We start from the raw sequence: 108,483 nt of genomic DNA, 5'->3' as shown, positions 1-108,483 counted from the left end.
ATGTTTAGGCTACATGGGTCAATTTTGGGATTCATGGTACAGTTACCAGTTCAGATACTGCTCCGTGAATAATTCAGGCTAAATTTCCCACAATCATTCAGTATCCTCATAGTTACGATTTTATGTCGGCCGACATCTTTCATCTGTCCTTATTGTAAAACATTCTCCCGATCTTTTCCAATGCCAAAACGAAAGAGGGGCATAGCTTTATGCTATGCCCCTTCAAAAAATCTATTCCTATTCCCTTTCCTTCATTTCCCATGTTCCAAAGCGCTGCATGATCTTCTTTTCACCTTCCCGGAGCGCACGTCTGATCAGAGCAATGCAGCATTTTTCCTCTTCCGAAAATATTTTGTTATGCAGATAAGCCACGCCGCAGGAGGAAGTCTCTTCGCCTTTGATCAGATAGACCTTTAAATTGGCTGACTGGTTCAGATAGGCCAGATGGCCGGTCGATACAATACAACATCCAAATCCATTCTCCGCTGCCTGCAAAGCAAGCGTACTGCTCGTCACGACCAGACGGGGAGCAATGCTGAGCTTTTGTTTCTCCAGGATCCGGTTGATCCCTTTTCTCACAAATGTTGTTTCATCCTGAAAAATATAATCCATCGGCGGGAGTTTTTTCATATCGATCACAGGGAACGATCCCTGTTCCCCATATTCCGCATACGTTTCGAGATCATATCGTTTCGGCACTACCAATACATAGAAATCACGGTACATCAGATCATAATCAACATTTTTTGAAAGGTCGGCCATTGGACCGATCACAAAGTCATATGCCCATTCCTTCAAGGCTTTCTCCATGTCTTTTGAGAAAATATTATATATTTCGACTCCACAGTCCGGGTATTTTTTCTCTACCTCCTTTACTACATCAAATGCGGCAAGAGAAGCAGCATTTAATGGCATTCCGATCCGGATCCGGCTCTTCTTTTCTCTTTTCAGTTCTTTCAGCTTGGAGTTCATCGTTTCTTTTAACAATTTTATTTCTTTTGCATATTCCAGATAAATTTTCCCAGCTGCTGTCAGCTCCGTTCCATTCAGCGTCCGAACAAACAGATTGACTCCCAGTTCATTTTCCAGGTTTGAAAGGTACCGGCTCAGCGATGGCTGGCTGATATACAGCATTTCCGCTGCCTGCGAAATACTTTTGCATTCTGCCACAGCGATCACATAATCAATACTTCTGTCCATATCCTTTCCCCTTTTCGCAATTTATAGCAAATAAATCCGTCTTTCCTCTTCTGCGTTTCTATTTCCATTCAGTATACCAGAAAAAAGGAATTTCTGCCAGAAGCCGGCACCCGCATTCCAATAAAAATGTAAGTGATTTCCTGCAGGATCATAAAAAGCCGGGAATTCCCGGAAGATCCCAGCCTCACCATCGCTGAGATCGCCCAGAATACCGGCTTTTCCTCACAGGGTTATTTTACAAACTGCTTTAAGCGAATCTTTGGATGCACGCCAAACAAATACCGGAAACAGTGAGTCAATGCCACTCCACATAACACCGGCCTCATCGCCTAAATACATCTTTCCATTTATCCCTATATTCTCTCCAGGACCACATCTTCCTCCGGAATACTCGGAATCCCGCCCGACTGTGTTGTCGAAAGACTCGCCGCCGTGCAGGCAAACTTGCCGATAAAGACAAGTTCTTCCACTCCCAGCTCTTCCGGCTTCTTCCCGGTCTTTAAGAGTCTTGAAACAGCACTCCCGCCGAAGATATCCCCGGCTCCTGTCGTATCGATCGGTTTTACCTCCGGGCACTTTGCGTATGCAGCGCCGTTTTGGTTCGCTAGGTACGCCCCCTTCGGTCCCATCGTGATCATCGCGAGGCGGATCCCGAACTCATCGAGGAGCTTCTTCGCCGCCTCTTTCTCATCCGTGATCCCCCAGAGGAACTCCACTTCCTCATCACTGATCTTCACCACATCGGCATGTGCAAGTCCCCATAAGATCTGCTCCTTTGCCGCATCCGTTGTCTCCCAGAGCGGAAGTCTTAAGTTTGGATCAAACGTGATGAATTTTCCCTGTCTCTTCGCATATTCCACACATTTTTTCGTCGCCGTGCGCACCGGATCATCCGTGAGGCTTAAGGTTCCGAAATGGAAGACCGATGCCTCATCGATCATCGCAAGGTCGATCTCCTCAAAGCTCAGTCTCGTATCCGCTCCCGGTTTTCTTGCGAAACTGAAGGAGCGGTCTCCTTCCGGCGAGAAGGTCACAAACGCCAGCGTCGTAAACACCGACGGATCAGTCACGATCCCCTTTGTCTCGATCCCGGCTTTCTCAAATGTCTTTAAGAGGAGCTTTCCGAACGCATCATCTCCGACTTTCCCGAGAAATGCCGTCTTCATTCCGTATTTATTTAACGCTGCAAGGAAATTTCCCGGCGCACCGCCCGGATTCGCCTTCATAGTCGGATATCCATCCGCATCCGTCTCCTTTGCCGCAAAATCGATCAGAAGCTCACCAAGAGCGATCACATCGTACATTCCAATACCTCCCTGCACTCATCTTCCAGCTGTTTTATCTCGTCTTTTCCGTCCAGGATCTGGAATCGGATCCGGTTCTCATGTTTCTCAAATGGCTTTAAACTCTGCGTCTTTCCGGCCCGCCCGTCAAATCCGCAGTTCGTCGGCTCCAGCGCCATCGCAAAATCTCCGGCCGCCGTGCTCTTCCACTGGGTCAGGTAGGGGATCACAGATTTTTCAAAACGAATGCAGAGCCCAATCTGCAGCTCGTCATTGACAAATGCCGCAAACGTATTTCCATTACGATCCGCTGCCAGCTCATGCTGGAATACCTGCTCCGGCGCATGCTCCACCGGCTCCTCCATGACGTTCCAGGCCGCCGCGCCTGCCTTTGCGTCCGCATCTCTCGGACCGCAGAAGATCGATGGCATCACGACCCGCAGCCCCGGCACCAGAAACGGGTATCCGGCATTGCAGTGATAGAGAAAACAGAGCGGCTGGTCCTCAAAGCCCTGATTTTCGATCTCGTCCGTGAATACGATCTCCCGGCTGCCGTAAGTCGTCTCAATCGTTCGTCTGAGTACCAGGTTTTCACCAAAGATCTGTGCCTCCCGCATCTCCCCGGACACCAAAATCTTATACTCCCCGTTCTCCCAGAACGCGTCCATGGAGATCTTTTCCGCCGGGGTTGTTCTCATCCGTCCGTGAACCGGATATTCCACACCGTCCACCACCCGGTTTCCGTGGACATTTCCAAGACCGCAGGTGAACATCGCGCCGCCCATAATGGAGCGCACCGCCTCGTCTCCCGCAGTATCATAGGGATTTCTCCCCTGAAGCCCCGGTTTTGTGAGGAGACTTAAGTTGATCCCCTTATACCGGATCCAGGCCGGGTCCAGGCATTTATCGAGCATCAGCGGAAGCTCCAGCGGTCCATTATGAATCATCGCACAGCGAAGTCCCGCTGCCCGCCCATCCTGAAATTCCATCTGACGGACTCCGGCGATCTGATCCATATGACCGCAGACCGCCATCAGCGTTTTCTGATCTGTCATCTATTTTGCCTCCGGATATTCGTTGCACAGCAGACGATACGGTGCTTCATCCTCCTCGATCTCCGGGAATCTTCCCATCTTCTCATAGAAACGGTTGTCCACGTTGTCATCGTTGCACTGGCTGACCTCACCTAAGAGAACCGGGCCGCTGCCCTCTTCCACCTCGAAATCATGGTACATGTACGGGTAGATGGAAATGCTCTCGCCGGGAGTCAGGCGCACCTGGGTGCCGGCCGGAACGACCATCTCTCTGCCGTCCACATGGACATGGACATCGTTCACTTTATCAAGGTCCTCATCCTTTGTGGAATTGTATACACGAATCAGCACATTTCCGCCGCCGCGGTTGATGATGTCCTCCATCTTTGACCAGTGGAAGTGCATCGGAGAATACTGTCCTTCTTTGATATACAGGAGTTTTTCCGCGTAGGATTTTGTATATTTGTCCTTCATTTTCAGGTTTCCGTTCCGGATCGTGATCAGGGAGAACCCGACTTTATCAAAATCACCGAGACCGTAGTCTGTGATATCCCAGCCTAACATATTGTCACGGATCTCATCGTAATCATGTCCTTTTTCCTTCCACTCTTCCGGTGTGAAATTACAGAACGGCGGGATCGCAAATTGGTATTCCCTGATCATCTGTTCCATCTCTTTTAAAGCCGCGTTGATCTCACTGCGTTTCATACAAATGTCCTCCTGTCCCTGATATGCAGGAACGCCGATCCTTGCGGTCCGGCGTTCCATTGCGTTACATGTTTCAGTAACTGTCTGTCGCGCGGAAGCTACCGTTATTTTAATTCATTTTCGTGCCGGTTTCCAGTTTATTTTTCCAGACCAGCACTCTTCCTGTCATTCAGTTTTTCCGAACTGGGTTCACCAACTCAGGGTTCTTCCTTTGATAGATGGATCTTCCTTTTTACAGTTCTTAATTAGTTCTTCTTCAGAACGGATACACCAGTATCGCTTACAGCGCCGCCGAGTTCTTCTCCCTCTAATGCTCTGACAGCTGCCTTAACGCCCTCTTTACCCATGACATCCGGGTTCTGAGCCATTGTGCAAAGGAGATATCCGTCGTTGATGAGGTTCATGATCGCATCAGATTTATCGAAGCCTACGCCTACGATGTCTGTCTTTCCGGATGCCTTGATGGCATTACCGGTACCGGTTGTGGATCCCTCGTTGCAGCCGAAGATACCGACAACACCCTGTGTGATATAGTTCTCAGCGATGGTCTGGGACTTCGCTGCGTCACCTTCGCCGTACTGGGTCTCCATAAGCTCGTAACCTTTTCCTTCGAATGCGGAACGGAAGCCGGCTTCTCTCTTAACTGTGGAATCTGTTGCTGCGTTTACGTTTACGATACCGATCTTACCGGATGTGATGCCTGCTGCCTCGAGAGCCTTGATCATCTCATCGCCTGCAGTCTTACCGGCTGCCTCGTTGTCTGTGGAGAAGGTTGCCTCTGCCTCCACGTTTGCCGGAGAGTCAACATACACGATCTTCACGCCTGTGGAAGCTGCTTCCTTTAATGCGGAAGAGATCGCATCCGGGCCGTTTGCTGCTACGATGATCGCCTCATAGCCGCCTGCGACTGCGTTGTTCACACACTCGATCTGCTGAGCGTCGTCCTTTGTGTTCGGGGACATGAAGCTCACTGTCACGCCAAGTGCCTTTGCCTCTGCCTGAGCGCCCTCATTTAAGGTTACCCAGTGCTGGTCGATGGAGTCCATGGTGATCAGCGCGATCTTCCAGTCTTTTGTTGCTGTCACATCGGTTGTTCCTGCTGCATCCTCAGTGTTGCCTGCCTTGATGACAGAAACGCCTGTATCCGTTACAAGACCGCCAAATGTCTCACCCTGAAGCGCACGGACAGCTGCCTCAACACCGTCTCTACCCATGAGATCCGGGTTCTGAGCCATTGTGCAGAGAAGATATCCGTCATTGATAAGGTTCATGATCGCGTCGGATTTATCGAAACCAACGCCGATGATACCTGTATTGCCGGATGCCTTGATTGCATTACCGGTACCGGTCGTGGACCCCTCGTTGCAGCCGAAGATGCCGACAACGCCCTGTGTGATGTAGTTCTCAGCGATGGTCTGGGACTTCGCTGCGTCACCTTCGCCGTACTGTGTCTCCATAAGTTCAAAATCGGTTCCTTCGAATGCTTTGCGGAATCCGGCTTCTCTCTTAACGGTGGAATCAGTTGCCGCATTTACGTTTACAATACCGATCTTACCGGATGTAACGCCTGCGTCCTTGAGTGCTTTTAACATCTCATTTCCTGCTGTTGTACCGGCAGCCTCGTTGTCTGTGGAGAAGGTTGCCTCTGCCTCCACGTTTGCCGGGGAATCAACGTATACGATCTTAATGCCCGCGTCCTTTGCTTCCTTCAGTGCGGAAGAGATCGCGTCCGGGCCGTTTGCCGCTACGATGATCGCCTGATAGCCGCCTGCGACTGCGTTATTTACGCACTCGATCTGCTGAGCGTCATCCTTTGTGTTCGGGGACATGAAGCTTACTGTCACGCCGAGCTCTTTCGCCTCTTCCTGAGCACCCTCGTTTAAGGTTACCCAGTGCTGGTCGATGGAGTCCATGGTGATCAGCGCGATCTTATAATCGCCGACTTCTTTGGACGGAGCACCTGTGGTGGACTCTGCCTCTGCAGACGCAGCTGCGGATTCTGCAGGTTTCTGGCTGGAACAGCCGGTGATGCTGGCTGCCGCAAGGGCTGCACAGCTTAACAGTGCCAATACTCTCTTTTTCATAAAAATCCTCCTTAATATTTCTTATATGTAACCCCCTAAAGTTGCCTGGGTTAAATATACTTGATAAAATGTTGTCAGACAGCCAGACGGACTGTGCGCCCGCACGCAAGTAGCAGCTGCGTTTTTACTTAGTGGCTTTCTTTCCAAAGTTTCCGGAACGGACAACTACGTCTAAGAGTACGGAGAATACAACGATGATACCGATGACCAGTCTCTGAATGCCGACCTGTGCACCGATCATGTTCAGTCCGTTCTCAAGTGTCTGCCATACAGCCGCGCCTGCGAATGTACCGAGCAGAAGTCCTGTTCCGCCGAGCGGGGAGATGCCGCCGATAACGCCGGCCGCAACACCGTACATCTCGTACATGTTTCCTGCTTCCATGTTGCCCATTCCTGCCTGTGCGCAGAGGATATAACCAACGACACACGCGCAGACAGCACTTACCAGATATGCCTTAATTGTTGTATTTACAACATTCACACCGGACAGTTTCGCAGCATCCACGTTGGAGCCGATGGCGTAAATATGTCTTCCTGTACGGGTCTTTGAGAGCAGGAAGAAGAAGATCAGAAAGATCACGAGAGCGATCCAGAAGGTGTTGTAAACACCAAGTGTCTTTCCATAATAGAAGAAGTTCTGGAACTTATCTCCTGCTTCCTTTCCGATACCGGTGGCGATGGCGTCCGTGTTTCGGTTATTGTTGACCATGTAGGCAACGCCTCGTGTCACGAACATGGTACCAAGGGTCGCAATAAACGGCGGAAGCTTAAACTTTCCGACTAACATACCGTTTACAACACCTGTGACCAGACAGCATATCATTGCAACTGCGATAGCCACGAACGGGTTCACGCCCATCGCCATCAGGGTTGCCGAGATCATGGCGCTCATTCCGACCATGGAGCCGATGGAAAGATCGATATTTCCGGTGATCAGAAGATAGCTCTGTCCGACGCCGATCAGAAGATATTTTGACATGGATCGTAAAAGGTTCATGACATTCTGTCCGGCAAATACTTTACGGTCGATAAGACCGAACGCTACATAAATAATGATCAGACCTGCGAAGGCGGTGATGACCGCTCCCATTCCGCGCGTTCCCAGGATCCGCTTTACTGCGCTCTGTTTCTTTTCATTCATCATCCTGTCCTCCCTCATCCAACGGCTTTCTTTTGCTCGAACTCAGTTGCGAACTTCAGTACCTCGTTCTGGGTCGTCTCTTTCGCTATGACCTCACCGGTGATCCTTCCGTCACACATGACGATGACACGGTCCGCGATTCCTAAGACCTCCGGCATCTCCGAGGAGACGAACATAACGGCGATTCCCTGTTTCTTCAACTGATTCATCAGGTTGTAGATCTCGACCTTCGCGCCTACGTCGATGCCTCGCGTCGGCTCGTCGAAGATCACGACTCTCGAGTTTCTCGCCAGCCATTTTCCGACAACGACCTTCTGCTGGTTTCCACCGGAGAGGTTGCCCGCATTGACTTCCACCGTCGGGGTCTTGATCAGAAGATCCTTCACTGCTTTCTCACAGAGGTCATCCTCCTGCTTTCTGCTGATAACACCAAGCTTGCTGCAGATCAGATCCAGATTCGGAAGCGCCAGATTGTGGCGGATGCTCAGTTTCGTGCAGAGGCCGTCTTTTTTGCGGTCCTCCGGTGCCAGAACGATTCCGGCTTTGATGGCGTCCATCGGACAACTGATCTTTACCTCTTTTCCATCCAGAAAGATCTCCCCGCTGGTCTTCGGGTCAACTCCGAAGATCGCTCTCGTTGTCTCGGTACGTCCCGCTCCCATCAGTCCCGCGAATCCGACGATCTCGCCCTCATAGAGGGAGAAATTGATGTCGCGGACGAGATGTCCGGCATTTAAGTTTTTCACCTCGAAGATCTTCTTTCCTTTCGGGCAGGAGACTCTCGGGAACTGTTCTTTGATCTCACGGCCGACCATGTTCGCGATGATCTGATCCATAGTCATATCCTTAAAGTTTCCGTCTGTGATATACTGGCCATCCCGCATGATCGTTACACGGTCAACGATGGCCTTGAGTTCCTCCAGACGATGGGAAATATAGACGATTCCGCATCCGTCCGCCTTTAACTGACGGATGATCCGGAACAGCTCTTCGATCTCCTTCGCTGTCAGGGATGAGGTCGGTTCGTCCATGATGAGGATCTTCGCGTGGATCGAAAGTGCTTTTGCGATCTCGACCATCTGCTGCTTGGATACCGGAAGATCGCCGACGGTCTGTCGCGGATCGATATCGATCTTTAAGTCCCCGAGGATCTTTGCCGCTTCCGCTTCCATCTCCCTGTCATTTAAGACGATCCCGTTTACCTTTTCTCTTCCAAGGAACATGTTTTCCGCAACCGATAAATGGCGGCACATGTTTAATTCCTGGTGAATGATCGCGACGCCGACGGCCTGTGCCTGTTTCGGAGTCAGATTCTCATATTCCGTTCCGAAGATCGTCATCGTCCCGCTGTCCTTCGTATAGACGCCGCTTAAGATCTTCATCAATGTGGATTTCCCCGCTCCGTTCTCTCCGAGAAGTGCCATGACCTCACCGGAACGGAGTTCAAAATTCACATGATCCAGGGCTTTTACGCCCGGGAATGTCTTGACGATGTCTTTCATTGAAACAATTACTTCGCCCATCTTCTCCCCCGCTTTCTGTCTACTCCCTTTGCAGCTGTTTTGCGCCTTCATCCGGCGTTTGCAGCCACATTTTCGATTTTATTTCGTATGCATCGCAACACTCAGCGCCGCAATATCTCCGATCTTCTCTCCCAGTCCTGCCGGAAGGATCCTGCAGGCCTTCACGTTTCCGGGCAGTGCCTCTTTTTCAATGACGGCTTCCATGCCCGCTTTCATGTACTCTCCGGCCCGCGCGTAGATGCTTCCGATGACGATCGCCTCCGGATTAAAGAGATCGATCAGGATCGCCAGAAGCTTTCCGAGATTTTCGCCGATCTCGTTCCAGAGTGCCAGCGCCTCAGGATCACCTTCCGCCGCCCGTTTTCCGAGTTCTTTTGCAGTTCCTTTTCCGTACTGGGCGATCCCGCCGCCGCTCACATATCCCTCAAAGGATCCGGCTTTTCCGTGACCGATATGTCCGGTCTCAAAGAGTCTTAAATGGCCTGTCTCGCCGGCCATTCCGGTACTTCCTTCATAGAGTCTCCCGTTTAAGATCAGTCCCGCGCCGATTCCCGTTCCGAAGGTGAGAAAGATCATGTTCTCCGTGCCTTTTCCGGCTCCGAACTTCCATTCCGCCACTGCGCAGGCATCCGCATCATTCTTTAGATATGCCGGAATCCCAAACGTTTCTGTGAGCATGTCCGTGATCGGTACTTCGTCCCAGCCCGGAAGGTTCGGCGGTCCTAAGATCACGCCCGTCTTACTGTTTAACGGTCCGCCGCAGCTGACACCAATGGAGGTTACATGCTCATTCATGAGCTCCGAAACGCCCTCAAAGATCTCTTTTAAGGTCTCGTCCTTCGTTTTCGTCGCGAATTTTTTCTTTTCGAGGATATTTCCTGCCGCGTCCCCACGGATCACCGATATCTTCGTTCCGCCGATATCAATCCCTATGTATTCGTTCATATGATCCTCCTGTTAGTTCCATCTTACATGAAAAATCTCCCCCCTAACAGAGGACAATCCTACGGTTATGGGGGACAATATTTTGATGTATACAACAGCCTGATCTTTCTTACGGTCAGCGCAGCGGGGTGCACAGACCTGCTATACAATGTTATTGCCAGAACGAGTGCTCTACCTCACAATACGTTTGAACTCGCTCCTGTCATACGATGCCGCAACTTTCCCCTGTTCCACCACAAGCAGACGGTCGGAAATGTCCATGGTATCTGAGACGCTGGAGGTGATCATAAGGATCGCCGTTCCCTGCTTCTGGATCTCCCGCAGGGCATTTAAGATCTTCATTCTGCAGAACATATCTCCTTTTGCCAGCGGCTGGATGCAGATCATGACCCGCGGTCTGAGAAGATTCATCTTATGGTAAAGCAGCGCGAACTGGTCTTCCTGCGGGATATCCCGGACACAGGGCGCATCGATCACCGGCCCCACAAGCGGCAGATACTCCGAGTGGATGCTCTTATAGATCTTCCCCGGGATCAGGCTCTTCTTCAGCTTCCGGTCAAGAAGGAATGTCAGATTCTCCATATAACTCATTTCCAGAAACAAAAGGCGGTTCACCCCGTCCGCCGGAATTACAGCGATCCCCTCATCCAGATAATTCCCTGCTTTTTTCTGCGTATAAGTCACATGATCCACCGTGATCCATCCGGACTTACACCGCATTTTCCCGGTCATAAGGTCCATCATGTCCCCGGCGATCTTATTTTCCTTATCAAGGAGCGTCACACACTCCCCACGGTGTAAAATAAACCTCAGCCCGTTCAGATTTCCGGCCCCCACCGTGTGAAAATGCAGGATTCCGTCATCGTTCTCCTGTTCATTTTCCGTCGACAGGATCTTCCATTCCGACGTATAGGGCGCCATGTTCTCGTCCGTCATCTCATCCCGCTCAAAGACCTTGTAGATATACCCGTCAGAAAAAAGGGCCGTCCTGTCCGCGATCTTAAAGAGCTCCTGATGGTGGTTTCCGATATAGAGAACGGATATCCCCTCTTTCCGGATCTTTTTTAACATCCGCTGAAACTTATAAAGCTCATATTCACTCAGGTAGTTTGACGGATTGTCCACGATGACCAGATGGCAGCCGGATAACAGTGCTTTGCCGAGCTCCACAAAGCACCGCTCCAGCTCCGAAAGGTTTTCCACCCGCTTATTGAGCTCGACCTCAAGTCCCTGTTCTCCCATAAACCGTACTGCCTGCTGAAAGATCACCTGTTCGTTGATAAAGTACTTTTTAAAACCTTCCCGCAGGATAAAAAGGTTGTCCACAACGCTTAAGCCCTGCACAAGATGGCTCTTCTGTTCGATGAGCGCCACCTTATTGGACTCCCCGCTGCTGTAAGAGTAGCTGTTTACGATCTTCCCGTCATACCAGACAGACCCCAGCGTGATCGGATCGTTCCGGCAGATCAGATCCACCATCTCCTTCTGGCCTTTCCGGTTCCGCGCCACGAGACCAAAGATCTCACCGGCAAACATCTGGAACTCGAGATTATCTAAAAGCTGCTCCCCGTCCCGTTCCAGACTCACATGGGAAATTCTGAGAAGTTCCTTTCTCACCGCCATCCCCCCTGCCTGTTTTCTTCCCGCACAAGAGGGAGCTCTACCACAACATCGGTTCCGACTTCCTCTTTGCTGTAAACATGGATGCCATATTCCTCGCCAAAAAGCAGTTTGATCCGCCGGTTGACGTTCACGACGGCGATTCCGCCTCTGGTCTGCTTTTTCTCCCCGTCTTTTTCCGGGTCGTCCGTCTCGTCGCCCAGGCGGCGCAGTTTTTCATTCAGTTCCTTTAACTTCGCGTCCGTCATTCCCTGTCCGTCATCGGAGATTCTGATATAAAGCCGTTCCTCGCTGGCACTAATACGGATCACGAGGTGGCCTTTTCCGATCTTCCTCTCGATTCCGTGGTAAATAGAGTTCTCAACGATGGGCTGCAGTGTCAGTTTTGGGAGCTTGCACTGTAAAAAGTCCATTTCACTGAAATCATCGTCCCCGTCCCGCTCGTAGCGGATACTGAGATCCAGTTTTGAACCGAAACGGAACTGCTGGATATAATAGTAATTTTCGATATTAGCCAGTTCGTCCTCCAGCGTCACAAGATTTTCCAGATCTGAGATCGTGTACCGGAAAAAGGTCGCCAACGCCTCCGTCATCTCCGCGATACTGTCAAGCCCCGCAATCAGCGCCTCGCTTCGGATTCCCTCCAGTGTATTGTAGAGGAAATGTGGGTTGATCTGGTTCTGAAGTGCCAGATACTCCGCCTGTTTTTTCGAGATCGCGATCAGGTTGCTGCGGTCGATGATCTCGTTTAAGCGCAGGACTGCCTGCTCGCTCTCCGGTGAGAACGGGTAGCGGACCTTGAACAGGTCTTCCATGACGTATCCCATGACAAACTGCTCGTATATCTTCCTCGTCTCCCTGTACGGCACAAGAACCAGCCGATGGACCGCTGCCGCCAGCATGAGAAAGAGTGCGGTAAAAAGCGTCGGTGCTGCAAGGGACCGCATCTCCCGGATGTGCACCAGCCACATTTCCGCTAAGACCACTCCGATCAGCCCGGCCGCGAGAAGTGCGCACCATTTGATCCGGACTGACAGATAGTTTTTTTTATCGGTATGTTTCTTTTCCATCAAGAGTACAGCTTTCTGTATTCCTTGGGCTTTAGACCCGCATATTTCGTAAACGATTTTGTGAAATACCGGACATCGCTGTAGCCGACCTTCCCGCAGATATCAGCCACCGTGTCGTTCGTCTCCTTTAAAAGCTTCTTCGCCATATCCATCCGGACCTTAGAAAGGTATTCCAGAAATGTTATTCCCGTGTCTTTCTTGAATAACGTGCTAAGATAAGTAGGTGAGAGATCCGCGATCTGGCTTACCTCCTCCAGCGTCAGTGGTTCCCCGAAATGCTCTTCCACATACTTTTTCACAAGACGGATCGGACGGTTCTCATCCTGGCGTTTTAATCTGGATGCCTTCTCATAAGAACTCGTGAGCCGTCTCGTCAGGTAATCGAAGAGCTCAGTGGCATCAGCACAGTTGTCGGCGCTGATGCTGAAATTTTCCATGAAATTTTCCTCCACCGGCAGGCGATATTTTTTCATAAAGAAGAGATACTGGTTGCAGATCTCCTTTGTCATCTGCAGGATCTCATGACCGCTGATCTCCTTTGATGCCAGCATCTTTGTCTTTAAATAGATCAGTTCTTCCCGCAGGGCAAAAGGATCCAGACTCTCGAGCGTATGGGAGATCCGGTCGTTGAATTTCGCAAAGCTCTCACTGTCCGCGAAGGACTCTCCGCTGTCAATACTCCCTTCCATCAGCTTTCCGGTCCCGCCAAGCAAACGTTCCTCAATCAGGAGTCTGGCATTTTTTAAGGAAATCCCGATCTCTGAAAGGCGCCTCACACCTTCTCCCAGTGCCATCGTCACAGCCAGATTTTTTAAGATATCTCCCTGGACTCTGATCTCAGAAAGCAGGGCTTTCATCTGTCTGCGGATCTGCATTCTGTCATCCGGATCATAATTCAGCAGGAAAAAATGGAACCCGTTTAACTCCGTCAATTCTGTTTCCATTACATACCCGTTTAAAAGCTTCCCTGCCGCAGCCTGCACTTTCTCCGCCATAAACCGGACATTCTTTTCCTCATCGCACACGCGTCCGTCAAGCTTTAAGATCGCAATACTGAATTCCCCCGGCTCAAAGTGATAGTGGAATTCCCGGTTGATACGATCCAACGGCTGCGTCAGGACTTCTTTATTTCTTCTCCCCACAAGATCCTGCAAAAATGCCTGTCTGAGATTCTTCTCATCGCTCCGGATCGCCCGCTGTCTCTTTTCCTCCAGGCTTAACTGCTCTGTCTGCTCCTTAAAGTGAGCGCTGAGCCGTTTTAAGGTCTCCGTCAGCTCATCCTTCCGGATCGGTTTTAAAAGATACGCGTTTACCCCGTAGCGGATCGCCATCTGCGCGTATTCAAAATGGCGGTAACCGCTGATGATCACAAACTCAGCCTTCGGTGCTTCCTCTTTTCCCAACCGGATCAGGTCCAGACCGTCATATCCCGGCATCCGGATATCCGTGATCACGATATCCGGGTAAAATTCTTTTATTTTTTCCAACGCCTCGATCCCGTTCTCGGCAACTGCGACAACCTCCATCCCAAGCACGTCCCAGTCCACAAGCTTCTCGATCAGCTGGCACACCTTGCTCTCGTCGTCGGCGATCAGTACTCTCAGCATCCGCAATTCCCCCCCCTGTTTCCCCCGAAAGTAGTATGGTTTCATTGTACTCCGCATGGGACATTTCCGTCAACCAATATGAATTGCTGCCCTTTGCGTTTTTGGTCCGACCTTTTATTTCCACTTGACTTCCCCCACAACATCTGGTATATATAGCTTATACCGATCATATGACTGACGGATAAGTGGATAAACCACGTGAAGTATGATCGAAGAAAGCCGACCGTCTGGGCAATCATAGCGCAGACCGTGGGCTGTTTTTTTGCCCTTTTGTCTGATGGCGCATTCTGCGCCGCGCTGTGATTCTGTAACAGCTGAGATCTCCCTGAAGAGAAAATTTCCCATATGGCAGATTTTGATAATGATTCTCATTTAATATATTGTCTTTTCCTGTCAAGGTCTGTTATAATGGCGAAGCATTTCTTCACAACCGAAGATTTCAGAATGATCCCTTTTTAAACAAATGGTAATGCAAACAAGGAGGAACCACCATGTCTGAACAGAATACCCGAAACGGAAACGCTGATGTTTTCAAAAAAGCCTGGAGAGGATTTCAGGGCGCAAAATGGACCGACGAGGTCAATGTCCGCGAATTCATCCAGAATAACTATACCCAGTACGACGGAACCGAGGATTTCCTCGCAGCTCCGACCGAAGCTACCGATAAACTCTGGGGACGTCTTCAGGAGCTCCAGAAAGAGGAGCGCAAAAAAGGCGGCGTCTTAGAGTGCGAGACTGAGATCGTATCCAGCCTGACTTCCTACGGCCCGGGCTATATCGACGAGGGCTTAAAAGACCTCGAGACCATCGTCGGACTCCAGACAGACAAACCGTTAAAACGTGCATTCATGCCTTTCGGCGGAATCAAGATGGCTGAGGAAGCTGCCGAAACTTACGGATATAAGGTAAATGAGAAGTTCCACAAGATCTTCACTGAATACCACAAAACTCACAACCAGGCTGTTTTTGATGCCTACACACCAGAGATGAAGGCTGCCCGCCACTGCCACATCGTAACCGGTCTTCCGGACACCTACGGACGCGGACGTATCGTCGGCGACTACCGCCGTGTGGCCCTTTACGGTATCGATTTCCTGATCGAGGAGAAAAAGAAAGACCTGGATCTCTGCGGAAATGGCGCAATGTACGATGAGATCATCCGCCAGAGAGAGGAGATCGCAGAACAGATCCGTGCCTTAAAGGGCATGAAGGAAATGGCAAAGATCTACGGATATGACATTTCCGGCCCGGCAACAAACGCAAAAGAAGCGATCCAGTGGCTTTATTTCGGCTATCTTGCCGCTGTTAAGACCCAGAATGGCGCAGCTATGAGCGTCGGACGTATCTCCACCTTTATCGATATCTATGTAAACCGTGACCTCGAGGAAGGTACACTTACCGAGTCCCAGGCACAGGAACTGATCGACCATATGACCATGAAGTTCCGTATGGTGAAGTTCGCAAGAATCCCGTCCTACAACCAGCTCTTCTCCGGCGATCCGGTTTGGGCGACACTGGAGGTTGCAGGTCTCGGACAGGATGGACGTCACATGGTAACAAAGACAGACTTCCGTTTCCTCCATACTTTAGAGAACATGGGTCCGTCCCCGGAGCCGAACCTGACTGTACTTTACTCCTCCCGTCTCCCGGAGAATTTCAAAAAGTACGCGGCAAAGATCTCCGTTGACACATCCTCGATCCAGTATGAGAATGATGATGTGATGCGTCCGGTATGGGGCGATGACTACAGCATCTGCTGCTGCGTATCCGCTACCCAGACAGGTAAGGAGATGCAGTTCTTCGGAGCACGCGCAAACCTTGCGAAGTGCCTGCTCTACGCGATCAACGGCGGTAAAGACGAGAAGTACAAGACAAAGGACGGAAAGCCGATGCAGGCTGGTCCGGAGTACGCACCGATCACCTCCGAGTATCTTGATTATGACGAGGTGATGCATAAGTATGACCTGATGATGGACTGGCTGGCAGGAATCTATGTAAACATCCTGAACCTGATCCAGTATATGCACGATAAATATTACTATGAGGCAGCCGAGATGGCTCTCATCGATACCGATGTACGGCGTACCTTCGCAACCGGTATCGCAGGCTTCTCCCACGTGGTAGACTCCCTCTCTGCGATCAAGTACGCAAAGGTAAAGGTTGTCCGCGACGAGAACGGTATGGCGACAAGCTTCGTAACAGAGGGTGATTTCCCGCGTTACGGAAACGATGATGACCGTGCGGATGATATCGCGGTTTGGCTGTTAAAGACATTCTTAAAGAAGGTTAAGAAGTACCACACCTACAGAAATTCCGAGCCGACTACTTCGATCCTTACGATCACATCCAATGTGGTTTATGGTAAGGCAACAGGCGCTCTCCCGGACGGCCGCGCGGCATTTACTCCATTTGCTCCGGGCGCTACTCCGTCCTACGGCGCTGAGCAGAACGGTCTTCTCGCTTCCTTAAACTCCGTTGCAAAGCTTCCGTATGAGTACGCTCTCGACGGAATCTCCAACACTGAGACCATCGCTCCATGCGCACTCGGACATTCTGAGGATGAGAGAAAGAACAACCTTGTCCATGTTCTCGACGGATATTTTGACCAGGGCGCGCATCACCTCAACGTGAATGTATTCGGTCTTGATAAGCTGAAGGACGCGATGGAACATCCGGAGAAGCCGGAGTACGCAAACTTCACGATCCGCGTTTCCGGTTATGCTGTTAAATTTATTGATCTGACAAGAGAGCAGCAGCTTGACGTCATCGCAAGAACCTGCCACGAGGCAATGTAAATTTATCCATTTAAAATCAGCCGGGAATGTTGTTTATTCCCGGCTGAGTCTAAATTATGAAGTTTTTTTCTGTCTTGGCATTGAGGTTTTAGTGTTTGCGCTTTTGCACCGCACTGCTCATTTTACCTTTATTTTTATCCCCGGCAGATTCCGGGAGAAGGGAAACTTTTATATGGAAACAACAGGCTACATTCACTCCATCGACAGTTTTGGTTCCGTAGACGGACCCGGCGTCCGCTTTGTGACATTCCTTCAGGGCTGCCATATGCGGTGCCGGTATTGTCATAATCCGGATACATGGAAATTAGCGAACGCTGATGCCGTTTCTGAGCAACCGATCTCCGAAAACGCAGCTCAAGCTCATGCGAACACTGTCCAAAATACAGCTTCTGACAGCGCAGCGCCTTCTTCCGTCTGTAATTATAAAGAAATGACCCCCTCTGCCCTGATCAGACAGGCGCTCCGCTACAAACGCTACTGGGGCAAAGAGGGCGGCATCACGGTCAGTGGAGGCGAACCGCTCCTACAGATCGATTTCATGAATGAGCTTTTCCGCCTTGCAAAAGAAAACGGCGTCGGCACAGTGCTTGACACCGCGGGACAGCCGTTTACAAGAGAAAATCCATTTTTCTCAAAGCTCACCGATCTCATGGAAAATACCGATCTTGTCATGCTGGATTTAAAGCACATCGATCCGGAAAAGCACCGCGCTCTTACCGGACATTCCAACGAAAATATCCTGGCTTTCGCCAGATACCTGAATGAGATCGGCAAACCCATGTGGATCCGCCACGTCCTCGTCCCCGGCGTGACCGATGACAATGAGAATCTTCACGGCATCCGTGCGTTTTTAGATACGCTGTCCAATGTAAAAAAAGTGGAAGTTCTTCCGTACCATACACTCGGCATCTACAAATGGGAGTCCCTTGGAATCCCGTATACCTTAAAAGATGTGGATCCGCCGACAGCGGAATCTGTGAAGCGGGCTGAGGAGATACTTGGGTGCCAGAAATAGATTTTGCCAGCCCAGCACCACCGATACCTGTCAACGTCAGGTTCTCATACAAACACAATCTTTGACTATTGCTCACATAAGTAAAACACGTACTGCCCGAAGTTGATTCTACCTTACTTCAATCAGTACGTGTTTCTTTTATCTTTTCTGATTATAAATTTCTTTTAAATCCTCAATCGCAAGAACCGGATCCATCGTATGAAACATCATATAATTTCGTTTCATAACTTCGACTGCTGCTTGTTTATATATCTTTTTGCTGTCCTCACCGCTGTAATAATGCCAATAACGATAAATATAACCGATCCAATACAGGACATCTTTTGAAAATACTTCTCCGCCAATCAATCTTTCTGTCTTGGCATTTCCGATAACCTCATCTAAAAGATATTCTTCTCCTGCCCATTGCATACGATTATACTCGGAATCCAATGCTTTTGCCGTCTCAGAATTCATAAACAGTTTAATAAACTCCATGCTGCCGTAATTATGATCCGCCGACAGTTCAAAAAGTCTTCCCTGTATATCACAAAGTTTCAAAGCTATCTCATTCATTATCTTCCTCCGGTTTTTGCATTATCCAGAATCTCATCAAAAAATAAACCTTCACGGCGGTAGTTCTTGCAGATATCGTTCGCAAGAGAAACTCCCCTTGCACGATTTTCCTCAGCAACTTCCTTAATAAATGCCCTCTCTAAATATGAAAGTTCAATTTCCGCTTCGATATGAATTGCATCACATCCTCGCTGCGAGACAGCAACATACTGACTTCCTAATTGCAATGCAGAAAGGCTGTGCACCAATGCTGCATCTGTGATATTTCCAATAAAGAAATTATCAATCACATAAAACATTCTGTCATTCGCAATGCTTCCAATAAGCAGATCTTTTCCTGCTGCCATATTTCGATACTTGTTATAAAATTCAGTACCCTTTATACTCTCCATTCTTCCCCTGTTATATGCTACAAGCATTGCCCACTCAATATCTGCTGGTATCGTTAACATTTCAAGTTTATTCGTATCGATAGAGACAATATAAAATTTTGATTTTTCATAGTCACAAATCAACGTCAGTGCCTGACTTGGATCCGTTCCCATATAAAAACCTCTGCCAAAATCGCATTGCTTCCGGCTTTTCGGTTCGATCATTCTCTCTATACCGGATTTCGATCCATGATAAAGTAGCACCATTCCTTTAACAACTTCTATTTTTTTTGCCGCTTCCGTAATTTTCTCCAACGTCATATCATAAACTGGAACTGCCTGTGCCTTACACAACTCATACAATCTCATCTGCGCCAGTTTATTAGGAACAGCCCGGTCATTTTCCCAACGGTTCACTGTTGCAAAAGACACATTCATATGTTCTGCGAACTCGGTTTGACTCATGTTCAAATAAAGCCTAATTTTTTTTATCAAATTTTTCATGCTATTTCTCCAAAATATAACATTATTTATATAATTAAATATATCAAATATTATATTCTATGTCAATGTATCTACCGGAATCCACTTCATACCATGCAGTCAATATGTTGTCGTTTATTCTTTGCATCTTTTTTACTTCTCTCGAAACACGATAAATATCCGTTTCTAAATATTTTAGGGGTAATTCTGATACCTCATTATGTTTTATATCTGGAACTAATAAATTGTTTTTATCTTCTTCTATAATTTTTACATAATTACTATACAATACAGGACACTCAGCCTTTAACAAAGCCACTACATTAGGATACACTATTTTATTAACCATATCAGATGCCCGATATCCTGTAATTTTCATATCATTTGGATTGATATACACATGATTAAAAAAATCAATATCTATAATGCATCCATGAATATTTCCACTACCACCAATTTTTTTAATTTTCTCTGCGATTTTTTCTTGATAACGTGTATATTTATCTAAAGGTTCCTTGATGATTTTAATCACTCGATCCATGTTACTAAAGAAATATTGTATATCATTTATCCGTAATTTCTTTAATGCTCCACCATTCAAAATACATAATTGATTCTTCTTTGATTTATGAATAAAGCAATAATAATTATTTTTCTTCAGCATATAAAGTACATAAATATCCCTTGTAAAGGTCATTTGAATATTCTTTCCATGCATAAAATCTTGATATTCTTGACTTGTAATTTTATAAATCCCATCTTTATAACTCGAAAAGCAATCATAGTCATTATCTATCAAGAAATTCTTTAAATGTACATCCTGATTATTATATCCAATTTGATTATCCGCATATATTCTTTGTTCTCCGTCATCAAAAAATATATTTTTGTGCGTATGACCACTTACGTATACAAACTTGCCATGGTAATCACTATTCATTGACCAGTCCTCTTTAGGCATATGAGTCAATATGATAGTATTCTTATCATTAAGAATATTGATCAACTTATTATATAAACTTTCAAATTTTTTACTTTCCTTAATTTCTACAGTTCTATCAATCGTGTTTCTATATAATCCGATATTGGCATTAAACTTCTCATTATATCCAGAGAATCCAATTCCACCAAATATAACTAATCTTGCCCATCGAAGCATTTCTGAAATATCAGTATTCCTCATTTGGCATAGCTCATTATAGGATATAATTTTCGCATCAGCATGCTCATTTCTATAAAATAATTCATTATGTAATAAATACATATTATTTTCTTTTAATAGTTTTCTATATTTTTCTACAATTTTGTCCAATGTGAAATTTGGGAATTCCCACAGTTCATGATTACCAAGAATAAATATGAACTGTTTCCCCATGTGTTTATCAACTATATTTTTTCTTAACATCCTTACAAATAATTCGAATACAGAAAATTCTGCGGAGACGTCTCCTCCAATAAGTGTTAGTTCACTACTTTCACACAATATTCTATCAATAATTTTTTGCACTAAATAAATAACGTCTTCCTTTGATCTGCACTTCGCATCCATAATTTTATGCATCAAATGTAAATCCGAAATATAACTAATTCTTCTGCTTTTACCTAAATAGAAATTCTCAGTTCCTATAAACTCATCTCTCGATGTCTGTAGTATTAACGCTGTATCCTTTTCATTTTTCACAACCTCAGAGAAATCTCTAATAACATTCTTATTATATTTAAATTCATCATATGGAATTTTAAATTTATCACAAAGTTCACTAGTCATCTGGGCATCATGTAAATTTAAATTCGATATATCATTCAAGTATTTTAATCCAATACATAAAATAAGATTGGCATTTGATAAATTTCCTTTGAGAAAATATACAAAATCAAAGAAATATTTAAATTTATGGGTTCTTTCTTTAACCACTTGTTTGGCAGTATTATACCAAGTTTGTTCAATCCAGAAATATCCATCTTTATATATCTTATTTATTTTGTAACTTACATTTTTGTTTTTCATCGGTAGTTTTGTTGTTATATCTATTTTATATTTATCAAATTCTTCATTCAACTCAAATGCATTTGATAAATCACAATTTCTCAAATCTCCATTTCTATAGTTAATAAAATCATTAAATTTTTCAAAAGCGCGGCATATATAAATCGGATATTCCTTTTCTAAACGTTGTCCACTATTACTATTTGTATATCTACTAATACATGTTATTTCATAATAATAGTGTGTAAAATTGTCAAAAATGCATTTAACATCTTTTTCAATGTTATTATCATTGATATCTTTTACAAATTCTTTTAATTGCTTTTTATGTTTTGCATTAGTGACTTCCGTACCCTGAGAATAATTATATTCTGCAATCACATCCTTAGGGTCAAAAATAAAGCATAATCCTTGAACTGTATTAAAATCAATATAACAGTCATCCGATAAATACTTCATAAGTATTCTCATTTTTGACTTACTATATTGGTTGCAATAAGCATATTGATAAAAGAAAAAGTAAATCAACAGGTTCTGAGACAATGCTGTTTTTTCATATTCTTTACATACAACTTTCAACTCATCGTAATTAGTGCAATCATTGAAGGTATTTATCCATTGTTTAACTTCTCTTTTATTTTTTTCACATCTGTTATATTCATCAATATCTCTTTGTAATACAAGCTCCGCATAATCATCAATCGTTTCAGTTTGAAAGCATATCTTACTTTTTAGTTTTTCTATATTTAAGTGATATTTCTTCAAAATATCTTTCGGAAATTTATATTGATAGTAACAAGCGTTATCGTACACATCACCATCTAAAAAGTTATAAAATTCTTCAAATGAACCAAACAATTTTTCATCTTGATGAAGTTCATCTCCATTGTCGCCTGTATTTTCCCATTCTTCGACAAAGAACACTTGTCTGATAACATCAAATCCGCGTCTACCAGATCTTCTTAAATTGAGTTTTCTTTCTTCTCTAATAATATCCATATTCTGTTGATATTCAAATGGAATTTCATTTATTGATAATTCACTATATTTCAATTTTCCTATGATGCTTTCAATTTCTTTTCTCTTATCACATTTTTCATTTAATAATATATCTGAACTTGATTGCTTTTTCAAATTGAAACACCTCTTTTAGATCATACTCGTCAAATTGTTCGCTTACATTTATATTATACACTAACCTGTCCCGTAACATAAAGAGGATTTATCCATAAAAATAGCGCATTACATTCATTTTCCTGCTTATGTATAATGCGCTATTAATATCATATGCTTTTATTTCCTGCTCTCAGCCAGTTCCCCCAGCTTCCCAAGCAATTCCTTTGCCTTCTCCATCATCGGCTCGCAATCCTTATGCTTCTTTCCCTTATCCTGATAGAATAACACTGGCTTTTCGCCCTGTGCGAAGCGAAGAGCGGTCTTGTACTCGGCGATGAGGGCCGGGATCCCGGTGACATCGAGCTTTGCCTTCGGGTAGAGTTCGATGCGGATCTCCTGGGTGTTGATATCCACCTCGGTCACGTAGGCGCGGTGGGCCAGGGCTTTTAATTCCGCTACACGCAGCAGGTTATCCACGGATTTCGGAATATCGCCGAAGCGGTCGATCAGCTCATCCTGCATATCCATATACTCGTCATCCGTCTCGATGGCGGAAATTCTCTTGTATACATCAAGTTTCAGATACTCATTCTTGATATATCCGTCCGGAATAAATGCGTCGATATCGCAATCCACCACGGTCTCAAAGGTCTCTTCCTCTTCCTGTCCGCCCTTTAAGGCAATAACAGCCTCGTTGAGCATCTTGCAGTAAAGGTCATATCCGACTGCCTCCATGTGTCCATGCTGTTCCGCTCCGAGAATATTTCCCGCGCCGCGGATCTCAAGATCACGCATCGCGATCTTGATCCCGGATCCCAGCTCCGTGAACTCCCGGATCGCCTGAAGACGTTTTTCCGCATCCTCCTTTAACATCTTATCCCGTTTATACATCAGGAACGCATAGGAGGTACGGTTCGACCGTCCGATCCGTCCCCGGATCTGGTAGAGCTGGGAAAGTCCCAGACGGTCCGCGTCCTGAATGATCATCGTGTTGGCATTCGGAATGTCCAGCCCCGTCTCGATAATCGTTGTAGACACGAGCACATCAATATCGCCGTTGATGAAATCCAGCATGATCTTCTCAAGCTGATGCTCATTCATCTGTCCATGGGCAAAAGCCACATTTGCGTCGGGCACGAGAGACGCCACATGGTTTGCCACCTCGTCGATGTTATTGACACGGTTGTATACATAGTACACCTGCCCGCCGCGTCCTAATTCTCTGTGGATCGCCTCACGGATCATCTCATCGTTGTACTCCATGACATAGGTCTGGATCGGAACACGGTCCACCGGCGGCTCCTCTAGAACGCTCATGTCACGGATCCCGATAAGGCTCATATGCAGAGTCCGCGGGATCGGCGTCGCTGTCAGGGTCAGAACGTCCACGTTCTGCTTCATCTGCTTGATCTTCTCTTTGTGGGTCACACCGAACCGCTGCTCCTCATCGACGATCAGAAGTCCAAGGTTCTTAAACTGTACGTCCTTCGACAGGACTCTGTGTGTGCCGACAATAATATCCACATACCCCTTTTTCAGTCCTTCTACTGTCTTCTTCATCTCCCCCGGTGTCCGGAAGCGCGACATCATGTCCACCCGCACCGGAAAATCCTTCATTCTCTGGACAAAGGTATTGTAGATCTGCTGCGCGAGGATCGTTGTCGGGACCAGATAGACCACCTGCTTTTCTTCCTGTACGGCTTTAAAAGCTGCCCGAAGCGCGATCTCTGTCTTTCCGTAGCCCACATCCCCGCAGATCAGGCGGTCCATGATCTTCTTGCTCTCCATGTCCCGCTTCGTATCGTCGATGGCGGTGAGTTGGTCGTCCGTCTCATCATAGGGGAACATCTCTTCAAATTCCTTCTGCCACACCGTATCCGGTCCATACTGGAAGCCCTCCGCGTCCTGGCGCGCCGCATAGAGCTCCACAAGCTCCTTCGCGATCTCCCGGACTGCCGTGCGGACCTTTGTCTTCGTCTTCGTCCACTCGGTTCCGCCAAGCTTATTTAACTTCGGAACCTTCGCGTCGGCCCCCGCATACTTCTGGATCCCCTCCAGACGGGTCGCCGGAAGATAGAGGTTTCCGCCGTCACCGTACTCGACCTTGATATAATCCTTGATGACATGATCCTGCTCGATCTTCTCGATTCCCTTGTAGATACCGAGACCATGGCTCTCATGCACCACGTAGTCGCCGACGGAAAGTTCGGAGAAGCTGCTGATCTTCTTTCCCTCGTAATTGTACTTTTTCCGCTTCTTCTTCCGTTTTTCCACGCCAAACATATCGCCCTCGGTGATGACGACGAACTTGATCAACGGATACTCAAAGCCCTTGTGGAGCTTTCCGTAGGTGACCATGATCTCCCCGGGAGCCACCGGGCGCCCCGCATCCTCCGGGCAGAAGGCGCGAAGGTCATACTCTCTTAAGTCCCCAGCAAGGCGGCTCGCCCTGGTTCTCGACGCGGAAAGGAGAACGACGCGGTAGCCGTCCTTTTTCCATTTTGTGAGATCCTTGATCAGGATCTCGAAGCTGTTCTGATAGGAGTTTAAATTTTTACCGGTCAGGCTGTATTTTGCCTTCGGGGTCATTCCCGGAAGACGCTGGTCGAGACCTGTCATGAAGATCGAGTAAGGCGTATGACACTCCGCTAGCACTGTCTTTGAAGCGAATAAGAGGTCCGCCTGCCCCGGCAGAATATAGCCCTGCTCCAGACGGTGGGACATGCTCTCACGGAACTCCGTCTCCACGGTCTCCGCTTTTTCCTTCATGCGCTGGGGCTCGTCTAAGATCAACGCGAGACCAGCTGCCTGTTTCTTTTCGGATGCTTTTCCGGCTGCCCCAGAAGACACCAAAGTGACCTTAGCGCCCACTTCTTTCATATAGTCAAGAAATGAAACCGTATCCCTACAGAAATACCGAATATACGCGTCCAGCGTCTGAACATCAAAGCCCTCTTTTAAGGATTCTACAAGCTCCCCGACAGCCCGCCGGATCCGCTGTGCCTCCTCCGGCTTTTTCTGGTCCCGGAACGCTTTTTCCTGCTTTTTCTCGTCGGCTTCCAGACGCAAAATTCCCTCTTCGATATGTTCCTTCGTGAGGATCAACTCCGCCGCCGGATAGATCGTAACTTCGTCCATCTGCTGGATCGACCGCTGGCTCTCGGCATCAAAGGAACGGATGGAATCCACCTCGTCGCCCCAGAGCTCGATCCGGACCGGAACCTCCTCCGTCAGTGGGAACACATCTAAAATTCCGCCTCGGACAGAAAACTGTCCCATGCCATCCACCTGTCCCATGCGCTCATAGCCCATGCCGCCCATGCCGGTGAGAAGATGCTTGATCTCCTCCATATCAAGTGTCTGCCCCACCATGATATTCAGGCAGCTTTCTTTGATCCTGGAAAGCGGCAGAAGATGGTCCATCAGACCATCCACCGTTGTCACAACAACTCCGCCTTCATCTTCCAACAGATGCTTAAACACCTGCATTCTCTGTCTTGTCAGAAGATTTCCGTGGATATCCGAGCTGTAAAACAGAAGATCCCTTGCCGGATACAGCCAGGTATTCGGCTCAAAATAGCTGAAATCATCGAAGATCTCCTTCGCGCGGGTATCGTCATAGGTCACAACGAGCCGCCACGGATTGTCCTTTGAGAGTTCATGCATCACATGGACTTTCTGGGAATCCGTCACGCCGCTGATCTGGACCGGGCCTTTCCCCTTGTCCAGATCCTGCTTCATATCGGTATACTCCGCCAGATCTACGAGCGGATTTGCAAAAACTTCAGCCATGGTTCCTCCTGTTTTTTGTTAGCTCTGAATATTTCGAATTGCAGATTTTTTTGAAATAATTTTAATTATCAAGTAAATACCTTGCAGCGTCATACTCAACAATGATCCATGCAGGATTTTACCTGTAAAATACTATTTCTCTTCCTTTTTGCGGTTATGATCATTCATCGCCTGCGCGATCCCCACGTTTACGATCTCGCACACCGCGTCCGCCGCTTCCTTCACCGCGTCATCCATCGTCGCCTGTTCTTCCTTTGAGAAATGCCCCAGCACATAGTCCGCGAGGTCCATTCGGGACGGCTTCTCACCGACTCCGACCTTCACCCTCGGAAATTCCTGTGTCCCAAGATGAGCGATGATACTCTTGATTCCGTTATGTCCGCCCGCGCTTCCCTTGGCGCGAATCCGTAACTGTCCCGGTGCCAAGCTGATATCGTCGTACACGATCAAGATATCCTCCGGATCTACCTTATAATAATCTGCCGCCGCGCGGATACTCTCCCCACTGGAGTTCATATACGTCTGCGGCTTCATGAGGATCACTTTCTCCCCGCCGATGACGCCTTTCCCACAGAGCGCCTTGTGCTTCTTCTCAGAGATATCTACCCCAATCTTCTCCGCGAGGGCATCCATGACCATAAAGCCCGCATTATGTCTTGTATTTTCATATTCCTTTCCCGGGTTTCCGAGACCTGCAATAATTAACATTTTTATCTCCTTTTCGAATTTCCGCTGGCCGCCAGGTATTCCCTTCCGCGGTCAATGCAGAATCTTATTTTTCAAAACCGCAACGCATTTAAGGGGCCTTTTTCCAAAGTCCCCTGATTTCTACATTTTATCAGTTTTGAACGTCCAGTGCAAGGGGCAGTTATGACAAGAATCTGCCGCCAGCAGCTCCATCATGACACCCATTCAGTCCATGATCACAGCCGTTAGCGGCAGATTCTTTTATATCCTATACTCGTTTTTCATACTCCGGCAGATACCCCCTGATGTACCGTCCGAATCGTGCGGAATTTGCGCTTTTGCGCTCCTCCCTTATGTATTCCGCGTCATGGAATGCATCTACCAATACCTTACTATATTTTAACCGTTAATTCAATACTTTTTTGCTGAATACATATCCAGAGTTTATTTGTTACTGTACACGGGTAGGAATTTTCTGAACTGAAAATTCCGTACAATACAGTGATGGTAGTGGATTTTGCCGATTCGGAATGCGAAGCATCGGCAAAATCAGTTACTGTTTGCGCAAAGCGTGAACAGTAACGTTTATTCTTTCTCCAGGATCGTATATTTCCGCTCCATCCGGACCGGGTGCATACTCTCCTTGGTCCGTCTCAGATTCTCGAGTCCCATATCGTCTTCCCGGTTCACAAAACCGGTCTTCGGATAGGAATGAAGCAGAAACTCTTTCTCCAGATAGTTATATAATCCGCGGAGCTCCGTGTTTGCTTTTTCCACATGAGTCACCGTCATGTCCATCTTCCGGCATTCCGTTCCCATAGAAAAGGCCTCCAGAATCCCGCCTACCCGGACACCTGCGATCGTAATATCTGCCTCCCTGCAGAGCCGGATCGCTTCCCGGATTCCGGTCTCCTCACTCTCCAGACGATTTAACGCATCATCACTCTCCTTTTTCGATGACCAGTGGTCGAGGAACTCCAGAATCTCGGGCTCATCTTCCGGGCCCAGAAGAACAAACTCCGCCTTCTCCCCGTAATCCCGCAGAAATCTTGAGATCCTGTTTTTCATTTTCGAATATTTCCGCCCAGGGAGCAGACGCATCTCATCCCCGGAATAAATATAGTCAAAACTGTCCCTGTCCTCCACGACCTCATAGCGGGATGGATCGGGATCGATTGCCGCAAGTGCTTCCTCATCCACCAGATACATATGCATCTTAACGCCGATTTCTGTAAAATGATCCTGAAGCCGGCGAAAATTCTCCCGCATATACTCGATTTTACAGACTGGAAGCATCGTCGCCTGATCATCATAGTCGATCTTCTGAATCCAGAGGATACCCCGCTCATCTGCAAAATATTTTGTCTCATAATATGGACGCCACAGCAGATGATATGCCAGATGTGACTCTGCACAGCCGGTAGGTCTCAGGGAAAAGTATGATTTTAATTCAATCAGCCTCTCCCCTGTAAGTGTTTCAAATTTTATCATGATCCGGAAACCTCCCCAGAGCCAACCTTTTCACCAAAGATAACGAAGATCACTGCCGCCGCAAGGATCACGGCTCCGGCGATCGTAAGTCCCCATGTGACTCCATTTACATAAATAATACCAAAGATGAACGATCCGAATACCTGAGACATATTCTCGAACAGGCTGTAGACACCCATTGCCTTATCATATCCATAACGCTGTACTTCCTTCATATCCGTATAGTAAGTGGACTGTGCCGGAAGTCCATAGCTGTCCGAAACTCCCAGAAGGATCAGCAGAACGATCAATGTCGGAATTCCCGGCCATACCGCATAGAGCAGGAAGGCACCGGCATATAAGACTGCCGCAAGGGCCAGAGATCCTTTCTGACCAATTCTGTGTGTCAACTGCTTCGTCAGGAAATTGCCGAGGCAGATAATACAGATTCCATTGATCAGGTAAGAGTATCCGATATTCGTCTCTGACATGCCAAGTTCCTCTCCAAGGAGCGGATAGAGATACGCCAGGAAATATCCACCCGCAACGACCGGGATCACGATTCCGGTAAAGTAGAGAAGTACATGAGGTGACAAAAGGAACTTAGCGGTGGACATACTTCCCTGAAGGTTTTCCGCTGATGCTGCCGCTTCCGTCTCCAGAATACCGGAGATTTTCTCCTCCCCGCTGCCGTCAAAAATATACAGTGCGCTGAATAAAAGGGACAGTATGCTCATGATTCCAACGATCATGAGAGCAGACCGGTAATTCATCCAGTTGATCAGAAACGCGCCGAATACAACGCCGCAGTTCACTCCACTCAAGGATGCCGCCGTATATCCGGTAAATCCCTCGCTCTTTTCCTCCGGATCTTTCTCCGCGATCATGACCTGAATGATCAGAAGAAGGAATCCCCATCCTGCTCCCATCACACCATTTCCGATAATAAATGAGGTGATCGTCGGAACCACCGCACGCATGCAGAGTCCGGCAACAAATAGAATACTTCCAAACAGAGCCGTTTTTCTTCTTCCGATGCTGCGAAGGACCGCGGAACCTCCGAAGGATGTCAATGCACCAAATAATACCTCAGCCGACAATGCGATCGAGACAAGAAACGCCGGCGACAATCCGAATACAGACTCCGTCTCCGCCTGTTTCATAATATAGATCGGCAGGAATGCCTTCGGAATATTGGTGACGAAAAAGATCAGAAATACCTGAATCCGCAGCATGGAGGCTGGAATACAGGTCTTATCGCCGCCTGCCGCCAGAGCCGCTCTCCTCTTTTCCTGCCCCTGTCCAAAGATCAGAAGTTCCGACACAATGAGGATCATGGTAACCGCCAGAACCGCCGCACTCGTCATGACCTCCCGGACCATTTTCCAGTTGTCCTGCTGGAAGTTATACAGATCTGTTCCGACTTCCATGATTCCCACAGCCTCACCGTTAGAGTTCAGGATCGGGGAATTTGTAAATATGAAACTTCCTTCGCTGCTGGAAAGTCCCATATATGTCATTTGTTCGTTCGTCTCAAGAATATGCTGCTCGTCCGATCCCTCAAACGGCCAGTCATACGGGTAAATTGCTCCGACGTAATCCTCAATGGAGTATGTGGAGGTGATCATTCCATCCTGGATCCGGTAGATCACGCAGTAGAGATCATTGATCTGCATGTTCCCGGAGGCAAAGATCGACCGTGCGATGGAACGGATCGTCTGATAGTCCTCGCCCTCATAATCCTGAATCGAATGGATCCTCTCAAGTTTATCCCCCGGGATCAGCTGGGCAGCAAGACCGGAAACACTGGTCGTTCTTCCTGTAATTTCCTCCGTCATACGGGCCGTCCAGTCTTTCAGAACGATCATGGTAAAGAGTGCTGTGAGGATTGCTGTTCCCGCCAGCATTCCCGCCACAATATGTATAAACTGGTCTTTACTCCTGAATACACGGTAAATGCCATAGATGAACAGGACCACACAGCCCAGAACGCAGATCGCAGCACCAGCCCATACAGCGCAGACCTGCATCTTTAAAGCTCCTGTCAGTGGGAACTCCGTCAGATATTCTGCTTCTGCTCCCAGATCTCCGACGATCACACCGTACGTATCCGTGGTTGCCAGACGATCTCCCATATCAAAATTATAATAAATCGGACTTTCTCTTAGTCCATCCTCACTCAGTTCCTGTGGAGCTGCACTTCCTGTTGTATTCATGACAAGAACTGCATCCGTCTCATTCTCCACCCGGTAAATTCCTCTGGTACCGATGTCCGCGAAATATAATTTTCCATCCAGGGAGTAATCTATATACCATGGAATCTGGAGCTTATTATCGTCCGCTGAATAAACTTTCCGGAATGAGCCGTTCTCCTGTTCCTCATAGATTTCTCCTGATTTTGTCAGATACGCACAGAAACCGGTTGCCGGGTTGATGGCAAAGTCCACAAGATACTGTTCTGCCTCTTCATATGGAAAATGGCGCAACTCACCGTCCTGACTCATAATGGAAAATCCATCTCCGCTAAACTGGAACCAGACGATCTTTCCATCCAGTCCATCAATCCTGTTGATCGCATTCTTGTAGACGCGCTCGTTTTCGTCGTACCGGATATCAGACACAACCTGAACCATCTTCCCGTTTCTGTCGTACTTTAAGATCCGTTCCTGCTCCATCTTCCGGCTTCCGGTACGCCGGACATCCAGAAGATAGATGCTGCCATCCTCTCCAGAATACATCTGCTTCGCATCATAAAATCCATTCTGGCTTCTCGTTCCATTTAAAACAAACTCGATCTGCCGGTCCTGATTGATCCGGTAGATCCTGTTTCCTGACTTGTCCGCCACCAAAAGGGATTGATCTTCACAAGTGATCACACGGTATACAGTATCCGCCATCACTGGGTGAAACGGATTGATCTCCAGCAGTTTCCGATTCCACCACACTACAGTCATCAGAACCAGCAGGAGAAGGATTCCGGCTTTCCATCTTTTTTTCATATTCATCCCATCCTTTCCACCGACACCTGATATCTCGTTTTCAGATAATATGGTGCCAGTCTCCTCTTGTAGTTTCTGAGTCCTTCCACTCCCATATCCTCAGTATAATTGATATACCTCACATGTTCCGGAAGCTCTTTCAGCAATTCTGTCTGCAGGTACTCATCTAACCCCCGGTAACCCCGACAGTTCTTTTTAAACAGGAATACAAAGGTATCCCCCTGTATGATCCCCGCCGCGTAACCGATGTCCTCTCCGTTCGAGCTCACAATGATCCCATACGTACCTTTCGGATCTGATGCCTCCAGAAAATTTGCTATCGTATCTTTCAGGCATCCATTTGTACAGGATGGACACTGATGATAACGGCAAAATGCCCGGTTCACGATATCCCTGCAGGACGAAACATCCAGGATCTCTGTATGCCGGACCGATGGCCGGTAATTTCTGATAAAATATCGTTTATTGTAGCGCTCTCCCGGCTTTTCAAAGGCTTGTTCCAGTTCCTCCCGCCGATAGATATAATCGCTGTAGGCTTCATTCGATGAAATCCTGACCCGGTATCCGGAAAGTCCGCGATACCAGAATATCTCTTCCTCCCTGACATCCCGAAACAGGAGTTCCTCTCCGTCTTTCCGGCTCTCCCCATACAGCTTGTCTATCAGTCTCTGAAACGATTCTCCACTATACATTCCCAGAGGCATATAGAGATAGGATTTCTTCTCTATCCGGTCATAGATTCTGATACAGAGATAATCCTCTTCGATTCGGTATTCCGCTGCACAGACATCCTGCCACGCCAGAATACTTTCCACGGATATCGTGGACGGAAAAATCCCGCCCATTCTGCTGGCCCGTTTTTCATATTCTTTTTTTACGGAATTTGTAAACACACAATACCCCGACATTTTCTTTCTTCCATCAGAAATCCTCGATATACACGTTGATCTCCGATGTATCCTCCTTCATATAATACTTGTTGCAAAGATACAGGTATTCCCTCGCCGCGTAATCACCCTGGGAAACCTTTAATACCTCAACAAAACATCTTCTCGCCTCATAAAAGCGTTTTGCCATAAAATGCTTCACACCGTCCTCGAAGCTCTGTTTTGTATATTCCTTGATCTCCCGCAAAGCCTCATCGTCCCCATCATAAACATCATAGATCTTCTCCAGGGAATCCGTTGCGCTGACATGGATCATTCCGAGGATCCTCGCGTGATATCGGCTGTCAAAATTCGGGATCCGGCCGACTGCCGTTCCTGTCACAAGAATTCTTGCCTTATATTTTCCGGCAACCTTTCTCAGATAATCGACCATGGAGATCTGTTCCGACAACGTAACCTCTGAAAGTCTCCGGTCATGTCCGACGATTCCTACCATCTGGCTCCCAATGGAGATGGCAAACGCCAGCTCTATGTCCGCAAATTCAGGCATGCGTCCTGCCTTTTTTTCTTCATTTAGTTTCTGGCAGATACTGATGGCACTGTCCAGGGCATTCTTGCCGACTTTTGTATAGATTGCGCTGAGTCCCCCGTTAAAGTAGGAATCTACTACGCCGTCCTTTTCCATAATAACCGGCACACTGAGCTGATACACACGGTTCAAAAAACCAAACAGTTTCCCGGCATCCATCTGTCTCGTTTTTTCTTCAAAATTGTTGATCTGCATCCGCAGAACCTCAAGGGGAACCGTGCGGTTATCCCCAAGATTGATCTCTTTAATGCTCTTTTTCCCCAAAATCTCAAAGATTGCTGACGGAACAAACTTATAATAACCATCATTCAGATCCATGATCTCCTGAATATGGGCTCCGATGTTAAAGGACATTCTGTTGAATACTTCCGATATCTCCCCAATCTCATCCCGGCTCTTAATTGGTACCTGTACACCGAGTTCCCCGTCTGCCATCTTTTCTACACCGTTTTTCAGGATACGCACCGGTGAGATAATACTGCTGTTCACGAGTACGAGGAGTACCAGAAAACATCCCGTTATCAGCAGTGCCATCATAACCAGCAGATTCTTGAGGCTGTACTTTAAGAAGGTCTGGATCTCATCCATCGTAAAGTCCACGCCAACGACAGCTACCGGTGTTCCCGTATGATCTTTTACCGGCACATATGCCGATGCCAGATATCCTAACTGAGTCATGGTCGGCTCCAGATCGCTGTTTGGCTCTCCGGTGGCCATCGCTTCCTTTGCCAGCTTAAAGTTCTCATTCCAGTCACCCCGGTCTCCAAGCTTTGCCAGATAATTTGTCTCGTTTGCCGCCGCCGCATCAAACAGATAAACCGTTGAATCCTCGGAGACCGGCTTCACTACATAGAGATACAGCACTCCGGACTGTTCCTTGATATTGTCCAGAATTGCTTCCAGCCGGTCATATTCTTCATCTCTTTCCCGTGTAATGCTGTATCGGACCAGCTCGTCTCCGTCCAGATAAGATGCCGCAAGCTTTGCGATCGTCACTGCTTCACTGGCGTACCGTTTCATCATGGAGCTGCGGTATGTACGGTATGTCACTGCGCCCACCGAAAACATGATGATCACAGCAAAAAGCAGAAACAACACTGCAAATTTTGCCCGAAGGCCAAAGATCCGTTTCTTCATAATCTGCTCACTTCCTAAGTTTTAAGGTATCTGTATGTTTGTCGTTCCCGGGTTCGTGATCTGGATCACGCCGCCATAAGCGCAGATGGCCTTCGAACTCTGGTTCAACGCCGGCGTATTTCCGACGAGAACTGTCGGTGACCCCGGTGACCACGGCGCCGGGATCACCGGAATGCATGGCATCGGAGTTAAGACTCCGAATGCCGCAGCCGTCGCCGCTGCCACAGCCGGATTCGCCATGGACTGACACATTCCGAAGGGCATAACATTTTTCATCGGCACGTGATCCATGATCGTCGCCACCGGCATGGACGATACCGTCTTTTTTTCCGGCGTCACCATAAGAGTGGACGGTGCCATTCCAAATGAGCAGGTACACATAGCACCTCCAAGTACACAAAATCCCATTTCTTACCTCCACCCGGCTTCCAGTTCATGTCCGACAGCCGCCATAATGACCTCGGTCGGCGTTCCCTCGATCCGGCTTGCCAGAAGTCCCTCTGCCATCTGCGCATATTTGACGAGATTTAACAGGATCTCACCCACGACGCCTTCATCAGGGAGAGCTTCCTTTTCCATCGCCATCACATAACGGTAATCAACTCTTGCCTCATGCCCACTTGCCCCCGGCACATAGGAAAAGCTGCCTATCAGTGTCAGCATATTCAGTTGATTCACAAAAACGATCAGCTCACCCGCCGGGATCCTGTCTATTTTTAATGGGATCTGAAGATAGATCTGAAGATACTTTGTAAATTCGGAATCCTCATCCGGGAGATCGATATATGTAAACACCGCTCTCTCGTCGCAGTCTTCCTCCACAGGAAGGACCGCTGCCAGAGATGGATAGTCTGTTTCCTCTCCGATCAGTTCCGTCTCCCACTCCAGATCGTCCAGGAGCTCTTGCAAGCTCCTCAGATCCCGCAGTTTTAAATCATGTTTCATTGATTCCCGCTCCTCTTTACTTTCCGGCTCCGAAGGCCTCTGCCATCGCTTCAATCAGTTTTTCCTTGCTCGGAGCCCCGATCAGTTCCGGCATGTCAACTCCCATTCCTACCAGCATATTTTCTGCGTAGTCATAACTCTCCGCCGCTTTCCGGATGCTGCCCGGATCGGCCTTATTGAGGTCGATCTTTCCTTCCCCATCCAGATAACCGGAGACTTCCGCCATATTGTCGTAAATATGTTCCGCGTATTTATTCCGGAATACCTTCTTGTTCTCCTTTGATCTGGCATGTCCGAAGACACTTTTCCCATACTCAAAGGCCTTGCTTCCCACAAACTTTCCGCCGCTGACAATGCTGTTTCCAAGCTTGATCGACGCAGAAACGATATCACCGGTTCCCGGGAAGAATTTTGCGATATTGGCCGCTACATCCACACCCTGCTGGGCCAGCGCGATCGTCGCATCTTTTTTCTTGTTTTTGTTCTTATAGATTACTTCCTTCAGCTCATCGTACTGTTCCACCGACTCCGCTTCTTTTGCCATGTAATAAAGATGCTTTCCGCCGTCTTTTTTTGAATCTGCCGCCTGTCTCATCGTATCTCTGGCGTCACTGCCTCCTCCGATCAGACCGCGTTTCTCTCTTTTTCCCAGTTTCTTTGCATCAAGCTTCACCGCTCCGCTTTTGTCTTCTCCGACAAAGCTGTACAGCCCCTTCAGCTCCGGATCGTTCGCATACTTTTTCTTTCGTTTTAACATCCGCTCCTTCAGGAGTTTTTTCTGTTTCCTGAGTTTTGAGATTCTCCGCTGGCTCATGACAAATTTGTAGCCCTCACTGAAAAATGTGATTCCATTTTTAATCAAACCGATGATCGCCCCGATAAACGGGAAAGTCGAGAGTAGTTCCGCAATCTTTCCCGCCGCGCTGGCCAGAATGGAAGCGCCTTTTGTCACGATTCCAACGAACTTGTCAAGGATGTTTTCGCTGCTGCTCTTATTTAAGTCCTTGATGAAGAAGATCGCATCTTTCACCAGCATCGCCGCGTCCTTCATCATGCCGAAAACTCCATCCATAGGTTCTGATTCATCCTTGGCATCTGAGATTGCCTTCGCTACCTCCTCCACATTTTCCCTGATCTCTCCGGCCTGCTCTTTCGCCTCCATTCCTGTTTTCAGCGATTCTTTATCCTCATCGCTGAGCAGGGACTCGCTCAGACTTGTCAGCTCCTCCTTCATCTTTCCAAAGAATCCATCTGCTTTTTCCTGATAGCCCGGATTGTCCTCAAATAAGCGGACCCGCCGGATCAGCTGCAGCATTGGCTTATCTTTTCTCATTGTCCGGAATCGGTCAATCAGGCTGTTCTTCTTCGCAAGCTTTGGATCTTTTTCGATCTCCTCTTTTCTCTTTTCGACCGAGGTCAGCAGTTCGCTGTACAGTCGTTTTGCCGTGTCGATTCTGGACATCGCCGACTCATAATATTCCTGCGCCTCCGCCTTTTTTTCCTCGTTTCCGGTATCTTCCATCATCCGTTCATGACAGTTGACCGTTCCTTCCTCTAAAAGGGACATTTCATAGAATTTCACATTTGATGCCTGTCGGATCTTATCCAGCTTTTTTATACTGTAGACAGAAGAAAGAGATTCCTCTGTAAACGCAAACCGGTTCGAGTATTCACGTGCCCGTTCACTGCGCTCCTTCATATCCGTGTACCAGTCTGTCTGATTTTTCTTTACCGGCTGTGTGGTCTCCTGTTCTATCTGGGAAGGTGCTGTATCCTTTTCCTGCAAAGCTTCCTTTGCCTTTCCGGAAAACTCTGCTTTTTTCGCTGTGCGGACAGGATCTTCTTTTTTCTTCTTTTTAAATAATGGCATGGCTCGTATCCTCCTTTCGGTTCATCAGGCTGTAATATGGTCCAAAATCTTCCCGCTGAAGGTTTTTTCCTGACTTTTTCATCTCTTCTTTCAGACAGTTCAGGATCTGCTCCATCTCAACTTCTGTTCCTGCTGCCGCGGCCCGGAATGCAGCTGAGACAGCAATGTTCTTGATGCTGCTTCCCGAAAGTTCAAACTGTCCTGCCAGAAATTCGAAATCCACGTCCTCACTGACCGGAGTCTGCCTCGGATATACCTGACTCCAGATTTTCAGACGCCTTTTTGCATCCGGAAGCGGAAATTCGATCATAAAGCGGATCCTTCTCTTAAACGCCTCGTCAAAATTCTGAATATAGTTTGTCGCAAGGATCACGATCCCCTCATATTCTTCCATCTTCTGAAGAAGATAGGCAGTCTCGGCGTTCGCGTATTTATCCTGGGCATCCTTTGCCTCTGACCTTTTTCCAAACAATGCATCTGCTTCATCAAAAAACAGAATGCTCTGGCTCTTTTTCACCTCTTCAAAGATCTCCCCAAGGTTTTTTTCTGTCTCACCGATGTACTTTGACATGACACTGGAGAGATCTGCCTTATAAAGCTCCAGATGGAGTTCCCGCGCCAGAACCTGCGCTCCCATTGTCTTTCCTGTCCCCGGCGGCCCGTAGAACAGCATGGATACGCCTTTTCCGTAGACCATTTTTGAGGCAAATCCCCACTTTCCGTATACCTGATGGCTGTATTCGATCTGATCGCAGGCATTTCTTAACATCTGCTTTCTGTCCGGCGGAAGGATCAGGTCATCCCAGCCATATGCAGGTTCGATCTGCATGGCCCGTTCCCCGAGCCGGTGGCTTACCTGATGCCTGCATGCGCGGTACAGATCCTCCTCCTCTGCCCGTTTTCCTGTCCACTGTACCGACCGTGACGTCTCAGCGGCGGCAGACATGATCTGGCCCGGGTGGAATGTGAATTTTCCGGCAAGGATCTCGAGCCGTGCATGTTCTGTTTGAAATGTTTCCGGCATTGCCTCCGGGTGCTGTCTCAGCGCCTCCTCCCACAGAGTGATCCGCTCCCCAATATCCGGAGGCGAAATCTCCAGTTCCGTGACCGGAGCCGGGAATTCTTCCCGGCTGTAGGGCCATGTCTGATCTGCCAGCAGGATCACCTGGGGAAGATGCATAAGGATCTTTTCGACAACCCCAAGAGCCTGATACATTTTTCCATTCTGAAACAGGAGATGAAAGTTTCGTATGCAGAGTACCGCCCTACGGATCTGTGTTTCCCTTATCATCTCATCTAAAAGCTTTCCGGGATCGTTTCCATCAAGTTTTCCGATATCTGCCTCCAGACAGAATCTCCCAAGCTTTCTGCATGCATGACGGATCATAAAACGTCTCCCGGAACCCGGGTGTCCAAAGAGATACAGGATCTTCTTTTCTTCAGACACCGTTCCCAAAAGAGCAGCCGTCCGTTCCATCTGTTCTTCCCGGATCACCATCGGCTGTTCCTCCAGATCACTTCCGTCATAGAGCCGGCAGAATCCTTCCAGCTTTTCAGGCTCTGTTTCCGGTGATAAGAGAAATTGAAGGATTCTCGGATCCAGTCTCATCTCTGTTCTGCTCTCCCGGGAATTTCCCGTACCGAAAAAGAAATCGAAGGTTTCTTTTTCCTCAAGCATGTTCCGCATACATTCGATTCTCACCCTGCTGTCTGCCGTATAAAGACAGAGTCCAAGTTCCAAGGTTGGATATATCTTTTTGTAATTCTCCGGAATCTCCTGAAAAAGTTCTCCTGAGTTTCGATCCAGTTCCGCGGCCAACGCCAGACTGACACAGTGTTTCAGATATTTTCCGGCTTTTTGGATATGAAACAGATATTCCAGAGGGATGACCGTCCGTCTCCTGACTGACTGTTCTGCTTTGCGGTGCATCTCCTCAAAACTATGTTTTCCTCTTCGAAGGATCTGTGAAAGCTCCAGAATGCCTTCCCGGGACACTTCCGTATCCCGGATTCTTCCCTCCCCGGCAAACACAGATTGTTTTTTCCAATTCAGGTACTCACCGGCAAGGCTGCGGACATTTATCAACAGCTCCTGTACATATTCATCTGCGTTCATATATTGATCTGTCTCTCGCTCCATCCGGTCTCCCCCTTTCCTGGTCTTTCTCTATTCTGCCGGATTCCACTTATTCTGCTGCCCTGTGAAGATCTGCACCGACCGGACCTTCTCTCCTTCACGGATCCTGCATAAAATCTTTTTTTCATCCCTTGCTCTGATCTTTAACGGAATCGTAAAATTCCCGTCCCTGTCTGCCCGGGCCATGCTGCACTCATAAATCTTCGTTCCGGCTTTTTTGTAAGAATGCTTCAGTGCTTTTTCCAGCACGATCTTTCCACTACGGCTTTCCTGCTGTTTTACTTCAAAAAACTCACCGTTTTTTTCATCCTTGTCCAATATAAAGAATCTGCGTCCCTCCAGTTGTTTTTCGTACGGGTTAAAAAGCTCCATACTTTCAGGAAACTTTTCTGAATGGTAGTCGGAAAAAAGCCGCCACAGGCCGCTGCTCTCCTCCGCCGCAACCTCGATCACAGTTCCCGGTTCTGCACAGCCGGTCACACAGGTCGTCCCGGCCGGAAGCGGATAGTTTTTTCCCGGCCGCAGTCTTTTTTTCAGGATCACAGCCTTTCCATCCTGCATTCCCGCATCAAATTCCTCCGTCTCATACCGTTCTGAGCGGATCTCCACATGCACCGGCATCGGACAGTTTACAAACACATAAAACCCGTCTTCCTTCCGGAGTGGTCTGATCAGCCCGGAGGCCATGATCACGATAGAAGGATCTGATATCGGACGATCCGTGAAATCATCCCATAGTTCCAGTACCAGGGAGACCCTGTGCCGTACATGTTCTCCTCGTCCATTCATTGCTTCTCCTCCAGTCCGAAATCCACATCCATAACTCTCGCTGCTCTCCGGCTTCTCGTAGATTCGATCTCCACCGGAGCAGCCCTGTAAAACAGAGACAGCTTATAACCGGCATTTGGTACGCTGTAGATCCTCATCTTGTCTTCCAGCGTCAGATTCTGCATACTGATCTCCACATCCAGTTGTTTTCTCACTGTTTTTGGCTCCAGAGTCTCTCTGTCCAGACACGGATGATCCGCGAGGATCTGGATGATCCTTCCGAGGATCTTATGTTCCTCACCGGACCGGAACTTGATATCACCAGTGGAAGTCACCGTGATCATGTAATAAAGGTTTACATAACTTGGAGGATACTGAAGTTCTTCCGTTCCTCTTGCGATCATCGTGTTGACCCGCAGCTCCTCGCTCTCCCGGATATCATACAGATGGATTCCCACCATGTAATCCCCCCGGTCCGTCGGACTGCAAAGGCCCACCGCATCCGGATTCTGCAGCGTATCCGGAACGAGCTCTCTCCTTAAAAGTTTTACGATCGACATTCCGACATCCGCGATCAATGTGGATCTTCCCATTGCGTCCGCTCCTCTCTGTCTGTGAAACTGCTGTTATTTAATCCTCATAGCCCGGACCGATGCCCGTTCTCTTTGCCCTTCCAGGTATCTGTGCAGCTGTGCTCTCTGCCGCCGTTTCATTTTCCTCTGCGGTATTTCCTGCTTCCGCCGCCGTCTCCGGGGCGCTTTCACTTTCCACTGCTGCTGTCTCTGTTTCCGGTTCTTTCGCCGCTGTCTCCGGCTCTGTCGGGTTCTTCGCTGCATCCAATTCTGCTTTTGGTGTTAAGAGCACTCCGTTCCGGAATTCTCCTTCCGCCAGCACCTTACCCGTAGCCGCATCATACAGCACTCCAGATCCCGAATAGGAACCTAACTGGAAACGTCCCTCATACGTCTTTGCGCCATTTTTATCGTATTCCGTTCCGTCCCCATCATGGACATCTTCACGAAATCCACCCTCATAGACCAGTGCTTTCGTCTCAGGATCGTATTCCTTTCCGCTTCCCTCGCGTTTTCCTCTGAGGAATGTTCCCTCATAGATCAGGTTCTGCGTCACCGGATCATAAAGACGGCCATCGCCGTCATAAATTCCCTTCGAGAAATTTCCTTCATAAAGAATTGCTCCAGCTGCCGTATCATAGAGGATTCCCGTCCCGTCATAGAGGTCCTTCAGAAAGCTTCCTTCGTAGACCACACTTTCCGTTTCCGGATCATAGAGAGTTCCCTCTCCCTCTTTCATTCCTTCCGCAAAGGTTCCCTCATAGAGAAGCTTTTCATCCTGATAGATTTTTCCCTCTCCGTCATATTTTCCGGCTTTCCACTCACCGTCATAGATCATGTGTTCCTGTTCATACAGGCTTCCGTTTCCCTCGTACAAGCCATCGTGGAATTCTCCCTCATAGAGAAGCACTCCGTCCTGATACAGTTCTCCTTTTCCCTCGTAAATACCTCCGAGGAAATTTCCCTTATATAAGACTTCCGTTCCTTCGTAGAGCGTACCACTTCCCTCATACAGGCTCTCATGAAAATCACCTTCATAGATCAGCTCTCCGTCTGCGTACAGGCTGCCTTTTCCTTCATACTGACCGTTTGAAACCTCTCCGCGATATTGGATCTTTCCATTTTCATCGTAGAGAACCGTCTGGCCCGCGACGAACTCACCGTCCGCATAGGTACCCCAACTGTCTGCCCGGCCGGAATTTCCATACGCTTTTCCTTCACCCTGTGGGATTCCTCCCGCAAATGCACCCACATAGACCTTTTTTCCGTTGCGGTACAGGGTTCCCTGACCTTCATAGAGTCCTTTCACGAAGCTTCCCTCGTAGAGGATCATTCCCTTCTCCCCATAAAGAGTTCCCTCTCCGCTGTATCGTCCTGCCTCAAAGCTTCCTTCATAGATCAATGTGCCGTCTTTATCGTAAAGGCTTCCGCTTCCGCTGTACTTTCCAGCCGCAAATCCGCCTTCATATTCCAATGTCTCATCTTCGAAATAAAGGGATCCCTTTCCCTGATACTGATTCTGTGAAAATTCTCCCGTGTATTTTACGTTTCCATTCCCGTAAAACAGCGTTCCTCTCCCCTCGTACATCTCATTTTCGAACTGTCCTTTATAAAGGATGTTCCCGGCATAATCATACAAGGTGCCTGTTCCCGTAATTCTTCCGTCTGCTAATGGTCCTCTGTAGAGGATCACTCCGGTCTCAGGATCCGTCAGTTTCACTTTTCCTGTATATCCATACTGTTCCGCTGTGTTTACCGGGATCGTTTTCCATAGAAAACGGGCTGTGACTGCCGGATGGACAAATTTAAAATACAGGATCGGAAGCAGGATCGCCGCGATCAGGAGCGCCAGCAAAAGTTTCTTTGCCGCGTAGTATCTGCCGACCGGAAGATATTCCTCTAAAGACTCCGGCTTCTTTGAAACCGCTTTTTTTACCTCCGCCTGCACATCAGTGACCACTGTATTTACCAGCGTGTTCGGATTTGACAGCCTGCGGAACTTCAGGCGGAGAGCGGCAAACGGGCGCACGAGTGCCCGAAGGATCCTGCGCCACCCGTACTGCATCGTCTTTTTCCAGTCAAAATCATTTATAAAACGCATATGTTTTACTCTCCCGTCTGTCCCCCGGCATCCTGTCCTGCGGTCTCCCCAATTGTCAGTGTGCCGATTGCTTTATAATTCATTGCCTCCTCCGCCTTCTTTGACGGATAGCGGATCGTATAGACCAGATATCCCACGAGCGCTCCGATCACAAGTGCCAGAAGAAGGTATTTTAAACCGAGGACAAGTTTCTTTATCTTCTCCCACAACCGGAAACCAAAGCTTTTCGGTCTGATCTTTCCCGCCTCCTGAAGCGTCAGCGCCGCCCGGGCGGTAATGTCATATTCTCTCAATACAGCAGCAATTCCCGGAAATTTTTCCTTTTCTATTCTCTCAAAAAACTGCTCTAACGGCGGGCAGGAATGTTTTTCCAGCTCCTCCGGAAAGATTTTCTTTAAAACTCCGGTCAGACGTTCTATGACATCCCGGTCTGTAATACTGTCAAACCGGTCCAGCTCATGAAATCCGTAGGAAAAACGGATATCCCCATTCTTTCCTGCCAGAATATTTCCTTCCCCCAGCACTTCATACTGAAGATACGTTGGAAGATTCAGGATTACGATCCTTCTCAGAATATTACCGGCGATCATGACCCGTTCTTCAAAACCTGTATCCGATGAGAGCCGTTCGGAAAGTGTCATATAATCATAAAAGCGAAATACGATGTACAGCCTGCCCTCCCTCGGAAAATATCCCAGAAAATCATCGTATGGAGCATTTTCCTGCTGCGCAGCGAGAAATGGCAGGAATTTATGGATGTCCGCATCCTGTTTCAGGACCACAAGCATGCATTTTCCCTTTTCCGGGTGCTTTTCATCTCTTGCTATCAGGACATCCAGCCGTTCCCCGGATTCTGCCATCCGGAGAATCTCATAGTCGCTGTTCAATGTCTGTATCCGCATGGCTCCTCCTTTTCACATATTTCTTAAAGTTTCGTTTTACTCCCCATCGCGCACCACCACATAGATGGAGGCCCGGAGGTTTTCATATCTGGTGCTGGCTGCACTCACTTCAAAGATTCCCGGCACATTCGGAGCCGTATATTTTCCGTTTGGCTCGATGGTTCCACCGTTTTCTTCTCTGATGCTCCATGTCACCGGTGTCGGGGCGATTCCTCTGAATTCCGGCTCCAGAAAGAATGTCTCTCTGGTCTTCAGATACAGAATGTCCGGGCGGATCAAAAGCGCCGTCTCTTCCACATCATGGACCTTTTCCTTCGCATCCCGGATTGCTGTCCAGTTGACCCTGACGTACCGGTTCATAGTCGGCTCCACAAGCCGCAGCCCGATCCGGAAGGTTCCTGTCTTTGCGTCCGCCTTCGCAGCTAACTCTGCGCGGAACGGTACTTCATCCGTGAAGATCTCCGGGGAACCGTAGATCACGCTGTCCTCATCCCGCACACCGGTACAGGAGCCAAGGATGATCGTCACATTTCCGAGCCCCAGCTCATGGGAAATATCCCCGGAGAAAAATCTCTGTCCCGTGTTTCCGCCGAGCCCAAGATCAAAGATCACATGACCGGTAGTCACTGCCGGCTCCTCGCTCTTACTTTTTTCTATCTGTTTTCCATGGGAGCTGCCAAAATCTGCCTGATCTTTTACCATCAGGGCATCTTCGGTTCTTCCTATCTTTCCCATCACATCCGCCAGCACATTATTGTATACAAACTGCCCAAATGGCATCGGCTCCACTGCATCAATGAGATATGACTCCCCTGCCCGGATCACATAGATCTTTGCCAGATAAATGCTCTGCTGATAGTTATTCCGAAGAATATCTTCCATCGCGCTCCGGTAATAGTTCTTTCTGACTTCATCGGAGACTTTTCCGCTGATCAGCTTCACCGCCTGCTTTCCGGCGGCTGCCGCTTCCATCTCTCTTCCGCCGAAGGCAAGGTGGAAACTGCCCTTTTCGAGTTCCAGGATTCCTTCCGCATTCTTTGTAGAACTCGCCTTCACACGGTAAATGATCTCGTATCTGTCTTCCTTCTGATGCTTTTCCTCGTCAAACATGACGGTCAGATGGTTTTCCCCGGCATATTCCAGACATGTGAGTCCAAGATCGTAGGAAAAGCGGATCGACTGGCCCTGACCCATATTTTCCACCAGGATCTTAAGTTCAAATGTATCTCCGCAGGACGCATAGGACGGACATGTCTGGGTGATCTTCACGCCTTTCCCCATATAGATCACCGATGTATGTTCATAAAATACCGCATCGGAAAGCACCGTCTGGGACGGCTCCCGCTCCGTCACTGTAAGCTCGTAGCCTTCCTGATAACGGTTATACTCCACCCCGCTCTCCCCTGTCACATTGTGGACCGGTTCCCGCTCTGTCTCCTTATAGTCCATGCAGAGGTACAGATATTTCTTTTCGTCACCGCTCCTGATAAAAGAATCAAATCCATCGATCATGGACAATTTTTTTACTGCCGGTGTATCCACAACGATCTCCCGGCCGGAGAAATCCAGAGCAAGTCCGGGTTCCACAGAGATTGTCATGTCATCGATCGGGACTACATTCAGTCCACATACCACGCCGGTTCCATATAAAAACCGGTTCAGTACTCGTCTTTTATCATTCATATATCTCTGTTCTGTTTCAAAGTCATCCACAGTCAGAAGCTTGCCGTAAAAATATTTATTTCTTTCAAAGGGAAAATACTTCATGTTCTTCATTGGCTGTATTCCTTTCTCTTACAACTGTCCGATCCGTGAAAAATGCATGGCAGACAATCCGTCTAACTGCATCGGACGATATTCACCAAGCCGGCTGTTGACGCCAAGATACGTGTGCTGATCCAGAAAGATGTAGGGAGTCAGCAGAACGATCCTGCAGTCTATATGTGCCGGAACCGCATGCCTCACAATCTGCATGAAGGTCCTGTATTCCTTCTGTCCTCCATTCTGCCCCGTATGGATCAGGACTGTCACTGTATAAGGGCTGTCACCATACAGTTTCTTCCATCTGCGGATCTTTTCCGGATCGCTCTCCTGCATCTGGTAATGTTCCACCACATACACCTCACAGTCCCTGTATAAGGTCAGCATTTCCTTCAGATATTCTACAGTTCCCCGAATCCGGTAGAGCCGCAGGGCATTTTTTAAAAGATATCTCAACTGTTCTTCATTCCAGGCCGGAATGTCCTCGATGGACAGCCAGCCTGCCATCCAGGAAAGGAAGTCCGCCTGCGCGCAGTCCGGATCAAAGAGGTCCGGGCTTCGTCCGATCTTCTCCGTCAGCTCTTCATAGAAGCTCTGGAATACACCGAGATACCGCTCCAGAAAATCCCGGTTCTTTCCACTTCCCTGATAGACCTCCGGCAGCCAGGAGACCCAGTTCTGTTTCGGAAAATCGATCCGGATCTCTGTGATCCCGTCAAAATCTCCCGCCGCGCCCCCCGCTTCAAGAAGAAACCAAAGATATCTGCCTCTTACGTCAAACAGCGGCACATCCGCTTCTCCCCGGATCTCTTTCGCGAAGCAGGAACTCATCCGCTGTTTTTTCTCTTCCAGAGAGAGTTCCGGATCCGCCAGAACCTCGTCCAACGGCGCACTGTTGTCTCCCCATACAAGAAACCGGCTGTCACTGCTGTAAAGAGTCATGTTCCATCCGCCGTCTCTCTCCGCGCATACAGTTCTCAGACGGTGCCAGGTCATCTCCTCTTCCCTGCTGTCCAGAACTCTTGAGAAAAACCAGCCCGGTTCCGCCCCGGTCAGCCTCAGGATCCCGTCCGCGGCATTCATTCTATCCACCGTTCCTCTCCGGTAGTCCATCGGTTTATTAAAGATAAAGTATTTCCTGTCTTCTGCCATCTGGTACTCCCATCTTTCCTTTTTATCCTGTGTAGGATACGCTGAGCTGGATCTGTTCCAGTACCGCGAGTCCCGCGGAAGGAAGAAAAACATCCCCGTTCATATTCCTGAGAATCCCCTGTCCGGCCGCATCGATTGTAAGCGACCGGATTCTTCGGATTCCCTGCAGTCCATCGAGAAATCCGTAAAGTCCGCTGTATAACACCGGACTCCCAAAGTCCGAACAAAATTCTTCAAAATACCGGCGGATCTTTCCTTTTAACACCTGCTCGGTATCCCTGTACCACGCGACAAGTTCCAGATCCGCATAGACACGGATCTGGATATATTCCGGTTCGGCGATCTGAAGATCCGTTCCCAGAATCCTTTTCTTATCCATAAATTTCGTGATGTTCTTCCGGTATCCGGCACTCAGCTGCGGGCATTTTTTCTCTGACCAGGACTTTACCGCCGCCACGATCCGGTTATGTTCCCAGTCTGCTCTCACGACCTTTACCCGTTCGATGAGAAGTCCCGGCGCGCGCTTTATAAGCTCCTCATAATCCGCTTTCGTGACCGCAGAATACTTTTTCGCGAGTTCTGCCTCAAATCTCTCAAAACAGCTTTTCGTGGACTCCCTGTCAGCTCCGCCTGTTACATCCTCAAAATTCCACGCCTCAAACAGATGGATCTTTTCTTCCTCTGATCTCCCCGGATGGATCTGACCTTTTTTTACATTTCCGCCGACTCCCTCTGTCCTGCCAAGCCGTATCAGACGGATGATTCCTTCCGGCGGCAATCCGTGGATTCCATCTCCAAAGCAGATATCTCCACTCTCTCCGTCGACCACAAAATGTCTGTCTTCCGGCTTTGATCCGGAAAAATCACGGACACGTCTCCAGGGTTCAAATATTCCCGGATGCTCAGGAGCTTCTGCTTCCAGTTCCACTGAGGCCGGAATTGTCCCGGCGCTCTCCAGCGGGAATCTCTGATTTGGGAATCCTGTCCCCTCCCCCAGAATCCTCTCCCCGATCTGCTCCATCTGGCAGAGCTCCACAGGATTTAAGAGGATCTCTGAGAGTACCGGTACTACATCGTATTCTCCTTCCGAAAACACAAACCGGATCCTGTCCGCGCCGGATTCTCCCATCTCACCCGGGATCCGGATCTTTATGATTCCGCTGTACAGGAATGCGTGTGTATCATCCCGCACAAGTTCACATATCTTCCAGCTGTCTGAACCGGTATCTTTGCACTCCGCGCGGATCCCCGCCAGCGGCTCAAACTCTTCTGAAACCGGATTTCTTTTTGCGCTCCGTTCTTCCGAAAGGCGGAAGAAGAATCCAAAGGTCTGTCCCCCTGTCATCTTTCCGGAAAACTCCATTTCCAGAAAACCGCCGTATTCCGGTATTTCCGTAAAAACCGGAAGTTTCCATCCCGTATCGGATCCATCCCACTCCCGTTCCGAGACATATCCCTGCCTTCCTGTATTTCCTGTACGCACCCTCCAAAGCTTTCCGGAAAAAAGCCTTGTCCTTTCCACGGAACAGAACGGGATCTCTCCTGCGTGGAACTGGAAACCTTCCGGCAGCTCCGTCTCCTCTTTCACGGAACAACAGGTTACCACTGTCCTTGCCGGACAGATTTCTTTTCTTTCGATGCCCAGTAATTTTAAATATACGGATTCATGTTCCAGTCCGACCTGATTCAGATGGAATTCCTGAACTTCCTTCAGCCATGAGAACAATTCCAAAAGCGCAATTCCAGAATCATTTTCATTGAAATTTGTCCATTCCGGGTACAGGAGCGGAATCCGTTTTCTCGCCGTCTCAAAGATTTCCTGAAAATTTTCCTCATCCAGCCGAATCGTAGGAATCAATCTGCTCCACCTCCCGTTGTTATATCGATCTGATGCTCTCCCTCTACAGCCACGGCATACGGGAATTTTTCGAGCTCTTCCGCATCAAGCTCCACAAGTCTTCCATTCTGTTCCGTCTGCGGGATCAGACTCAGCGACGTTACAATCTCCACGCCCTGAACTCCCCGAAGTTCATTTAAAATCTGGATCTGGTTCGGGACCACTCCGATCTCCCATCCATTTCCCTGAAAATTCCCCTCCATGGGATTCAGAAACAGATGAAGTGCTTTTAAAATCCTCTGTCTCGTCTCTAAAATCTGGTTCATATCCCTCACGCGGACCTCGGCCTTCACCGCCATATGGATAAACTGCGGTTCCAGAATCTGGAATTTCCTGTTTTCCCGAAGGGACGCCGGAATCTTGTCCTCCATATATTGAAGGCATTCCCGTTTTACCAGATCAAAATTTTCCAATTCCCGGTTATGCTCCCGCAGCAGCAGGACAAGATTCACGCGTCCCTGTCCCGGAAAACATTTCGCTTTCAGGATGCTGCCGCTGCTTTCCATCGCCAATGCTTCATAATCTCCGGCAGTCACCGCACGTCCTCTGTGGCGGAATGCCCACCCCTGCCTCTGGATCGCTGTCTCCACATTTTCCCGATCCACACCTCCGGACATGTCCATTGGATTTATGACCTGATTGACAAAACCGGTGGTCTCCCGGAACCTGTTTACTGCTCCCGCCGGCACATTTCCGCGTTTTCCACCTCCGCACCGGTATCTGACCCGGATGGAAGCTTCACCGCAGTCATCCGGGATCCTTCCATGGATCCCATCAGAAAACTGTAAGATTCCCTCATTTTTTTCGAGCATATAATGGCAATCTGTCTCAGTCGAGGACGCGAAATTTTCCCGTTCTTCCCAGCGGATCCAGACATGTCTCACGGTTCCGTCCTCCGTCTTTTCTGTTCGGATTTCATAAGCCTGCCGAAGCTTCGCAAGCTGCTCCTCGGAATATTCCCGGTGTTCCTGCACCCATACTTCGGCTTTTGTAATATTTCCAGCTGCCAGACGGAACACAGCATTTTTTTCGTTTGCTTCTACGGAAAAGACCTCCTGATCCATGGTCTCCTCCGCCGTGATCTCCGTGGCATTCATCCATATCTCCTGGATCATCGTGCGCTGCGAAGCTTCTGTATTCCGATCATCTCCAGTCTTCCTGATCCTGATCCAGAACCTCTCTTTTTCCCACAGGATTCCCGGCATAAAGTCGGAATTTCCGAGCAATGTAACGATTCCGATCCGGCCAAAACCTTCTGTTCCGTCGATCATGTTCAGTGTTTTCCAGGTTTTTCCGTTATAATACTCGTATCTCAGGAGATTTCCATTCTGACTGCCTGACCGGAGTTTGAAAAAAATCCGGATCGGCCACTGCCGCAGCGGCTGGTCAAAGCCTATATATAACGTCTCACGTTCCTCCTCCATCGGGACAAACGGTTTCAGATCTTTTCCAGCCCGGAAAAGATCTTCCGGGTAGATCCTGTCGGATCTCATATTATTCAACCGTTCTATCAGCTCCGGCATCGGAAACGGCTCATGATATCGGTATTCAAATCCTGTATCTCTTAAAACCGGAGTGATATACTGTCCGTTCCACCGATACAGATTATTCATTTTTAAAATTCTTGCCCGTATATACCTTCCTTCTACTGCCCCGACAAGCACCGGTGTCAGATCTCCCGGACAGTTGAATGTGATCTCCGTCTTTCTTTCCAGTTGATCGGAAGCTGCCCGGAACACCTTGGAATATCTGTCACTCTCTGGAAGTTTTCTCCAGTCATTCCCGTTATAATACTCCCAGATCACCTCGTCGATCCCGATATCATACTCCGGGTCCGGAATAAAATCCGTCCGTTTCATGATAAGCTTCCAGTCCCTCTTCCGATCCTGTCCGTATGTCTCCGACGGTATCCGGAGGAAATTCATCCGGAACGACAAGGTGATCTGAGCGTTTTTCTGGGACAGTGCCTGCTCCGACGAGAAATAAACTTCCTCATAAAGTCCCATCTGTTCGCCAAAGGGAAGATATTCCCCCCTCTGTTCGATCCCGCCTGCAAAAGTCACATCCGGGACACTGCGTTCAGTCTGGGAGGTCACCCGGATATCTGCAAATTCCAGCTCCGACAGCAGGGACACATTCCTGCAGCGGATCCTGATCCAGAAAGCGTATGTTCCGTCCAGCTCACATTTTTCTGTTGCCGGCTGATTTTCTCCCTTATGAAGGATCAGTTCTCCCGTCTCCGGTTCTGCTTCCACCTTTGCAAACGGCTCAAACCGTTCCCCTGCTGAATACTCCACTGATGCCGACTCCGGATCCGCAAGTGCTCTCAGAACAGCGGCATCCGGTTCCCGGTTCCGGCTTTTTCTGAATGTCAGACGGATACTTCCGGATCTTTTCACGTAGAAAACATGATTGTGGGCCAGATAAAGCGTATGTTCCTGAACGTTTTCTCCGTATTCCTCAAAAAGTGGAAAATTTCCTGGTACTTTCTGATCCTCTTCCCTGTGTATCCTGTATATCCCGTCTTTTTCCGGAATGACCTGAACCATGTCACAGATTCTCGATGGGGTCACATATACATCGTTTCTCGTCTCAAATATGATTTCTTCCTGATCTTCCTCCGGTCTGGCAAGAAGTCCGGTCCCTCTCCGGATCTCTGTTCCATCTGCCTCCTGATTCACAAGTCCAAATACCGCGTATCCTCCGGCCGGCCGCGCAGGGGCCAGAGCTGTACCCACACAGTTAAAGAAATCCAGCATACTTTTTCTCGGAAGCTTGGCATATTTCTTTAACGTATCCTCGTACATTCCCGCAAACAATAATGCCAACGCGGTTCCGCCATCTGGATTTTCAAGATCCATACGCCACTCAGGGGTGTAGGAGGACGCGCGTTCTCTAACTTTATCTAAAAACGCCCTGGTATTTTTTTCATTCATATCCGGTATTTTCATACAGCGTCCTCCCTGCTTCTCGTCATTTATTCAAAACCTTCCTGTAAAAAGAAAGGAAATACATAATTATACGGGTTGTTGGTTGCCCTGACCCGGAACGCGATCCGGATCATCAGCGCGTTCTGTGCTTCCCCCGGCGAAACAGAAGCTTCCACATCCTCGATCCGCGGTTCCCAGCGTTCTAACGCTGTCCTGATCTCCCGCTCCATCTGTACCATCGTTCCGTAGTCCATCGTCTCATAGGTATACTGTTTGAGACCGCAGCCGAATTCCGGACGCATGACCCGCTCTCCTTTTCCTGTCATCAGGATCAGCTTGATGGATTCTCTGATATTTTCCTCTTCACTGCTCATCCGGAACCGCCCCGTGGTCTCATCGATCTCCAACGGAAAGTGGAAGCCGGTTCCCAAAAACGCTCGCTTTTCTCTTTCTTCCATACCTGCGCCTCCATCTCCTTAGTTGATCTTTACCATCGCTCCCTTGAGCTGGGCAATTCCCGATGCTTCCGCTTTCATCGTTCCCTTCGCTTTTAACTCTACAGAAGTGCCCTCCAGCTTTAACGACTGTCCCTTGAGCTCTGCCATCTGTTTTCCGTTGATGATGATCTGCGAAGCGGTGAGCTCGATCTTATTTGCACCGCCGTCAAGGAGAAGCTTCGCACTTTTACTTGCAAGTTCGATCTTCTTATCCCCTGTGATGCTGACAGAATTCGTTTTTCCATCAATTAAGATCTTTTCCTTTCCCTGTTTATCCTGAACTTCAATCTTCTGGTTTTCATCATCAATCGTCAGGATCTGCTCCCCGGGAGTTTTCACAGAGAGCTTTTCTTTCCCTTTTTCTTCCGAGATCGTAAGCTCGTAGCCGCCCTTCGTCCTGATCTCTTTGACTGTATTCTTTTCATTCGCAGTCTTTTCCGGGAGTGGGTTTTCGCTGTTGTGCAGGCAGCCGAGAACTACCGCATTTTCCATATCTCCCATAATAAATCCCACAAGGACCTCACTGCCGATCTCCGGCAGAGCGTAGGAGCCGAATCCTTTTCCGGCATATCCGTGAAGAACCCGGATCCAGTCGGATGTCTTTGCACCGTCCGTACCAAGAATATATTCCACTTTGACACAGCCCGGATGTTCTTTGTCCCAGTTTTCCTTCACCACCGCGGTGGCAAGGTCTGCCATCTGCATCCGGAATCGCGGGGACGAGGACGATGTTTTTGTATCAAGAATTTCTTTAAACAGATCCATGCTCTATCTCCTTCCCCATAATCAGCCGCCAAGTTCAAACTGTGTTGTATATCCATTCTCATCGATCCGGTGTTCCACCGACAGGATCTCGTACGTCCCGTCGATCCATGCATCCAGTTTCCTGATCGTCAGGCTTCTTCCCGGAACGATCTGCGGGATTCCGATACAGGTTCCGGAGCAGTGGACTGCCTTCTGCCGTTCTTCATCCACCGCTTTTTTCACCTGAAGTACCGCCCGCTCCGCATCTCCTTCTGAATCGATCGATACATTCTTGATCCCGGGAGATGGAATCACCCGTTTCTGATGTTGTCCTTCAAAGGTCATCTCCTTTTCCAGAGATTTCGTCTGCCGGTTCTGATCCACCATCTGAACCCGAAGTGTTTCATATATGTAATTCCTCTCGCAGGAAAAAGAAAGGATATCCCGTCCCCATTCCAGAGACACGACGGACTGTTTTTTCCTGGATGCGTCAATAAAATACGCTTTTCCCGCCAGAACGAAAAATTCCCGGCATTCTAACCTGCAGAGCGTATCCTTTACGAACGAGTAATCGCTGCCTTTCTGCGCTATCTGCAGCGTCTGCCCCACTGCCGCCGGCGGATCTGCTTTTATGTTTTTTGAAGGGCAGATGGAGCTGTAGCGTTTCATCACCGCCTGAAAGATTTCCGTATAAGATTTTCCGGTATAGATCCGTCCGCCGCCTTCGTTGTCCTGCATAAGCCGGATCATGTCCACCGCTGTCACAGAAATCGTCGGAGTGTCATTGTACTCGTAATTTACGCTGTGGATATATCCGCTGAAGATCTCCACGAGATTTCCGGCATACCCAAACTTTGCGCTGACCGCATTCCCCGGTTTCAACATTTCTTTTACCTTATCCGAAAATTTTCTTGCTTCGAGATCATAGGCGTTCAATACATCAAATGTCAGGGATCCGGAGGCATCGGCGGAGAGCTTCAGTTGAACGGAATCAATAAAAAGCGTCCCGCTCTTTGAAGACCGGCGGATCTGTTTTCCATCTGCTTCAATGGAAAAATCCGGTATCATAAAACCGCCATTATCTCTCCGCAGGTTTTCTGTACTATAGGTTCCCGTCATCAGATCAGCCATGAAGCCGCCTCCTTTCCCTGATATCTTTCTGCTCCTGTGTCCGGTTTTACAGGGCTGGCAGTCTTAACACCTGTCCCGGTTTTACCTGCAGCGGATTGGTAATATGGTTTTCCCTTGCGATCTCCTTCCACTTTTCCGGATCGCCATATTCTTCGTAAGCAAGCCCCCACAGACTCTGGCCTTCATAAAGCGTCCGGCATTTCGTCCTGTCCGGGGATTCTAACGGAACATGGGTATTTTCTTTTCCCATCGAGCGGAATGTGACTTCCAGTTTTGCCCTGACCGGCATTCCGTTCGCCAGAAACATCGTAAATGTCTGGTTCAATTCCGTGATCACACCGCTGAATATCAGGGAACCATAGCGGAATGTTACTTTGGGCGGCCGGTGTTTTTTCGGATCCAGTTCCATCAGCTTCGCGATTTTTTCTGTCTGGAGTCTCACATCCGATCCACTCTCCTCCGCGTTTTTTTCTCCGGGAGGCATATATGTATCAAACATCAGCGTAATCTTTAATGTCTCAGCTTCCCCGGCGATATACTGGGTAAATGGGTCATCCAGACCCAGAACCTTTTTTTCGGCGTAGGTTGTACTTCTGGAAAGGTTGTACTCTGCCGGATTGAACTGGACCTTGATCTCCTTTTTCCCGTCCTCGGGAATCAGTACCGCTTTCTCATATCCCATCGTTCCGCTCCTTTCCCTGATATTCCGCAGCTGCTCCAGTGCTTCATATGCACCGGTATTTGTTCTTCTGCCTGCTTTGTCATTTTTCCTGCTTTAATAGCCCCGGCGGATCTTCTCCGTGCGGAACTGTTTCTGCAGTTCCTTCATAACACGGTCCGCCATATTCCGGACGGATGCATCCTGTTTTTGGGTGTTTATCAGGCGCTTTACTTCTTCGTTTACTGTCTGCATCTGTTCGCGAAGTTCCTGACGAAGTCCGTTGATCTTCTTTTCCTGCTCTATGAGCGTCGATCTTGTAAATCCGGAATCCCGTTTAAGGATCCTTGTCTCTTCCCTTGTCTGCGTGAGTTTTGCGGACATTGCTAAGACATCAGAATTTGAGGCTATCTGATCCTGTCTGTGCTTTCCATGATCTGCGTACTGGATTTTCACGGCTCCGGCCAGATCCGGGATATGGATCATTTCCGGATCAGATTCATTCATGTTCCGGACACTGTTTGCCGGATTGATGTCGGAAAATCTGTGAAGTACTCTTAGCGGATGAATTCCAGCAAAATCCTGAGCTGCTCTTAAATGATCGATTCCTGCCAAGTTCTGGGCGCTTCTTAAGCGATCAGTTCCAGCAAAGCTCTGGATGACTCTTAAGCGATCAGTTCCAGCAAAGCTCTGGATGACTCTCGACCGGTCATTTTCCGTCTTGAGGATCTGCAGCACAGCAGGCCGGATCCCCGATATCATGCGGATCTCCGTGATACTTCCCGGGGCACCGCGTCTCGTGCGGAATCTTGTGATGCCGGGCAGGATTTCCGAGTATCCTGAATTTGATGGATATCCACCTGATTCCGATATCCGGCTGGCTACGGCCAACATAGGATTCGCACCTGACATAGGATTCACGCCTGACTGAGATCCGGCTGTGCTTTCTGATCGACTCATAATCGTCCGAAACTTTGTTGTATTCTCAGCTTGAGCGGTAACTGTCTTAAACTTAGCCGCGTTTTCCGGGTGGCTCATAAGTGTATGAAATTTCGTTATACTTTCCGGATACTCTGTAAGACTCCGGACTTTTTCTGCATTACCCAGATCGTTCATAACCGTCCGAAGTTTCATCTGATTCTCCTGGCTACTCATGAGTACCTGAAGTTTTGTTTTATTATCCGGTCGATTTATAGAAGTCAGAAGATTTATGATCGTATCTGGTTGCCTTGCACTTGGCTGAAATTCAGACAGCAGACTTTTTAAAATAACATTTGTCCGCTCATTTATAATTTTTTGTTCCACCAGCGCTGATTTTCCGGCTGCCGTCATCGGCAAAAACTGCTCCAGACGATCTCGCTGACTGGGCGTCTGATCCTGATCTGACGATCTGTCCATTGGTAAAGAACCTGACTGATTTTCCTGATTCCTGTAGATTAGCTGTGCCTCCGGCAATTCCGGAAGTGGTGCTTGTTCCAGTTCCAGTTGCTTTTCCCATTGGCTCTCCCGGTCAATTTCAGACTGTGATTCCGAATTCTTTCCTAACTGCTGCAGGAATTCCAGTTCTGATTTTTTTCCTGTCTGCTGTATGAACTCTGATTCAAGTTTCTTTTTCTCCTGCCGCTCTTTTTCAACCTCCTGCTGAAATTTCTCTGTTTCCAACACTTTCTCAAACTGGTAAGTTTTTTTTGGTTCTGACCGGTGATCTATCTGCTGCTGTCTTTCAATCTCCAGTAGTTTTTCGACCTGCTGCCTTTTTTCAGTCTCCTGCTGCTTTTCTGTATCTTGTTTCTGCTGCAGTGTCAGTAGTTGTTCCGTCTGATGTTGCTCCAGCTGATATCGTTTTTCTAATTCGGAAATTTTTTCTTTCTGTTGAAGTCTTTCCAGTTCATGCAGTTTTTCCGGCTGCTGAAATCTTTCCAACTCACGCAGTTTTTCCGACTGCTGAAATCTTTCCAACTCACGCAGTTTTTCCGACTGTCGAAGTCTCTCGGTCTCCAGCTGTTTCTCGATCCGCTGAACATTGTCTATCTCTCTCTGTTTCTCGGTCCGCAGGATCTTTTCTGTCTTATACAGCTTTTCTTCCAGCTGCTTTTTTTCCGACTCGAACTGCCTTGTCCTATCTTCCAGCTCTCGTTTTTCTTCCCGTATCCGGCTGCTGGCCTGGAGAATGGTTTCTTCCGTTTTCAGAGCTCCCACTCCTGGTGTCTCTTCCTGTTTTTCCGTCTGTGTCAGGTACACAAGATGGCTCTCCGGCATCTCCAGCTGTTCATTTCCCGTCGGTTCCGCCTGTATATCAGTTTCTGCATACTCATCTGTATTTTCGGAAAATTGTAGAAACCGTCCTTCCCTCCGGATCAAATCTTCTCTCTGGGAATCTCTTTCCCGCTGGAGTTCTTTTTCTATCTGTTTTCGGAATTCAGTCTGCAATTCTTCTTTCTGTTCCTGCAGATGAATTTCCGACTCTATCTGCCTTTCTTTCTCTGACTGTGGTTCTCCTCCCGGCTGTTCCGAACTCTCTGACAGCACTTCTCTTTCCAACTGTTTCCGACTCTCCGACAGCACTTCTCCTTCCAGCTGTTTCCAGTTCTCCGATAGCACTTCTCTTTCCGGCTGTTTTCGCCCCTCTGACAGCACTTCTCTTTCCAACTGTTTCCGACTCTCCGACAACCGTTTCTCTTCTGTCTGCTGCCGTTTTTCTAACTGCTGTCTATCTATTTTCGGCCCCTGTTCTTCTGCCTGCTTTTCCTTCCCTGACCCCAGTTTTCTCTCGGTCTGTCTCTGATTCTCTGACTGCAGTTCCCTCTCTGCCTGTCTCTTCTTCTCTAACTGCAGTTCCCTCTCTATCTGTCTCTCTCTCTCTAAGATCCGTGCTTCTGCCTCGACGCGTTCTGTCTGAAGCTTTTTCTCCGCTTCCGCCAGTTTTTCTCTCTGTATCGCCGTCTCTTTTCGGAGCCGGTCAATATTTTTTTTGACCTCCGTGGTTTCCCTGGATTCCATTGCAGAATCTTTTTTTCTTTCTCCCGGTTCCAGATACACCATGCGGCTCTCCGGAAGTTCTGCTGTACTTCTGCCTGAAGCTGTTTCCGTACTTCTTTCTGTATTTCTTTCCGTACTTCTTTCTGTACTTCTTTCTGTACTTCTCTCCGCACTTCCCTGCAGTTCTTCCAAATGTCCTGTAAGTCCCGTGCTCCTGATCCGTGCAGTCTCCCGGCGGATCTCCAATGTCTTTTTCTGGCTGTTCGCGTATTCCCGTATTTCCCGGATCCCGCTGATCTCCTCCCAACTGAATCCATCCTGCCAACGGCAGAATACCGGACTCTCCCGCATTTCCGCTTCCGTTCTCCCTTTTCCAGCCAGAAGATCCCTGGCAATCTTCACCTCGCGCGAAAACCGTTTTTCTTCTTCCATGGAAAGATTTTTCATCGAGAGTTCCAACGCAGTCCTGACGCTCTCTTCCAGAATCCGCGCATTTCCGATAGATATCTTCACTCCGATGGAATTTTGCCAGCAAAAAATGAGATTCTGAAAAAACAACATCAGCCGGCGCTCTTCACCGCTCTTTTTTTGCTCAGATTCTTTCTCTCCCTGCAAAAATGTCAGTGTCGCTCCGGCGAACCCATATTCCTCTCTCAAAGAATATTTTTCTTTAATTTTTTCACACCAGTCAAGATAATGGAATTTCTGCGGCGTCTGCCGTATCCTCCATAGCCTGTCTCTCATCCGATCACCACGCTTTTTTATAGATCGATTCTGTTTTTGCTTCTATATTATCCACGGAAAGAAGCCCCCGTTCCGCCTGTCCTTGCGTCTCCCATCTGCACACCGGCATGCGCAATCTCAAACTTCTGGATCAGCAGTTCATTTCCAAGCCCGTCCAGTCCTGAAACCTCCCACTTTACGATCACTCCGCCATTGATCCCATAGGAACCGGCAAATGATCCGGAACGGTCATATATGAACACATCGATCAGGCTGTTGATCCGGTAACCGGCTCTCCAGTTTTTGATCTGCTTCTGACCGGAAGAAAAACATTTGCCCTTTTCCAGAATCAGACGCCCGCCCTTTTTATTCGGTGTTACCGCAATATGGGGCGCAAAATTCATTCCACCGACCTGAAATTCTTCAACCTCCTGATCCTGCTCCAGATTCATTACCCTGGAAAAACCAAATTCCTGATTATCAATAAACACGCGGAAGGAAAAATTATCACACAGATCTGCCCAGCTTCCTAATCCATGTCCCAGCATATTTACCCCCCTGTCATCTGCCGGATCTGATACCGGCAGCTTCTCATGAACTCCTCTCAGGCAAAGCCGCAGGTCTTAGATCTTAAATACATTTTCCGGCTCATCATTCAGTCGGCTGTTGATTCCCGACACCTCGCTGCACCACCGGATCCGGTCCAAATGGCTCATCTCCATAATGTCATCATGGGACCAGTGGAGGTAATAGGCCAGAAATGCCGCTTCCTTGTAGATTTTGTCTGCCGGATACGTCTCTATTGACCTGCCTCCATAAAATTTACCGGGATCCTGATCTCCTTTCCGCAGTGCGGACAGATTCCTGTGTAGGTCGGCATCTCCATTGTGTTGATCCTCTCATAAAGATCCTGAAGATACGCCAGATCCATCGTAAATAATTTCTCTACCGTCCTCGTATCCACCGCCGGAAGAGAACCAAGTTTCGTGATAACTCTCGCAAGAAGAATGATCGTAAGATATCCCGGATTCTGCTGAACCCGCGGATCTTTCAACGGAAGAATCTCGTCCGCTGCATTCGCGAGACGCATGGTCCCTTCCCTGTGGATCATTCCCGTATCATCGATATAGCCCCTTGGGAGCGTAAATGTAAACTCGGTCTGAAATGCCATATTGCTGGTTCCCCTTTCTTGCAGGTTCAGCCGGACCGCAAAATTTCCGGATTCTCTCCTTCTTCTTCTGCAGTCCAGCCGACATTTATGTTCCGCAACGTTCCGTCATACCGGATCCGTTACCATTTCCCGCTATGTATTTATGAGACTCTTGTCATTCCCTCATGGGCGATTTCAAGACTCTCGATCGCAACCTCAGAGGATGTCGCGTTGAAATCCGGTGCTGTATATTTTACCGGCCATGCGTTGATGATCTGCCAGGAAGCAGCCGGGCTTCCCGCGATATCTAAGAGCGTGATCGTAAGTGTTTTTCTCTCCACATCGCCCTCGAGTCCTGCTGTCATCCACTCATAAAGTACCATGGAGTCTACAAGCCCCTGTTTCAGAGTGATATTTCCATATTTTTTCAGTCCCGGGATCTTGAGCGGTGTCTGTGTCATATCGCCCTCCCGGTATTCGATCACATCGATGGACGCATCAAAACCGGTAACCTCTGAGAATCCCCCGGCCTCCAGGCCGTCAATCTCTACTTTATAGTTAAATTTCCCATGCGGATATCCTGCCATGTCTTATCTCTCCTCTCAATTACTCGGCAGAGCCTGAATCACTCGTTTTCTGAGAAATCCTGAAGATTACGAACTCAGCAGGTTTCACAGGTGCAACACCGATCACACATACAAGACGTCCATTGTCGATATCGTCCTGACTCATTGTGTCGCGTCCGATGTTTACGAAGAATGCCTCTGACGGAACACTTCCCGCTAAGGAACCACCGCGCCACATTCCGGTCAGGAATACGTCGATCGTACGTTTCACGCGAACCCAGAGCACCTCATCGTTCGGCTCAAATACAGCCCAGTTCGTGTTCGCCTTAATGGACTCCTCAATGAAGATAAAGAGACGGCGGACATTGATGTACTTCCAGGACGGATCGCTGGATACGGTTCTCGCACCCCATACGCGGATTCCCATTCCCGGGAACGCGCGGATCAGGTTGATTCCCTTCGGGTTCAGAATATCCTGTTCTCCCTTATTAAACTGGCAGTCCAGTCCCACGCAGGCACGGACTACTTCGTTTGCAGGCGCTTTGTGTACACCGCGGCTGTTGTCACTTCTCGCATAGATTCCCATGATGGAACCGGACGGCGGAATCGCAAAATTCTTTTTATCGAGCGGATCAAAGACCTGAAGCCACGGATGATATAAAGCGGCATAGCTGCTGTCAAAGATCTCCCTGTGTGCGATCATGTCATCGACTTTTCTCGCGTCCCTCGGCATATCGAGGACTGCGAATCTGCTGCCCAGATTTTCACAGTGGGCAACTAAGGTGAGCTGCACATTCGGATCTGTAACACCAGGAACTGCCAGAATAGACACCACGTCATTATCCAGGAATGCCTGAATTCCGCTTCTTCTGCTGGCTCCGTTGTCATATCCGATAAAGTCCGCTGCAGTGATCGAAGATACGGAACCATTGCTTCCACCGGCAAAGGAAACGCTTACGACTGCATCCCCCTCAGCAGAAAGCTTGTCAAACGGGGATTTTATCTCCGCTCCTCCTGCTGCACACGCTGCGGTGATCAGGTCAGATTTCGCGGTCTTTTTCTCAATATAGTTCGGGGCATCGATATTAAAGGATACATTCTCGTAAACCTCTGTCTGATCCTCATATCTGACTTCCAGAGTGAATTCACATGTGCTGATCACTTTCTTCGGAACCAGATTCTTATCAACAACATCTTCTTCAAACTCTTTTTCAAACTCAAGAATATTGTCCTGATTTTTTACGACACGGTTGTAGACAAGCTTTTCTCCGTCAGAAAAACTTACAACATCTCCCGGATTGAATCCTCCGCCGTTCTTTACAACATATTTTTTTCCGGACGCATTCTGAACGATCTCGAGGATCTGCGTCTTCGCCTTGCTCGCCGGAGCGATCACCGCGCGGATGTTATTTCCCCACATACCCGGGTTCTTCGCGGTAAGTGTCAGAACAGCACTATCCTCTGACGGAACAGCTGCTGCCGCACATTTCGCGTCTTCCGGCGCTACACGGGCGATAAAGCATCTTGCGCCTCCATTGATAAAGAAATGTTCTACTGCGTACGCAAGGAAACGATATTCGCCAAATTCATTCTCGGATAAATACCCACCATACTTTCTCTTAAAGTCGGAAAAGTTTGTAACGAGCTGCGGAAGACCTTCGACCGGCCCTCTCTCCGCTAATCCGATAAATCCTGCGGTACTGGTTCCAACGCCTTCCATCGGCTTTGAACCGGAATCGAACTCCTCAACATATACGCCGGGTGATAAATACTCAGCCATAACCTTCATTTCTCCTTTCTCGCACATAACGGTCATGATTCGACTTGTTTTTCATATCATAGCAGGAGTTGCCAAACATTTTCTAAACAAATTCTTCCTTCTCGCCATTATTTTCTATATCCCCATCTTTCTCCGCATCTTTCGTCAGAACATTTTTCCATACTTTCTTTAAATATTCCTCAAGACTTCCGTTATGTACCCGTTTTTCTGCCCGCAATTCCTCACTCCTATTCTTCAGGATCTTATCAACCGACTGAATAAATCTTCCCTTTTCCCTCTGTTTGTGAAGTTCATTTTCCTTTAGCTGATCCAGATACTGATTCTTCACCGTCGAGAGTTTCCCCACTGTCCTCTGTTCTTCCAGAAGCTGCGCCCGTTCCTCTTTCTCTCTTTCACTGTCTAAAAACGGCAGCATCTCCTGAACCGTCTCAAGCCTTCCCTGATTTCTCATCAAAGAAAGACTCTCTGTCAGCCTGCTTCCCGTTTTTTCCTGATCCAGTTTCAGTGCTGCTGCGCTCTTTTCTTTCACATGCGGATTCACAAACGCTCTCTTTTGCAGAAACGGAAGCGGCACAGCCCCATTTTCACGGACATATTCGTAATCCCTGAGTTCTTTTCTCCGATCTTTTCTGAGTCCCGATATGACTGCCAGTTTTTCCGGAGCTTTCTGAACATCTTCCCTGTTCTTTTTCGCTGCTGCTTTCGAAACCCCGATTTCAAACGTTCCGTAAGAATTCCCGATTTCCAGCTTTTTTTCCGGTTCCCGTCCTTCCTTTTTTCGTCCCTCGGAGGACAGAAAGTGATCCATCTTTTCTCTGCGGCTGTTCTTCTCCCTTAGCACAGCCTGTGAATCTTTCCGGTATTCCCTGTAATCGTACTCCATGGTATTTCCTCCAGATATTTTCCTAAACCATACCGTACTGTCCCATCTCCGCGCCAGTCAGCCGTTTCCCGCTCTTTTGAAATTCATTTTGAAGTGCCCGGAGAATGTGGCTCATGTCGATCTCCCTGCCGTCCGCTGCCGCAAGGAACGCGGAATTTACGGCAATGTTTTTGATATTGCTTCCCGTCAGCTCGAACTGGTCTGCCAAAAACTGCAGATCTACATCCTCTCTGACCGGACATGCCTCAGGGAATACCCGGTTCCACATTTCAAGCCGCTCCCCTGCATCCGGAATGGAAAATTCCACCACGTACTGGATTCTCCGCTTGAATGCCTCATCAAGATTCTGCTGGTAGTTTGTGGCAAGAATGCTGATTCCGTCGTAATCCTCCATCTTCTGCAGGAGAAATGCCGCCTCCATATTCTGATACTTGTCCTGAGAGTCTTTTACCTCCGTCCGTTTTCCAAACAGGGCATCTGCCTCGTCAAAAAACAGGATACAGAGACTTTTTGACGCTTCTTCAAAAATCATGTTGAGATTTTTTTCCGTCTCTCCCACATATTTACTGACCACCGCTGACAGATTGATGCGGTACAACTCCAGATCCAGTTCATTTGCCATGACCTGAGCCGCCATCGTTTTTCCGGTCCCCGGGCTGCCTGTAAATAGAATAGATGTCCCAAGACCATATGGAAATCTGCTTGAAAATTCCCAGGTACCATATACCAGCTCCTGATTTCTGCTTCGGCTGCAGATGTCCTGAAGGAGCTTCTTCGACATCTCCGGAAGAACCAGATCCTCCCAGACAAACTGTGGACGGATCAATACTGCTTTCCCATGAAAACGGTACTCTGCCTGCCTCCTGCATGCAATTCTCAGTTCTTCCCTCGATGGAATTTCCGCATTGCGCGCAAAAGCCATATCCTTCGCCTGTTCCAGCACGTTCTGGAACTGCCCCGGAGTGAAACGGAATCTCTGCCACATTTCCCCGAATCCGTCTTCAAATGGAATCTGCCATTTTTTCGCGTACCGCATTCCCATGTCTTTTCTGGCAAATGGATCCGGTTCCCGGATCTCAAACACTGCGGGAACCTGCGCTGACCCCGGAATTACCGGACGCAGCGGCGTTTCCGTGATAATTATCACTAAAACAGGAAGTCTGTCCCATTCATGCCCCATCTCTCTCAGAACCCGGAACAGTTCCCGTTCCCCCAGTGCATCTTCCCAGATTACAGCGATCACACGTTCCTTTAAAAGGGCATTCACCCCGAGCTCTCCAAACATACTCCGGAATTTTTCCCGCCCGAGTTCCAGCAAAGAGCTTCCATCGAGAAGGATCAGCCCCATTTTCTTCTCACGACAGAACGCTTTTACATTCTCCAGCCTCCCGCTCCCGTCTTTTCCAGCCAGATTCAGGAGGATCCATCCGTCTGAATGCTCTTTCTTTTTCTGTTCGACCCGGATCATATCCCTGTATACACTCCGCTCCGGATCCGGTTCCTCCGCTTTCTCAAAATTCGAAAAAATCTCCAGAAAAAACTCATCTGGATCCGGAGGAAATTCCTGCTCAATAAATCTCAGAACCTGTTCCCTGATGCGGTAAATGATTCGGCCAGACGCTTCTTCCACGTTCCTTCCGGCAATCGTGCGGATCTCCTTATCAAGCTCCGCCCGGTCTGTTTTTCCCCCAGCTTCCGCATTCGGTCTATTCTTTTCCCATGCCCGGATCAGCTCATCAGGATAGATCCCGTTGGTCCCGTTCAGATCAGGATCCCACTCAGCAAGCAATAAAAGCTCCAGCGCAAATGCTCCAAAGGCTGTCAGAGAACAGCGTTCCCGCACCAGCCCGATCCGTCTCTCCAGATCCGTCATTCCATCACCATTTCTTTCTGCAGCCCTCAAACGCCTTTCTGACTTCCGGACCAGGCTTTTCTTCAAACTCCCGCAGATAAAGGTCTTCATATTCTCTATATACACGGTTTGCGTTTTTATAATCACCAAGTCTTCCGTATGCCGTGATCAGCATCGCTGCGATATCTTCCGAATAGGGGTCCTCATTTCTGAACAATTCCAGATATTCCGCGGCCTCCGCCGTCTCCCCGATTCTCATTTTATAAGAGCCCAGAGATCTCAGACACTGCTGTACAATGCGTCCCATATAAGCCCGGATCCCATAAGTCCACTCTTCTGTACAGAATTCCAGATAAGCACCCCCATAAAGCTCTCTGATATCCGGCATTTTCCAGAGCTCCGTCCAGTTTTCATTCTCCAGTTGTCCCTTTATCGCCATGATTGACGCATAATCTGATTCCGTCTTTCCAACATCCAGATAATACATTCCTTTCCTGCATATGATCAGCTCCGGTATCCCGGTATCCTTCAGATTTTTTCGCAGATACGTCATGGTTGTATAAAAAAGTTTTCTGGCTCTATCTTCCTCAAGTTCCGGCCAAAGACTTCCTATGATCACGTCACGGCTCACCGGAACCCCCTGTTTATTAAATAGAAACGCAAACAGTTCTTTCGTCTTTTTTGTCCGCCACTTCGGTTCTTCACCATGGTACTGGACATGAAAGCTTCCAAAGCTTTTGATCCGGACTTTTCCCGCGCTGGTCTCCTGCTCATCTTCCTCCGTATTTCTGTACTCAAAAATGGTTTTATTTTCTCCCTGCACCTGCAGATAATCCCGAAACATCCCCGGAAACAGATAACATTTCTCTTTCTGATCATACAGAAGAACTCCCTCTTCCTTTAAGAACTTCAGGTATTCCCCAGCCCACGGGATCCCTAATGTATCTCTCGCTATGTCTCCGTCGATTTTTTCCCACCCGGAGAGGGCTTTTAAAATACTCATTCCTTTTTCCGTAAAACGCTTTGTCAGACAGTTTCTCCCATACTGTCCATAGACCGGATGTCCCTTCAGTCTGCAGAGATCTTCTACCGGAATCCGTTTCTCCCCGTTTGCCATGAGATCCAACGCATAGCATATTCCAGCCGGAAATCCGCCAAAATATCTTCTCAATTCAGCTGCAATATGATCTTTTTCTTCTGCAGAACGGCCCGACAGCCTGATATCGGCCAGTTGTCTGATGTCTTTTTCCGGAAGGAGCATTCTTTCCGGCCGCAGCCGGAAGATCTCTCCACAAAACATTTCCCTCAAACGGTTTTCCGATAAATTTTCCTGTCCTTTTGAGTCCAGCCAGACAACAACTTTCATCCTTTCCGTAAGCTTTTCCATCAGACGTCCCCCGAAAAACATCACCTCACGGGAATTCAGATACCGGATCCCGGAAATCGACACCAGCTTTTCCAAACCTGCCGCCTCCGTGATCCTGACAGCTATCTCCGCAGTCAGGTAACGCTTGATTTCCGGAAGAAGTTTCTCTGAAGAAGCAAGTTCATACAGATCTCTCATCTCTACGGGTATGCTTTGTCTTTTACAGTTCTCGTTGATCCACAGGATAAATTCCTCTACCGTATCGAGTTCCTGTGTGAAGTCCAGAAATAGGGCTGCGTGTTTTCCGACCTGTTCTGCCAGACAGACTCTTCCGTATTCCATCGGCATATCTACCTGTGTGATCTTTCCGACATGATTCAAAATATCAAAGCCTGCTGTCTCAAATGTTTCTGTCTGATCCAGAACCTCTGCTGTCTTCATTCCTGTATCCTCCTTCCCGCAAATATATTTCTGTCCGATTCCGAAAGTCCTGACTTTTTTCATTTTTACATGTTCGACATTCTTCGTCAACATCTCCTGCACAAGATGTCGTTTTTCTGCACGAGTTGTAAAAATACAGAACATTTATTTTATTTCGTTTCGTTTTCTTTTATTTTCGTTTTTTCTACAATTTTATCATTCAAAACCATAGTGTTCAATTCTCCGGTTTTAAATGCAGGATTTCATGTATCAAATACACCATAATTCACGATCTTTTCACTTTTCATTTTCGACACGAAATCAATTGTTTTTTTCATTCCGGCATGATAAAATGAATCGAAAATTTTTGACCCATGCCCTCATTGGAGGAATCTATGAACATTTCCGCACAGATCCAGCAATCCGTACACATTATCACCGAATACTACGAAAACCGCCTGCAGCCGTTCTTCGATGCCATCGACGACGATCTTCTCTGGATCGGTCCTGCCGAGAGACAGTGGATGCAGGGAAAAGAAAATATCTTAAACGCCTTCACTCAGGAGGAAGGGAGACACCATCTGACATTCCGGATGAGCAATATCTCCGCCACACCAATCTCCTGCGGAACTCATGCCTGCGAGATCATTCTGACCTATCTCGTGTATACATACTATCCAAACGGTGCAATGACGGTTCATGACCAGAGGCTTCATTTCACCTGGAGAGATAAAAAAGTGACCGGCCCCGATGGAAAAAAGCATCTGGTTCCAAAAGCCGCTGTCATCCATATCTCCAACGCTTTTCCATACGATGACCGTGATAAGATCTATCCGGTCCATTATGATGAAATGAAAGTCCCGACGACACTCACGCCTGCAACCGGCCCCCGCATCACGATTTCCGGATCGAACCATGTATGTCATTTTCTGGCAGCGAATTCGATTCTTTACATTGAGACAGGATCCCGCTCCCCGTACACGGTCTTTCATACCTTAAACGGCGAGTTCAATTCCACGGAATCTATCTCAAAGCTCGAGAAAAAATACAGTGACATTTTCCTGCGGGTCCACGCCAGCTTCATGGTAAACCCGCTTTTCGTCCAGTCCATCCGCCGTTTCGAGATCACCCTGACCGACGGAACCGTACTTCCGGTCCCGGACAGAAAGTATGCGAAGGTGACGAAAGCGCTGCAGGAGTGGGGGACATCAACATCAATCAACTAAATCTTTGTTCATTCTGCGATTTAAACATATACGTCCTCTGGCTTTCGCCTTTTATCCCGATTTATGAAACCAGAGGACCTTATTTTTACTATTTATCCGCTTTGCAAAATAGATAAAAGCACGCATCTGCTTCCTGCATCTGCGTGCTTTTCCTGTATCCGTAATTTAACTGACACTTTAATTATTTTTCCAATGCTCCGTATGTAGCAGCATATGCGCCTTATGGGACATCGGCTTTCCAAAGAAATCACTGTAGATCTCCCTGATATCCGGGTTCTCATGAGAGTAGCGGATATCAGCTTTTGCGTCCAGCGCATAGAGCTTTCTGCCTCTCGCAAACGCCAGCTCCTCACCATCGTGGATCGGCTGTCCGCCTCCGCCGACACAGCCGCCCGGGCAGGCCATGACTTCCACGAAATCGTAGTGGACCTCGCCGCGCTCGATCTGCTGTAAAAGTCTTCTCGTGTTTCCGAGTCCGCTGACCGCTGCTGTGCGGAGTTTGATGTCACCGATGGCAAATTCCGCTTCCTGAACTCCGGCATTCTCCTGAAAACCTCCGCTGCGGACCGCTTTAAAAGCGTCTGCTGGAGGATTCTCGCCTTTTAAGGTAAAATACGCGGTGCGGAGAGCCGCCTCCATAACGCCGCCGGTCGCTCCGAAGATCACGCCCGCTCCGGTTCCCGCGTGCATCGGGCTGTCGCCAGGGAACTCCACTAAGGTATCCGGGCGGATGTGGGCGGAGCGGATCATCTTCACAAGTTCTCTTGTTGTGAGAACCGCATCCACGTCATGTCCGGCATACTCGCCGTAGAAGAGATCCATCTCCCGCTCGCCTTTCTTTGCCACACACGGCATGATGGACAGCGTAAAGATCTGATCCGGAGAAACACCAAGCTTTTCCGCGAAATATGTCTTCATAACCGCGCCGAACATCTGCTGCGGGGATTTCGCCGTGGAGAGATAGTTCACCATGTACGGGAACTGGGTCTTCACAAAACGCACCCAGCCGGGGCAGCAGGACGTGAACATCGGTCTCTCCTTCAGCTCGCCGCTCGTAAACCGTTTTATAAACTCCGTGCTCTCCTCCATGATCGTGAGATCCGCAGAAAATACTGTATCAAAGGCGTAGTCCACGCCCATGCGTTTTAAAGCATCAAAAATCTTGCCCACCGGCGCGTCCTCGTCCGTAAGTCCGAGCTCCTCGCCCCAGGCCGCGCGCACCGCAGGGGCAACCTGGGCCACCACGATCTTATCCTTATTCTCGATCGCTTCCCAGACCTTCTCCGTATCGTCTCTCTCGGAGAGCGCTCCCACCGGACAGTGGGTGATACACTGACCGCAGAGAGCACAGTCAGCTTCCCGGATCGTCTTATGTCCCGCTACATTCACGGTCGTTCTGGAACCGGTTCCCTCCACATCCCAGATGCCAAGCCCCTGGATCTTGTCGCAGACCTGCACGCAGCGCATGCACTTGATGCATTTCGCGGAATTGCGGATCAGCGGGAAATCCTTATCCCACGGCTGGTATTCCGGTTCCTGCCTGAACGGAATGTCCAGGATATTCAGGTCGCAGGCAACCTGCTGTAACTGGCAGTTCCCGTTTCTCGGACAGACAACGCACCGGTTATCATGCTGGGATAATAATAACTGTACCGTATTTCTTCTATGATTTCTGACCTTCGGGCTGTTGGTGTAGATCACCATGCCGTCCTTCACAACATTGTTGCAGGATGTGATCAGCTTCTCTTTTCCTTCCAGCTCCACGACGCAGACTCTGCAGGCCGCGATCTCGTTGATCCCCTTTAAGTAACAGAGCTTCGGGATCGGGATCCCGTTTCTCTCAGCAGCTTCCATGATCGTGATATTTTCCTCTGCCGAAACATGTTTTCCGTCGATGATCATATTTACCATAATGTACTCCTGCCTCCTTTAAAGATTCCGTATCCGAAATGGTCGCAGCGCAGGCACCGTCCGGCTTCCTGCTTCGCCTCCTTCTCGGTCATGCAGTTCTCCACTGCGTTGAAATCGCAGACACGCTCGCAGGCATCACGTTCCGTTAAGTTCACGCGTCCGCACGGGGTCTTGTCTTTCAGGCTCGCCTCCGGGATCTCCACACCGCTGGTGATCTCGTGGTGGTAGCCGAGGTATTCATCGATGTTCGCCGCAACGACCTTCGCCGCCGCGATGGCTTTAATGACGGAAGCCGGACCGCTGGAGCAGTCGCCGCCCGCGAATACGCCAGGCATGTTCTCAAAAGCGCCGCTCTTTAAGGTGACGATCTTGCCGCGGGATACCGGAATCCCGGCCTTCTCGAAATGTCCGGACTCGATATCCTGTCCGATGGCCTTGATGAGGATGTCGCATGGGATGTAGACATCCGGCTCTCCTGTCGGTTTCACGCTGGCACGTCCATCCTTGATCGCGCTGATCATCTGCGGGGTCGCGTAGATGCCGTGGATCTTGTGATCCTCGCCGACATCCAGGGACGCCGGAGCCTTTAAGGTCACGATCTCGATTCCTTCGGCAATTGCGCCCTCGATCTCGCCGGGCAGCGCTGTCATATCGTTTCTTCGTCTTCTATATAAAATGCTGACTTTCTTCGCACCCAGTCTCTTCGCCGTTCGGACCGCATCCATGGACACGTTTCCGCCGCCGATGACAACGACTTCTTTTCCGGTCAGATCGATGATCTCGTCTTTTCCAACACTTCTTAAGAACTGTACCGCGGAGAGCACGCCGTCCGCGTCCTCGCCCGGAAGTCCAAGTTTTTTATCCGTGCTGGCACCGATGGTGATGAGCACCGCGTCATACTGTTCCCGAAGTTCCTGAATCGTAATGTCCACGCCGATTTTTAAGCCCTGTTTTACTTCCACTCCTGTCTTTAAGATCGCGTTGATATCGTCATCCAGCCGATCCTTTGGGAGACGGTAGTTCGGGATTCCGTAGCGGAGCATGCCGCCGAGCTTCGGAAGCATCTCATAAACGGTAGTCTGATGTCCCATAAGCTGTAAGTAGTAAGCTGCGCTAAGGCCTCCGGGGCCTCCGCCGAGGACAGCGACCTTCTTTCCCGTTGACGGAGCACATTCCGGCGGATCCACAAAGCCTGCGTAGTCCGCCGCAAACCGCTTGAGGCCTCTGATGTTGACCGCATCATCCACCATGTTCCGGCGGCATCTCGCCTCGCAGGGATGCTCACAAATAAAGCCGCAGGTGGTTGGGAACGGGTTGTCCTTGCGGATCAGACGGATCGCATCGGCGTATCTTCCTTCTTCCACAAGCGCCACATAGCCCGGAATGTCCACATGGGCAGGACAGATCGCGACACAGGGAACCGGCTGGTTGTAGGTACAGGTACAGCGTCCGTTCCTGATATGCTCCACATAGTCATCGCGGTAGCCGATGAGTCCCTTGTAGACCATGTTCGCCGCCTCATAGCCGATGGCGCAATCGGCGGAGTCCATGATCGACAGTGCTGTCTTTTCCATAAGATCCAGCGTGTCCATCGTCGCTTTTCCGTTTAACACATCCCGGATCAGCTGGTTCAATTGTCCGAGACCGATCCGGCACGGCACACACTTTCCGCAGGTCTGCGCATGGCATAGCTCCAGAAATGCTCTGGCCATATCAACCGGACAGAGCCCCGGCGGGCTTGACTCGATTCTTCGTTCCAGATCTTTATAAAGTCCCTCCATCACGATCCGCGCGCGGGTCGGGGACATGATCTCCAATCTGCTCATATGATCCTCTCCTCTGCAATCTTTTTTCATCGGTCACACCTGCTCACGCAGGCATGTCTGCTTTCCCCTCTATGGCTTATTGAATTTATTTCTTAACATATTGTCGATTTTACCACGCAATTATTAAATGAATCAAGTATTTTATTTGTTTTGCTTAATAATCTTTTGTTTAACGTTATTTTTTAGACAAATTCATAGATACGATCGTGCCTGCAAAAAAATACCGCCCGGGGACTTTCCGGACGGCATTTTCATTTGCACCTATGTTATTTTACAAGATATCCGCCGTCTACCGGGATGATCGCTCCGCCCAGATAGTCGCTGGCATGGGATGCAAGGAAGATGCAGGCACCCTTCATGTCATCGCCAGTACCCCAGCGATTTGCCGGAATACGCTCGGTGATCTGCTGATATCTTGGATTCTTCGGATCAAGCAGCGCGGAGTTCATCTCTGTTGCCATATAACCCGGCGCGATCGCATTGACGTTGACGCCTCTTGCAATCCAGTCATTGCTGAGTTCCTTGGTGAGCTGTGTCACGCCGCCCTTTGCTGCTGTGTAAGCCGGAACAGTCTGTCCGCCAAACCAGGATACCATAGATGCGATGTTGATGATCTTTCCATATCCCTTCTTCAACATGATCTTTGCAGCTTCCTGACAAAGAATGAATACAGAATTTAAGTTTACATTGAGAACTTCATCCCACTCTTCGATCGGGAATACTTCCGCACTATGACGTCTCTGGATACCATGTGCGTTTACAATAATGTCAAGATCGCCGCCAAGTGCAGCCACACAGTCATTGAATCCCTGATATACCTGCTCCCGCTTGCTGAAATCTGCTTTTACACCGTGGCACTTGAAGCCGCGGTCGCAGAATCCTTTTGCCACATCATAGACCTTGTCGGAAGTTCCGACGATCACGACCTCACATCCTGCCTCCATCAGACCTTCTGCCATTCCATAACCAAGTCCTCTTGTTCCGCCCGTTACGATTGCTTTCTTTCCAGCTATGTTAAATAATTCCATGATCATGCTCTCCTTTTTATTATTATTAATCAAACAGAATTACCATCTTTTTCGCTGACTCATCCGGATGATCCATCAGATGGAAGACCTTATCAATCTCGCTGAATTTGATGAATGTTGTTGCGATGCCTTCGGTGATATACTCACCCTTTTCCATTCTTGCGATCGTCGGCTCGAACGCATCCTGAGACATCCTGGAGCCAATGATGTCAAGCTCTCTCTGATTGATCATCGCCTGTGTGATTCCCTCTTTTTCTGTACAGAATCCCATCGGTACCATACGGCCCGCGTTGCAGAGGATCCCCGGCTGCAGGCACATCGTCAGGGAACCCGGGAAGCATGCAGAGTCAAACGCTACGGTACAGCCATGTCCGTCTGTGATCTTCTGGATCTCCGCAACAACATCCTGAGTCTTGGAATTGATCACATAGTCAGCGCCGTATTCTTTTGCGCGCTCAAGGGAAGAATCGCTGATATCACAGCAAATCACGGTCTTGCAGCCCTTTGCCTTACATGTCTGTAAAATAATGGAACCGATCGTTCCTGTACCAAGGATAAATACAACATCATCTTCGACCACACGACCGCGTCCTGTGCAGTGGGAACCGATTGCAAACGGCTCAACAAGTGCCGCATCTTCCCACTTGACAGAATCGGAAATCTTGTATACTTCTTTTGCCGGCGCCGTGAAATACTGTCTCCAGCCGCCGTCTGCTCCGGAACCTCTTACTTTTACATGCTCGCACACGTTCTTTCTTCCATGCGTACACTGGTAACAGGTTCCGCAGGAGGAGAGAAGATCCACGATAACATGGTCACCCACTTTCACATTTTTCACGTTTTTACCAATCTTTGCGATCACACCGGCATTCTCATGTCCCGGAATTCTCGGATATGTGGAGCACGGGTTGGAACCATGCCAGATGTGGTGGTCACTTCCGCATACACCTGCGGATTTCATCTGGATAAGGACTTCATCCTCGTTTGCAAGTTCCGGAATCTCAACCTCACGCACCTCATATTTATGCGGTTCTACAACAACGACTTCTTTCATCATTTCAGCCATGATTCATTCTCCTTTTTCTAAAAGACTTTGTTTTATCTATAACCGGTTCATTCCATGTTATCCTATGATCGACGGGAGCAGCAGTGAAATTCCCGGAACAAGTGCAAATAAGATTCCGCAGAGAATCTCTACTACAACGAACGGAACCAGATGCTTTGACACCTGACCAACGGACTGTTTGCTGATTCCACATGCCACGAACATGCAGGTTCCGAAAGGCGGTGTCGCCTGTCCCATTGCAAGAAGGAATACGAATACAAGTCCGAACTGTACCGGATCGATGCCGAATGCAGCTGCGATCGGAGCAAGGATCGGTCCGAGGATCAGGTTTGTTGCTCCAACTTCCAGGAACATACCGCAGATCGTCAGAAGGATGATGATGATCGCCCAGAACATATATTTATTAGAGACAAATGCGAGCATGAAGTTCGTCACTGCCTGCGGGATCTGATAATAAGAGATAAGCCAGCCAAACATCTGCGCTGTCACAACAAGGATCATCAGGTTTGCAGTTCCCTCTGCTGTATTCTCAACGATCTCCCAGATCGTCTTCATGCTGATCTCGCGATAAACAGCGAGGCATACGATCAGACCATAAACAACGGCAACAACTGCGGACTCTGTCGGTGTAAAGATTCCGGCGTAAATACCTCCGAGAATGATGACCGGCATGATCAGCGCCCATACTGCGTCTTTAAAGGAAACAAGAAATCTCTTGAAGGAAAACTGGTCGGATTTCGGGAATCCGCATTTCTTTGCTTTGTAGTAAGCATAGAGGCAAAGAAAAACGCTGCAGACAACACCGGGAAGAATGCCGGCCATTAAGAGTGCGCCTACGTCTGTTCCTGTGATATTACCGTAAATAACGAGCACGATACTCGGCGGAATTACGATTCCAAGTGTTCCTCCGATCGCCTGAACGGCTGCCGCATAAGATTCCGGATAGCCGCGCTTTACCATCTCCGGGTACATCAGTCCGCCGATGGCCGCTGTTGTAGCAACAGAGGAACCGGAAATTGCTGCAAAGAATGTGCAGGCAACGATAGATACCAGGGAGATTCCGCCGGAGATCCAGCCGACGAGGGAATCTGCAAAGGCAACGAGACGTTTGGAAAGTCCGCCCTTTGACATAACGTCACCGGCGAGCATGAATGCCGGGATCGCCAGCATGGAAAAGCTGTTGGAGTTTGCGAAAATTCTCTGTGCGATCACTACAAATGTAAGCTTCGGGTCAAGAAGAACCGCTGCAATACATGATAACCCCAATGCCCATGTAATTTCAAGTCCGCATGCCATGCCGACAAGCAGGACAACGATCAAAGCAATAGCTGCAGTCTGCATCAGCCTACCTCCTTCTCTTTTCCAAATTCCTCCCAGGTATCTACGATCAATGCGAGGAAATTCATAATAAATCCGATAAACATGATCCCGTAAAGCAGGCTCATTGAAATTCCCATTGCCGGGCTGATCTGATATCCACCGATCTCAATAAGCCCGTAGCCGCTATACATAAGAATCAAACTAACATAAATGGCGATTCCTTTCCGGATCACATCCATAACATACTGTGCCTTTCCCTTCAGGTATCCGTCGATCAGCTCAATGCGGACAAACAGGTGATCTGTCGCCGCGAGGTTGATTCCAAGAACGATCAATGCCACAAACAGATATCTGGAAAGTTCCTCCGACCATGTCAGGCTCTTAAATATAACAAATCTGCAAAATGTCTGTAAGAATACAACTCCGATCATCAGTAAAAGGACTGCGCCGATGATCGCTTTATTGATTTTCTGTACTTTTTTAAAGGCTGCCGCGAATTTTTCCATAACGCACCTCCTACTGCTTTACTGACAGTGCCCGAATCTCAGAGATCATATCACCATACTGTTCTTCCCACTGCGCATACAGGTCTGCTGCCTTGTCGATGAACTGCTGCTTATCCGGATATGTAACGGTCATTCCCTGTTTTTCCAGCTCTGCGACTGCCTCGGAATCCATCTTACGACTGATTTCTCTCTCCTCGATGCTGCACTCAGCCATCACACGTTTGAAGGTTTCTTTTGTCTCATCGTCAAAGGATGCCCATGTCTCAGGACTCATGACAAGGAAAACGGTCGAGTACGCATGCTCGGTCATTGCAAGGTGGTTGTTGACCTGAGCGACGTTGTTTGTCAGGATAACGGTTGCCGGGTTCTCCTGTCCGTCAAGTGCACCCTGCTGGAGTGCTGTGTAAGCTTCGCCCCATGACATCGGGGTCGCATCTGCTCCCATTGCTTTCCAGAATGCGATATGTACCTGATTCTCCATGGTACGGATCTTCAGTCCGGCGACATCATCCACCGAATTGACATCCCGCTTGCTGTTTGTCAGGTTGCGGAAACCGGATTCCCAGATCCCCAGTCCGTAGAGCTGGACGCCGGAAAGCTTGTCGAGGAAACGGGTTCCGATATCCCCCAGGAACACGGCATCGGCCTGCTCGGTCGATGTGATCAGGTACGGAATGTCCAGCGCCTGAAAATCGTTGATGAAGTTTCCGATCGTGGACTGGTTGACGACTGCGATATCGATCGTTCCCATCTGACATCCCTCGATCGTATCGATCTCAGCTCCGAGCTGTCCGTTATGGTATGTCTCGATCTTATATTTTCCTTCGGTCTCATCGTAAATCCTGTCTGCAAATGCTTCCATCGACTGTCCGATGGCTCCTGCCTGTGATGAGGTCTGTGCCATTCGAAGCGTGATCGTTCCGTCTGTGCTGTTCTTCTGATGACTGTCCTTGTAGATGCTGAATCCGCTGAGTACAACTGCTGCTGCGAGAATTCCTGCAGCTGCGAGAGCTGATGACTTTTTGCTCATTCCTCTTTAAGCTCCTTTCCCTTTTCCGAAAATCTACGGAGTTACAAGTGCTCCGTCACGTCCTCTTGTCTGTGTCCACGTTGTCACGGTGTTTTCACACGGATACTTTGCCGCCTCAGTTTCATCGATATCGACGCCCAGGCCTGGCTTATCATTCGCGTAAACATAGCCTTTCCGATACTCCGGCATACCTGGGAATACATCAAGAAGCGCGCCGTGCGGTCCTTTTAATTCCTGAATCACAAAGTTCGGCGGTTCGATCCCGGACCATTCCTGAACACCGAAATTCTGTGCCGCAAGGTCGATGTGGATATTTGCTGCATGGGCTAACGGAGACATATCCCCCGGTCCGTGCCATGCTGTCCGAACACCAAACTGCTCCGCAAAGATCTGAAGCTTTCTCGCCGGTGTAATTCCTCCAACCTGGCTGATATGAACACGGATGAAATCGATGAGCTGTTCTGCGATCACGGTTCTCCATTCATACGGATTGTTGAACAGTTCCCCCTGCGCGATCGGGATGCTCGTCTGCTGTCTTAAATTTCTAAGCCAGGAGAGCTGCTCTAACGGAACCGGATCTTCCAGAAAGAAAAGATCAAACGGTTCAAGACCTTTCGCAAGCGCCACCGCATCAGCCGGAGCAATCCGCTCATGGACATCATGCACAAGCTGCATATCGTAACCGATCTTCGCTCGAATCTGTTCAAATAACTGGATTGTATCGCGGATGTATTTCTTAGAATCGAGATACAATCCATCATGTGCGCCTTCTGGTGCTGTCTCAGGTGTCTGTCCATAAGGAAGTCCGCCGTAACCGCCGCACTGGCATCTTAAGTGGGTAATCCCCATTTCCTGATACATCTGAATATTCTCGCAGATCTCATTAATGTCCCGTCCGTCCACATGACGGTAGACCGGAATTCCTTCCCTTACTTTTCCTCCAAACAACTCGTATAACGGCATCCCTGCCATCTTTCCCTTGATATCCCAAAGCGCCATGTCGATTCCGGAAATCGCGTTATTCTCGATCGGGCCATTTCTCCAATAGCCGTTCTGATGCATCAGCTGCCAGGTCTCCTCGATATTTTCAACCGGACGCCCTACAAGCAGCGGCTTCATATACTCCTCAATCAGATGCTTTACCGTCAGATGGCGGTAAGCAAAGGTTGCGCAGCCAAGTCCATACAGCCCCGGCTGATTTGTCTCGATCTTTACGACCACAAGATTGATTCCTTCCGGTGCCGTACAGATCACCCGGATATCCCTAATCTTTACTGACATCCCATATTCCTCCTCATCCTTTTATTTATAAGACGTTGCCATAATCAGTTTATTGATTTTGCAGATTTTCAAGTTGTCTTGATTGTCTCTTAACTTGTTACTCATCATACAAGTTTGGATTTATTATCAAGGTGCCTTTTGCGCTGCAACCGACACCCTGTTTTACTCATTGCTTATTTTTTTCCTGTTCCGCCTTCACGATCTTCGATCTTTCCAGACATCTTCAATGTCTCAATCGAACCACCAAGATGCTGTTCCATTACGTCACGAGCCCTTTCTGCATCATGATTTTTAAATGCTTCCAGTATCTCCGTGTGGTAGTGAAGTCCCGTCTCATATCCGAACAACTCATTCATTTGTTCATGGTTTTTTCTGGATTCCAGAAAAACTTTATGAAGACTCTTTTCCAGAAGCGGATTGCCGGAGGTCCGGCTGATAACTTCATGAAATTTCAGGTCTGCACGGACAAATTTCGCTCGGTCTCCTTTAAATTCCTTCATCTGTTCCAGATAAACTTCCAGAGCGGCAACTGTTTTTTCATCGCAGTTTTCCATTGCGAGTACGCATGCCCCCGGCTCCAGAATCTTTCTGAATTCCAGTACTTTGCAGATATCCATACAATCTTCCGATGTGATCTTGTATTCTGCCTCGTCCCAGTTTTCAACCTGAGTGTTGATCAGGAACGTTCCTTTTCCCTGATAGCTTTTCAGAACACCAATCCCGATCAGATATTGAAGTGCCGATCGGATACTGGAACGGCTGACTCCAAGTTCCATAACCATCTGGTTTTCAGACGGAATCTTTTCGCCGATGTTCCATTTTCCGGATTCAATATTTTCCTTCAGATACTCAACGACCTGATCCGTAATATTGACTGTTTTTATTTTCATCCTCGCGCGTTACCTGCTTCTTTATTATTCTGCTTGTTGGGCGGATAAGATTGTTCTTTTACTTGTCAGACAACCTATGAGTTGATTATATCCTATTTTTACCTAAAGTCAATACCCATTTTCAATATTTTTGGTTGTTTTTTACAGACTGAACGGAATCTTTGCGGGGAATGTTGATATGTTCCATGCAGAAAATGACTGCCCATGTAAAGCATCTTAACTCTATATCACTCTGTACTGATCTGCCGCCGTTTGCTTGCATCGCTGAAACTTCCATGGTAGAATAGAAATGATGTGTACAGAAATTATCCACTCACCCGAAAGGAGACTTGTGATATGAAATCCGGAGAACATTTTGACGTGATCATCATCGGCGCAGGCCCGTCCGGAATCTTCTGCGCGTATGAGCTGATCAAAGAAAAACCTGAACTGAATATTTTAATGATTGAAAAAGGAAGACCGATCGAGAAACGTGTCTGTCCGAAGAGAAAAACAAAGGTGTGTGTGGGCTGCAAACCATGTTCCATCACCACCGGTTTCGCCGGAGCAGGAGCTTTCTCCGACGGCAAGCTCTCCCTTTCCCCGGATGTCGGCGGAAATCTGCCGGAGATCTTAGGATACGATAAAGCGACAGAACTCATCAGGGAATCCGACGGTATCTATCTGCAGTTCGGCGCTGATAGGAACGTCTACGGCGTTGACAAACAGCAGGAGATCCGCAAGATCCGCAAGAAAGCCATCAACGCAAACTTAAAACTCATCGAATGCCCGATCCGCCACCTCGGAACGGAGGAAGGCTATAAGATCTACACAAGACTGCAGGAACACCTTCTCGCGAACGGAATCCACATGGAATTCAACACCATGGTCAAGGATATCATCATCGAGGACGGTGCCGCAAGGGGTGTTATCACCGATAAAGATGAGACATACTACGCAGATGAGATTGTCTCCGCCATCGGACGTGAAGGCTCCGACTGGTTCTCCCACATCTGCGATGACCACGGAATCGATACCGAAGTAGGAACCGTCGACATCGGCGTCCGTGTTGAGGTCCGCGACGAGGTCATGGAGTTCCTCAACAAGAACCTCTACGAGGCAAAGCTTGTATACTACACACCGACCTTCGACGATAAGGTCCGCACCTTCTGTACGAACCCGTCCGGTGAGGTTGCTACCGAATATTACGAAAACGGCCTGGCTGTCGTAAACGGCCATGCTTATAAATCAAAAGAATACAAGACCAACAACACCAACTTCGCGATCCTGGTTTCCAAGAACTTCACGAAGCCGTTCAAGACCCCGATCGAGTACGGCAAACATATCGCCCAGCTGTCCAACATGCTATGCGACGGAAAGATCCTGGTCCAGACCTTCGGTGATTTCCAGAGAGGCCGCCGCACCACGGAGGAACGTCTCTGCAGAAACAACATCATCCCGACCTTAAAGGATGCCGTTCCGGGCGACCTTTCCTTAGTTCTCCCGCACCGCATCATGGTGGACATCAAGGAGATGTTAAAGGCCCTCGACAAGGTAACTCCGGGTATCGCCAGCGATGAGACCCTGCTTTACGGAGTGGAGGTTAAATTCTACTCCAACAAGGTCGTTGTCGATAAGGACTTCGAGACAAACATCCACGGTCTCCGCGCTATCGGTGACGGTGCATCCGTGACCCGCGGACTTCAGCAGGCATCCGCGAATGGACTTTCTGTTGCGAGAAGTATCCTCGCGAGGATCGATCAGAAATAAGGCAGTAAAAAGCTTCTTTTAAATCTGTATGCTGAAAACCACACATATAAAATAGAAAAAAGAGCATCTTTGCGCTCCAATGTTTTAAGACATTTTCCAAAACATTGGAGCCGGAGATGCTCTTTTATGTCCAATCCGACTTTTATTCCGCCGCCCCAAGATTTGAGTATCCCATCAGGTCCTCATCGACCTCTCTCGCGGCATTCCTTCCCTCGCGGATCGCCCAGACGACCAGGAACTGGCCCCGGCGCATATCGCCCGCCGTGTAGATTCCCGGAACCTGGGTCCTGTGTCCGTCATTTTTTGTCTTTACCCGGAGACGCCCGTCAAGCTCCAATCCGAAACCTTCCGCAGCATACTTCTCCGCGCCGAGGATCTCGCCGTCTGTGAACAGGATAGATGTCGGGCCGTCCCACGGTTCCATCATTGTTGCGTAATAGCGGTAGAAATCCTTTATCTCCTGCCGCATATAGCGGTCATGTTCCCACGGCGCCGGGATCGTGATCATGACAGCCAGCGGAAGATCCATGCCGCTCATGGTAAGGAATTCCAGCGTGTTGGAGATATCTTACCATATTTTCAATTTTGTGCAAATATCACATCTTTACAAAATTGTCAGATAATCTGACAATTGTTTTTGTCAGTTTGTCTGCATGGTAGAGGCATTTGTTTTTATCATAGAGACATTCTATGGATACGTCTGAAATTCCCTATTGATGCAAAAATCACAGCTCGTTATCGCAAAAAAGACACTAAAAAAGTCTGCCAAATTTTGTTATCTTTCTTTGAGCACATTTTCTAATTTAAGCTGCATTACTGCCCTTATTCAGCCGTAATTCAATGTATGCATGATCCTTATTAAGGATTTTCCCTTTGAGTGTTCATTCCCCAATCCAAATCGGCTTCGCCGATGGGATTTTTACCTTCCAGCCTAAGTTTTCACTTTTACTTCCTTGGATGCGCCCCCTGGTACGCCTCTCTGACCGCGCTGTCCATGGCATATGCCGTGTACATCTGGGTAGATGCCAGGTCGGAGTGGCCCATCATGGTCTGGACGGCGCGCATGTCAGCTCCGTTGCTTAAAAGATGCGCCGCAAAGGAATGGCGCAGAGTGTGGGGTGTGATATCTTCCTCGATTCCTGCCCGGTCCCCGTAGTATTTGATAATCTTCCAGAATCCCTGACGGCTCATGGCTCTGCCGCTGTAATTTGTAAACAGCAGTTCCGATCGTGTTCCTTTTAAAAACGTCTCACGGGCAGACTCCAGATATTTCGCAAGAGCGTCCTTCGCCGCATGGCCAAAGGGAATCATCCGCTCCTTGTGCTCATCGCGGCAGGTGATAAAGCCGATGGACATATTTACATCGGAGAGCTTCAGATTCACAAGTTCCGTCACGCGGATCCCTGTCGCGTATAAGAGTTCCAGCATTGCCTTATCGCGGATCTCCTTCGGATTCGCGCCGGACGGCTGCTCCAGGAGTTTCGTCACCTCGTCAACTGTAAGGATCACAGGCACCTTTTTCTCGATCTTCGGCGCATGCATCGAATCTGCCGGATCACGGCGGATCTTTCCTTCCTTAAACAGCCAGCCAAAGAACGATCTCGTGGATGCCAGCGCTCTCGAGACTGTCGACGCCGCTTTTCCTTCTTTCTCCAGGAAAAGGATATAGGAATTTAACGCCGTCTTTGTCACTTTCCCGCAGTCTGTGATTCCGTTTTCCTCCAGATAATCTGCCATTTTTAACAGATCTCTCTGATAAGAAAGCGTTGTATTTTTTGACGCGTGTTTTTCTTCCTCCATATAGTTTATGAAGGTTTGAATTTCCTCTCTCATACCTTTTCCCCGTTCATTTCCAGACACAGTTATCCGCGCTTTTCACGATCCTATACGAAATCATAACTATTCAGCAGCTTCACCAGCTTATGTTTTCTCCTGGTCAGCGCAGTAAGTGCGCAAATCCACAGAACAGTTACACAAAATTTTCCTGTTCGAAATTTTCAGCACCTGTGTCTATACACGTTTATACTCTATCTGTTTTTTAGTTTCACGATGTCTGCCTTTGGGAAACAGGGGACATAGGCCTAAGTTTTCCACCATCCCCCCGATACGCTGTTTTTCCCGGCAAAACCAGTATTTTTCTACATTATAGTCCCATTTTAGGGCAAAATCAAACGGATTTTTCCCACTTGGATCCCATTTTAGACTATTTTACATAACTAATCGCTAGATATGGAACTGTATATATCCACAATGGCAATATCTTGTCAAAATGCGCAAAATTTTTTTATAAAAAAAAGGGCTGAAAGCCGCGTATTTCCTGGGAAAATTCCACTTTTCCGCCCCATTATCCTGACTACCGTACCACGCCTTCAACGCCTTTCGTCAGATATTGTCTCTTCCGTTGACGTCCTAATTCAAATCCACGATTTTCAGATATGCCTTTCTAAAACAGTTGGAAGATCAGCGCTGAGAAATTTGGATTTATGAATATCTCAGATATAATTCCAAGCACCATAAAAAATACCATCATCCATAACCTGATTTTCTCTTTTCCATCCGCCTGCTCCACGACCATGATCCATAAAAGGTAAGCCGCCAGTATATAAAAGAATCCCTGCGGAAATACAAGTCCGAAAAAGCGCAGGATCCCATAAATTCCCGCATGCATCGTCAACACACAGACAGCAATTGCGGATGTAAATGCCAGATAGACTGCTCCCGCGTAAAACAGGATTCTGGCATAAACTGCCTGGCAGATCAGAATTCCCAATAAAATCCACACAAACCGTTTTTTCAATACTCCCACAAACAGACTATACCGGTCCGCCGACACGATCTCCGATGATGTGAGGATCCCGGAGAACCAGCTTTCAAGTGTGCTTTTCATCTCTGCGCTCATCTTATTGAAGAAAACTGTCCCCAGAACGGTCCCCAAGAATAAAAAAAAGGACAGCCAGAACATCTGACTGTCCCAAAATCTCCGATGCCTGTGAATTCCGGCCATAGCGATACCGTCCATGTTCCTTTTTCACAATGTATGCGCATATGGGCCTACTTTATCCACAGGATTTGTAACTATTCAGTACCTTCATAGTTACGTGCAAAAATCCATTCCAGATCAGCTTCGCTGATGGGATTTTTGCCTTCCAGCCTATGTTTTCTTACGGTCAGCGCAGCAAGTGCGCAGACCTACTGAACAGTTACCAGGCTTTTTTCTAATTGCAGCAATCTTTCCACAGGCAGGCAGCCAGCCCTATCCTCACTGACACTTTCCGGTTACTGGCTTCTGCCGTTTTTTCTATCGGATTCCCTCTTTCTGAGCGTACGCAAGGATTGCCGCAATCGTCTTCGCGTCTGTCATCTTGCCGGTGTAGATCATATCAAGAAGATCCTTTACTTCCCACTCTTCCACATCAATACTCTCATCCGCATCGAGATGCTGCTTTGACGGGATCAGGTCTTTTGCGATATAGACACCGATCTGCTCATCGCAGAAAGCCACTGTCGTGTTGACTGTCATCAGGAATTCCAGGGTTTCGCTGCGGAATCCTGTCTCCTCCTCAAGTTCTCTCGCCGCGCACTCGATCTTCGGCTCATCCGGCGCATCAAGTTTTCCTGCCGGAATTTCCAGCGTGAACCGGTCTAAGGCGTTCCGGTACTGACGCACCATGAGGATCTTTCCGTCCTTTGTCACCGGTAGAACGGCTGCCGCGCCATCGTGGTGGATATAGTCATACACTTCCTCGATTCCGTTTGCGACAACGGTATCCCGGTAGATCTTTAAGATCGTTCCGGTGTATGCAAGCTCACGTTTTAAACGAGTTGTTTTTTCCATACTAAAGTCTTTTCCTTTCATGAATGTATCTGTTAACTGCCTTAACAGACATTCTAAACAATTCCTCTCAGATTTTCTATTCTGCGGAATTACCCTGCAGTATTTTCCTCTGCTCAGAACTTATTTTTTTACATTTTTCACACTGCTACGGAAATTTCCGTGTCTTTCACGTAATTATCAGCCTTTTAACTTTTTATTCTTCTCAAAGTTTGCATCACACGCCTTAATGATCGCACCGCGGAATCCGTTCTCCTCAAGGGCAGCAAGTCCCTCGATAGTGGTTCCTCCCGGTGAGCATACCATATCCTTTAATTCGCCCGGATGTTTTCCTGTCTCAAGGACCATCTTCGCGCTTCCTAAAACGGCCTGGGCAACCATCTTGTAAGCGGCCTGGCGCGGGAGTCCGTTCTTTACGCAGCCGTCAGCCAGCGCCTCGATAAACATGTATACATAGGCCGGGGAGCAGCCGCTGGCGCTTCCAACAACGTCCATCAGCTTCTCATCCACTTTCTCCATCTTTCCGAAGGAAGTAAAGAATCCGTCGATGACATCCTTTTCCTCATCGGTAAACAGCGCCTCATCGTAGCTCACCCCGGACATTCCCTCGCCGACCATAGCCGGTGTATTCGGCATGGAGCGGACGATTCTCGCACTGTCTCCGAGACCTGCCTGGAGATCCGCGATCGCATATCCGGCCGCGATGGAGATCACAACCTGATCTTTCCTGATCTTTCCGTTTAATTCCTTAAAAACTGTCGGAAGTACCTGCGGCTTTACTGCCAGCACCAGGTATTTTACCTGCTCTGCGCAGTCCGTTGCTGTTGAGACATGGGCAACACCTGTCTCCTCCGTAATTTTCTGCATCTTCGCCTCATGGGCGCTTGTGAAAAGCAGCTCTTCCGGCTTATATGTCTTTAAAAGTCCCCGCATGATAGCGGTTCCCATGTTTCCCATTCCGATAAAACCAATCTTTGCCATATCAATATTACCTCCTGTTTTATATTCTCTGTTATCTCTCATCTGCAGCAGACCAATCTTTGCTCATATTGCAAAAGCTTCGGCAGCACAGAGACTTCTAAATTTCCTGTTAAAAAAACCGCTGCCATACAGATTCTCTCTGCACAGCAACGGCTTTCATTTTTATTTCGCGTAATCGGTAACTCTGGACTCGCGGATCACGTTGACTTTGATCTGTCCCGGATACTCCAGGCTCTCTTCGATCTTCTTGGATATATCTCTTGCGAGAAGAACCATATCGTCATCGCTGATCTGCTCCGGTACTACCATAATGCGCACTTCGCGTCCCGCCTGGATCGCAAAGGACTTGTCTACTCCCTTGAAGGAGTTTGTGATATCCTCAAGCTGCTTTAAGCGGTTCGTGTATGTCTCCAACGTTTCTCTTCTTGCACCCGGTCTTGCAGCGGAGATCGTATCTGCTGCCTGAACGATGCAGGAAATAAGGTTCGTCGGCTCAGCATCGCCATGGTGGGATTCCACAGCATTGATAACGATCGGGGACTCTTTGTATTTCTTACAGAGTTCAGATCCGAGCTGTACATGGGAACCTTCCATCTCATGGTCAACGGATTTTCCAATGTCATGTAATAAGCCGGCACGCTTTGCCATTCTGACGTCAACACCAATTTCGGCTGCCAGTAAACCGGATAACTGTGCGACCTCGATGGAATGCTTCAATGCATTCTGACCATAGCTGGTTCTGAATTTCATCTTGCCGAGGAGCTTGACGAGCTCCGGATGGATATTGTGAATGCCGACCTCAAGGATTGCGGCTTCACCTTCCTCGCGCATCATGTTTTCAACTTCCTTCTGCGCTTTCTCCACCATCTCTTCGATTCTCGCCGGATGGATACGTCCATCCACGATCAGTCTTTCAAGAGCAATTCTTGCAACTTCACGTCTTACCGGATCAAAACCGGATAATACGACAGCTTCCGGTGTATCATCGATAATGAGTTCCACACCTGTCATTGTCTCGAGAGTACGGATATTACGTCCCTCACGTCCAATGATGCGGCCCTTCATCTCATCGCTCGGGAGCTGAACGACAGAAACTGTAGTCTCAGCCACATGGTCAGCTGCACATCTCTGGATGGCGGTAACCACATATTCTTTGGCTTTCTTGTCAGCTTCTTCCTTTGCTTTGGCTTCTAATTCCTTGATGAGCTTTGCGGTGTCGTGTTTTACATCTTCCTCTACGGATTTCAGAAGATATTCCTTCGCCTGCTCGCTGGTAAGTCCGGAGATCTTCTCCAGTTCTTCCTGCTCCTTAGCAAATAATTCCTCGACCTCGGAAGAACGCTTTCTTAAAGTCTCTTCCTTCGCGGCAAGACTGGATTCTTTTCTCTCCATTGCCTCAGATTTTTTGTCGAGGTTTTCCTCTTTGCTCAGTACGCGGCGCTCATAACGCTGGATCTCGGCTCTCCGTTCTCTGGTTTCCTTTTCAAGCTCGTTTTTCGCTTTTAAATTCTCTTCCTTCGCTTCCAGGAGAGCTTCTTTCTTCTTCGTCTCGGCGACCTTCAATGCTTCATCTATTATTTCTCTGGATTTTTCCTCTGCGCTACCGATCTTGCTTTCATAACTGTTCTTGCGGTAAGCGACAGCCACGACCCAGGTAATAGGAGCCACAATAATTGCTGTTATAATAACGCTGATTATTGGTGACACAGGAGCACCTCCTTTATTTAGTTTTCATTGTACTAATTACAACACTTCAATTCTAAACTGTTTTATGCATTATGTCAAGTATAATGCCCTCATTCCGGGTACTTCTGTGCATCCCCACGAAGCCTGTCATATCCTGTCCTTTGGGGCCGGAAACAGCCCTATTCCCACTGCTTCATCGCACTGTTGATCGCGTCGTAGGAAAAACCTTTTCGCGCCAGAAATGCATAGATCTTCTGGCGTTTCGCGGAATCCGGTTCTTCCGGGTCGTAATTTTTCTTTCTCAAAAGTCCGAGGATCTGGGCAGACTCGTCCACCTCCATATCCTCAAAGACCATCTCCACCAGATCGTCGTTGACGCCTTTCTGGCGGAAGTCAACTTTCATCTGGCGGATACTCTTTTTGTGGTCGTTTTTCTCCACATACCGCCTCGCGTAGTCCTCATCGTCCAGATACCGGTAGTGTTTCAGAAAAAGAACCGCATCTTCAACAGAGGCTGGCGAAAACCCCTGTTCCGCCAGCTTCTTGCGCATTTCATTTTCTGTTTTTCCGGAAAACTGAAGATAGTAGAGACCTTTGTTCCGCGCCTCCCGGAACTCCTCCGGAACCGCATCTCCATCCGCACCGGCATACATTTTCTGCTCCCGGTGCTCTTCCTGCTGCCATTCTTTCATCTATGCTTTCCTGTCAGAACTGCCTTCCCGTCTCAAGCTTCTTTCTAAAGTTCCGTACCCGCCAGACAGTTCTCTTTTTCATCATTATTTTTATTACTCGTCAGCTTCCTCAGCCTCATTAACCGCCGATGCCGCAGCTGCCTCACCCGGGGCAACATGCTGCGCTTCCAGTCCGTGAAGCTCTCTCACCTGGTTCTCGATCTCCTCGCAGATCAGCGGATTCTGCGCAAGGTAGGTCTTCGCGTTCTCGCGTCCCTGACCGATCTTCGCTCCCTTATACGCGTACCAGGAACCGCTCTTCTCGACGATATTTGCGTCAGCAGCCAAATCCAGGACATCGCCCTCTCGGGAAATTCCTTTTCCGAACATAATATCAAACTCTGCCTCTTTAAATGGCGGAGCGATCTTATTCTTTACAACTTTTACGCGGACGTGGTTTCCGATCACCTCGCCGCTCTGCTTTAAGGACTCGGTTCTTCTTACGTCAAGACGAACGGAAGAGTAGAACTTAAGGGCGCGTCCACCAGTGGTCGTCTCCGGGTTTCCGAACATAACGCCGACCTTCTCACGGAGCTGGTTGATAAAGATCACGATACAGTTTGTCTTGCTGATGATGGCGGTCAGTTTTCTTAAGGCCTGGGACATCAGGCGGGCCTGTAAGCCGACGTGGGAGTCACCCATATCACCGTCGATCTCCGCCTTCGGAACAAGTGCTGCTACAGAGTCCACGATCACAATATCAACGGCACCGGAACGCACCATCGTCTCTGTGATTTCTAAGGCCTGCTCGCCGTTATCCGGCTGGGAGATATAGAGATTGTCGATATCAACTCCGATATTCTTCGCGTATACCGGATCGAGAGCGTGCTCAGCGTCAATAAATCCGGCGATCCCGCCGCGCTTCTGGACTTCCGCTACCATGTGGAGAGCGACCGTTGTCTTACCACTGGACTCCGGTCCGTAGATCTCAACGACACGTCCTTTCGGAAGGCCGCCAAGTCCGAGGGCGATATCAAGGCTTAAGGAACCCGTCGGAACCGTCTCGATATTCATATTCGCACCGGAATCGCCGAGCTTCATAACGGAACCTTTTCCGTAAGCTTTCTCGATCTGTGTGAGAGCCGCGTCAAGGGCTTTTAATTTATCATCTTTATTCATATTCTTCCTCCAAGATCCGGCCCCGCAGTCTTTTCCGCGCCCCCGGATATCCAATGATCACTGATTTTCCAATCCGCATATTTCTTCACATACTTCACGTCCACGAAAGCGGAACGCCGTATGCGAACAAGTGTTCTGTACCTGTTAATCATAATATAATCCATGTAAAAAGTCAACTGTTTCTTATTATTCCGACCGCTTTTGATCAAATCTCAGTTACTGTTCACGCCTTGCGCAAACAGTAACTGATTTTGCCGATGCTTCGCATTCCGAATCGGCAAAATCCACTGCCACCACTGTACTGTACGGAATTTTCAGTTCAGAAAATTTCTACCCATGTACAGTAACAAATCGCAGCCGTTTTTTATTCACCGCCATACTTCGTCTCCTCTCCGGCAGATCTCCCGTATTTTGATACCGGATTTTTCCTGCTGTCCTCTGCTGCAAGATATCGTTCTGCCTGTTTTGCTTAACTGTTTTCCTTAACTTCTTTGCAGCTGTACACCACCTTCACAGCTGCACGTTTTCTTATATTCTCACTGAGATCCGCAGCGATCCGCCGCCGGGACGATGCTTTTACGCATCATGAACCATCTGCCGTCCGGAACAGACTTCCCGGAACGATTTCAGATATCCGTACTATATCGAATTTCCCTGATGGTGTCAATCGGCATTCTCCACAAATTCAACCTCACAATTTTTAACTCAATGGCAGTGATCCCGGATGTGTCCGGTACATTCTGGCATCTCGCGCGGTCATCTGCGGCAAACAGCCTCTTCGCGCGAGTGCACATAAAAAGCGGCAGCCCATGCCCACAATACATGTTCTGCCGCCATTTTATCCTATTATATATGTGATATTTCCCGGGCACATGACCGGATCCTATCTCTCCTTCGAAGCCCGCGCTACCAGTCCGCTGAGCGCCAGAAGCGCCAGAACATTCGGAATGACCATAAGCCCGTTGAAGAAGTCCGCTAAGGACCATACAAGCTCCAGCTTCAGGCAGGAACCGATCACGATGCAGACAACAACGATCAGGGAGTAGAGCTTTGATGCCTTCTCGCCGAATAAATACTTCACATTCACAAGTCCGAAGAAATGCCAGCTTAAGATCGTGGAGAACGCGAAGAAGAACAGGCAGACCGCAACGAAGATGATCCCCGCGCTGCCGAAGCCCTTCATGAATGCCGCCTGGGTGAGTGCGGTACCGTCCTTTCCTGTGCTCATAACGCCTGTTGTGAGGACGGAGAATACCGTCAGGTTCAGGACGATAAAGGTGTCGATGAACACGCTGACCATCGCACAGAGTCCCTGGTGATGCGGAGATTCCGCCTTCGCTCTCGCGTGGGCATGCGGGGTGGATCCCATGCCGGCCTCATTGGAGAAGAGGCCGCGGGCAACACCGTAACGGATCGCCTCACGCACTGTGATTCCGGCGCCTGCGCCGAGAACTGCTTCCGGTGCAAACGCACCCTCAATAATGGAAAGGAACGCTGCCGGGAGAGCCGTGATGTTCATGCAGATCAGTACCAGACTGCCGACGATATAGACACCGGCCATGATCGGAACGATCTTCTCAACTACCGTTGCCAGACTCTTTGTTCCTCCAAGGAAGATCACCGCCGCGATCACTGCGACAACAACGCCGACGATCACCGGTGAAATCTCCACATGAAATACCTGAAATGCTTCCACAAACGCTGCCCCGATGGAATTGGACTGAACCATATTTCCCATAAAGCCCAGAGCAAGAATAATAAATACCGCGAACAGAGTGGAGAGCGCCTTTCCGAATGTGCCCTTAAACGCCGCCTTGATGTAGTAGACAGGGCCTCCTGTCACCTCACCGTTTACCTCTGTCTTATATGTCTGTGCCAGAACTGCCTCTCCGTAGATTGTCGCCATTCCGAGGAATGCGCTGACCCACATCCAGAAGATCGCGCCCGGGCCTCCGCCGATGAGGGCTGTCGCCGCTCCGGCAAGGTTTCCGGTTCCCACCTGGGCCGCGATGGCCGTTGCGATGGACTGGAACGGAGTCATCTCGCCTTTTTCGTGCTTCTCACCGTTCATGCTGAAATGCCCGAATACCTGACGGACGCCCTCCCCGAACTTTCTGACCTGGATAAATCTCAGGCGGATCGTATAGTAAAGTCCGGTTCCGCATAAGAGAACGAGCAGGAGAAAGCTCCACAGAAAATCATTTCCCTTTGTTACAAGCTGCATCAGTGTGTCCATTTTAATTATCCTCCTCTTTCATCATCATAGCCGCCAGCCTTTTCTTTAAATTTCCGGCTGTCCGGCAGCATGGAATATCCCCTCTGAATTTCCACGCAATAAAATAAGAGCTGATATTGATCAGCTCTCCAAAGAGTAGAACATTTGCATACAACGGGGAGTTGCCCCATTGTGGTTATTTGTATGCCCTGTCCTTTTGCCTGAGAGATCGACCGATACCATGGACATGAACCGGTCTTACACCTTCGGCGCTCCATACGGAGACTCTCCAGAGTGTCCAGACGGACGTTTGTCCGCCTGGACTGCACTTATGTGTTACATACTATCACAGTTTTCCTTCTGTATCAACGTGTTTTTGAAGTAAAGCAGCAAATTTTGTAATTTTTGTAAATATTGTCACATATGACCTGCAGATCATCTGTCTTTTGCTTCAATCTGACGAACCATTTTCTGACCGCTCCGCATGAACCTCCTGACGCTGTTTTGCAGTTTCAATCTCATGCTGCTTTAACGCCTCCGAGAACTCTACGCGGATCTCCGTTCCCTTGCCCTGCTCACTCTCAAGGGTCAATTTTGCCCCGTGCTGGGCAACGATGTGCTTTACGATCGCAAGTCCCAGACCGGTTCCTCCCGTCGCCTTCGAGCGGCTCTTATCCACACGGTAGAATCGCTCAAATACACGCTCCTGATGTTCCGCAGAGATACCGATTCCGGTGTCCTTCACAGAAAGGAACGTATGCCCGTTCTCAATGCCGGTCGTCACCGTCACAGTTCCGTCCTTTTTATTGTACCGGATCGCGTTGTCGCAAAGATTATAGATCAATTCCTCCATCAGCTGCTTATCCGCGAAAACCGGTGCTTCTCCGCCCTGGACCCGGATCGTCACGTTCTGTTTCTGGGCATTCATCTGGAGCATGTCCACACATTCTCTCGCCAGCGGAAACAGATCCAGATCTCTATACTCTACATCTTTCTTTCCGCCGTCAAGCTGGGAAAGCTGGATGATATCATTGATCAGGGTCAGAAGTCTCGCCGCGTTTTTATGGATCTCCGACGCAAACCGTTCTGTATTCTCCCCGGACATGCCGTGTTCGATCAGTTCCGCATAGCCGGAGATCGCCGTGAGCGGGGTCTTGAGCTCATGGGACACGTTCGCCGTAAATTCCTGCCGGACCTGGGAGCTCTTTAAGATATCCTCATGCTGCTGCCGGATCTTATTCATAAACGGTACCAGCTCCTTATAGGCCGCCTGCGTCCCCGGCTCCGAAAGATTCTCCGCCATCTGCTCGATCGGCGCCACAAGGTTCTTCGTAAAGTAATTAGCCATCATGATACAGAAGAAAAAGAGAAGGACAAATACTCCGACTACCGTCATCATCATGTTCTGGGTCAGGGCAAAAATATTGTCGCCCTCCCTCGCGATCCTTAAGATCCGTCCGTTATCCAGTCGGATCGCATAGTAGAACAGATTTTTATCCAGCGTTGTGGACCGACGGGTTCCGCTTCCTTCTCCGACCTTCGCCGCCATGAGGATCTCCGGGCGGCCTTCATGGTTCTCCATCACAGAAAAATCCGCGTTGCTGTCAAAAATAACGCTCCCGTTGGCATTCACCACCGTGATGCGCAGCGTATCCGGGTTCAGGTCGTAGGCATCCGGGTGCAGATCGGAAATATTGTCAAAGATATGCAGGTTTTTCATGACGAGGGCATCAGCCTTCAGATCCCCGATGACCTGTTTCCGGTAGACCCCGTAAAAAACAAATAAGGCACACAGCAGTGTCAGTAAAATTGCGAACACTGCCGTGGCCAGAAGTTCCATATGGATTTTCCGTTTCATTCGATCATATACCCCACATTTCTCACAGTGCGGATCATGGAACCCGCTTCACCGAGTTTCTGTCTGAGCGTCCGGATATGCATGTCCAGAGTTCTCGACTCACCTTCAAAGTCGATTCCCCAGACGCGCTCTAAAATGATCTCTCGCGTCACTACGATCCCCGCATTGTGGAGCAGGAGCTTTAACAGCTCATATTCCTTAAATGTCAGGCTGCACGGAACATCCTTCACGTATACCATATGTTTCTCATCATCCAGGAAGATATCCCCCAGGGTCAGGAATTTATCTTCCTCCATCGTCCTTCTGAGCACCGCCTTTACTCTGGCGATCAGCTCCATGACACCAAAAGGCTTTGTCAGGTAATCATCCGCTCCGACATCAAGTCCCTTTACCTTGTCGATCTCGGTACTCTTTGCCGTCACCATGATGATCGGAAGCTTTTTCGTCTCCGGGCGGCGGCGGAGCTTTGCAACGATCTCCAGTCCGTCCTCGTCCGGCAGCATAATGTCCAAAAGGGCAAGATCCGGCTGCTTCTCTTCCAGCTTTTTATAAAAATCGCGGGCACATTCAAATCCTTCCACCTGATATCCGCTGTTCTTTAGCGCGAACATCTCAATCTCCAGAATATTTTTATCATCTTCTACCGCATAGATCAGAGCCATGGTCCTTTCCTCCTGTCTCACTTTCTGTATTACTGTTCAGCACTAAAAACATTCTACTACATATTTTCCTATACCGGAAGCATATATTTGCCGCGGTACTGCTCTACCATCGCCGCGAAATGCGGATCTCCGTCACGCTTCAGGTTGTCAAGGTAACCGTGGGTATCAAAACCGTCACGGTCGATCTCAATGACGCTGACTGCGATGTTGGAGCAATGGTCGGAAACACGCTCCAGATTCATGGAAATATCAGAAAGCACAAATCCCTGCTCGATCGTGCATTTTCCCTTCTGAAGTCTTCGGATATGGTTTGCCTTTACGACGGTATTGATATCGTCGATGACCTCCTCAAGAGGCTCCACTCTGGCTGCCTCATCCGTATTGTTCGTCTCAAAGGCATCGATGGACAGGTTCAGGATCTCCTTTACCGCGTCGAAGAATATGCCAAGTTCCTTCTCTGCCTTGCTGGAGAACTGCATTTCTTTTTCCTTCATCTCTTTTGCGGAAGCTTTCAGGTTCATGCCGTGATCGGAAATACGCTCAAAATCTCCGATACAGTGTAAAAGCAGGGATACGGTATGGCTGTCTGACTTGGAAAGATTCTTTCCGCCAAGCTTTACCATGTAAGTTCCAAGCTCATCCTCATAGCGGTCCACAAGGTTTTCCAGGGCCTCCACACGGGCTGCCTTTTCGTCATCATAGCCGTGAAGCAGATCCACCGCCGTGAAGAAGCATTCCCGTGCAAGCTTCGCCATCTGGATCGTCGTCTGACGGCACTGTTCAACCGCAAAAGCCGGCGTGTCGAGGAAACGCTGGTCGAGAAGACGGAACGCGTCTTTTTCCTGATTCTGAGCCGGAGCTTCCTTCTTCTCTTCCGGGATCGTGAGACATGCAAGTTTTACAAGGCCACTGCCGAACGGAAGAAGCATGATCGTTGCCGCTATATTAAAGCTGCTGTGGATCACGGCAATTCCCATAGCGTTTGCCGCTGTGTCCAGGAAGGAAAAATGAACGACCGCGTTGATCGTATAAAAGACGATCATAAAAATAACGGTACCGATAATATTAAAGTAAAGATGGACCAGCGCCGCGCGCTTTGCGTTCTTTGAGGCACCGATGCTGGAGAGCATCGCTGTCACACAGGTTCCGATATTCTGTCCCATAATGATCGGGAGCGCAGTACTGAAATTTACCGCCCCTGTGGCACATAACGCCTGAAGAATACCGACGGACGCAGAGGAGCTCTGGATGATCGCTGTGAGGACAGCGCCTGCGATCATTCCGAGGACCGGGTTTGAGAACATTGTCAGGATTCCGGTAAATTCCGGGACATTTGCCAACGGTTTGACGGCACCGCTCATTGTCTCCATTCCGGTCATTAAAATCGCGAAACCGATCATGATGGTTCCTGCATCTTTTTTCTTCTCCTTCTTGGAGAACATGATAAAACAGACGCCGATGAGTGCCAGAATCGGTGAAAATGATGTCGGCTTTAACAGCTGTACAAAGAAATTTCCACTCTCAATTCCGGTAAGGCTTAAGAGCCAGGACGTCACCGTCGTTCCGATGTTCGCACCCATGATGATGCCGACCGCCTGGGTCAGCTTCATGATACCGGAGTTTACGAAACCTACGACCATGACGGTGGTTGCGGATGACGACTGGATGATCGCCGTAACTCCCGCTCCTAAAAGGACCGCCTTGATCGGATTTGATGTCAGTTTTTCAAGAATTCTTTCCAGCCTTCCACCGGAAAGCTTTTCGAGACCTTTCCCCATAGTCTCCATTCCGTAAAGGAACAGCGCGAGCCCGCCAAGCATCGTCAATACACCAAAAAAATCCATAAATTTCCCCTCTTCAAAATTTTGATCATTCATTAACTTTTTACATTTCTTTCTTACCATGTATCAGAATATCAAGGAAATGTAAAATGCTTGACAGGGGTTATGTAAAATCTGTGTAAAATTGTGTATTTAAACAGGAACAAAATATAATTAAAAAATGAGTTGTTTTTATACTGGAGTCGATTGATAGAATCTGTAGATTATGGTAGAATTTTCTCATGGTGTCACCATAACGGTAGGCGGTTGGTCCCCGAATTACATAGAACCTGTAAAGGAATCTTATGGAAAGGAGGGGATGCCATGAGCATTATTGATTTCATTGCGGTCGTGAGCTTCGGTCTTGCTTGTTTCGGACTGGGGTATACGCTTGGAAAAGATACTGTAAATGCAAAAAAATAACCGCCCCGACCTGACAAATCGAACGGTTATTTTTTCAACATAAAGTTCAGGATCAACCGTCTATCGGTGACACCTCTTTACAGGTAATATAACACACTCATAAAAATATTTCAACATCTATTTTCCGATCATTTTCCCCACATCCAACAGTCCCCATCCCTGCTGGTTTCTCGGCAGCCCGATATCCACCGAACTTTCCCTCAGTCTCAGTTTCACATCCTTATTTGTCATGTCCGGAAACCGTTCCAGTAAAAGAGCGACGGCTCCGGAGACGATCGGTGTGCTCATGGAAGTTCCGCTCTTGATGGTATATTTGTCGGCTCTGCTGGAGCAGCTCACAACGCTGCAGCCCGGTGCAACGAGATCCGGTTTGCAGATGCAGGCCGCCGTGGGGCCGCGGCCGGAATAATCCACCATCCGGTTTCCACCGACCAGTACCTCCCGGTCATCGTCCGAACAGCCGACCGTGATCACCTTCCGGCTGATCCCCGGTGTCGTGATGCTCATGGTCCTGGGACCATTGTTTCCCGCCGCCACCACCACAACAAGCCCGGCATCCCATGCCCGGTTCACGCCTTTCACCAGGGCGGAATTTTCGCTCATCCCCCGCTTCGAGCAGGCACCCACCGATATATTTAAGATCCGGATGCCAAGCTTTTCCTTTCTCTCTAAGATCCAGGAGATTCCCGCCAGGACATCCGAAGAATATCCATTTCCTTTCCGATCCAGGACCTTCACCATAACGAGGTCACAGCCCGGCGCGATCCCGCTGTACCGCCCGCCGGACATGCGCCCGCTGCCGCCGATGATCCCGCAGATATGGGTCCCATGCCCACAGTCATCGTAGGCGAAGTTCTTCCCATTCACCATGTCTGCGAACCCGGTCACCCGGCTGTCAAAATCCCGGTGAAGAAAGATCCCGGTATCCAAAACCGCCACGCCGATGCCTTTTCCAGTGAGTCCCAGGCGGTAAGCCGCGCCGCAGCGGATCTGATCTTTAATATGGTTCACATGTAAGATTCCTCTATTCTATTCCTCTTACTTACAGGATATTCATAAACACTTCGTCTTGCGCTACTGCCCAAAATATACATCTGTGCATATCCCCACCCACAATTTGCAGTATTTCCGACACTTTTCCACATTCTTCGAAAACAGCTTCCGAATCTTAAAGAAATCTTAATAATTCATTCAAAGAATATACAATCATTTTCCGGGGTGATGTGCTATACTTTAACCATAAGAAATGCACGAGATATTTTAAATCCTTTATCCTAAACCTTTTTGAAATTGAAATCCTAAATGATGAATCCCTGTACAATATGTACAGGGTTTTTTCATGCCATTTTTCCAGAAAGATCTCCCACTTCCCATGCTTAAACCTTGTTCCCGGCCACCATCGGCGCCTCGCGCGGTCACTTGCGGCAATCTGCATCTTCGCACGAGTGTGCATCTTTAGCACATAAAAAAGAGACGGCACTCAACTCGTTCCAGGGCTAAGTACCGTCTCTCTGTTTTTAACTGCTGTCCGCCACGCCGGTCCAGATCAGCCGTCTGTTTCTTACACGTTTCTGACATTCTTAAGAATATCGCAGAAATCAAATGTAGCAAAATAATCCTTCGGAGTCTCTGCACGGCGGATCATCTGGACACTGCCGTCTTCCTTGAGAAGAAGCTCCGCGCTCTTTAATTTACCGTTATAGTTGTAACCCATCGCGAATCCGTGTGCGCCTGCATCGTGGATAAAGAGCAGATCGCCCTTATCGATCTTCGGAAGCATACGGTCGATTGCAAACTTATCGTTGTTCTCGCAGAGGGAACCTGTCACATCGTACTTGTGGTCGCAGGGCTCGTTCTCTTTTCCCATAACCGTGATATGGTGATAAGCGCCGTACATAGCCGGGCGCATCAGGTTTACCGCACACGCATCGACGCCGATGTACTCCTTATAGGTATGCTTCTCATGGATCGCTCTTGTCACGAGAGCACCGTACGGAGCCAGCATGAAGCGGCCAAGCTCTGTGAAGATCGCCACGTCACCCATTCCTGCCGGAACGAGAACTTCCTCGTAAACCTTTCTTACGCTCTCACCGATGACTTTGATATCATTCGGCTCCTGATCCGGTCTGTACGGGATACCGATTCCGCCGGAGAGGTTGATGAACTTGATATCAGCGCCGGTCTCCTTCTTTAACTTCACAGCAAGCTCAAAGAGGATCTTCGCGAGAATCGGATAGTACTCGTTCGTCACTGTGTTGCTTGCCAGGAACGCGTGGATACCGAAGTTCTTCGCGCCCTTTGCCTTTAAGATCTTATACGCCTCAGTGATCTGAGCCTCCGTCATGCCATACTTCGCGTCACCCGGGTTATCCATGATATCAGTCGCTACCTTGAATAATCCACCCGAATTGAAGCGGCAGCAGATCGTCTCCGGAATCGTTCCGATGGTCTTCTCGAGGCACTCGATGTGAGTGAAATCGTCCAGGTTGATGATCGCGCCGAGGTCATACGCGAGCTTGAACTCTTCCGGTGGTGTATCGTTTGAGGAGAACATGATGTCATGTCCGGAAAAACCGCAGGCATCAGACATTAAAAGTTCTGTCTTGGAAGAGCAGTCTGTTCCGCATCCAAGCTCCTGAAGTATTTTTAAAATAAACGGATTCGGTGTCGCTTTTACCGCAAAGTATTCCCTGAATCCCTTATTCCAGGAAAATGCCTCTTTTAATTTCAGGGCATTCTCGCGGATTCCCTTCTCATCGTAAAGATAAAACGGGGTCGGATAGGTCTTCGCGATCTCCTCCAGCTGTTCCTTCGTTACAAACGGTTTCTTCTCCATGTACGTTCTCTCCTTCGTTAGTCAGTGTTAGTCGATATTTACAACACGCATGATGTTTGTAGAAGCAGCCGGCTCATGTCTTTTCGCATAATCAACGACTCCTGCGGTTACAACTGCGATATCGCCTGTTTTTACAATACCATTCTCTTTTAAAATGTCAATACTGTTCTCAATTAAAGTGTCAGTGGATTCCGCTCTCTTTGCCTGGAACGGAGTTACACCCCAGTAGAGCATCATCTTTCGGACTGCGGAGATACTCGGGGACATTCCTACAAGTTTTGTTGACGGATGCCACTTGGAAAGCATTCTCGCCGTATAGCCGCTGATGCTCGGTGCAATGATAACCGCTGCATCAAGGGACTGTGCCGTTGCGACGGACGCATAGCTCACCGCATTGGAAATATTGTGGCGGTTATCATCGGATACGGTTCTCTTCTCGTAGAAATCACCGCTCATATGGGACTCGGTCTCCTCAACGATATGAGCCATCATCTTTAATGCCTCGACCGGATATTTACCGTTTGCAGTCTCACCGGATAACATAACGACGTCTGTTCCGTCATATACAGCGTTCGCAACGTCAGAAACCTCCGCACGGGTCGGTCTCGGGTTACGGATCATGGAATCCAGCATCTGGGTCGCTGTGATAACGACCTTACATGCGGCGCTGCACTTTTTAATCATCATTTTCTGAAGGTGCGGAAGCTTCTCCGGTGCGATCTCAACGCCCAGATCTCCGCGGGCTACCATGATTCCGTCGCTGGCCTCGATGATCTCGTCAAGGTTCTCAAGTCCCTCAGCGTTCTCGATCTTCGCGATGATTCCCATTGAGGAACCGCCCTCATCTAACATCTGGCGGATCTCACGGATCGCGTCTGCGGAACGAATGAAGGAAGCCGCGATATAGTCGAACCCAAGCTCGATACCGAAACGGATATCTTCCTTATCTTTGTCTGTTAACGCCGGAAGCTTGATCTTTACGTTCGGAACGTTTACGCCCTTTCTCTCTCCAAGCTCGCCGCCGTTCATGATCCTGCAGTAGATCTCGGTTCCCTCAACACGCTCAACATGAAGCTCGATCAGGCCGTCATCGATCAGGATCACGTTGCCCTCTGTTACGTCCTCATTTAAGCCATTGTAATTGATGTGGACTCTCTTTGCGTCACCGACGATATCCTCTGTTGTAAGGATGATCTCCTCGCCTGCTGTCAGTGTTACCTTCTTTCCGTCCTTTAAAACACCGGTACGGATCTCCGGTCCCTTTGTATCAAGAAGAGCTGCTACCGGTTTTCCAACCTCTTCCGCAACCTCGCGGAGCTGTTTGTAGCGGGCTCTCTGCTCATCGTGCGTTCCATGGGAGAAGTTAAAACGGGCAACATCCATTCCGTTTAAGAGCAGCTGTTTCATGACCTCTCTGTCATCGCTGTTCGGTCCCATGGTACAGATAATTTTTGTTTTCTTCATGTTATGCCTCCTGATTGCTGTTTGCCTGTCTTGGATCCATCCCGCCTTTTGTTACATGTTTGTGGGTATACAGGTGGTCCTGACAGTATTCATAGTCGCCTTCGCACTTGGAGCAGTAGCGGAATACAAGATTCGGGTCGTCCTCCTCCGTACGTCCGCAAACAGCACAGCGGTGTCGTCCGATCTTTTCCGCTGTCTTCTGCGCCTCGCGCATCTGTGAGTGAAAGACCTGTTTTCTCCGAATTTCCTTTGGATTCAGACGGCTCCCCCTGGACATGAAGAGGTATACGATAAAATTAAGTAAAGACATAACGATCGCAATTCTCTGCGACATGCCGCCGAAAAGGAATCCATAGACGAAGTAGAGTCCATCAAAAAGTGCCAGATACTTCGCCTTGATCGGAAGTACAAAAAACAGGTAAAACTGCATTTCCGGGAATGTGGCCGCAAATGCAAAAAACAGGGAAAAGTTCAGATAATCTGTGGTGAGAATATAGACCTGCCCTGTAATGATGTAGATCAGCAGCGCCGCAAGGACATGACCGATCACACCCATAAAAAAGTACACATTAAACCGGAAGGTTCCCCAAACCCGCTCCAGAGTCATTCCCAGATTGTAGTAAAGGTAGATCGCTATCAGGTTGAAGAAAAGACTGCCAGACGGCGGCCAGATCATAAATGTAACGACTCGCCAGATCTGTCCGTGAAGGATCGCCCTCGCATCCAACATCAGGTACTGGATGTAGAATGCCGGTGCCATCATCTGGACCAGTACGCCCACCGCATACAGGATCACGATATAATACATGAGATTCGGAATCGCGTACCGTCCGAATTTCCGCTCCATCTTGTTCATAAAATTCATTGAAGCTTTCCTTTCCTAATAGAAATATCTATTTCTCCTACGCCCCGTATTATAATTCCCAACCGTTTCTTTTGTCAAACGCTTTATGATATCGTTACTGGAATGTCTATCCATCCCCGCAACGCTTTCTCCTAAAATCTTTACACATTCTTTACAGAATTTTAACCGTTTTTAACCTCAAGATGCCAGTTCCGTCAATTGTATTTCCTTTTTTAATGTGTTATACTATGTGCGGAATTTTGACATAACAGTTCAGCTATGTGCCGATTCCGGCAGAAAATTGTATGGCTGAACGGTTCGGCATGTTGATGCCCGCATTCCGGCTGGCTGCCTGCTTTTTGCGGACGGCTCGTTTTTTTCTGTTGAAAAGGAGGTATGGGGAGAACTCCCCGCTCGTATGAATCAATGCTATCGTCTTGGAATCGATATCGGTTCCACTACAGTAAAAGTTGCCGTGATCGACGACAACAACAAAATTTTATTCGCGGATTATGAGCGGCATTACGCCAATATCCAGGAAACCCTGGCCTCGCTTCTGAAAAAGTGTAAGGGAGAACTCGGTGAACTCTCTTTACGGCCCAATATTACAGGTTCCGGCGGACTTACTCTGTCGGGTTACTTACATATTCCATTTGTCCAGGAAGTCGTAGCGGTTGCGACCGCACTTCAGGACTATGCTCCGCGGACGGATGTCGCCATCGAGCTTGGCGGCGAGGACGCGAAGATCATCTACTTTACAGGCGGGATCGACCAGCGTATGAACGGGATCTGCGCCGGCGGTACCGGTTCCTTTATCGACCAGATGGCTTCCTTATTACAGACGGATGCTGCCGGTCTGAATGAATATGCAAAGAATTATAAGGCGATCTACCCGATCGCTGCCCGCTGCGGCGTATTCGCGAAATCCGATATCCAGCCGCTGATCAACGATGGGGCTACCCGTGAGGACCTCGCCGCCTCGATCTTCCAGGCAGTCGTAAACCAGACCATCAGCGGTCTCGCCTGCGGCAAGCCGATCCGCGGAAACGTAGCGTTCCTCGGAGGTCCGCTGCACTTCTTACCGGAACTTCGGAACGCCTTTATCCGCACCTTAAATCTGACCGGAGACGCCATTATCGCTCCGGATCACTCCCACCTCTTTGCAGCCACGGGCGCTGCCATGAACGCAAAAGATGATGCGGAGATCTTCTCCCTTGACAAGCTGATCGCAGATCTTTCCGGCGGCATCAAGATGAAATTTGAAGTAAAGAGAATGCAGCCTTTATTTAAGGATGAGGCAGATTATAAGGAATTCACCGACCGCCATGACCAGTACAAGGTCCGCCGCGGTGACCTCTCCACCTATGAGGGAAATGTATTCTTAGGAATCGATGCCGGTTCCACCACAACGAAGGTGGCACTCGTCGGCGAGGATGGTTCCCTGCTCTACAGCTTTTACAGCAGCAACAACGGAAGCCCGTTGGCGACCGCGATCTCTTCCATAAAGGAGATCAAGTCCCTGCTTCCGGACAGCGCGAAGATCGCCTACTCCTGCTCCACCGGCTACGGCGAGGCTCTCTTAAAGGCGGCCTTCATGCTGGATGAGGGCGAGGTCGAGACGATCTCCCACTACTACGCGGCGGCATTCTTCGATCCGTCCGTAGACTGCATCCTCGATATCGGTGGTCAGGATATGAAATGTATCCGCATCAAGGACGGCACCGTGGACAGTGTCCAGCTCAACGAGGCATGTTCCTCCGGCTGCGGTTCCTTCATCGAGACCTTCGCAAAATCCTTAAACTACAGCGTTCAGGATTTCGCAAAGGCGGCACTTTTTGCCCAGAATCCGGTGGATCTCGGAACAAGATGTACCGTATTCATGAACTCCAACGTAAAACAGGCGCAGAAAGAAGGCGCTTCCGTTGCGGATATCTCCGCCGGCCTCGCTTACTCGGTGATCAAGAATGCCCTGTTTAAGGTCATCAAGATCACTTCTGCCGGTGATCTCGGAAAGAACGTCGTTGTACAGGGCGGAACCTTCTACAATGACGCAGTCCTCCGAAGCTTCGAGCGGATCTCCGGCTGCAATGCCGTCCGCCCGGATATCGCAGGTATCATGGGTGCCTTCGGCGCGGCACTGATCGCCCGTGAGCGTTACATGCACCGTCCCCATGAGACGACGATGCTCTCTCTGGACGATATGATCAATTTGACCTACACGACAACCATGAGCCGCTGCCGCGGATGCGTAAACCACTGTGTCCTGACGATCAACCGGTTCGAGGGTGGACGTCAGTATATTTCCGGAAACCGCTGTGAGCGCGGTCTCGGCGTGGAAAAGGCAAAACGTGACATCCCGAACCTCTTTACATGGAAGTATCACAGACTCTTCGACTATGAGCCGCTGACAGCCGACAAGGCGACCCGCGGCGTTGTGGGAATCCCGCGGGTCCTCAACATGTACGAGAACTTCCCGTACTGGGCAACCTTCTTTAAGGAGCTCGGCTTCCGCGTGATGCTGTCCCCACAGTCCAGCCACCAGATCTACGAGCTGGGCATCGAGACGATCCCGAGTGAGTCTGAATGTTACCCGGCAAAGCTTGCCCACGGACACATTTCCTGGCTCATCAAACGCGATGTGCCGTTTATCTTCTATCCGTGTATTCCTTACGAGCGGAAAGAGGTTCCGGGAGCCGGAAACCACTACAACTGCCCGATGGTCACCTCCTACTCGGAGAACATCAAGAACAACATGGAGGAATTAAAGGAAAAGAACGTGAAGTTCTTAAATCCGTTCATGGCGTTCACAAGCGAGGCGGTCCTTTCAAAGCAGCTTCAGGAAGTCTTTAAGAAGGAATTCGATATTCCGGAATCCGAGACGAAGAAGGCTGCTAAAAAGGCCTGGGATGAACTCGCCCAGGCGAGAACCGATGTGGAGAAGAAAGGCGAGGAAGTCTTACAGTACTTAAAAGACACCGGAAAACACGGCATCGTCCTTGCGGGACGTCCGTACCACATCGATCCGGAGATCAACCACGGCATCGCCGATATGATCACCTCCTACGGTTTCGCTGTCCTCACGGAGGACTCCGTATCCCATTTAGGAAAGGTGGAGCGCCCGCTCGTCGTTACCGACCAGTGGATGTACCACTCCCGCCTCTATGCGGCGGCGGCCTTTGTAAAGACACAGGATAACCTGGATCTCGTCCAGCTAAACTCCTTCGGCTGCGGTCTCGACGCCGTGACCACCGATCAGGTCAGTGATATTCTCACCCGATCCGGGAAGATCTATACGGTCTTAAAGATCGATGAGGTCAACAACCTCGGAGCCGCAAGGATCCGTATCCGTTCTTTGATCTCCGCCCTCCGCGTCCGCGAGGAACGCCGCTACACGAGAAATATCGTGTCCAGCTCCTACAACCGCGTAATCTTCACGAAGGAGATGAAAAAGAACTATACGCTACTCTGCCCGCAGATGTCCCCGATCCACTTCGAGCTCATCGAACCGGCAATCCGCAGCTTCGGCTACAACCTCGTCGTTCTCCAGAACGATGACAAGACAGCCGTGGATACGGGATTGAAATATGTAAACAACGATGCCTGCTATCCGTCCCTGATCGTCATCGGACAGATCATGGATGCCCTGCTGTCCGGAAAGTATGATCTCGATCACACGGCCGTCCTCATGAGCCAGACCGGAGGCGGCTGCCGTGCGTCGAACTACATCGGATTTATCCGCCGCGCTTTGGAAAAAGCCGGAATGGCGCAGATCCCGGTCATCTCCATCAACGCGAACGGTATGGAGACGAACCCGGGCTTCACCTACACGCCGTCCATGCTTGTGAAGGCTCTTCAGGCTGTTGTATACGGTGATGTATTTATGCGTGTTCTCTACGCTACAAGACCTTACGAGGCCGTTCCAGGCTCCGCAAATGCGCTCCACGAGAAATGGAAGAATATCTGTGTCAAAGCACTCTCCACAAAGAGCGCCGGAATGATGACCTTTGTGAAGAATATCCGCGGCATCATCCACGACTTCGATAACTTAGAGCGCACGAATGTCCACAAACCGAAGGTCGGAATCGTCGGAGAGATCCTCGTGAAATTCTCACCGACCGCCAACAACCACATCGTGGAGCTCTTAGAGTCCGAGGGCGCTGAGGCGGTAATGCCGGATCTCATGGATTTCCTGCTTTACTGCTTCTACAACAGCAACTTCAAGGCAGATAATCTGGGAATGAAGCGCTCCACGGCGCATCTCTGCAACATGGCGATCTCCCTTCTCGAGTACATGAGAAAGGCCGCAAGAATTGCTCTTGAAAAGAGCACTCACTTCACTCCGCCTTCAAGGATCAAGGATCTGGCAGTGATGGCAAACGGCTTTGTCTCCCTTGGAAACCAGACCGGTGAGGGCTGGTTCCTGACCGGTGAGATGCTGGAGCTCATCAAGAGCGGTGTCAACAACATCGTCTGCGTTCAGCCTTTCGGCTGCCTGCCGAACCACATCGTCGGAAAAGGGGTTATCAAGGAACTTCGCTACGCGAACCCCAAGGCCAACATCATTGCCGTCGACTATGACCCGGGCGCAAGTGAGGTAAACCAGTTAAACCGTATCAAGCTGATGCTTTCCACAGCTCAGAAAAACCTTGAAAAAGAGGAATATATGGATCCGAATCTGGCGAAGACATTAAAAAAGGTGGAAGAACTTTCTTCCAAGCGGGTCAATAAGTGTCGGTTGTAATCCACACTCCAAAAGCTTCTAAAAGTAAAACCGGAAATAAAGGATACTCCTATCAATTTCATGAAACGCAAAGACAGCGGCAGGTATCTAAAACGATACCTGCCGCTGTCTGTTATCTTCCGACCAGCGCTCCGACACGATAGCCATCTGGCATGCATTTCACGGAAACCGATCCGAAAAATACATGCTGTTCATTTCATTTAAATCTTATAGGAAACCGCCATCAAGCCTCCGGCTTCTCGTAGCTGCGATGCATAGAGAAGGAATCCATATCGTAATTCTTTAAGTTCTCCCATACTCCGCGGCCGTCTGCCTTCGCAATCACAGCGTCACGGTCTTTCTTGAATGCCATCTCCTGTTTCATGTTGCTCGGTCCGCCTACGCAGCCGCCCTGGCACATCATACCCTCAATGAAGTCTTCCGGAAGTCTGCCGACCTTGAGAAGAAGAAGGGCTTTCTTAACCTCAGCCGCACCGCTGCAGCGCGCAACCTTAACATCTGCGTTCTCGCCTTTTTCCTTGAAGCACTCGATCACTGCGTTTGTCACGCCGCCGCCATTGCCAAAGCGTTTTCCGAAGACACTGCCTTCCTGCTTTGTCTCCTCAGCCGGCTCAAGCTCAACTTCTTTTCCGCGCAGCATTTCGATGGCCTCACCGAAGGTCAGAACATAATCCGCATTGTTCTCGATGGACTTGTCAGCCGCCTCAGACTTCTTTGCCATACACGGTCCGATAAATACGGTAACTGTCTCCGGATCGATCGCTTTTAACATTCTGGATACCGCGCACATCGGGGATACCGTTGTGGACATATTATCGATCAGAGTCGGGTAGTGTTTCTTGATCATATTTACAAATGCCGGACAGCAGGAGGTCGTCATCTTCTTGCCTTCCTTAAATGCCTCTGCCCATTCCATTGCCTCGTAAGCTGCTGTCATATCAGCACCGGCAGCAACCTCTACCATATCGGCAAAGCCAACCTTCTTTAATGCAGTACGCCAGCTCTCCATTGTGATATCCTGGCCGAACTCACCTTCAGCAGCCGGAGCAACCATGGCAACGACCTTCTTGCCGGCCTTGATCGCCTCGATCACCTGTACAACATATACCTTGGAGGAAATTGCACCGAACGGGCAGCTTCTTACGCAGGCACCGCACTGGATACATTTCTTTTCATCGATCTGGCAGATTCCGGTCTCCGGATCCATTGTGATCGCATCTACCGGACATGCACGGCGGCACGGACGGATCAGCTCAGCGATCGCATTGTACGGACATGCCTGAGCACAGCGTCCGCACTCTTTACAGACACTCGGATCGATATGGGCACGGTCGCGGCCGATCGAGATCGCACCAAAGTTACATGCGTTCTGACAGGCTTTACCCATACATTTCTGACAGTTATCGGTTACAACGAATCTTGTGATCGGACACTCCTCACATGCAGAAGAGATGACCTGAATGATATTGTCGCTCTGTTTGTCACTCGGACATTTTCCCTCCACGAGACGGATTCTCTGACGGATGATCTCTCTCTCCTTGTATACACAGCAGCGGAACTGTGCCTTTGGACCCGGGATCAGTTTGAACGGGATATTGTCTCTCTCTTCCTCGAGTCTGCCCTCAAAAGCCAGCCTGGAAACTGTGCGCAGCACGTTATACTTGATCTTAAGCAGTGCCTCATCGTTGGTTTTCATACCATTTCCTCCTAAATTTCGAATCCTCTATCTTACCTTAATTTTTAATGTTTTCGCATCATATTATCGCATATCCCCCTTTGCAAAGCAAGTCGGAAATTGTATATAATCCAACGCATTCCGGGGAAAAACCTTATTTTCTTAAATTGTATACAATAAAGTACAGGCAGCGAAATTTCTTGTATTTTCCTGGGTTTTTCTGTCTTTCTGTGTCGGATATTTGTTCGCAGTATGCGGCTGTCCAGCACCGCTTTCTTTGTCTCTTTTTTTCACAAAGTCAGGTTCCGGTTCCGCCTCTTTCCCGCCACTCCGTTTCCGATTATTTTCGGTTTGGCATATGCAGCCTTCGCCTTTAAAACATGTTTTTCCCCAGTCTCATGTTGGATTGACATTCCTAACTCCCCATGATATATTCTATTTAGTTCGGTCGTGCTAACCCCAAAGGTCAACCGTCCTGAGGGAAAAGACGAAAAGAATCTGATACGGGAATATCTGTCATATTCAGGATCCCCGGTATGCTCTTTTCGTGTGCATACCGGGGATTTATCATTCACGCAGACAGTGGGACAAGACCCGTGTCTGTCAGATTTTTTTCAGGAGGAACTAAGTATATGAGAAAAATGTTATCCGTCATGATGGCTGCCGCGATCGCGGGATCTCTCCTTGCAGGCTGCTCATCATCCACAACCGAAACAACAGCTGCCGCTTCTTCCGCGGAGGAGACAACGACTGCCGCTGAGGAGACCACAACGGAAGCCGCTTCCGAGTCCGCTGCCGAAAACACCGGTGATGAGACCGTTGTCCGTGTCGGCGGTTTAAAGGGTCCGACCACCATGGGACTTGTAAAGCTCATGGACGAGGCCGCAAACGGGGAGTCCGAGAACAGCTACGAATTCACTATGGTCACCGCGGCTGACGAGATGACCGCCATGGTCGCAGGCGGAAAAGTCGATATCGCCCTGCTTCCGGCGAACGTCGCAAGCGTTCTCTACAATAAGACAAACAAAAATATCTCCGTGATCGATATCAACACTCTCGGCGTTCTCTACTTCGTATCTGCCGACAGCTCCGTGACAACGATCGATCAGTTAAAGGGAAAGACCGTATATCTTCCGGGAAAGGGAACTACTCCGGAATACGCACTCCGCTATGTGCTCTCCGCCGCAGGACTCGGAGAGGATGATGTAACTCTTGAATTCAAGTCCGAGGCATCTGAGGTTGCTTCCGTCCTCGCTGAGGATCCGAACGCCATCGGTCTTCTTCCGCAGCCGTTCGTAACTGCCGCTCTCGCCCAGAATGAAAAGCTCTCCATCATCATGGATCTCACAAAAGAGTGGGATAATGTCCAGAGCGAAGGTTCCGGAAGCCGTCTTGTAACAGGTGTTACCATTGTAAACAATGATTTCTTAAAGGAGCACGAGGATCTCGTCGATACGTTCTTACAGGAACATGAGGCATCCATCGCCTTCACCGCGGAGGATCCGGATGCCGCAGCCGAGCTCATCGCAAAGGCTGAGATCGTCGCAAAGGCTCCGATCGCGAAAAAAGCGCTTCCGTACTGCAACATCACCTTTATCTCCGGTGATGAGATGAAAACAGCACTTTCCGGTTACCTTCAGGCTCTGTACGACCAGAACCCGGCCTCCGTCGGCGGTGAGCTGCCGGATGATGGATTCTACTATGTAAAGTAATTGTGACTGCGAAAGTTCTCAACAGTTACAAGCATTCATGCCGACTGTGAAAAACGAGGTATGGCTGGCAAAACAGTCATACCTCATTTCTATATCGCCGTTTATTCTCACGGAATTTAGTTTACATAAGTCAGTTTAATAGCTTGAGCCATGAGAAATATCTGTTATA

The 108,483-nt window shown here is 48.7% G+C and carries 78 protein-coding genes and 2 riboswitches; of the genes, 7 read left to right on the top strand and 71 right to left on the bottom strand.

Features of this window, described 5'->3' with window-relative positions; all coding sequences use genetic code 11:
- Window positions 1-237 precede the first annotated feature (237 nt).
- The gene (locus GPK83_RS06175; protein WP_015552488.1) at window positions 238-1,200 is read right to left on the bottom strand and encodes a LysR family transcriptional regulator; all 963 of its coding nucleotides are present in this window, start codon (window positions 1,198-1,200) and stop codon (window positions 238-240) included.
- 132 nt (window positions 1,201-1,332) lie between these two features.
- Here GPK83_RS06175 and GPK83_RS16820 point away from each other — a divergent pair, with 132 nt between their 5' ends.
- Window positions 1,333-1,494 (top strand): helix-turn-helix domain-containing protein, encoded by a 162-nt coding sequence (locus GPK83_RS16820; RefSeq protein WP_117470459.1) that lies wholly within the window; start codon window positions 1,333-1,335, stop codon window positions 1,492-1,494.
- A gap of 59 nt (window positions 1,495-1,553) precedes the next feature.
- On the opposite strand, the gene GPK83_RS06165 is transcribed toward GPK83_RS16820, so the two are convergent.
- From GPK83_RS06165 to GPK83_RS06120, 10 genes are all read right to left on the bottom strand, one after another.
- On the bottom strand, window positions 1,554-2,504 hold the full coding sequence (locus tag GPK83_RS06165) for a carbohydrate kinase (RefSeq protein WP_117470460.1): 951 nt from the start codon (window positions 2,502-2,504) through the stop codon (window positions 1,554-1,556).
- Window positions 2,492-3,538, bottom strand: a complete 1,047-nt coding sequence (locus tag GPK83_RS06160; RefSeq protein WP_015552484.1) for an aldose 1-epimerase family protein — start codon at window positions 3,536-3,538, stop codon at window positions 2,492-2,494. Before GPK83_RS06160 ends, GPK83_RS06165 begins: the two co-directional genes overlap by 13 nt.
- Complete coding sequence (locus GPK83_RS06155) at window positions 3,539-4,225, bottom strand: D-lyxose/D-mannose family sugar isomerase (protein WP_015552483.1); 687 nt, start codon at window positions 4,223-4,225, stop codon at window positions 3,539-3,541.
- Between the two features lie 245 nt (window positions 4,226-4,470).
- A complete protein-coding gene (locus GPK83_RS17315; RefSeq protein WP_015552482.1) occupies window positions 4,471-6,309 on the bottom strand; it encodes a substrate-binding domain-containing protein in 1,839 nt (612 codons plus the stop codon).
- A 124-nt stretch (window positions 6,310-6,433) separates the two neighbouring features.
- Window positions 6,434-7,450, bottom strand: a complete 1,017-nt coding sequence (locus GPK83_RS06145; RefSeq protein WP_015552481.1) for an ABC transporter permease — start codon at window positions 7,448-7,450, stop codon at window positions 6,434-6,436.
- Between the two features lie 14 nt (window positions 7,451-7,464).
- Window positions 7,465-8,973 (bottom strand): sugar ABC transporter ATP-binding protein, encoded by a 1,509-nt coding sequence (locus GPK83_RS06140; RefSeq protein WP_015552480.1) that lies wholly within the window; start codon window positions 8,971-8,973, stop codon window positions 7,465-7,467.
- 78 nt (window positions 8,974-9,051) lie between these two features.
- Window positions 9,052-9,918 (bottom strand): ROK family protein, encoded by an 867-nt coding sequence (locus GPK83_RS06135; RefSeq protein WP_015552479.1) that lies wholly within the window; start codon window positions 9,916-9,918, stop codon window positions 9,052-9,054.
- Window positions 9,919-10,089: 171 nt separating this feature from the next.
- On the bottom strand, window positions 10,090-11,535 hold the full coding sequence (locus GPK83_RS06130; RefSeq protein WP_120040639.1) for an ATP-binding cassette domain-containing protein: 1,446 nt from the start codon (window positions 11,533-11,535) through the stop codon (window positions 10,090-10,092).
- Window positions 11,532-12,608 (bottom strand): histidine kinase, encoded by a 1,077-nt coding sequence (locus tag GPK83_RS06125; protein ID WP_015552477.1) that lies wholly within the window; start codon window positions 12,606-12,608, stop codon window positions 11,532-11,534. Before GPK83_RS06125 ends, GPK83_RS06130 begins: the two co-directional genes overlap by 4 nt.
- The gene (locus GPK83_RS06120) at window positions 12,608-14,215 is read right to left on the bottom strand and encodes a response regulator (RefSeq protein ID WP_015552476.1); all 1,608 of its coding nucleotides are present in this window, start codon (window positions 14,213-14,215) and stop codon (window positions 12,608-12,610) included. Before GPK83_RS06120 ends, GPK83_RS06125 begins: the two co-directional genes overlap by 1 nt.
- 160 nt (window positions 14,216-14,375) lie before the next feature.
- Window positions 14,376-14,455, top strand: a riboswitch (ZMP/ZTP riboswitch).
- A gap of 251 nt (window positions 14,456-14,706) precedes the next feature.
- Between GPK83_RS06120 and pflB the strand changes: the two genes are divergently transcribed.
- Both pflB and GPK83_RS06110 read left to right on the top strand, forming a co-directional pair.
- Window positions 14,707-17,010 (top strand): formate C-acetyltransferase, encoded by a 2,304-nt coding sequence (pflB, locus tag GPK83_RS06115; protein WP_215704282.1) that lies wholly within the window; start codon window positions 14,707-14,709, stop codon window positions 17,008-17,010.
- 172 nt (window positions 17,011-17,182) lie between these two features.
- Window positions 17,183-18,025 (top strand): radical SAM protein, encoded by an 843-nt coding sequence (locus GPK83_RS06110; RefSeq protein ID WP_215704281.1) that lies wholly within the window; start codon window positions 17,183-17,185, stop codon window positions 18,023-18,025.
- A gap of 138 nt (window positions 18,026-18,163) precedes the next feature.
- Here the strand turns inward: GPK83_RS06110 and GPK83_RS06105 are convergent, their stop codons facing one another.
- The 34 genes from GPK83_RS06105 to GPK83_RS05940 form a co-directional block, all read right to left on the bottom strand.
- A complete protein-coding gene (locus tag GPK83_RS06105) occupies window positions 18,164-18,580 on the bottom strand; it encodes a hypothetical protein (RefSeq protein ID WP_215704280.1) in 417 nt (138 codons plus the stop codon).
- Entirely contained in the window at window positions 18,580-19,455 is an 876-nt protein-coding gene (locus GPK83_RS06100; protein WP_252196246.1) for a DUF3990 domain-containing protein, read from the bottom strand. Before GPK83_RS06100 ends, GPK83_RS06105 begins: the two co-directional genes overlap by 1 nt.
- A 43-nt stretch (window positions 19,456-19,498) precedes the next feature.
- Entirely contained in the window at window positions 19,499-22,555 is a 3,057-nt protein-coding gene (locus tag GPK83_RS06090; protein WP_215704279.1) for a metallophosphoesterase, read from the bottom strand.
- A gap of 159 nt (window positions 22,556-22,714) precedes the next feature.
- Window positions 22,715-26,329: a transcription-repair coupling factor gene (mfd, locus tag GPK83_RS06085; RefSeq protein WP_215704278.1), complete on the bottom strand. Its 3,615-nt coding sequence runs from the start codon at window positions 26,327-26,329 to the stop codon at window positions 22,715-22,717.
- A 132-nt stretch (window positions 26,330-26,461) separates the two neighbouring features.
- Complete coding sequence (gene pth, locus GPK83_RS06080) at window positions 26,462-27,037, bottom strand: aminoacyl-tRNA hydrolase (RefSeq protein ID WP_215704277.1); 576 nt, start codon at window positions 27,035-27,037, stop codon at window positions 26,462-26,464.
- A 564-nt stretch (window positions 27,038-27,601) separates the two neighbouring features.
- Window positions 27,602-28,507 carry a phosphatidylglycerol lysyltransferase domain-containing protein gene (locus tag GPK83_RS06075; RefSeq protein WP_215704276.1) on the bottom strand — a complete coding sequence of 302 codons (906 nt, stop codon included), beginning with the start codon at window positions 28,505-28,507 and terminating at the stop codon, window positions 27,602-27,604.
- Window positions 28,504-31,485, bottom strand: a complete 2,982-nt coding sequence (locus GPK83_RS06070; protein WP_215704275.1) for an MFS transporter — start codon at window positions 31,483-31,485, stop codon at window positions 28,504-28,506. The genes GPK83_RS06075 and GPK83_RS06070 overlap by 4 nt, the downstream gene beginning before the upstream one ends.
- Before the next feature lie 2 nt (window positions 31,486-31,487).
- Window positions 31,488-32,330 (bottom strand): phosphatidylglycerol lysyltransferase domain-containing protein, encoded by an 843-nt coding sequence (locus GPK83_RS06065; RefSeq protein ID WP_215704274.1) that lies wholly within the window; start codon window positions 32,328-32,330, stop codon window positions 31,488-31,490.
- A gap of 76 nt (window positions 32,331-32,406) precedes the next feature.
- The gene (locus GPK83_RS06060) at window positions 32,407-34,098 is read right to left on the bottom strand and encodes a HAMP domain-containing protein (RefSeq protein WP_015552465.1); all 1,692 of its coding nucleotides are present in this window, start codon (window positions 34,096-34,098) and stop codon (window positions 32,407-32,409) included.
- A 21-nt stretch (window positions 34,099-34,119) separates the two neighbouring features.
- Entirely contained in the window at window positions 34,120-34,506 is a 387-nt protein-coding gene (locus tag GPK83_RS06055) for a DUF4280 domain-containing protein (RefSeq protein ID WP_015552464.1), read from the bottom strand.
- 3 nt (window positions 34,507-34,509) lie between these two features.
- Window positions 34,510-35,043, bottom strand: a complete 534-nt coding sequence (locus tag GPK83_RS06050; RefSeq protein ID WP_215704273.1) for a hypothetical protein — start codon at window positions 35,041-35,043, stop codon at window positions 34,510-34,512.
- Window positions 35,044-35,059: 16 nt separating this feature from the next.
- Window positions 35,060-36,913: a hypothetical protein gene (locus GPK83_RS06045; protein ID WP_215704272.1), complete on the bottom strand. Its 1,854-nt coding sequence runs from the start codon at window positions 36,911-36,913 to the stop codon at window positions 35,060-35,062.
- On the bottom strand, window positions 36,900-39,053 hold the full coding sequence (locus GPK83_RS16805; protein WP_252196245.1) for an AAA family ATPase: 2,154 nt from the start codon (window positions 39,051-39,053) through the stop codon (window positions 36,900-36,902). Before GPK83_RS16805 ends, GPK83_RS06045 begins: the two co-directional genes overlap by 14 nt.
- 27 nt (window positions 39,054-39,080) lie before the next feature.
- The gene (locus GPK83_RS06035) at window positions 39,081-39,839 is read right to left on the bottom strand and encodes a hypothetical protein (RefSeq protein WP_215704271.1); all 759 of its coding nucleotides are present in this window, start codon (window positions 39,837-39,839) and stop codon (window positions 39,081-39,083) included.
- On the bottom strand, window positions 39,836-40,411 hold the full coding sequence (locus GPK83_RS06030) for a DUF4255 domain-containing protein (protein WP_215704270.1): 576 nt from the start codon (window positions 40,409-40,411) through the stop codon (window positions 39,836-39,838). Before GPK83_RS06030 ends, GPK83_RS06035 begins: the two co-directional genes overlap by 4 nt.
- 37 nt (window positions 40,412-40,448) lie before the next feature.
- Window positions 40,449-42,491, bottom strand: coding sequence for a hypothetical protein (locus GPK83_RS06025; RefSeq protein ID WP_215704269.1), 2,043 nt, complete (start codon window positions 42,489-42,491; stop codon window positions 40,449-40,451).
- A gap of 5 nt (window positions 42,492-42,496) precedes the next feature.
- The gene (locus GPK83_RS06020; protein ID WP_215704268.1) at window positions 42,497-43,393 is read right to left on the bottom strand and encodes a hypothetical protein; all 897 of its coding nucleotides are present in this window, start codon (window positions 43,391-43,393) and stop codon (window positions 42,497-42,499) included.
- 36 nt (window positions 43,394-43,429) lie between these two features.
- The gene (locus GPK83_RS06015) at window positions 43,430-45,169 is read right to left on the bottom strand and encodes a hypothetical protein (protein WP_215704267.1); all 1,740 of its coding nucleotides are present in this window, start codon (window positions 45,167-45,169) and stop codon (window positions 43,430-43,432) included.
- A gap of 18 nt (window positions 45,170-45,187) precedes the next feature.
- Window positions 45,188-46,306 carry a phage tail protein gene (locus GPK83_RS06010; protein WP_181968006.1) on the bottom strand — a complete coding sequence of 373 codons (1,119 nt, stop codon included), beginning with the start codon at window positions 46,304-46,306 and terminating at the stop codon, window positions 45,188-45,190.
- A gap of 22 nt (window positions 46,307-46,328) precedes the next feature.
- Entirely contained in the window at window positions 46,329-48,164 is a 1,836-nt protein-coding gene (locus GPK83_RS06005) for a baseplate J/gp47 family protein (protein ID WP_117552339.1), read from the bottom strand.
- The gene (locus GPK83_RS06000; protein ID WP_215704266.1) at window positions 48,161-51,154 is read right to left on the bottom strand and encodes a baseplate J/gp47 family protein; all 2,994 of its coding nucleotides are present in this window, start codon (window positions 51,152-51,154) and stop codon (window positions 48,161-48,163) included. The genes GPK83_RS06005 and GPK83_RS06000 overlap by 4 nt, the downstream gene beginning before the upstream one ends.
- Window positions 51,155-51,180: 26 nt before the next feature.
- Entirely contained in the window at window positions 51,181-51,591 is a 411-nt protein-coding gene (locus GPK83_RS05995) for a GPW/gp25 family protein (RefSeq protein WP_117552342.1), read from the bottom strand.
- An 18-nt stretch (window positions 51,592-51,609) separates the two neighbouring features.
- The gene (locus tag GPK83_RS05990) at window positions 51,610-52,395 is read right to left on the bottom strand and encodes a phage baseplate assembly protein V (RefSeq protein WP_117552343.1); all 786 of its coding nucleotides are present in this window, start codon (window positions 52,393-52,395) and stop codon (window positions 51,610-51,612) included.
- A gap of 21 nt (window positions 52,396-52,416) precedes the next feature.
- Window positions 52,417-53,505 (bottom strand): phage late control D family protein, encoded by a 1,089-nt coding sequence (locus GPK83_RS05985; protein ID WP_015552451.1) that lies wholly within the window; start codon window positions 53,503-53,505, stop codon window positions 52,417-52,419.
- A 46-nt stretch (window positions 53,506-53,551) separates the two neighbouring features.
- Window positions 53,552-54,187: a hypothetical protein gene (locus GPK83_RS05980; RefSeq protein ID WP_015552450.1), complete on the bottom strand. Its 636-nt coding sequence runs from the start codon at window positions 54,185-54,187 to the stop codon at window positions 53,552-53,554.
- Window positions 54,188-54,280: 93 nt separating this feature from the next.
- Window positions 54,281-57,655: a hypothetical protein gene (locus GPK83_RS05975; protein ID WP_215704265.1), complete on the bottom strand. Its 3,375-nt coding sequence runs from the start codon at window positions 57,653-57,655 to the stop codon at window positions 54,281-54,283.
- Between the two features lie 278 nt (window positions 57,656-57,933).
- On the bottom strand, window positions 57,934-58,413 hold the full coding sequence (locus GPK83_RS05970) for a phage tail protein (protein ID WP_015552449.1): 480 nt from the start codon (window positions 58,411-58,413) through the stop codon (window positions 57,934-57,936).
- A gap of 75 nt (window positions 58,414-58,488) precedes the next feature.
- Entirely contained in the window at window positions 58,489-58,668 is a 180-nt protein-coding gene (locus GPK83_RS17310; protein WP_117552345.1) for a DUF6760 family protein, read from the bottom strand.
- Window positions 58,665-59,036 (bottom strand): phage tail assembly protein, encoded by a 372-nt coding sequence (locus GPK83_RS05965; RefSeq protein WP_117552346.1) that lies wholly within the window; start codon window positions 59,034-59,036, stop codon window positions 58,665-58,667. Before GPK83_RS05965 ends, GPK83_RS17310 begins: the two co-directional genes overlap by 4 nt.
- Before the next feature lie 140 nt (window positions 59,037-59,176).
- Complete coding sequence (locus tag GPK83_RS05960) at window positions 59,177-59,602, bottom strand: phage tail protein (RefSeq protein ID WP_015552447.1); 426 nt, start codon at window positions 59,600-59,602, stop codon at window positions 59,177-59,179.
- A 19-nt stretch (window positions 59,603-59,621) separates the two neighbouring features.
- Window positions 59,622-61,361, bottom strand: coding sequence for a phage tail sheath C-terminal domain-containing protein (locus tag GPK83_RS05955; protein WP_117552347.1), 1,740 nt, complete (start codon window positions 61,359-61,361; stop codon window positions 59,622-59,624).
- Between the two features lie 82 nt (window positions 61,362-61,443).
- On the bottom strand, window positions 61,444-62,244 hold the full coding sequence (locus tag GPK83_RS05950) for a hypothetical protein (RefSeq protein WP_117552348.1): 801 nt from the start codon (window positions 62,242-62,244) through the stop codon (window positions 61,444-61,446).
- 22 nt (window positions 62,245-62,266) lie between these two features.
- Window positions 62,267-64,147 (bottom strand): AAA family ATPase, encoded by a 1,881-nt coding sequence (locus GPK83_RS16800; RefSeq protein WP_181968007.1) that lies wholly within the window; start codon window positions 64,145-64,147, stop codon window positions 62,267-62,269.
- Window positions 64,122-65,903 carry a BTAD domain-containing putative transcriptional regulator gene (locus GPK83_RS05940; protein ID WP_181968008.1) on the bottom strand — a complete coding sequence of 594 codons (1,782 nt, stop codon included), beginning with the start codon at window positions 65,901-65,903 and terminating at the stop codon, window positions 64,122-64,124. Before GPK83_RS05940 ends, GPK83_RS16800 begins: the two co-directional genes overlap by 26 nt.
- A 374-nt stretch (window positions 65,904-66,277) precedes the next feature.
- Here GPK83_RS05940 and GPK83_RS05935 point away from each other — a divergent pair, with 374 nt between their 5' ends.
- Entirely contained in the window at window positions 66,278-67,108 is an 831-nt protein-coding gene (locus tag GPK83_RS05935; RefSeq protein WP_015552388.1) for a LytTR family DNA-binding domain-containing protein, read from the top strand.
- A gap of 177 nt (window positions 67,109-67,285) precedes the next feature.
- Here GPK83_RS05935 and GPK83_RS05930 read toward each other — a convergent pair whose 3' ends face one another.
- The 9 genes from GPK83_RS05930 to GPK83_RS05890 all read right to left on the bottom strand — a co-directional run bounded on the left by GPK83_RS05930 (window position 67,286) and on the right by GPK83_RS05890 (window position 77,966).
- Complete coding sequence (locus GPK83_RS05930; protein ID WP_215704264.1) at window positions 67,286-69,019, bottom strand: [FeFe] hydrogenase, group A; 1,734 nt, start codon at window positions 69,017-69,019, stop codon at window positions 67,286-67,288.
- Window positions 69,013-70,845, bottom strand: coding sequence for an NAD(P)-binding protein (locus GPK83_RS05925; RefSeq protein WP_015552386.1), 1,833 nt, complete (start codon window positions 70,843-70,845; stop codon window positions 69,013-69,015). Before GPK83_RS05925 ends, GPK83_RS05930 begins: the two co-directional genes overlap by 7 nt.
- Window positions 70,846-71,111: 266 nt before the next feature.
- Window positions 71,112-71,873 (bottom strand): SDR family oxidoreductase, encoded by a 762-nt coding sequence (locus tag GPK83_RS05920; RefSeq protein ID WP_215704263.1) that lies wholly within the window; start codon window positions 71,871-71,873, stop codon window positions 71,112-71,114.
- A gap of 25 nt (window positions 71,874-71,898) precedes the next feature.
- Window positions 71,899-72,939 (bottom strand): alcohol dehydrogenase catalytic domain-containing protein, encoded by a 1,041-nt coding sequence (locus GPK83_RS05915; RefSeq protein WP_015552384.1) that lies wholly within the window; start codon window positions 72,937-72,939, stop codon window positions 71,899-71,901.
- Between the two features lie 57 nt (window positions 72,940-72,996).
- Entirely contained in the window at window positions 72,997-74,280 is a 1,284-nt protein-coding gene (locus GPK83_RS05910) for a TRAP transporter large permease (protein WP_117515107.1), read from the bottom strand.
- On the bottom strand, window positions 74,280-74,765 hold the full coding sequence (locus GPK83_RS05905; RefSeq protein WP_117515109.1) for a TRAP transporter small permease: 486 nt from the start codon (window positions 74,763-74,765) through the stop codon (window positions 74,280-74,282). The genes GPK83_RS05910 and GPK83_RS05905 overlap by 1 nt, the downstream gene beginning before the upstream one ends.
- 10 nt (window positions 74,766-74,775) lie before the next feature.
- Window positions 74,776-75,795, bottom strand: coding sequence for a TRAP transporter substrate-binding protein (locus GPK83_RS05900; RefSeq protein ID WP_117515111.1), 1,020 nt, complete (start codon window positions 75,793-75,795; stop codon window positions 74,776-74,778).
- A gap of 33 nt (window positions 75,796-75,828) precedes the next feature.
- The gene (locus GPK83_RS05895; protein ID WP_015552380.1) at window positions 75,829-77,076 is read right to left on the bottom strand and encodes an enolase C-terminal domain-like protein; all 1,248 of its coding nucleotides are present in this window, start codon (window positions 77,074-77,076) and stop codon (window positions 75,829-75,831) included.
- Between the two features lie 173 nt (window positions 77,077-77,249).
- The gene (locus GPK83_RS05890; protein ID WP_015552379.1) at window positions 77,250-77,966 is read right to left on the bottom strand and encodes a FadR/GntR family transcriptional regulator; all 717 of its coding nucleotides are present in this window, start codon (window positions 77,964-77,966) and stop codon (window positions 77,250-77,252) included.
- Window positions 77,967-78,260: 294 nt separating this feature from the next.
- On the opposite strand from GPK83_RS05890, the gene GPK83_RS05885 reads away from it, so the two are divergent.
- A complete protein-coding gene (locus tag GPK83_RS05885; RefSeq protein WP_345941781.1) occupies window positions 78,261-79,715 on the top strand; it encodes an NAD(P)/FAD-dependent oxidoreductase in 1,455 nt (484 codons plus the stop codon).
- Between the two features lie 142 nt (window positions 79,716-79,857).
- On the opposite strand, the gene GPK83_RS05880 is transcribed toward GPK83_RS05885, so the two are convergent.
- The 16 genes from GPK83_RS05880 to GPK83_RS05805 form a co-directional block, all read right to left on the bottom strand.
- Window positions 79,858-80,268 carry a hypothetical protein gene (locus tag GPK83_RS05880; RefSeq protein WP_275950617.1) on the bottom strand — a complete coding sequence of 137 codons (411 nt, stop codon included), beginning with the start codon at window positions 80,266-80,268 and terminating at the stop codon, window positions 79,858-79,860.
- Window positions 80,269-80,660: 392 nt separating this feature from the next.
- Window positions 80,661-81,548: a site-specific tyrosine recombinase XerD gene (gene xerD, locus GPK83_RS05875; protein ID WP_144363825.1), complete on the bottom strand. Its 888-nt coding sequence runs from the start codon at window positions 81,546-81,548 to the stop codon at window positions 80,661-80,663.
- Window positions 81,549-82,158: 610 nt separating this feature from the next.
- The gene (locus tag GPK83_RS05870; protein ID WP_215704260.1) at window positions 82,159-82,614 is read right to left on the bottom strand and encodes a hypothetical protein; all 456 of its coding nucleotides are present in this window, start codon (window positions 82,612-82,614) and stop codon (window positions 82,159-82,161) included.
- A 399-nt stretch (window positions 82,615-83,013) separates the two neighbouring features.
- Window positions 83,014-83,550, bottom strand: coding sequence for an NUDIX hydrolase (locus tag GPK83_RS05865; RefSeq protein ID WP_215704259.1), 537 nt, complete (start codon window positions 83,548-83,550; stop codon window positions 83,014-83,016).
- 177 nt (window positions 83,551-83,727) lie between these two features.
- The gene (gene proC / locus GPK83_RS05860) at window positions 83,728-84,528 is read right to left on the bottom strand and encodes a pyrroline-5-carboxylate reductase (RefSeq protein ID WP_117470874.1); all 801 of its coding nucleotides are present in this window, start codon (window positions 84,526-84,528) and stop codon (window positions 83,728-83,730) included.
- 162 nt (window positions 84,529-84,690) lie between these two features.
- Window positions 84,691-86,235 carry a ribonuclease Y gene (gene rny / locus GPK83_RS05855; protein WP_117470838.1) on the bottom strand — a complete coding sequence of 515 codons (1,545 nt, stop codon included), beginning with the start codon at window positions 86,233-86,235 and terminating at the stop codon, window positions 84,691-84,693.
- Window positions 86,236-86,393: 158 nt separating this feature from the next.
- On the bottom strand, window positions 86,394-86,906 hold the full coding sequence (locus GPK83_RS05850) for a regulatory protein RecX (RefSeq protein ID WP_215704258.1): 513 nt from the start codon (window positions 86,904-86,906) through the stop codon (window positions 86,394-86,396).
- Between the two features lie 93 nt (window positions 86,907-86,999).
- Entirely contained in the window at window positions 87,000-88,064 is a 1,065-nt protein-coding gene (gene recA, locus GPK83_RS05845) for a recombinase RecA (protein WP_215704257.1), read from the bottom strand.
- A gap of 883 nt (window positions 88,065-88,947) precedes the next feature.
- Window positions 88,948-90,300 carry a sodium:alanine symporter family protein gene (locus GPK83_RS05840; protein WP_215704256.1) on the bottom strand — a complete coding sequence of 451 codons (1,353 nt, stop codon included), beginning with the start codon at window positions 90,298-90,300 and terminating at the stop codon, window positions 88,948-88,950.
- A 178-nt stretch (window positions 90,301-90,478) separates the two neighbouring features.
- Window positions 90,479-90,582, bottom strand: a riboswitch (glycine riboswitch).
- A gap of 148 nt (window positions 90,583-90,730) precedes the next feature.
- Complete coding sequence (locus tag GPK83_RS05835; protein ID WP_345941780.1) at window positions 90,731-92,119, bottom strand: ATP-binding protein; 1,389 nt, start codon at window positions 92,117-92,119, stop codon at window positions 90,731-90,733.
- A gap of 14 nt (window positions 92,120-92,133) precedes the next feature.
- Window positions 92,134-92,799 (bottom strand): response regulator transcription factor, encoded by a 666-nt coding sequence (locus GPK83_RS05830; protein ID WP_015552367.1) that lies wholly within the window; start codon window positions 92,797-92,799, stop codon window positions 92,134-92,136.
- Window positions 92,800-92,867: 68 nt separating this feature from the next.
- Entirely contained in the window at window positions 92,868-94,643 is a 1,776-nt protein-coding gene (locus tag GPK83_RS05825; RefSeq protein ID WP_215704254.1) for a Na/Pi cotransporter family protein, read from the bottom strand.
- Between the two features lie 516 nt (window positions 94,644-95,159).
- On the bottom strand, window positions 95,160-96,053 hold the full coding sequence (locus GPK83_RS05820) for a S8 family peptidase (protein ID WP_242994058.1): 894 nt from the start codon (window positions 96,051-96,053) through the stop codon (window positions 95,160-95,162).
- Between the two features lie 550 nt (window positions 96,054-96,603).
- Window positions 96,604-97,878, bottom strand: a complete 1,275-nt coding sequence (locus GPK83_RS05815) for a diaminopimelate decarboxylase (RefSeq protein WP_215704253.1) — start codon at window positions 97,876-97,878, stop codon at window positions 96,604-96,606.
- Window positions 97,879-97,905: 27 nt separating this feature from the next.
- The gene (gene pyk, locus GPK83_RS05810) at window positions 97,906-99,342 is read right to left on the bottom strand and encodes a pyruvate kinase (RefSeq protein ID WP_015552363.1); all 1,437 of its coding nucleotides are present in this window, start codon (window positions 99,340-99,342) and stop codon (window positions 97,906-97,908) included.
- A 1-nt stretch (window position 99,343) separates the two neighbouring features.
- On the bottom strand, window positions 99,344-100,207 hold the full coding sequence (locus GPK83_RS05805) for a hypothetical protein (RefSeq protein ID WP_015552362.1): 864 nt from the start codon (window positions 100,205-100,207) through the stop codon (window positions 99,344-99,346).
- 397 nt (window positions 100,208-100,604) lie between these two features.
- Here GPK83_RS05805 and GPK83_RS05800 point away from each other — a divergent pair, with 397 nt between their 5' ends.
- Window positions 100,605-104,927 (top strand): 2-hydroxyacyl-CoA dehydratase, encoded by a 4,323-nt coding sequence (locus tag GPK83_RS05800; protein ID WP_215704252.1) that lies wholly within the window; start codon window positions 100,605-100,607, stop codon window positions 104,925-104,927.
- Between the two features lie 223 nt (window positions 104,928-105,150).
- Here GPK83_RS05800 and GPK83_RS05795 read toward each other — a convergent pair whose 3' ends face one another.
- The gene (locus tag GPK83_RS05795) at window positions 105,151-106,623 is read right to left on the bottom strand and encodes a 4Fe-4S dicluster domain-containing protein (protein ID WP_215704251.1); all 1,473 of its coding nucleotides are present in this window, start codon (window positions 106,621-106,623) and stop codon (window positions 105,151-105,153) included.
- A gap of 611 nt (window positions 106,624-107,234) precedes the next feature.
- On the opposite strand from GPK83_RS05795, the gene GPK83_RS05790 reads away from it, so the two are divergent.
- Window positions 107,235-108,314 carry an ABC transporter substrate-binding protein gene (locus GPK83_RS05790; RefSeq protein ID WP_215704250.1) on the top strand — a complete coding sequence of 360 codons (1,080 nt, stop codon included), beginning with the start codon at window positions 107,235-107,237 and terminating at the stop codon, window positions 108,312-108,314.
- Window positions 108,315-108,483 lie beyond the last annotated feature (169 nt).

The organism is Clostridium sp. MCC328, assembly GCF_018785465.1.
GTDB lineage: Bacteria > Bacillota > Clostridia > Lachnospirales > Lachnospiraceae > Pilosibacter > Pilosibacter fragilis.
Note: the sequence above shows the minus strand (reverse complement) of the source record. Positions and strands in the feature narration are given on the sequence as shown.

Coding starts and splice junctions, on each gene's coding strand:
- GPK83_RS06020 (WP_215704268.1), bottom strand. CDS start 43,393: ATGCGGATACAGACATTGAACAGCGACTATGAGATTCTCCGGATGGCA.
- GPK83_RS05900 (WP_117515111.1), bottom strand. CDS start 75,795: ATGAGCAAAAAGTCATCAGCTCTCGCAGCTGCAGGAATTCTCGCAGCA.
- GPK83_RS05910 (WP_117515107.1), bottom strand. CDS start 74,280: ATGCAGACTGCAGCTATTGCTTTGATCGTTGTCCTGCTTGTCGGCATG.
- GPK83_RS05870 (WP_215704260.1), bottom strand. CDS start 82,614: ATGAGCGCAGAGATGAAAAGCACACTTGAAAGCTGGTTCTCCGGGATC.
- GPK83_RS05940 (WP_181968008.1), bottom strand. CDS start 65,903: ATGAAGACAGCAGAGGTTCTGGATCAGACAGAAACATTTGAGACAGCA.
- GPK83_RS06175 (WP_015552488.1), bottom strand. CDS start 1,200: ATGGACAGAAGTATTGATTATGTGATCGCTGTGGCAGAATGCAAAAGT.
- GPK83_RS05830 (WP_015552367.1), bottom strand. CDS start 92,799: ATGGCTCTGATCTATGCGGTAGAAGATGATAAAAATATTCTGGAGATT.
- GPK83_RS05795 (WP_215704251.1), bottom strand. CDS start 106,623: ATGAAAACCAACGATGAGGCACTGCTTAAGATCAAGTATAACGTGCTG.
- GPK83_RS06140 (WP_015552480.1), bottom strand. CDS start 8,973: ATGGGCGAAGTAATTGTTTCAATGAAAGACATCGTCAAGACATTCCCG.
- GPK83_RS16805 (WP_252196245.1), bottom strand. CDS start 39,053: ATGGAGCGAGAGACAGATCAATATATGAACGCAGATGAATATGTACAG.
- GPK83_RS06105 (WP_215704280.1), bottom strand. CDS start 18,580: ATGAATGAGATAGCTTTGAAACTTTGTGATATACAGGGAAGACTTTTT.
- GPK83_RS06145 (WP_015552481.1), bottom strand. CDS start 7,450: ATGAATGAAAAGAAACAGAGCGCAGTAAAGCGGATCCTGGGAACGCGC.
- GPK83_RS05915 (WP_015552384.1), bottom strand. CDS start 72,939: ATGGCTGAAATGATGAAAGAAGTCGTTGTTGTAGAACCGCATAAATAT.
- GPK83_RS06125 (WP_015552477.1), bottom strand. CDS start 12,608: ATGGAAAAGAAACATACCGATAAAAAAAACTATCTGTCAGTCCGGATC.
- GPK83_RS06030 (WP_215704270.1), bottom strand. CDS start 40,411: ATGGGAAGATCCACATTGATCGCGGATGTCGGAATGTCGATCGTAAAA.
- pth (WP_215704277.1), bottom strand. CDS start 27,037: ATGTTAATTATTGCAGGTCTCGGAAACCCGGGAAAGGAATATGAAAAT.
- proC (WP_117470874.1), bottom strand. CDS start 84,528: ATGGCAAAGATTGGTTTTATCGGAATGGGAAACATGGGAACCGCTATC.
- GPK83_RS06010 (WP_181968006.1), bottom strand. CDS start 46,306: ATGGCAGAAGACAGGAAATACTTTATCTTTAATAAACCGATGGACTAC.
- GPK83_RS06050 (WP_215704273.1), bottom strand. CDS start 35,043: ATGAAACATGATTTAAAACTGCGGGATCTGAGGAGCTTGCAAGAGCTC.
- mfd (WP_215704278.1), bottom strand. CDS start 26,329: ATGGCTGAAGTTTTTGCAAATCCGCTCGTAGATCTGGCGGAGTATACC.
- GPK83_RS05920 (WP_215704263.1), bottom strand. CDS start 71,873: ATGGAATTATTTAACATAGCTGGAAAGAAAGCAATCGTAACGGGCGGA.
- GPK83_RS05895 (WP_015552380.1), bottom strand. CDS start 77,076: ATGTCAGTAAAGATTAGGGATATCCGGGTGATCTGTACGGCACCGGAA.
- GPK83_RS06135 (WP_015552479.1), bottom strand. CDS start 9,918: ATGAACGAATACATAGGGATTGATATCGGCGGAACGAAGATATCGGTG.
- GPK83_RS05790 (WP_215704250.1), top strand. CDS start 107,235: ATGAGAAAAATGTTATCCGTCATGATGGCTGCCGCGATCGCGGGATCT.
- GPK83_RS05825 (WP_215704254.1), bottom strand. CDS start 94,643: ATGGATTTTTTTGGTGTATTGACGATGCTTGGCGGGCTCGCGCTGTTC.
- GPK83_RS06045 (WP_215704272.1), bottom strand. CDS start 36,913: ATGCCATTATTTAAAAAGAAGAAAAAAGAAGATCCTGTCCGCACAGCG.
- GPK83_RS05815 (WP_215704253.1), bottom strand. CDS start 97,878: ATGGAGAAGAAACCGTTTGTAACGAAGGAACAGCTGGAGGAGATCGCG.
- xerD (WP_144363825.1), bottom strand. CDS start 81,548: ATGAGAGAGGAAATTCAAACCTTCATAAACTATATGGAGGAAGAAAAA.
- GPK83_RS05970 (WP_015552449.1), bottom strand. CDS start 58,413: ATGCTGGGACATGGATTAGGAAGCTGGGCAGATCTGTGTGATAATTTT.
- pyk (WP_015552363.1), bottom strand. CDS start 99,342: ATGAAGAAAACAAAAATTATCTGTACCATGGGACCGAACAGCGATGAC.
- GPK83_RS17315 (WP_015552482.1), bottom strand. CDS start 6,309: ATGAAAAAGAGAGTATTGGCACTGTTAAGCTGTGCAGCCCTTGCGGCA.
- GPK83_RS06035 (WP_215704271.1), bottom strand. CDS start 39,839: ATGAATGGACGAGGAGAACATGTACGGCACAGGGTCTCCCTGGTACTG.
- GPK83_RS05930 (WP_215704264.1), bottom strand. CDS start 69,019: ATGGTAAATATGATCATCGACGGAAAACATGTTTCGGCAGAGGAAAAT.
- GPK83_RS06155 (WP_015552483.1), bottom strand. CDS start 4,225: ATGAAACGCAGTGAGATCAACGCGGCTTTAAAAGAGATGGAACAGATG.
- GPK83_RS06075 (WP_215704276.1), bottom strand. CDS start 28,507: ATGATAAAATTTGAAACACTTACAGGGGAGAGGCTGATTGAATTAAAA.
- GPK83_RS06100 (WP_252196246.1), bottom strand. CDS start 19,455: ATGAAAAATTTGATAAAAAAAATTAGGCTTTATTTGAACATGAGTCAA.
- GPK83_RS06120 (WP_015552476.1), bottom strand. CDS start 14,215: ATGCTGAGAGTACTGATCGCCGACGACGAGAGCAAGGTGTGCCAGCTG.
- GPK83_RS05800 (WP_215704252.1), top strand. CDS start 100,605: ATGAATCAATGCTATCGTCTTGGAATCGATATCGGTTCCACTACAGTA.
- GPK83_RS06055 (WP_015552464.1), bottom strand. CDS start 34,506: ATGGGATTTTGTGTACTTGGAGGTGCTATGTGTACCTGCTCATTTGGA.
- GPK83_RS05905 (WP_117515109.1), bottom strand. CDS start 74,765: ATGGAAAAATTCGCGGCAGCCTTTAAAAAAGTACAGAAAATCAATAAA.
- GPK83_RS05980 (WP_015552450.1), bottom strand. CDS start 54,187: ATGGGATATGAGAAAGCGGTACTGATTCCCGAGGACGGGAAAAAGGAG.
- GPK83_RS05990 (WP_117552343.1), bottom strand. CDS start 52,395: ATGGATCTGTTTAAAGAAATTCTTGATACAAAAACATCGTCCTCGTCC.
- GPK83_RS05965 (WP_117552346.1), bottom strand. CDS start 59,036: ATGGCATTTCAGACCGAGTTTACATTTACGCTCCCAAGGGGCTATATC.
- GPK83_RS06000 (WP_215704266.1), bottom strand. CDS start 51,154: ATGAAAATACCGGATATGAATGAAAAAAATACCAGGGCGTTTTTAGAT.
- GPK83_RS05850 (WP_215704258.1), bottom strand. CDS start 86,906: ATGAAAGAATGGCAGCAGGAAGAGCACCGGGAGCAGAAAATGTATGCC.
- GPK83_RS05890 (WP_015552379.1), bottom strand. CDS start 77,966: ATGAAAATAAAAACAGTCAATATTACGGATCAGGTCGTTGAGTATCTG.
- GPK83_RS06065 (WP_215704274.1), bottom strand. CDS start 32,330: ATGGGCGGGATTTTTCCGTCCACGATATCCGTGGAAAGTATTCTGGCG.
- pflB (WP_215704282.1), top strand. CDS start 14,707: ATGTCTGAACAGAATACCCGAAACGGAAACGCTGATGTTTTCAAAAAA.
- GPK83_RS05985 (WP_015552451.1), bottom strand. CDS start 53,505: ATGGCTGATCTGATGACGGGAACCTATAGTACAGAAAACCTGCGGAGA.
- GPK83_RS06015 (WP_215704267.1), bottom strand. CDS start 45,169: ATGAAGAACATGAAGTATTTTCCCTTTGAAAGAAATAAATATTTTTAC.
- GPK83_RS05840 (WP_215704256.1), bottom strand. CDS start 90,300: ATGGACACACTGATGCAGCTTGTAACAAAGGGAAATGATTTTCTGTGG.
- GPK83_RS06110 (WP_215704281.1), top strand. CDS start 17,183: ATGGAAACAACAGGCTACATTCACTCCATCGACAGTTTTGGTTCCGTA.
- GPK83_RS06165 (WP_117470460.1), bottom strand. CDS start 2,504: ATGTACGATGTGATCGCTCTTGGTGAGCTTCTGATCGATTTTGCGGCA.
- GPK83_RS05935 (WP_015552388.1), top strand. CDS start 66,278: ATGAACATTTCCGCACAGATCCAGCAATCCGTACACATTATCACCGAA.
- GPK83_RS05960 (WP_015552447.1), bottom strand. CDS start 59,602: ATGGCAGGATATCCGCATGGGAAATTTAACTATAAAGTAGAGATTGAC.
- GPK83_RS06160 (WP_015552484.1), bottom strand. CDS start 3,538: ATGACAGATCAGAAAACGCTGATGGCGGTCTGCGGTCATATGGATCAG.
- GPK83_RS05950 (WP_117552348.1), bottom strand. CDS start 62,244: ATGGAGTACGATTACAGGGAATACCGGAAAGATTCACAGGCTGTGCTA.
- GPK83_RS05995 (WP_117552342.1), bottom strand. CDS start 51,591: ATGGAAGAAAGAGAAAAGCGAGCGTTTTTGGGAACCGGCTTCCACTTT.
- GPK83_RS05955 (WP_117552347.1), bottom strand. CDS start 61,361: ATGGCTGAGTATTTATCACCCGGCGTATATGTTGAGGAGTTCGATTCC.
- GPK83_RS06025 (WP_215704269.1), bottom strand. CDS start 42,491: ATGCGTTTTATAAATGATTTTGACTGGAAAAAGACGATGCAGTACGGG.
- GPK83_RS05865 (WP_215704259.1), bottom strand. CDS start 83,550: ATGGAAAAAACAACTCGTTTAAAACGTGAGCTTGCATACACCGGAACG.
- GPK83_RS06070 (WP_215704275.1), bottom strand. CDS start 31,485: ATGAAAAAAAGATGGAAAGCCGGAATCCTTCTCCTGCTGGTTCTGATG.
- GPK83_RS06060 (WP_015552465.1), bottom strand. CDS start 34,098: ATGAAGAAACGGATCTTTGGCCTTCGGGCAAAATTTGCAGTGTTGTTT.
- GPK83_RS05835 (WP_345941780.1), bottom strand. CDS start 92,119: ATGGAACTTCTGGCCACGGCAGTGTTCGCAATTTTACTGACACTGCTG.
- GPK83_RS05925 (WP_015552386.1), bottom strand. CDS start 70,845: ATGAGCAGATTGGAGATCATGTCCCCGACCCGCGCGCGGATCGTGATG.
- recA (WP_215704257.1), bottom strand. CDS start 88,064: ATGAATAAAGATGATAAATTAAAAGCCCTTGACGCGGCTCTCACACAG.
- GPK83_RS05805 (WP_015552362.1), bottom strand. CDS start 100,207: ATGAATTTTATGAACAAGATGGAGCGGAAATTCGGACGGTACGCGATT.